99 protein-coding genes, 5 tRNA genes and 1 other RNA gene (2 of these 105 cut by a window edge) are annotated in these 113,302 nt (G+C 72.6%); 58 read left to right on the top strand and 47 right to left on the bottom strand.

Annotated elements, in window-relative coordinates; all coding sequences use genetic code 11:
- From AC3A3L_RS07095 to AC3A3L_RS07075, 5 genes are all read right to left on the bottom strand, one after another.
- Positions 1-573 carry the 5' portion of an ACT domain-containing protein gene (locus tag AC3A3L_RS07095; RefSeq protein WP_487639296.1) on the bottom strand. It extends 36 nt beyond the left edge of the window, so only the first 573 of its 609 coding nucleotides appear in the window; the start codon lies at positions 571-573; its stop codon lies beyond the left edge, outside the window.
- 9 nt (positions 574-582) lie between these two features.
- Positions 583-2,418 carry an exodeoxyribonuclease V subunit alpha gene (gene recD / locus AC3A3L_RS07090; RefSeq protein ID WP_487639295.1) on the bottom strand — a complete coding sequence of 612 codons (1,836 nt, stop codon included), beginning with the start codon at positions 2,416-2,418 and terminating at the stop codon, positions 583-585.
- The gene (locus AC3A3L_RS07085; protein WP_487639294.1) at positions 2,415-5,804 is read right to left on the bottom strand and encodes a UvrD-helicase domain-containing protein; all 3,390 of its coding nucleotides are present in this window, start codon (positions 5,802-5,804) and stop codon (positions 2,415-2,417) included. The genes recD and AC3A3L_RS07085 overlap by 4 nt, the downstream gene beginning before the upstream one ends.
- 1 nt (position 5,805) lies before the next feature.
- Positions 5,806-9,159 (bottom strand): exodeoxyribonuclease V subunit gamma, encoded by a 3,354-nt coding sequence (gene recC / locus AC3A3L_RS07080; RefSeq protein ID WP_487639293.1) that lies wholly within the window; start codon positions 9,157-9,159, stop codon positions 5,806-5,808.
- Between the two features lie 66 nt (positions 9,160-9,225).
- Positions 9,226-9,354: a hypothetical protein gene (locus AC3A3L_RS07075; protein WP_487639292.1), complete on the bottom strand. Its 129-nt coding sequence runs from the start codon at positions 9,352-9,354 to the stop codon at positions 9,226-9,228.
- A gap of 60 nt (positions 9,355-9,414) precedes the next feature.
- Here AC3A3L_RS07075 and AC3A3L_RS07070 point away from each other — a divergent pair, with 60 nt between their 5' ends.
- On the top strand, positions 9,415-10,587 hold the full coding sequence (locus tag AC3A3L_RS07070) for a hypothetical protein (protein WP_487639291.1): 1,173 nt from the start codon (positions 9,415-9,417) through the stop codon (positions 10,585-10,587).
- Here the strand turns inward: AC3A3L_RS07070 and AC3A3L_RS07065 are convergent.
- Together AC3A3L_RS07065 and AC3A3L_RS07060 are read right to left on the bottom strand one after the other, a co-directional pair.
- Complete coding sequence (locus AC3A3L_RS07065; RefSeq protein ID WP_268112925.1) at positions 10,577-10,750, bottom strand: CsbD family protein; 174 nt, start codon at positions 10,748-10,750, stop codon at positions 10,577-10,579. The two genes, AC3A3L_RS07070 and AC3A3L_RS07065, sit on opposite strands and share 11 nt — an antisense overlap.
- Before the next feature lie 144 nt (positions 10,751-10,894).
- Positions 10,895-11,098, bottom strand: a complete 204-nt coding sequence (locus AC3A3L_RS07060; protein WP_487639290.1) for a hypothetical protein — start codon at positions 11,096-11,098, stop codon at positions 10,895-10,897.
- A gap of 111 nt (positions 11,099-11,209) precedes the next feature.
- Between AC3A3L_RS07060 and AC3A3L_RS07055 the strand changes: the two genes are divergently transcribed.
- Entirely contained in the window at positions 11,210-12,067 is an 858-nt protein-coding gene (locus AC3A3L_RS07055) for a DICT sensory domain-containing protein (protein WP_487639289.1), read from the top strand.
- Positions 12,068-12,097: 30 nt separating this feature from the next.
- Here the strand turns inward: AC3A3L_RS07055 and AC3A3L_RS07050 are convergent, their stop codons facing one another.
- On the bottom strand, positions 12,098-12,373 hold the full coding sequence (locus AC3A3L_RS07050; protein WP_487639288.1) for a DUF7218 family protein: 276 nt from the start codon (positions 12,371-12,373) through the stop codon (positions 12,098-12,100).
- Positions 12,374-12,458: 85 nt separating this feature from the next.
- Between AC3A3L_RS07050 and AC3A3L_RS07045 the strand changes: the two genes are divergently transcribed.
- From AC3A3L_RS07045 to AC3A3L_RS07020, 6 genes are all read left to right on the top strand, one after another.
- The gene (locus AC3A3L_RS07045) at positions 12,459-12,923 is read left to right on the top strand and encodes a DUF6328 family protein (RefSeq protein ID WP_487639287.1); all 465 of its coding nucleotides are present in this window, start codon (positions 12,459-12,461) and stop codon (positions 12,921-12,923) included.
- A gap of 43 nt (positions 12,924-12,966) precedes the next feature.
- Complete coding sequence (locus AC3A3L_RS07040; protein WP_487639286.1) at positions 12,967-13,569, top strand: Dps family protein; 603 nt, start codon at positions 12,967-12,969, stop codon at positions 13,567-13,569.
- Between the two features lie 73 nt (positions 13,570-13,642).
- Positions 13,643-14,203: a TetR/AcrR family transcriptional regulator gene (locus AC3A3L_RS07035; RefSeq protein ID WP_487639285.1), complete on the top strand. Its 561-nt coding sequence runs from the start codon at positions 13,643-13,645 to the stop codon at positions 14,201-14,203.
- On the top strand, positions 14,200-15,687 hold the full coding sequence (locus tag AC3A3L_RS07030) for an MFS transporter (protein WP_487639284.1): 1,488 nt from the start codon (positions 14,200-14,202) through the stop codon (positions 15,685-15,687). Before AC3A3L_RS07035 ends, AC3A3L_RS07030 begins: the two co-directional genes overlap by 4 nt.
- 64 nt (positions 15,688-15,751) lie before the next feature.
- Positions 15,752-16,330, top strand: coding sequence for a TetR-like C-terminal domain-containing protein (locus AC3A3L_RS07025; RefSeq protein WP_487639283.1), 579 nt, complete (start codon positions 15,752-15,754; stop codon positions 16,328-16,330).
- Positions 16,327-17,460 (top strand): SGNH/GDSL hydrolase family protein, encoded by a 1,134-nt coding sequence (locus AC3A3L_RS07020; protein ID WP_487639282.1) that lies wholly within the window; start codon positions 16,327-16,329, stop codon positions 17,458-17,460. Before AC3A3L_RS07025 ends, AC3A3L_RS07020 begins: the two co-directional genes overlap by 4 nt.
- 16 nt (positions 17,461-17,476) lie before the next feature.
- On the opposite strand, the gene AC3A3L_RS07015 is transcribed toward AC3A3L_RS07020, so the two are convergent.
- Entirely contained in the window at positions 17,477-18,520 is a 1,044-nt protein-coding gene (locus AC3A3L_RS07015) for a formylglycine-generating enzyme family protein (RefSeq protein WP_487639281.1), read from the bottom strand.
- Between the two features lie 147 nt (positions 18,521-18,667).
- Between AC3A3L_RS07015 and AC3A3L_RS07010 the strand changes: the two genes are divergently transcribed.
- Entirely contained in the window at positions 18,668-20,416 is a 1,749-nt protein-coding gene (locus tag AC3A3L_RS07010; protein WP_487639280.1) for a sulfatase-like hydrolase/transferase, read from the top strand.
- 51 nt (positions 20,417-20,467) lie between these two features.
- Here the strand turns inward: AC3A3L_RS07010 and AC3A3L_RS07005 are convergent, their stop codons facing one another.
- Positions 20,468-21,769, bottom strand: a complete 1,302-nt coding sequence (locus AC3A3L_RS07005; RefSeq protein ID WP_487639279.1) for an aspartate aminotransferase family protein — start codon at positions 21,767-21,769, stop codon at positions 20,468-20,470.
- A gap of 94 nt (positions 21,770-21,863) precedes the next feature.
- Positions 21,864-24,554 carry a hypothetical protein gene (locus AC3A3L_RS07000; RefSeq protein ID WP_487639278.1) on the bottom strand — a complete coding sequence of 897 codons (2,691 nt, stop codon included), beginning with the start codon at positions 24,552-24,554 and terminating at the stop codon, positions 21,864-21,866.
- Positions 24,555-24,640: 86 nt separating this feature from the next.
- Here AC3A3L_RS07000 and speB point away from each other — a divergent pair, with 86 nt between their 5' ends.
- Together speB and AC3A3L_RS06990 are read left to right on the top strand one after the other, a co-directional pair.
- Positions 24,641-25,651 carry an agmatinase gene (gene speB / locus AC3A3L_RS06995; protein ID WP_487639277.1) on the top strand — a complete coding sequence of 337 codons (1,011 nt, stop codon included), beginning with the start codon at positions 24,641-24,643 and terminating at the stop codon, positions 25,649-25,651.
- Positions 25,652-25,749: 98 nt separating this feature from the next.
- Entirely contained in the window at positions 25,750-25,926 is a 177-nt protein-coding gene (locus AC3A3L_RS06990) for a hypothetical protein (protein ID WP_487639276.1), read from the top strand.
- A 4-nt stretch (positions 25,927-25,930) separates the two neighbouring features.
- Here AC3A3L_RS06990 and AC3A3L_RS06985 read toward each other — a convergent pair whose 3' ends face one another.
- The 3 genes from AC3A3L_RS06985 to AC3A3L_RS06975 are packed head-to-tail and all read right to left on the bottom strand — an operon-like array spanning position 25,931 to position 27,927.
- Positions 25,931-26,758, bottom strand: a complete 828-nt coding sequence (locus tag AC3A3L_RS06985) for a nucleoside hydrolase (RefSeq protein WP_487639275.1) — start codon at positions 26,756-26,758, stop codon at positions 25,931-25,933.
- 18 nt (positions 26,759-26,776) lie between these two features.
- Positions 26,777-27,412, bottom strand: coding sequence for an alpha/beta hydrolase (locus AC3A3L_RS06980; RefSeq protein ID WP_487639274.1), 636 nt, complete (start codon positions 27,410-27,412; stop codon positions 26,777-26,779).
- On the bottom strand, positions 27,409-27,927 hold the full coding sequence (locus tag AC3A3L_RS06975) for a VOC family protein (protein WP_487639273.1): 519 nt from the start codon (positions 27,925-27,927) through the stop codon (positions 27,409-27,411). Before AC3A3L_RS06975 ends, AC3A3L_RS06980 begins: the two co-directional genes overlap by 4 nt.
- Before the next feature lie 104 nt (positions 27,928-28,031).
- On the opposite strand from AC3A3L_RS06975, the gene AC3A3L_RS06970 reads away from it, so the two are divergent.
- The gene (locus tag AC3A3L_RS06970) at positions 28,032-28,526 is read left to right on the top strand and encodes a MarR family winged helix-turn-helix transcriptional regulator (RefSeq protein ID WP_487639272.1); all 495 of its coding nucleotides are present in this window, start codon (positions 28,032-28,034) and stop codon (positions 28,524-28,526) included.
- On the opposite strand, the gene AC3A3L_RS06965 is transcribed toward AC3A3L_RS06970, so the two are convergent.
- On the bottom strand, positions 28,523-29,068 hold the full coding sequence (locus AC3A3L_RS06965) for a hemerythrin domain-containing protein (RefSeq protein WP_487639271.1): 546 nt from the start codon (positions 29,066-29,068) through the stop codon (positions 28,523-28,525). The two genes, AC3A3L_RS06970 and AC3A3L_RS06965, sit on opposite strands and share 4 nt — an antisense overlap.
- 170 nt (positions 29,069-29,238) lie before the next feature.
- On the opposite strand from AC3A3L_RS06965, the gene AC3A3L_RS06960 reads away from it, so the two are divergent.
- Complete coding sequence (locus tag AC3A3L_RS06960) at positions 29,239-30,981, top strand: M28 family metallopeptidase (RefSeq protein WP_487639270.1); 1,743 nt, start codon at positions 29,239-29,241, stop codon at positions 30,979-30,981.
- Between the two features lie 54 nt (positions 30,982-31,035).
- Here the strand turns inward: AC3A3L_RS06960 and AC3A3L_RS06955 are convergent.
- Positions 31,036-31,108: transfer RNA gene (locus AC3A3L_RS06955), tRNA-Arg, on the bottom strand.
- Between the two features lie 202 nt (positions 31,109-31,310).
- On the opposite strand from AC3A3L_RS06955, the gene AC3A3L_RS06950 reads away from it, so the two are divergent.
- The 6 genes from AC3A3L_RS06950 (at position 31,311) to AC3A3L_RS06925 (ending at position 40,370) form a co-directional block, all read left to right on the top strand.
- A complete protein-coding gene (locus tag AC3A3L_RS06950; RefSeq protein ID WP_487639269.1) occupies positions 31,311-33,149 on the top strand; it encodes a phosphoenolpyruvate carboxykinase (GTP) in 1,839 nt (612 codons plus the stop codon).
- A 36-nt stretch (positions 33,150-33,185) separates the two neighbouring features.
- Positions 33,186-35,435, top strand: coding sequence for a putative bifunctional diguanylate cyclase/phosphodiesterase (locus AC3A3L_RS06945; RefSeq protein WP_487639268.1), 2,250 nt, complete (start codon positions 33,186-33,188; stop codon positions 35,433-35,435).
- A gap of 52 nt (positions 35,436-35,487) precedes the next feature.
- Positions 35,488-36,933, top strand: a complete 1,446-nt coding sequence (locus tag AC3A3L_RS06940; protein WP_487639267.1) for a glycosyltransferase family 2 protein — start codon at positions 35,488-35,490, stop codon at positions 36,931-36,933.
- A gap of 1 nt (position 36,934) precedes the next feature.
- The gene (locus tag AC3A3L_RS06935) at positions 36,935-37,222 is read left to right on the top strand and encodes a hypothetical protein (RefSeq protein WP_487639266.1); all 288 of its coding nucleotides are present in this window, start codon (positions 36,935-36,937) and stop codon (positions 37,220-37,222) included.
- A gap of 128 nt (positions 37,223-37,350) precedes the next feature.
- Positions 37,351-39,198, top strand: coding sequence for a phosphoenolpyruvate carboxykinase (GTP) (locus AC3A3L_RS06930; protein ID WP_487639265.1), 1,848 nt, complete (start codon positions 37,351-37,353; stop codon positions 39,196-39,198).
- Positions 39,199-39,362: 164 nt separating this feature from the next.
- Complete coding sequence (locus AC3A3L_RS06925) at positions 39,363-40,370, top strand: TrmB family transcriptional regulator (protein ID WP_487639264.1); 1,008 nt, start codon at positions 39,363-39,365, stop codon at positions 40,368-40,370.
- Between the two features lie 157 nt (positions 40,371-40,527).
- Here AC3A3L_RS06925 and AC3A3L_RS06920 read toward each other — a convergent pair whose 3' ends face one another.
- The 3 genes from AC3A3L_RS06920 to AC3A3L_RS06910 form a co-directional block, all read right to left on the bottom strand.
- Entirely contained in the window at positions 40,528-40,656 is a 129-nt protein-coding gene (locus AC3A3L_RS06920) for a hypothetical protein (RefSeq protein ID WP_487639263.1), read from the bottom strand.
- A gap of 165 nt (positions 40,657-40,821) precedes the next feature.
- A tRNA-Ser gene (locus AC3A3L_RS06915) sits at positions 40,822-40,915 on the bottom strand.
- Between the two features lie 63 nt (positions 40,916-40,978).
- Positions 40,979-41,440, bottom strand: a complete 462-nt coding sequence (locus AC3A3L_RS06910) for a hypothetical protein (RefSeq protein WP_487639262.1) — start codon at positions 41,438-41,440, stop codon at positions 40,979-40,981.
- A gap of 81 nt (positions 41,441-41,521) precedes the next feature.
- Here AC3A3L_RS06910 and AC3A3L_RS06905 point away from each other — a divergent pair.
- From AC3A3L_RS06905 to AC3A3L_RS06895, 3 genes are all read left to right on the top strand, one after another.
- A tRNA-Ser gene (locus AC3A3L_RS06905) sits at positions 41,522-41,606 on the top strand.
- A 19-nt stretch (positions 41,607-41,625) separates the two neighbouring features.
- Complete coding sequence (locus AC3A3L_RS06900; protein WP_487639261.1) at positions 41,626-42,498, top strand: AAA family ATPase; 873 nt, start codon at positions 41,626-41,628, stop codon at positions 42,496-42,498.
- Positions 42,495-43,859 (top strand): vWA domain-containing protein, encoded by a 1,365-nt coding sequence (locus tag AC3A3L_RS06895; RefSeq protein WP_487639260.1) that lies wholly within the window; start codon positions 42,495-42,497, stop codon positions 43,857-43,859. The genes AC3A3L_RS06900 and AC3A3L_RS06895 overlap by 4 nt, the downstream gene beginning before the upstream one ends.
- A gap of 30 nt (positions 43,860-43,889) precedes the next feature.
- On the opposite strand, the gene AC3A3L_RS06890 is transcribed toward AC3A3L_RS06895, so the two are convergent.
- Genes AC3A3L_RS06890 through AC3A3L_RS06880 form a run of 3 tightly spaced genes read right to left on the bottom strand, consistent with a single transcriptional unit; the run spans position 43,890 to position 46,601 of the window.
- The gene (locus AC3A3L_RS06890; RefSeq protein ID WP_487639259.1) at positions 43,890-45,215 is read right to left on the bottom strand and encodes a hypothetical protein; all 1,326 of its coding nucleotides are present in this window, start codon (positions 45,213-45,215) and stop codon (positions 43,890-43,892) included.
- Entirely contained in the window at positions 45,212-46,165 is a 954-nt protein-coding gene (locus AC3A3L_RS06885; protein ID WP_487639258.1) for a hypothetical protein, read from the bottom strand. Before AC3A3L_RS06885 ends, AC3A3L_RS06890 begins: the two co-directional genes overlap by 4 nt.
- Before the next feature lies 1 nt (position 46,166).
- Positions 46,167-46,601, bottom strand: a complete 435-nt coding sequence (locus AC3A3L_RS06880; protein WP_487639257.1) for a hypothetical protein — start codon at positions 46,599-46,601, stop codon at positions 46,167-46,169.
- 210 nt (positions 46,602-46,811) lie between these two features.
- Between AC3A3L_RS06880 and AC3A3L_RS06875 the strand changes: the two genes are divergently transcribed.
- On the top strand, positions 46,812-48,329 hold the full coding sequence (locus tag AC3A3L_RS06875; RefSeq protein WP_487639256.1) for a potassium/proton antiporter: 1,518 nt from the start codon (positions 46,812-46,814) through the stop codon (positions 48,327-48,329).
- A 28-nt stretch (positions 48,330-48,357) separates the two neighbouring features.
- On the opposite strand, the gene AC3A3L_RS06870 is transcribed toward AC3A3L_RS06875, so the two are convergent.
- Together AC3A3L_RS06870 and AC3A3L_RS06865 are read right to left on the bottom strand one after the other, a co-directional pair.
- A complete protein-coding gene (locus AC3A3L_RS06870) occupies positions 48,358-48,861 on the bottom strand; it encodes a LytR C-terminal domain-containing protein (protein WP_487639255.1) in 504 nt (167 codons plus the stop codon).
- Between the two features lie 61 nt (positions 48,862-48,922).
- On the bottom strand, positions 48,923-49,222 hold the full coding sequence (locus AC3A3L_RS06865) for a type II toxin-antitoxin system VapB family antitoxin (RefSeq protein WP_487639254.1): 300 nt from the start codon (positions 49,220-49,222) through the stop codon (positions 48,923-48,925).
- A 69-nt stretch (positions 49,223-49,291) separates the two neighbouring features.
- Between AC3A3L_RS06865 and AC3A3L_RS06860 the strand changes: the two genes are divergently transcribed.
- Positions 49,292-50,932 (top strand): helicase HerA-like domain-containing protein, encoded by a 1,641-nt coding sequence (locus tag AC3A3L_RS06860; RefSeq protein WP_487639253.1) that lies wholly within the window; start codon positions 49,292-49,294, stop codon positions 50,930-50,932.
- An 8-nt stretch (positions 50,933-50,940) separates the two neighbouring features.
- Here the strand turns inward: AC3A3L_RS06860 and eccCa are convergent, their stop codons facing one another.
- Positions 50,941-54,939: a type VII secretion protein EccCa gene (eccCa, locus tag AC3A3L_RS06855; protein ID WP_487639252.1), complete on the bottom strand. Its 3,999-nt coding sequence runs from the start codon at positions 54,937-54,939 to the stop codon at positions 50,941-50,943.
- Positions 54,940-55,079: 140 nt separating this feature from the next.
- On the opposite strand from eccCa, the gene AC3A3L_RS06850 reads away from it, so the two are divergent.
- The 8 genes from AC3A3L_RS06850 to AC3A3L_RS06815 all read left to right on the top strand — a co-directional run bounded on the left by AC3A3L_RS06850 (position 55,080) and on the right by AC3A3L_RS06815 (position 63,929).
- Complete coding sequence (locus AC3A3L_RS06850) at positions 55,080-56,432, top strand: ubiquitin family protein (RefSeq protein ID WP_487639251.1); 1,353 nt, start codon at positions 55,080-55,082, stop codon at positions 56,430-56,432.
- Between the two features lie 139 nt (positions 56,433-56,571).
- On the top strand, positions 56,572-56,883 hold the full coding sequence (locus AC3A3L_RS06845) for a WXG100 family type VII secretion target (protein ID WP_179618679.1): 312 nt from the start codon (positions 56,572-56,574) through the stop codon (positions 56,881-56,883).
- A 36-nt stretch (positions 56,884-56,919) separates the two neighbouring features.
- On the top strand, positions 56,920-57,210 hold the full coding sequence (locus tag AC3A3L_RS06840) for a WXG100 family type VII secretion target (protein WP_268113972.1): 291 nt from the start codon (positions 56,920-56,922) through the stop codon (positions 57,208-57,210).
- A gap of 149 nt (positions 57,211-57,359) precedes the next feature.
- Positions 57,360-58,742 carry a type VII secretion integral membrane protein EccD gene (gene eccD / locus AC3A3L_RS06835; RefSeq protein WP_487639250.1) on the top strand — a complete coding sequence of 461 codons (1,383 nt, stop codon included), beginning with the start codon at positions 57,360-57,362 and terminating at the stop codon, positions 58,740-58,742.
- A 15-nt stretch (positions 58,743-58,757) separates the two neighbouring features.
- Positions 58,758-60,182: a type VII secretion protein EccB gene (locus AC3A3L_RS06830; protein ID WP_487639249.1), complete on the top strand. Its 1,425-nt coding sequence runs from the start codon at positions 58,758-58,760 to the stop codon at positions 60,180-60,182.
- On the top strand, positions 60,182-61,447 hold the full coding sequence (locus tag AC3A3L_RS06825) for a S8 family serine peptidase (RefSeq protein WP_487639248.1): 1,266 nt from the start codon (positions 60,182-60,184) through the stop codon (positions 61,445-61,447). The genes AC3A3L_RS06830 and AC3A3L_RS06825 overlap by 1 nt, the downstream gene beginning before the upstream one ends.
- A 63-nt stretch (positions 61,448-61,510) precedes the next feature.
- Positions 61,511-62,578, top strand: a complete 1,068-nt coding sequence (locus tag AC3A3L_RS06820; protein WP_487639247.1) for a sugar phosphate nucleotidyltransferase — start codon at positions 61,511-61,513, stop codon at positions 62,576-62,578.
- A gap of 49 nt (positions 62,579-62,627) precedes the next feature.
- On the top strand, positions 62,628-63,929 hold the full coding sequence (locus AC3A3L_RS06815) for a UDP-N-acetyl glucosamine 2-epimerase (RefSeq protein WP_487639246.1): 1,302 nt from the start codon (positions 62,628-62,630) through the stop codon (positions 63,927-63,929).
- Positions 63,930-63,995: 66 nt separating this feature from the next.
- On the opposite strand, the gene AC3A3L_RS06810 is transcribed toward AC3A3L_RS06815, so the two are convergent.
- Positions 63,996-64,081: transfer RNA gene (locus AC3A3L_RS06810), tRNA-Ser, on the bottom strand.
- Between the two features lie 95 nt (positions 64,082-64,176).
- On the opposite strand from AC3A3L_RS06810, the gene ffs reads away from it, so the two are divergent.
- The 7 genes from ffs to AC3A3L_RS06775 all read left to right on the top strand — a co-directional run bounded on the left by ffs (position 64,177) and on the right by AC3A3L_RS06775 (position 70,568).
- An RNA gene (gene ffs, locus AC3A3L_RS06805) (signal recognition particle sRNA small type) lies at positions 64,177-64,267 on the top strand.
- Between the two features lie 78 nt (positions 64,268-64,345).
- On the top strand, positions 64,346-66,496 hold the full coding sequence (locus AC3A3L_RS06800; RefSeq protein ID WP_487639245.1) for a DNA polymerase III subunit gamma and tau: 2,151 nt from the start codon (positions 64,346-64,348) through the stop codon (positions 66,494-66,496).
- 48 nt (positions 66,497-66,544) lie between these two features.
- Entirely contained in the window at positions 66,545-66,922 is a 378-nt protein-coding gene (locus AC3A3L_RS06795; protein WP_487639244.1) for a YbaB/EbfC family nucleoid-associated protein, read from the top strand.
- Between the two features lie 10 nt (positions 66,923-66,932).
- Complete coding sequence (gene recR, locus AC3A3L_RS06790) at positions 66,933-67,529, top strand: recombination mediator RecR (protein ID WP_487639243.1); 597 nt, start codon at positions 66,933-66,935, stop codon at positions 67,527-67,529.
- 37 nt (positions 67,530-67,566) lie between these two features.
- A complete protein-coding gene (locus tag AC3A3L_RS06785; RefSeq protein ID WP_487639242.1) occupies positions 67,567-68,148 on the top strand; it encodes a DUF5063 domain-containing protein in 582 nt (193 codons plus the stop codon).
- 90 nt (positions 68,149-68,238) lie between these two features.
- The gene (locus AC3A3L_RS06780) at positions 68,239-69,522 is read left to right on the top strand and encodes an aspartate kinase (protein ID WP_487639241.1); all 1,284 of its coding nucleotides are present in this window, start codon (positions 68,239-68,241) and stop codon (positions 69,520-69,522) included.
- Positions 69,519-70,568, top strand: a complete 1,050-nt coding sequence (locus AC3A3L_RS06775) for an aspartate-semialdehyde dehydrogenase (RefSeq protein ID WP_487639240.1) — start codon at positions 69,519-69,521, stop codon at positions 70,566-70,568. Before AC3A3L_RS06780 ends, AC3A3L_RS06775 begins: the two co-directional genes overlap by 4 nt.
- A gap of 55 nt (positions 70,569-70,623) precedes the next feature.
- Here the strand turns inward: AC3A3L_RS06775 and AC3A3L_RS06770 are convergent, their stop codons facing one another.
- From AC3A3L_RS06770 to AC3A3L_RS06750, 5 genes are all read right to left on the bottom strand, one after another.
- A complete protein-coding gene (locus AC3A3L_RS06770; RefSeq protein ID WP_487639239.1) occupies positions 70,624-71,145 on the bottom strand; it encodes a hypothetical protein in 522 nt (173 codons plus the stop codon).
- Positions 71,146-71,205: 60 nt separating this feature from the next.
- Positions 71,206-71,282: transfer RNA gene (locus AC3A3L_RS06765), tRNA-Pro, on the bottom strand.
- A gap of 95 nt (positions 71,283-71,377) precedes the next feature.
- On the bottom strand, positions 71,378-72,010 hold the full coding sequence (locus tag AC3A3L_RS06760) for a dihydrofolate reductase family protein (RefSeq protein WP_487639238.1): 633 nt from the start codon (positions 72,008-72,010) through the stop codon (positions 71,378-71,380).
- Between the two features lie 11 nt (positions 72,011-72,021).
- On the bottom strand, positions 72,022-72,582 hold the full coding sequence (locus AC3A3L_RS06755) for a dihydrofolate reductase family protein (protein ID WP_487639237.1): 561 nt from the start codon (positions 72,580-72,582) through the stop codon (positions 72,022-72,024).
- Between the two features lie 71 nt (positions 72,583-72,653).
- Positions 72,654-73,577, bottom strand: coding sequence for a metallophosphoesterase (locus tag AC3A3L_RS06750; RefSeq protein ID WP_487639236.1), 924 nt, complete (start codon positions 73,575-73,577; stop codon positions 72,654-72,656).
- Positions 73,578-73,603: 26 nt separating this feature from the next.
- Here AC3A3L_RS06750 and AC3A3L_RS06745 point away from each other — a divergent pair, with 26 nt between their 5' ends.
- On the top strand, positions 73,604-74,062 hold the full coding sequence (locus AC3A3L_RS06745; protein WP_487639235.1) for a GatB/YqeY domain-containing protein: 459 nt from the start codon (positions 73,604-73,606) through the stop codon (positions 74,060-74,062).
- Positions 74,063-74,085: 23 nt separating this feature from the next.
- Here the strand turns inward: AC3A3L_RS06745 and AC3A3L_RS06740 are convergent, their stop codons facing one another.
- On the bottom strand, positions 74,086-76,473 hold the full coding sequence (locus AC3A3L_RS06740) for a transglycosylase domain-containing protein (RefSeq protein ID WP_487639234.1): 2,388 nt from the start codon (positions 76,471-76,473) through the stop codon (positions 74,086-74,088).
- 195 nt (positions 76,474-76,668) lie between these two features.
- Here AC3A3L_RS06740 and AC3A3L_RS06735 point away from each other — a divergent pair, with 195 nt between their 5' ends.
- Positions 76,669-76,956 carry a WhiB family transcriptional regulator gene (locus AC3A3L_RS06735; RefSeq protein ID WP_268113740.1) on the top strand — a complete coding sequence of 96 codons (288 nt, stop codon included), beginning with the start codon at positions 76,669-76,671 and terminating at the stop codon, positions 76,954-76,956.
- Positions 76,957-76,968: 12 nt separating this feature from the next.
- On the opposite strand, the gene bagB is transcribed toward AC3A3L_RS06735, so the two are convergent.
- Complete coding sequence (gene bagB, locus AC3A3L_RS06730; RefSeq protein ID WP_487639233.1) at positions 76,969-78,114, bottom strand: ATPase BagB; 1,146 nt, start codon at positions 78,112-78,114, stop codon at positions 76,969-76,971.
- Positions 78,111-79,136 (bottom strand): ATPase BagA, encoded by a 1,026-nt coding sequence (bagA, locus tag AC3A3L_RS06725; RefSeq protein ID WP_487639232.1) that lies wholly within the window; start codon positions 79,134-79,136, stop codon positions 78,111-78,113. The genes bagB and bagA overlap by 4 nt, the downstream gene beginning before the upstream one ends.
- 298 nt (positions 79,137-79,434) lie before the next feature.
- On the opposite strand from bagA, the gene AC3A3L_RS06720 reads away from it, so the two are divergent.
- The 3 genes from AC3A3L_RS06720 (at position 79,435) to AC3A3L_RS06710 (ending at position 88,042) form a co-directional block, all read left to right on the top strand.
- Complete coding sequence (locus tag AC3A3L_RS06720) at positions 79,435-86,307, top strand: OmpL47-type beta-barrel domain-containing protein (protein ID WP_487639231.1); 6,873 nt, start codon at positions 79,435-79,437, stop codon at positions 86,305-86,307.
- Positions 86,308-86,516: 209 nt separating this feature from the next.
- Entirely contained in the window at positions 86,517-87,356 is an 840-nt protein-coding gene (locus tag AC3A3L_RS06715) for a CoA transferase subunit A (protein WP_487639230.1), read from the top strand.
- Between the two features lie 5 nt (positions 87,357-87,361).
- Positions 87,362-88,042, top strand: a complete 681-nt coding sequence (locus tag AC3A3L_RS06710; RefSeq protein WP_487639229.1) for a 3-oxoacid CoA-transferase subunit B — start codon at positions 87,362-87,364, stop codon at positions 88,040-88,042.
- 19 nt (positions 88,043-88,061) lie between these two features.
- Here AC3A3L_RS06710 and AC3A3L_RS06705 read toward each other — a convergent pair whose 3' ends face one another.
- A complete protein-coding gene (locus AC3A3L_RS06705; RefSeq protein ID WP_487639228.1) occupies positions 88,062-89,024 on the bottom strand; it encodes a hypothetical protein in 963 nt (320 codons plus the stop codon).
- Positions 89,025-89,223: 199 nt separating this feature from the next.
- Between AC3A3L_RS06705 and AC3A3L_RS06700 the strand changes: the two genes are divergently transcribed.
- Complete coding sequence (locus AC3A3L_RS06700) at positions 89,224-89,703, top strand: FliH/SctL family protein (protein ID WP_487639227.1); 480 nt, start codon at positions 89,224-89,226, stop codon at positions 89,701-89,703.
- Positions 89,704-89,733: 30 nt separating this feature from the next.
- Here the strand turns inward: AC3A3L_RS06700 and AC3A3L_RS06695 are convergent, their stop codons facing one another.
- Complete coding sequence (locus AC3A3L_RS06695; protein ID WP_487639226.1) at positions 89,734-90,135, bottom strand: VOC family protein; 402 nt, start codon at positions 90,133-90,135, stop codon at positions 89,734-89,736.
- A 197-nt stretch (positions 90,136-90,332) separates the two neighbouring features.
- Here AC3A3L_RS06695 and AC3A3L_RS06690 point away from each other — a divergent pair, with 197 nt between their 5' ends.
- The 6 genes from AC3A3L_RS06690 to AC3A3L_RS06665 all read left to right on the top strand — a co-directional run bounded on the left by AC3A3L_RS06690 (position 90,333) and on the right by AC3A3L_RS06665 (position 96,574).
- Positions 90,333-91,388, top strand: a complete 1,056-nt coding sequence (locus AC3A3L_RS06690) for an LLM class flavin-dependent oxidoreductase (RefSeq protein WP_487639225.1) — start codon at positions 90,333-90,335, stop codon at positions 91,386-91,388.
- A 123-nt stretch (positions 91,389-91,511) separates the two neighbouring features.
- On the top strand, positions 91,512-92,564 hold the full coding sequence (locus AC3A3L_RS06685; protein ID WP_487639224.1) for an ABC transporter substrate-binding protein: 1,053 nt from the start codon (positions 91,512-91,514) through the stop codon (positions 92,562-92,564).
- Entirely contained in the window at positions 92,561-93,409 is an 849-nt protein-coding gene (locus AC3A3L_RS06680) for an ABC transporter permease (protein ID WP_487639223.1), read from the top strand. Before AC3A3L_RS06685 ends, AC3A3L_RS06680 begins: the two co-directional genes overlap by 4 nt.
- On the top strand, positions 93,385-94,188 hold the full coding sequence (locus AC3A3L_RS06675; protein WP_487639222.1) for an ABC transporter ATP-binding protein: 804 nt from the start codon (positions 93,385-93,387) through the stop codon (positions 94,186-94,188). Before AC3A3L_RS06680 ends, AC3A3L_RS06675 begins: the two co-directional genes overlap by 25 nt.
- Positions 94,185-95,528, top strand: coding sequence for an LLM class flavin-dependent oxidoreductase (locus tag AC3A3L_RS06670; protein ID WP_487639221.1), 1,344 nt, complete (start codon positions 94,185-94,187; stop codon positions 95,526-95,528). Before AC3A3L_RS06675 ends, AC3A3L_RS06670 begins: the two co-directional genes overlap by 4 nt.
- Entirely contained in the window at positions 95,525-96,574 is a 1,050-nt protein-coding gene (locus AC3A3L_RS06665; protein ID WP_487639220.1) for an aldo/keto reductase, read from the top strand. Before AC3A3L_RS06670 ends, AC3A3L_RS06665 begins: the two co-directional genes overlap by 4 nt.
- Positions 96,575-96,682: 108 nt before the next feature.
- Here AC3A3L_RS06665 and AC3A3L_RS06660 read toward each other — a convergent pair whose 3' ends face one another.
- Positions 96,683-98,050 (bottom strand): MFS transporter, encoded by a 1,368-nt coding sequence (locus AC3A3L_RS06660; protein WP_487639219.1) that lies wholly within the window; start codon positions 98,048-98,050, stop codon positions 96,683-96,685.
- 75 nt (positions 98,051-98,125) lie between these two features.
- On the opposite strand from AC3A3L_RS06660, the gene AC3A3L_RS06655 reads away from it, so the two are divergent.
- Positions 98,126-99,172: an LLM class flavin-dependent oxidoreductase gene (locus tag AC3A3L_RS06655; protein ID WP_487639218.1), complete on the top strand. Its 1,047-nt coding sequence runs from the start codon at positions 98,126-98,128 to the stop codon at positions 99,170-99,172.
- 4 nt (positions 99,173-99,176) lie between these two features.
- Here the strand turns inward: AC3A3L_RS06655 and AC3A3L_RS06650 are convergent, their stop codons facing one another.
- From AC3A3L_RS06650 to AC3A3L_RS06640, 3 genes are read right to left on the bottom strand one after another with little or no spacing between them, the layout of a single operon-like run.
- The gene (locus tag AC3A3L_RS06650; RefSeq protein WP_487639217.1) at positions 99,177-99,572 is read right to left on the bottom strand and encodes a low affinity iron permease family protein; all 396 of its coding nucleotides are present in this window, start codon (positions 99,570-99,572) and stop codon (positions 99,177-99,179) included.
- A gap of 9 nt (positions 99,573-99,581) precedes the next feature.
- On the bottom strand, positions 99,582-100,229 hold the full coding sequence (locus AC3A3L_RS06645; RefSeq protein ID WP_487639216.1) for a response regulator transcription factor: 648 nt from the start codon (positions 100,227-100,229) through the stop codon (positions 99,582-99,584).
- The gene (locus tag AC3A3L_RS06640) at positions 100,222-102,270 is read right to left on the bottom strand and encodes a sensor histidine kinase (RefSeq protein ID WP_487639215.1); all 2,049 of its coding nucleotides are present in this window, start codon (positions 102,268-102,270) and stop codon (positions 100,222-100,224) included. The genes AC3A3L_RS06645 and AC3A3L_RS06640 overlap by 8 nt, the downstream gene beginning before the upstream one ends.
- A gap of 180 nt (positions 102,271-102,450) precedes the next feature.
- Between AC3A3L_RS06640 and AC3A3L_RS06635 the strand changes: the two genes are divergently transcribed.
- On the top strand, positions 102,451-103,071 hold the full coding sequence (locus AC3A3L_RS06635; RefSeq protein WP_487639214.1) for a hypothetical protein: 621 nt from the start codon (positions 102,451-102,453) through the stop codon (positions 103,069-103,071).
- A gap of 74 nt (positions 103,072-103,145) precedes the next feature.
- Here the strand turns inward: AC3A3L_RS06635 and AC3A3L_RS06630 are convergent, their stop codons facing one another.
- From AC3A3L_RS06630 to AC3A3L_RS06615, 4 genes are all read right to left on the bottom strand, one after another.
- Positions 103,146-105,560 carry an ABC transporter permease gene (locus tag AC3A3L_RS06630; protein ID WP_487639213.1) on the bottom strand — a complete coding sequence of 805 codons (2,415 nt, stop codon included), beginning with the start codon at positions 105,558-105,560 and terminating at the stop codon, positions 103,146-103,148.
- Positions 105,560-106,309 (bottom strand): ABC transporter ATP-binding protein, encoded by a 750-nt coding sequence (locus AC3A3L_RS06625; protein ID WP_487639212.1) that lies wholly within the window; start codon positions 106,307-106,309, stop codon positions 105,560-105,562. Before AC3A3L_RS06625 ends, AC3A3L_RS06630 begins: the two co-directional genes overlap by 1 nt.
- A gap of 204 nt (positions 106,310-106,513) precedes the next feature.
- A complete protein-coding gene (locus tag AC3A3L_RS06620) occupies positions 106,514-107,182 on the bottom strand; it encodes a response regulator (RefSeq protein WP_487639211.1) in 669 nt (222 codons plus the stop codon).
- Entirely contained in the window at positions 107,179-108,342 is a 1,164-nt protein-coding gene (locus AC3A3L_RS06615) for a sensor histidine kinase (RefSeq protein WP_487639210.1), read from the bottom strand. The genes AC3A3L_RS06620 and AC3A3L_RS06615 overlap by 4 nt, the downstream gene beginning before the upstream one ends.
- 92 nt (positions 108,343-108,434) lie before the next feature.
- Here AC3A3L_RS06615 and sp36 point away from each other — a divergent pair, with 92 nt between their 5' ends.
- The 5 genes from sp36 to AC3A3L_RS06590 are packed head-to-tail and all read left to right on the top strand — an operon-like array spanning position 108,435 to position 111,306.
- The gene (sp36, locus tag AC3A3L_RS06610) at positions 108,435-108,587 is read left to right on the top strand and encodes a Sp36 family protein (protein WP_168218378.1); all 153 of its coding nucleotides are present in this window, start codon (positions 108,435-108,437) and stop codon (positions 108,585-108,587) included.
- Between the two features lies 1 nt (position 108,588).
- Positions 108,589-109,044 (top strand): RidA family protein, encoded by a 456-nt coding sequence (locus AC3A3L_RS06605; protein WP_487639209.1) that lies wholly within the window; start codon positions 108,589-108,591, stop codon positions 109,042-109,044.
- 2 nt (positions 109,045-109,046) lie between these two features.
- Complete coding sequence (locus AC3A3L_RS06600; protein WP_487639208.1) at positions 109,047-109,907, top strand: NUDIX hydrolase; 861 nt, start codon at positions 109,047-109,049, stop codon at positions 109,905-109,907.
- Positions 109,904-110,728 (top strand): MBL fold metallo-hydrolase, encoded by an 825-nt coding sequence (locus AC3A3L_RS06595; RefSeq protein WP_487639207.1) that lies wholly within the window; start codon positions 109,904-109,906, stop codon positions 110,726-110,728. The genes AC3A3L_RS06600 and AC3A3L_RS06595 overlap by 4 nt, the downstream gene beginning before the upstream one ends.
- Before the next feature lie 38 nt (positions 110,729-110,766).
- Positions 110,767-111,306 carry a TIGR03086 family metal-binding protein gene (locus tag AC3A3L_RS06590; RefSeq protein WP_487639206.1) on the top strand — a complete coding sequence of 180 codons (540 nt, stop codon included), beginning with the start codon at positions 110,767-110,769 and terminating at the stop codon, positions 111,304-111,306.
- Between the two features lie 85 nt (positions 111,307-111,391).
- Here the strand turns inward: AC3A3L_RS06590 and AC3A3L_RS06585 are convergent, their stop codons facing one another.
- The 3 genes from AC3A3L_RS06585 to AC3A3L_RS06575 form a co-directional block, all read right to left on the bottom strand.
- The gene (locus AC3A3L_RS06585) at positions 111,392-112,564 is read right to left on the bottom strand and encodes a hypothetical protein (RefSeq protein ID WP_487639205.1); all 1,173 of its coding nucleotides are present in this window, start codon (positions 112,562-112,564) and stop codon (positions 111,392-111,394) included.
- Positions 112,561-113,052 carry a SigE family RNA polymerase sigma factor gene (locus tag AC3A3L_RS06580; RefSeq protein ID WP_487639204.1) on the bottom strand — a complete coding sequence of 164 codons (492 nt, stop codon included), beginning with the start codon at positions 113,050-113,052 and terminating at the stop codon, positions 112,561-112,563. The genes AC3A3L_RS06585 and AC3A3L_RS06580 overlap by 4 nt, the downstream gene beginning before the upstream one ends.
- A 69-nt stretch (positions 113,053-113,121) precedes the next feature.
- Positions 113,122-113,302: the end of a Crp/Fnr family transcriptional regulator gene (locus AC3A3L_RS06575; RefSeq protein WP_299931229.1), read on the bottom strand. The gene runs 497 nt beyond the window's last position; only the last 181 of its 678 coding nucleotides appear in the window; the start codon falls outside the window, past its right edge; its stop codon occupies positions 113,122-113,124.

The following is a 113,302-nucleotide window of genomic DNA, read 5'->3' as shown; positions in this document are numbered from 1 at the left end:
CTCGAGGCGGGCGAGCTCGGAGTCGAGGAACTCCGGACCGCCGCGGCGGCCCATCAGCACGAGGTCGTCACCGAAGGGCGCGGCGCACTCGACGTAGACCTCGTCTCCCGGCAGGCGGGTCGGTGTGGGGACGCGCTCGATGTCGTACGCCGACGGCGCGGCGTCGGTGGCGTGGACGACCGTCGCGCCGACCCCGTCGGCGCCGGGCGTGACGCGGGCGGCCCAGTCGACCCGGAAGGCGACAGGCAGCAGGTCGACCAGGCGGTCGCGCGCGGAGGCCGGGTCCTCGGTGAGCGCCTCGACGACCTCGAGGTCGAGGAACAGGTTGCCGCCTGCGGCGTAGCGGTTGATCCACAGCACGCTGACGCCGTCGAGCACGCTGCAGGCCGAGACGACGGAGTCGGGCATCGTGCCGTGCGCCATCTCGAGGAGCACGTCGTCGACGGCGAAGCCGTCCCGCTTCTCGACGATCTCGATGGCCTCGATGTCGCCCCCGGCCTCACCGATCGCGCTCGCGACGCGACCCAGCGACCCGGGGACGTCCGGGAGCTCCACGCGCATCAGGTAGGGCATGCGAGGAGGCTAGCGGGGATCTGTGTCGGCGGCGTTTCGGCTGCGCGTCGGCGGGACGGTGCCGGCACCGGGCCGAGGAGCCCCTGCCAGGCGTACGGCGAGCCCGCTCGCGCGCTGCGCACGACGGGCGATCGCCGCCCGGACGGCCGCCTCGGACCCCACGACCCGCACCTGCGACCGCGCTCGCGTGACGGCGGTGTAGAAGAGCTCGCGCGAGAGCAGCCGGGAGTCCTCGTCGGGCAGCAGCACGGTGACGACGTCGGCCTGCGAGCCCTGCGACTTGTGGATCGTCATCGCGTGCATCGTCTCGACGTCGCCGAGCCGCGAGGGGGCGAGGTCGCGCGGGCCGTCGCTGGCGGCGATGACCGCGCGCGGCCCGGCCGGCGTCAGCACGACCACGCCGCTGTCGCCGTTGTAGACGCCGAGCTGGTGGTCGTTGGCGGTGACCAGCAGCGGCCGGCCGACGTAGGCGCGATCGAAGAGGGGGTCGCCGGTGACGGAGGTGAGCCAGTGCTCGATGCGACGGTTCCAGTGGCGCACGCCGAAGGGTCCGTCGCGGTGGGCGCAGAGCAGGCGGTGGCGGTCAAGGGCCGCGAGCGCGCCGGCGACGTCGCCGCGCTCGGCGGCGTCACGGACGGCGAGGGCCGCGTCGAGGGCGGTCGTGCGGATGCGGGAGGCGGGGTCGGCCTCGTCGACCCACTCCACCTCGGCGTGGCCCGCCGAGAGGACCGCCATGGCGCCGTCGGCGTCACCGGTGCGCAACGCCTCGGCGAGTGCGCGGATCTCCGGCCCGAAGCGGTGGGTGGACTGCAGGGCTGCGACCGGCGAGTCGGCACGGCCCTGGAAGCCGCGGACCACGTCGCTCAGCACGGCACCGGCCTCGACCGACGACAGCTGGTGGGGGTCACCGACGAGCACGAGCCGCGCGTCGGGGCGCACCGCCTCCAGCAGGCGGGCCATCTGGGTCAGCGACACCATCGACGACTCGTCGACGACGACCACGTCGTGCGGGAGCCGGTTGCCGCGGTGGTGGCGGAAGCGGGTGGAGTTGCCGGGGTCGGGACGCAGCAGCCGGTGGAGCGTCGAGGCGGTGACCCCGGCGAGGCGGACGCGGTCGGCCTCCTCGAACGCCTCCGCCTCCTGGTGCACCGCCTGCTGCAGGCGGGCGGCCGCCTTGCCGGTCGGGGCGGCCAGCGCGATCCGGAGCCCGGCCGGGTGCTGGTCGAGCAGGCCGACGAGGAGGGAGGCGACGGCGGTGGTCTTGCCGGTGCCCGGGCCGCCGGTGAGCACGGTCGTCCACTGGCCGGCCGCGGTGAGGCAGGCGGCGACCTGCTCGTCGTAGGACGGACGTGGTCGGCCGGCGGCGACGGCGGCCGCCTGCATGGCCGTGACCACGCGGTCGAGCGAGGACCGCACCAGGTCGGGGTCGTGGTCGGGCGCCGTGGCGGCCCGCGACAGCAGGTCGTCGACGACCTGGGTCTCCTGCTCGTGGTAGCGGTCGAGGTAGAGCAGGTCGTTGTCCCAGCGGACCAGGCCCGCCGCCACCAGGGGGCTGGCCGCGACGGCGGCCGACCATCCGTCGGGGTCGGGCCAGGGGAGGTCGGCCGGGTCGGCGACGGTCGCGAGGTCCACGCACACCGAGCCGCCGCGCACCGCGCGCACGGCCAGCGCGACCGCGAGCAGCACCCGCTCGTCGCTCTCCTGACCGAGCCGCCCGAGGGCGCTCGCGACGTGGACGTCGGCGCTCGTCAGCACCCCGGCCGAGTTGAAGGCGCCGAGCAGCCCGGTGGCGCCCAGCGCGAGGCGTGCGTCGGTGGCGTCGACGGGCTCGAAGAGATCGCTCATGGCGCGACTCCGTCCAGCAGGTCGGAGAGCGCGGTCACGAGGGCGACCGGAGGCTTCCACGAGAACACCCCGCACGGCCTGCCGTCGACGAGCGGGGTGGCGGGCCCGCACATGCCGCGCAGGTAGAGGTAGAGCACGCCGCCGAGGTGCTCGCCCGGGTCGTAGTCGGGCAGCCTCCAGCGCAGGTAGCGGTGGAGCACGACGGTGTAGAGGAGCGCCTGGAGCGGGTAGTCGGAGTGGCCCATCGCCTCGTCGAGGACGGCGGGCCGGTAGTCCCACGCCGTCGCCGGCGCGGTGCGGTCGCCGAGCCAGTTGGTCTTGTAGTCGATGGTGAGGTAGCGGGTGCGGCCGTCGACGGTCACCCGGACCACGACGTCGATCGACCCCGTGAGGTAGCCGAGCAGGCGCTGGGCGGCGAGGGCGGGGTCGCCCTCGAGGGTGGCGGCGAAGGCCAGCAGCGGGTCACCGGCGGGCAGGTGGGCGCGGAGCAGCGGAGCGAGGTCGCCGAGCACGACGGAGGCCGCGTCGCGCGCCGCCGCCAGGTCGCCGCCGGCCAGCGGGACCTCGAAGTCCAGCTCCCGCAGCCGGTCGGGGACGTGGATGTCGCGCAGGGTGAGCCCGCCCGCGAGCGGCCCGAGCGGGGAGTCGCAGACCGCGACGAGGGCGTCGGCCAGCTCCTCGGCGTCGACCTCGACCGCCCACCAGGCGCGGTGCTCCTCGACCTGCGCGAGCAGCTCGGCGCGCAGGTCGGGAACGGCCGGGTCGGCGTGCTCGAGGACCTCGTGGACCAGCGAGCCGAACTCGGCGCCCACCGGCAGGTCGGCCATCGGCGAGGGCACCGCCGACAGCTCGAGGTCGGGGTCGGGCGCCGGAGCGTCGTCGAGCGGCTCGAGGTCGGTGTCGTCGAGGTCGGGCGCGTCGTCGGGTTCGGAGAGCACCCGGTCGGGTGCGCCGGCGTGGGGTGCGCCGGCGGCGGCGAGCGCGGAGTAGGAGGTGCGGCGCCAGTCGGTGTCGACCTCGCGGTCGAAGGTCCGCACGGCCAGGGGCGGCAGGTCGCGCCGGATGGGTGTGGTGTCGACCGGCGCGAGCGCCGCCACCTCGGGCTGCGGCCCGCCGGACGCCTTCCAGCGGCCCAGGATGTCGACGAGCTCGTCGTCCCCGACCACCGGCTGCTCGTCGTTGACGCGCGCGCGCCCCGGCGCACGGCCGAACAGCATGCGGTGGAGCGGGGCGCTGGCGGTGTTGTTGGCGGTCGGGCAGTACCACGCGACGACCTGCGACTGGGCCCGGGTGAGCGCGACGTAGAGCAGCCGCAGCGACTCGCCGGCGTCCTCGTGGCGGCTCGCGGCGACGGCGGCGTCGCGCCACCGGCTCGGGCCTCCCACGTCGCGGCAGCGCTCGCCGTCGGCGTCGTGGAAGAGCGGGACGTCGTCGTCGCGCACCCACCGGTCCCACAGGGTGGGGAGGTAGACGACGGGGTACTCCAGTCCCTTGCTGCCGTGGATCGTCACCAGCTGCACCGCGGCGGCGTCGGAGTCGAGCCGGCGGGTGCGCTCCGAGGCCACCTCGATCTTGTCGTCGGCCACCTGGGTGCGGAGCCAGCCGAGCAGGCCGACGACGCCGAAGCGCTCGCTCACCGTCACCTTGTGCAGCGCCTCGCCGACGTGGCGGAGGTCGGTCAGCGTGCGCTCGCCGCCGACCCGGCCGAGCACCCGGGCGGTGAGCCCGTCGAGCACGGCGCTCTCCAGCACCGCCGCGACCCCGCGGGCGGCGAAGACGTCGGCGAGGCGGCGTACGTGCTCGCTCAGGTCGTCGGTCGGGTCGGGCTCGGCCTGGAGGTCCTCGGCGGTGCGTCCGAAGAAGTCGGTCAGCGCGGCCGCGCGCACCCGGTCGGCGCGGTGGGGCTGCTCGAGGGCCTCGAGCAGGGTGAGCCACTGGGTGGCCGCTGCGGTCTTGAAGACGGACCCGCCGGCATTGAGCACGGCCGGCACGCCGACGGCGGCGAGGGCCTCCTGCGCGGCGAGCAGGTCGGCCCGGCGTGCGGCGAGCACCGCGACGTCGCGGGGCTCGACCGGGCGCGCCTCGTCGCCAGTCCCGACGGTCGCGCCGGTGGTCAGCAGGCGCTTGACGTCGGCGGCGAGGTCGGTGAGGACGTGCTCGCGCCAGTCGGCGATGCGCGGTCGACGACGGCCGAGCTCCTCGTGTCGCACCACCCGCAGCCGGAACGGCGCGCCGGCTCCGTGGAGCCGGGACGCGGAGTGGTGGGCGCTCACCGGGTGGACGGCGATGCGCTCGTCGCCGAGGGCGGCACCCTCGACCAGCACCTGCAGGGAGTCGAGCAGCGGCTGGTCGGCGCGCCAGTTGACGCCGAGCGTCTGCCGGGTCGTCGCCTGCTCGGCCGCCTCGAGGTAGGTGACGATGTCGCCGCCGCGGAAGGCGTAGATCGCCTGCTTGGGGTCGCCGATGAGGACCAGGGTCGCGACGCCGTGGAAGGCGCGCTCGAAGACCTGCCACTGGACCGGGTCGGTGTCCTGGAACTCGTCGATGAGCGCGACCTTCCACCGCTGGCGCATCCGGGTGCGGGCGGGGGCGTCGTCGTCGGCGAGCGCGTCCGCGAGCTGGCCGAGCAGGTCGTCGTAGGAGAGCACGCCGAGCCGCCTCTTGCGCCTGTCGATCTCGTCGAGCACGCCGCACGCGAACCGGACCCGGGCGGCGGCCTGGCCGTCGGGGTCCTCGGCGAGGGCCTCCTGCGGCGCCACCCGCGCACGCGGGTCGCCGACGACCGCGCGGGCGATGCCGAGGGCGTCCTCTCGGCTCCACGCGGCCTGCTGCTCGCGGGCGAAGAGGTGGAGGTAGCGGTCGTCGGTGACCTCGGTGGTCAGCTGCTCGAGGTCCTCGACCAGGACGGCGCCGGTGTCGGTGTCGCCGGCGACACCCAGGCTGCGCAGGACGAGCTGGCAGAACTGGTGGATGGTCGCGATCGTGGCGGCGTCGAACGACGTGAGCGCATCGGTGAGCCGACCGAGTCGGACGGCTCGCTCGGCCTCGTCGGCGTCGAGGAGCCAGTCGTGCAGGCGGTTGGCGGGGTCGGCGGCGGCGGGGTCGGCCAGCACGGCCGCGGCGTCGTCGAGCTGGCGGCGGACGCGGTCGCGCAGCTCCTGGCTGGCCGCGCGGGTGAAGGTGACGACGAGCATCTCTTCCAGCGTGGCGACGCCCTCGACGAGGTAGCGCGTCACGAGCGCGGCGATGGTCCAGGTCTTGCCGGTGCCGGCACTCGCCTCCAGCAGGGTCGTCCCTGTGGGCAGCGGACCGCAGATGTCGAAGGTGTCCATGCCGGGCGCGGGGGTGGGCCGGTCGGCGGGCAGGTGGATGGGCAGGTCGGTCACGTCAGATCCCCCGGACCAGCTCGGTGGCGAGCAGCGGCGACCAGACGCGCAGCGCGTAGTGGCCCAGGCGGTGGGGCGCCGGTCCGTCCTCGTCGGCCAGCAGCGGCGCGGCGAGCAGGTCGTAGGGGGCCTGCTCGCCCCACGCGCGGACGTGCCACTGGTCGGCGTCCTCCTTGGGGAAGCCGGACTCGTTGAAGCGCGGCGTGACCCACTCGGCGCGAGCCTTCGCGTCGGGGTCGGCGTGCCCCTGCACCCCGATCCGGAACTCCTCGGCGAACGCCAGGCTGGTTTTCACCGGCATCGGCAGCGGCTCGCGCTGGCCGCGCTCCATCACGTCGACCAGCTGGCGCAGGTGGGTGCGGGCGTCGTCGTCGGGCATCGGCGAGATGAGCGCGCGCCGACCGGCAGACCGTCCCCAACGACCGATGGTGTGGGCGGTCCAGTTCTCGTCCGGGTGCCCGGCGGCGAGCGCGAGCGCGTCGAGCCACGCGGCCAGCCGGTGCTTGGCCCCCAGGCTGGAGTAGCTCACCGAGACGAGGTTGTTGCGGAAGACGCTGCCGACCGTGCCGGTCAGCCGGCGGTCGCCGAGGTCGATGTCGACGTCGAGGGTGCGGGCGGGACCGGCGCGCAGGGGGACCGCGGCCTCGACGAGCGGGCGCACGCGCTGCACGATCTCGGTGAGCATGGCGGACCCGAGGTCCTCGGGAGGCAGCAGCCCGCGCAGCTGCTCGGCGACCATCGCCGCCTGCGGGTCGCCCCCGCTGAGCACGTCGCGCACGAGCCGGTCGCCGACGTCCCACTTCTCGAGCCCGTCGAGGGTGATCGGGATGGCGTCCTTGGTCTCGTCGACGTCGTAGGGGGTGGTGACCCGCAGCTGCTGGCGCAGGAAGCCGCGCACGGGGTGGGCGTAGAAGTCGTGCAGGTCGGCGAGCGTCACCTCGTGCGCGGGCTCCGTCGGCGGGAGGGGGCCGGGGACGAGCGCCCGTGGGGCGGGCTCCGGGGCCCGCGCGGCGCGGGCGCCGGCGAGCGCGGTGCGGTCGAAGGAGAACGGCCGGTCGAGGGCGCCGACGAGTGCTCCGGCGGTCAGGTTGGCCTCGTCGAAGGGCTGGAGCGGGTGGTGCACCAGCACGTCGTCGCGCACCGGAGCACTGCTGGTGCGGTCGAGCGCGTCGAGGAGCTCGCCCAGCGGGACGGCGGGCGGCTTGTCGTCGTTGGTGTGCTCGCCCCGTCCGGCGTAGGTGACGACGAGCGTCTCGGTGGCGGCGCCGATCGCGTCGAGGAGCAGCTGCCGGTCCTCTGAGCGGATGTCGCGCTCACCGGTCATCGGCCGCCTGGCCAGGACGTCGTCGCCGTCGACCGCCTCGAGGCGTGGGAAGACGCCGTCGTCGAGCCCGACGAGGCACACCACGCGGTGGGGCACCGAGCGCATCGGCACCATCGTGCAGACGGTGAGCGTGCCGGTGCGGAAGTTGCTCCGGGTCGGGCGTCCGCGGAGCCGGTGGCGCAGCAGGGCGCGTACGTCGGCGTGGCGCAGGCGGGTCTCGTGGTCGCCGACCCCCGCCGAGATGCGGGCCAGCTCGCGGTCGAACTGCGCGACGCGCCACGCGTCGTCGGTCCCGCTGAGCGTGAGCCCGTGCACCGCCCGACCGAGGGCCGCCGTCCAGTCGGCGACCGACGCCGCCGACGCCGCCGCCCTCACGAAGGAGTGGAGGCGGTCGACCATCTCGGCGAAGCTGCCGACGAGCTCGAGGTGGCCGTCGCCGACGTCGTCGAGGGGGAGCGTGCCACGCACGAACCGGTGTCCCTCGCCGGACATCGCGGCACCCAGGAGCACGCGCTGCAGGCCGGAGAGCCAGGTGTTGGCGTCGAGGTCGAGGCCGAAGGCGGCGCGGTGGTCGCGGTCGTAGCCCCAGCGGATGGCCGCCTGGTCGACCCATCGCGCCATCCGCTCGAGGTGGTCGTCGGTGAAGCCGAAGCGGGCCCGCACCGGCTCGGTCCCCGCGAGGTCGAGGACGGACGTCGCCGTCATCCGGCCCGCCGCCAGCTCGACGAGGTCGGCGGCGACCCCGAGGAGGGGGTTGGTCGCGCTCGGCGACCGGTCGGCGAGTCGGACGCGGAGCCGGTGGGCCGGATGTCCGACGTCCTCACGGGCCACGTCGGCGAGGCCGAAGCCGGCGGAGATGAGCGGCGCGTAGGTCTCGATGTCGGGGCACATCACCAGGATGTCGCGCGGCTCGAGCGTCGGGTCGTCCTCGAGGAGCCCGACCAGGACCTCCCGCAGCACGTCGACCTGGCGCGCGGTCCCGTGACACGCGTGCACCTGGATCGAGAGGTCGCCGCGCTCGCGAGCCCGGGTCGCGAGCTCGCCCGGCGGGGGCACCCGGTTGGCGCGCAGGTCGGCCTGGAGCCAGCCCAGCAGGGTGGACGGGTCTGCGTGGCCCGCGGGGTGCTGCTCGACGGGCAGCTCACCGAGCGTGCGCCGGAGCTCGCGCGAGTCACGGCCGAGGGAGGCGAGGAGTGGGTGGCCGACCAGCTCGGCGGACCGGTCGTCGGCGCGCGGCACCGGCCCCGTCGCCGCCATCGGCGCCAGGGCCTCCCAGAGCGTGGGGGAGGGCTGCGGCAGCCACAGGTGGACGTCACGGTGCTCGCCGAGGGCGCGCAGCAGCTCGACCTCGGTCACCGGCAGGCGGGTGTGGCCGAAGAGGGAGAGCCGGCCGGGCAGGTCGAGGCCGTCGGCCCCGTCGCGCAGCTGCGCCAGCGTCGCGGCATGGCGCAGGTCGGGCTCGGGCGCATCGACGCGGGCGACGAGCCGGCGCCAGAGCTCGGCCTGCCAGCGCAGGTCGGGGTCGAGCAGACCGCCGGCACCGTCGGTGTCGTCGCCGGCCCGCCAGTCGCGGACCAGCTGGGGGCGCTGGACGGCGTAGGAGGAGAAGAGGCCCGCCAGTCGGCGGGCCACGGCGTAGCGCCTGGCCGAGCGGTCGTCGGCCGGGTCGCCGCCCCCGAGATGCCTCGTCAGGTCCTCGAACCCGGGCGCGCCCATGACCTCGTCGACGACCTCCAGCAGTGGCCACGCCAGCCGGTCGGGGCTCCACGGGTCCTCGGCGTCGCGGTCGAGCAGCATCGACACCAGCGAGTGGGGCGTCACGAAGTCGACGCCCGCGCACACGCCGTCGCCCCCGCGCGGTCCGACGCCGAGCCGGTGCGAGAGCCGCTGGGTCAGCCAGCGCTCGACGCCCCGCGCCGGCACGACGACGACCTCCCTCGCGAAGGGGTCGGCGAGCGGGGTGACCAGCAGGTCCGCGAGGCCGTCGGCGAGCGCGTCGGTGCGCTCGGCGGCGTGGAGGTGCAGGGTCACGGCGCCACCCTATGAGCGGCGACCGACACCCGCGCGGCAGGCGCGGTCAGCTGTGGACGGGACCGGTCAGCGAGCCAGGAGGTAGACGACCAGCATCAGCAGGACCGCCAGGATGATGCCGATGATCGCACCGGTCACCATGACGGGCCGACCGCTCTGCTTCGAGGGGTCGATCCGGTCGGGGTCGTGGGTCATGCTCCGCACGTACCCAACGACGGGCACCCCATGCGCCGCGACATGCGCCATGATCGGGGGGTGCGCAGCCTGGCCCTCGTCGCAGTGGCGCTGCTCGGCGCCCTCGCGCTCGCGGCCTGCGAGGAGGAAGCGTCCCCGCCCGAGCGCCTCGAGATGACGTGGGTCGAGCACCCGTTGCCCCCGCACCCCGGCGCGCCCGGTCGTACGGTCGTGCGCGACGCCGTGGAGTGCGGCGAGGGCTGGTGGGTCGCCGGGGCGGTGTTCCTCGACAGGCCGACCGAGACCCGCGACACCCGGCCGGCGCTGTGGTTCTCCTCAGACCGGGAGCGCTGGGAGCCGGTGCCGATCGACGCGCACACCTACTGGGGACGCCGGGCGATCCTCAACTCGATCGCCTGCTCACGTGACCGGATCGCCGTGGTTGGCGCCCGGTCCGGCGGGGCGCACGGCAACCCGCGGGTCACGACCTTCTGGCTGGACGGCGACACCCTGGTCGACGTCCGCACGGTGTTCACGCAGTACGGCGGCGTCAGCGCGACCAACGTCGGCCCGGTCGCCGGCGGCCCGACGGGCTGGCTGATCACCGGCAACCGGACCTCGGGGCCGGGGGTGTGGTTCACCGACGACCCGCGCGAGTTCACCCTGGTCGAGGCGGAGCCCGGCCTGACCGACGACGGCGACCTGGAGTCGCTGGCGCAGGGCGCGGGCTGGACCGGGGAGGAGTGGCTCGTGGTCGGCGGCGGCGCGCGCACGGGCCGGCACCTCGAGCCCGACCCGCTCGCCTGGACCTCCCCCGACGGGCTGTCCTGGAAGCCCGAGGAGATGCCGGCGGCCGACGGGGCGCAGGACGCGCACCGCGTGACGCGGCTCGACGACGGGCGGGTGCTGGTCGTGGGCCGCAGCGACGGCGCGTACGCCTCCTGGGTGCGCGACGACGAGGACTGGCAGGAGCCGGTGACGTTCGGCCGGATCGCGGACTCGTGGCGGGGAGCGCCGTACGTCGCCTCGCTGGCCACCACGTCGCTCGGCACGCTGGCGAGCGTGAGCACCGGCGACCACTACGAGCTGTGGCGCACGGAGGACGGCCGCGACTGGCAACAGGTGGACGTGCCTCTCGAACCGCAGACCGCCGGCGACCACGCACTGATGGTGGCCGCCGGCGGCGAGGTGCTGGTCGTCGCCGATGCGGGCGACGGCGGGCACGTGTGGGCAGGGTCGCCCGTCAGCTCTTGAAGGCGTCCTTGATCTTCTCGCCGGCCTGCTTGATGTTGGCGCCGGCCTGGTCGCCCCGGCCCTCGGCCTCGAGCTGCTCGTCGTCGGTCGCCTTGCCGGTGGCTTCCTTGGCCTTGCCCTTGAGCTCGTCGGTCTTGTTGTCGAACTTGTCGTCCAGACCCATCGTCGTTCCTCCTGTGGTGAGGGGTGGTGTGAGGTCGGTGCGGACCAGGTGGTCCCGGCTTCCAACCTGCCACGGGGGTGGTGGCACACCACACCCGTGCGGGTGGACCGGGCCGGGGGTGTGCGCCGGCCCACCCGGCGGCCGTCAGCCGCGATCGTGGAAGGGAAGGGACGATCGCGGCGACGCAGGGGAGGCGTCGTCACCGGCGTCGAGCTCGGGGTGCGCGCGCTCAGGGGGCGGGGTGTGCTCGATCTCGTCCGCCCGCTGCGCGTCCATCCGCCAGATGACGGCGCACCCGACGATCGCGACCAGGATGGCGGCGGTGCTGATGAGGATCACGCTGACCATGGGAGTCTCCTGACGTCCGGCGGTGGTGGTGCGACAGAACCTCTACACACATGTATAAGTTATCCGAGCAAGTGTGACAAGACCGGGCACCGGGATTTCCGAGGAGGCGCAGTGGCGGACGCGGTGGGGGGCACGGTCGCAGAGGGTTTCAGCATCGGCGTGCTGGCGGCGCGAGCCGGAGTGACGCCGGGGGTGCTGCGCACCTGGGAGAACCGGTTCGGCTTCCCACGCGGCCGGCGTTCGGCCTCGGGGCAGCGTCGCTTCGCCGACGCCGACGTGGCACTCGTGCGACAGGTGCTGGAGCTGCGCGACTCCGGCCTGCCCCTGCGGGTGGCGATCGACTCCGTGGTGCGGGCGCAGGAGGCGGGCGAGGAGCGGTCGGCGTTCGCCGCCGCTGAGGCCGTGGCCGGCGTACGCCCGCTCCGCCTCCACCGCCGCGCGCTGATCGCCGCCTCCCACGCCGTGGAGGACGAGTGCCTGGCGCGTGGCGACCGGTCGCTCGTGCTCGGGGCCTTCCAGCTCGGCCACCGGTACGCGTCCTCGCGCCACCGCTGGGAGGAACTCGGCCGCACGGCGTCGTGGGCCGCGGTCGTCGCCGACTTCGACCGGGACTCCGACCTCGCGCCCGACCTCGGGGCCGCACCGATCCGCTGCCAGCTGCCGGGCGACTCACCGCTGCGGCGGGAGTGGGCGGTGGTGTGCCTCGGGGAGTCGTACGCCGCCGTCGTGGCCGCGTGGGAGGTGCCGGCGGCGCAGGGTCCGCCGACCTACGAAGCCGTCATCAGCACCCATCGCGGTGCCGCGACGGCCGCGGGTCGCGTCCTCGCCGGCGTCGTGCGCGCGGCGGGCGGCGACGTACCCCCTGCGGCGGCGCGACTCCTCGACGCGACCGCTCCGGTGCCGGCGACGTCGGCGGTCGACGCCGACCGCACCTGGCTGCGGGCGCTCGCCGAGCTCGCCCCCCGCTGAGGAGGGGTGCCACGCGCGCGTCGGTGAGCGTCAATGGTTGCGGAGCGCGTCGATCAGCTCGTCCTTCGTCATCGACGAGCGTCCCTCGATGTCGAGCTCGGCCGCTCGCTCGCGCAGCTCGTCGACGGTGCGGTCCTCGTAGTCCTCGGCGTGGCCGCCGCGGCCGCCCACCTCCGAGCGGCCCTGGGCGGCCGATGCATTGGCGATGCGGGCCGCCTTCTCCTTGCTGGCGCCGTCGTCGCGCAGGGCCTCGTAGACCTCCGCGTCCTTCACCGACGGGCCCGGGTCCTTCTTCTTCTCGGCCATTCCTCCACGGTGCCACTTGCCTCCCCGGCTCCTGCTCACCCGTCAGGGGGTGGGCGCGGGCGGCGCCGCGAGTAGCGTCGCGATGATGGCCGAGAACGCACGCGACGAGACCCCGCAGGAGCGGGCGGACCGCAACTGGAACGAGCTGCTGCAGGAGCTCCGGGTGAGCCAGACGGGGGTCCAGGTCCTGGCCGGCTTCCTGGTCACGCTGCCCTTCCAGGAGCGCTTCGAGGACCTCGACGCGTTCCAGCGCGGGTGGTACGTCGGCCTGCTGGCACTGGCCTTCGCCACCGTCAGCGTGATGCTCGCTCCGGTGGCCATCCACCGGCGTGTGTTCCAGACCGACGCCAAGCCGGAGCTGGTGCAGGCCGGGCACCGGCTCACCATGGTGGCCCTCGCGATGATCGCCCTCCTCATGGGCGGCATCTTCTTCCTCGTCGTGGACATGGTCTTCGACCGGAAGGCCGCCGCGGCGGGGGCCCTCGGTGCCGTGGTCGTGCTCGCCGGCCTGCTGCTCGTGCTGCCGAAGCGGGTCGCCAGCACCAGCTGACGAGGTGGTGCGGGGCGTTGGCGGGCGTGCCTAGGTTGGGGACATGGCCAAGAAGACGAGAGGTTCCAGCAGCAGCACCCCGGTCACCAGCGACGCGGACGCGCCCCTGACGGTCCCGGGTCTCGACACCACGACGGGTCACGCCGTCGCCGACGCCCTGCAGATGCGGGTGCACGCCCTCAACGACCTCGCGCTGACGCTGAAGCACGCGCACTGGAACGTCGTGGGCCCGCACTTCATCGGTGTCCACGAGATGCTCGACCCGCAGATCGACGGGGTCCGCGGGATGGTCGACGTCCTCGCGGAGCGGATGTCGACCCTCGGCGTGCCACCCAACGGCCTCCCCGGCGCCTTGGTCGCGGCCCGCACCTGGGACGACTACGACCTCGCCCGCGCCGACACCGCCGCCCACCTGGCGGCCCTGGACCTCGTCTACAGCGGCGTGATCGAGGACCACCGCGCGGCGATCGAGGCGGTCGGCGACGACCCCGTCACCGAGGACGTCCTCATCGGCCAGACCGGCGAGCTCGAGCAGTACCAGTGGTTCGTCCGGGCCCACCTGCAGGGCACGAGCGGTGCGCTGGTGTCGACCGGTGCCGAGGACGAGGTCGGCGCGGCCCGGAAGGCTTCTCGCAGGCGGTCGTGAGGGATGGGTCCTCGTCGGGTTGAGACATTGATGTCTCATGTGAGACACTGCTGTCTCAACCGAGGAGAGTGCCGTGCCGAACCGAGACGACGTGCTGGGCGCCGCCCAGCGCATGCTGAACGCCGACCCCGCAGCATCGATGGCGGCCGTCGCCGAGGCGGTCGGCATCAGCCGCGCCACGCTGCACCGTCACTTCGACTCGCGCGAGGCCCTGCTCGTCGAGCTCGGCACGCGCTCGCTCGACCAGTGGGAGCAGCGCCTCGACGATGCGGACGTCGAGGCGCTGGCAGCCGAGGGTGACCCGGCGCGCCTGCGCGAGGCGCTCGAGGTGCTGGTCCTGGGCTACGTCGACGACTCCGACGCCTTCGGCTTCGCGCTGACCGACCACGTCATCCTCGCCAACGCGGCGCTGGTCGAGCGGACGCAGGTCCTCGCCGACCGTGAGGCCGTGCTGGTCGCCGCAGCCCAGGAGGCCGGCGTGCTGAGGCGCGACCTGCCGCTGAGCTGGTTCGGCCACGTGACGTACGGCCTGCTGGTCGCGGCGCGTGAGGCGGTCCGCATCGGCGACATCGCCCCACGCGACGCCGGTCGGCTCGTGCTGTCGTCCCTGCTCGACGGCGTGGCCGCGCCATGACCGCGCAGCAGCAGTCCTCCGCCCCGCCGCAGGCCGGGCGGGACCCCCGCCGCTGGTGGGCGCTCGCCGTCCTGGCCGCCAGCCTGCTGGTGGTGGTGATGGACATGACCATCCTCAACGTCGCCCTGCCCGAGATGGCCGCCGAGCTGCACCTCACCTCGGTCTCGCAGCTCTGGGTGGTCGACGCGTACGCCCTCGCGCTGGCCGGCCTGCTCATCCCCGTCACGGCGCTGGGCGATCGGTGGGGGCGCAAGCGGATGCTCCTGACGGGATACACCGCCTTCGCCGTCGGCTCGGTCGCGATCCTGTGGGCGGACAGCGCCGCCGCCGTCATCGCGATCCGTGCGCTGCTCGGGATCGGGGGCGCGATGGTGATGCCGTCGACGCTGTCGCTGATCCGCGCCGTGTTCACCGACGCCCGGGAGCGCACGCTCGCCCTCAGTGTCTGGGGCGCCACGGCGGCGCTCGGAGCGGCCGTCGGGCCCGTGGTCGGGGGCGCCCTGCTGGAGCGGTTCAGCTGGCACTCCGCCTTCCTCGTCAACGTGCCGCTGATGCTGGTCGCGATCGTCGCCGCCGCCTGCCTGCTGTGCGAGAACCGGTCGGCCCGCCCGGGCCGCATCGACCTCGCCGGGGTGGTCCTGTCTGCCGGCGGGATGACCGCCTTCGTCTACGCCGCCAAGCAGCTGGGCAAGCACGGCCCCGAGATCGCCACCCTCGGGCTGCTCCTGCTCGGCGTGGCGATGCTGGCCGCCTTCGCCCGGCGGGCGCTCACCTCCGACCGGCCGATGCTCGACGTGCGCCTCTTCGGCGAGCCTGTGCTCCGGGCCGGGGTCGTGGCCGCGCTGGCCAGCAGTGCCGCCATGGCCGCGGTGCTCTTCGTGGGCAGTCAGTGGCTCCAGCTCGTCGAGGGCTGGGGCCCCCTCGAGGCGGGCCTCGCGCTGCTGCCGCTCGCGGTCGGTGCGATGGTCGCCTCGCCCTTCGCCCCCGCGCTGGCGGAGCGCACCAGTCCGCGCATCGTGCTGTCGGGCGGCCTGCTCGTGCTCGCCGTCGGGCTCGGGCTGCTCGCCGTCGTGCCGGCGACGTACGCGTGGGTCGCAGTGGCCTTCGCCGTCGTCGGGCTCGGCACCTCGTCGCTCGGCCTGGGCTCCGCCCTGATCATGGGCGCGGCGACCGACGACCAGGCCGGGTCCGCCGCGGCCGTCGAGGAGATCACCTACGAGCTCGGCGCCGTCCTGGGCATCACCTTCCTGGGGAGCCTGGTGGGCATGGTCTACCGGGCCGGGCTGCCGGCCGGCGCCGACGGCGACGTGCGCGAGTCCGTCGCGGGTGCGGTCGGCGGACCGTGGTTCGCCCAGGCGGCCGACGCGTTCGTCACCGGCTTCGCCGCGGTGGGGGCGGTCGGGGCCGTGCTCGCCGCGCTGTCCGCGTACGCCGTCTGGCGCCTGGTGCCGGCCGACCTCACCCTCGACGACGCCCACCACTGACAACTTGGTCCACTCTTCCTAATGCCTTAAGGTTCAAGCCTCAGGCCATCAGGAAGGAGTCGCCGTGCCCCGCGCAGGACTCACGAGCGCTCGTGTCGCGGAGGCGGCCGCCGACCTCGCCGACGAGGTCGGGCTCGAGGGGGTGACGCTGACCGCGCTCGCCCAGCACTTCGGGGTCGCGACCCCGAGCCTCTACACCCACGTGCGCAGCGGCGCCGACGTCCGGACCCGCGTCGCGCTGCTGGCGCTGGACGAGACCGCCGGCCTCGTGGCCGACGCCCTCGCCGGTGTCAGCGGACGCGCCGCGCTGGCGGCCGTCGGCGGTGTCTGGCGCAGCTACGCCCGTCGGCACCCGGGTCGCTACGCCGCCACCCGGCTCCCCCTCGACGCGGCGACCGCCGCTGCCAGCGCCGGTCCCCGTCACGCCGAGCTCTCGCGCGCGGCCCTGCGCGGCTACGCGCTGTCCGCCGATGACGAGACCCACGCCGTGCGCCTGCTCGGCGCGACGTTCCACGGCTACGCCGCGCTCGACGCGGCCGGCGCCTTCAGCCACGGCGGGCCCTCGGTGCCCGCGTCCGACGACACGTGGGAGCGGGTGGTCGACGGCCTCGACACCCTGCTCCGATCCTGGGAGACCCGATGACCGACCTGTCACTCGACGACCTCGCTGCCCTCGTGCGCGGTGCGCTCGAGCTCGAGCGCACGCCCGCGGGCGGCCTGCTGCCCCACCGGCTGCCCGGCTGGGCGCGACGCCAGTCCGATGACCCGCAGCTCCACCTCGTGGAGGCCCAGCCCGCCGGCGTACGCCTCGCACTGCGCACGACCGCCACCCGCCTCGAGCTCGACGTGCTGCCCACCAAGCGGCGCTACGTGGGCGCGCCGGCGCGACCCGACGGCTGGTACGACGTGGTGGTCGGCGGCGCGGTCGTCGACCGGCAACAGGCGCCGGGCGGCAACGTGCTCGACGTCGACATGATGACCGGCGCCAGCACCTTCACCGCCGGCGAGCCGACGACCCTCGCGATCGCGCTGCCCGAGGGCGAGACGGACGTCGAGGTGTGGCTGCCCCACGACGAGCAGACCGAGCTCGTCGCGCTGCGGGCCGACGCGCCGGTGGCGGCGGTCGCCGACGAGCGCCGGCGCTGGGTCCACCACGGCAGCTCCATCAGCCACGGCTCGGTCGCGGTGCACCCGACCGAGCCCTGGCCGGTCGTCGCCGCCGGCCTCGCCGGGCTCGACCTGGTGAACCTCGGCCTGGGCGGCAGCTCCCTCCTCGACCCGTTCGTCGCCCGCACGATCCGCGACACGCCCGCCGACCTGATCAGCCTGAAGATCGGGATCAACCTGGTCAACCAGGACCTGCTGCGCCGTCGTGCCCTGGGCACCGCGGTCCACGGCTGGCTCGACACGATCCGTGACGGCCACCCGGACACGCCGATCCGCCTCGTCTCGCCGGTCTTCTGCGGCATCCACGAGGGCGTGCCCGGTCCCACCGGCCCCGACATGCAGGCGCTCGCCGAGGGCCGCGTCGCCTTCGTCGCCACCGGTGACCCAGAAGCGGTCGCCCGCGGCGCGCTCACCCTCGAGGTGGTGCGCGAGGTCCTCGCCGAGGTCGTGCAGCGGCGCGAGGACCCCCACCTGGCGTACGTCGACGGGATCGGGCTCTACAGCCCAGCGGACGCCGCGCGGCTGCCACTCCCCGACAACCTGCACCCCGACTCCGCGACCCACCGGCTCATCGGCGAGCGGTTCGCGGCGCTCGGCGACTGGTAGGCGGGAGCCGAGCGGGTCAGGCGTCGTTGGCGCAGCGGAAGCCGATGTTGCCCGAGGAGGACTCGGCGGTGTTCGAGGAGCGGGCCGCGACGCGGTAGCGGTTGCAGTAGCTGTCGTGGCACAGGTAGGACCCGCCGCGCATGACCCGGCTGACGAGCCCGTCGGGGGTGTCGCCCGGTTCGGCCGCGACCGGGTCGTCCACGGGCTCGGCGCCGGCGCGGTCGGCGTACTCCGTCGGGCGGAACGCGTCCTGGCACCACTCCCACACGTTGCCGACCGTGTTGTGGAGGCCGAAGCCGTTGGGCTGGAACGCCGTCGCGGGTGCCGTGGTGAGGTGGCCGTCCTCGAGCGTGTTGTGCCGGGGGAAGTCGCCCTGCCAGATGTTGCAGCGCCAGCGACCGCCGTGGGTGAGCTCGTCGCCCCACGGGTAGCGGGCGCGGTCGAGGCCGCCGCGGGCGGCGTGCTCCCACTCGGCCTCGGTGGGCAGCCGCTTGCCGGCCCAGCGGCAGTAGGCCTGGGCGTCGCGCCAGGAGACGTGCACGACGGGGTGGTTCTGGAGGTCGCCGATGTCCGAGCGTGGCCCGGCCGGGTGGCGCCAGTCCGCACCGCGCACGGCGAGCCACCACGGCACACCCGCTGCCCGCTGGAGGACGTCCGCCGGGGCGGCCTGCACGGCGAGGTGGAAGACCGCTGAGACGCCGTCGCGCTCCGCCTCGGTGACGTGGCCGGTGGCCTTCACGAAGCTGGCGAACTGGGCGTTGGTCACGGCCTTGGTGTCGATCAGGTACGGCGACACGCGGACCGCGTGCACGGGTCCCTCGCCGTCGGCGACGTAGCCGTCCCCGTGGCTGTCGCCCATCCAGAACGTCGCGCCCGGGACCCGCACCTGGCCGCGGGTGCTGCGCTGGCCTGCCGGGAAGCTCGCCTCCTGCGCTGTCTCGGACCGCCCGGACGTCGGGGCGCAGCAGGACGCAGCTCCGGTCGTCGGTCGGTGCTCGTGCCCGCCGTCGACGAGGGGGAGGAGCGGGCGGCGCTCACCGGGGTCGTTCGGGGTGGTCACGAAACCACAGTAGGTCAGTCGAGTTGCAGCGGAGAACCTGGCGGCTCGACGACTCACCCCTCGGACCACTGGCGACTGCGCTCGTCAAAGGCACTAAGTTGAGTGGGAAACATGTATTACTCCGACCTCGACAGAAGGAACCGCTCGATGCCCTCTCGGAAGCTGTTCACGGCCATCGCCGCGCCGGCCGTCCTCACCCTGGCCAGCGTCGCCCCCGTCCTCGGCGGCACGCAGGCAGGCACGGCCACCGCCGCGCCCGGCAGCTCGGCACCGTCCCAGGCCCCGCGCCCCAACCTCGTCTTCGTCATGGCCGACGACCTCGGCTGGTCCGACCTCGGCACGGGGCTGGTCAACGGGGGCCACGGCAACGACTACAACGAGACTCCGCAGCTCGACCGGCTCGCGGCGGAGGGCCAGAGCTTCACGGAGGCCTACGCCTCCGTGCAGTGCAGCCCGACCCGCACCGCGCTCCACACCGGTCAGTACGCGGTCCGGCCGACCAACAACACCTACGCGGTGAGCGGGATCGCCGGCCAGGCCGGCGACCCGCTGCTCGGGGCCCCGCACGGTCGCGCCGAGGACGGCCGCTCGGCGATCCCGGTCGGCAACACCACCATCGGCGAGACCCTGCAGCGTGCGGGTTACGCCACCGGCTACTCCGGCAAGTTCCACGTAGCGGGATCCGCGGCCGAGATCGTCGCCAGCCACGGCTTCGACGAGAACTGGGGCGGCAGCCAGAACTCGCACGCGACCTACTACTTCGCGACGAACGACCAGTTCAACGACTCGGTGTCGCCCAGCCTCGACCAGTTCGCGGCCGACTACACCCAGGACTACGTCGACCGGAACATCGCGCCCTACAGCCACGGCGTGAGCGACGCCCAGCTCGACGCGCTGGTCGGCACCGACAAGCACGTGACCGACGCACAGACCGATGCGGCGATCGACTTCATCGACCGCGCCAAGGACGAGCCGTTCTTCGCGTTCGTCAGCGAGTTCGCGCCGCACTTCCCCGTCAACGACGCCCAGGCCCGTCCCGACCTGCTCACGAAGTACCGCGCGAAGGCGCCGGGCACGGCGCCCGCCAAGCCGTCGTACGCCGCACTGACCGAGGGCGTCGACCAGTCGGTGGCGCGGATCGTCGACTACCTCGAGACCACGCCCGACCCGCGCAACGGGGGCAAGCCGCTCGCCGACAACACCCTCGTCATCTTCACCTCCGACAACGGCGGCGAGGAGGACCCCGTCGACGCCGGTGCCTGGAACGGCCCGCTGCGCGAGGACAAGGGCTTCAAGTACGAGGGCGGCGTGCGCGTCCCGTGGATCGTGTGGAGCGGTGGCTCCGACCTCGTCCGCGGCGGCGGGCGGACCAACGAGACGATCGTCAACAGCACCGACCTCTACACGACGCTCGCGTCCTACGCGCGGGCCGAGCTGCCCGCCGGCGTGACGCTCGACGGCGTCGACCTGCAGCCGGCCTTCCGCAAGGGCACGAGGATCAACCGCGACCACTTCCACCACGTGCCCGGATACGTCCGGTTCGGGGGACAGGTGCAGTCGCGACCGTTCTCCAGCGTCCGGGACAGCCGGTGGAAGCTCTACTACGACTACACCGACGGCGCCTTCGAGCTCTACGACCTCAAGGCCGACATCGGTGAGACGACCGACCTCGCGGCCGACAAGCCGGGCCTCACGCACCGCCTCGGCCAGGAGCTGATCACCTGGCTCGACGAGACCGACGCGCCGCTCGCGACGCTCCGGCAGGGCCAGCCGCCCCGTGTGATCGAGGACGTCACCGGCGAGACCTACGCCAACGGCACCGTGACCCGACGCCGCGGGGAGACGATCACCGTCACCCCGGGCCAGCAGGTCCCGTTCGTGCTGCCCCGGCCGTAGCGGCTGCTCACAAGCGGGCCCGGACGCGTGCGTCCGGGCCCGTCGTGCGCCTCAGCCCGCCACGGCCCCGGCGATCGCCTGCTCGAGCCGGTCGACGCCGTCGTGCAGCTCGGCCTCCGAGATGGTGAGCGGCGGTGCCATCCGGATCACCCCGCCCAGCCCGGGCAGCTGCACGATGTTGATGTGGAGTCCCAGCTCCAGCGCGGCCGCGGTGACCGCCCGTCCGAGCGCGTCCGCCGGGGTCCTGGTCTCCTTGTCGGTGACCAGCTCGACGCCCTGCAGCAGGCCGCGACCCCGGACGTCGCCGACCACCTCGTAGCGGTCCCTCAGGTCGAGGAGCCGGTCACCGAGCTCCTTGCCGAGCACCTTCGCGCGGTGCGCGAGCCCGTCGCGCTCGACCACGTCCAGCACCGTCAGGGCGACGGCCGCTGCGAGCGGGTCGGAGGAGTGGGTGGTGAAGAAGAGGTGCCCGCGCTCGTGGCAGCGCTCCTCGATCTCCGCGGACGTCACCACCACCGCGACCGGCAGCCCGGCGCCGAGGGTCTTGGACAGGGTGATGATGTCGGGCACCACGCCGTCGCGCTCGACGGCGTACATCGTGCCGGTGCGGCCGAGCCCGGTCTGCGCCTCGTCGACGACCAGCAGCATCCCGCGCTCACGGCACCGCTCGTGCAGCCGCGCGAGGTAGCCCTCGGGCAGCTCCAGGATGCCGCCGGAGGACAGGATCGGCTCGACCAGGCAGGCGGCGAGGCTGCCGGAGGACTGCCGGTCGAGGGTGGCGAAGCCGTAGTCGAGCTCGGTCTCCCAGTCGTGGCTGCCGTCGGGGTGGCGGAAGGGGGAGCGGTAGGCGTCGGGTGCGGGGAGCGTGAGGTTGCCGACGGGAGGCGGGCCGTAGCCGTGGCGGCCGGCGGAGAACGTCGCACCGGCGGCGCCGGTCGTCATGCCGTGCCAGGACCGGTCGAGCGCGACGACCTCGTAGCGGCCCGTCGACAGCTTGGCCATCTTGATCGCCGCCTCGTTGGCCTCGCCGCCGGTGCTCAGCAGCTGCATCCGGCTCAGCGGCTCCGGCAGGCTCGCGGCCAGACGACGCGCCAGCTCGACCACCGGGCGGCTCAGCATCCCGGAGTAGAGGTGGTCGAGCGTCGAGATCGACTCGGCGACCGTGCGCACCACCTCGGGGTGGGAGTGGCCCAGGACGGCGCTCATCTGGCCGGAGGTGAAGTCGAGGATCTCGCGGTCCTGCTCGTCGTAGACGTAGCACCCGGCTGCCCGGGCGATCACCCGCGGCGTGAACCCTCCGCCGTACCGGATGAGGTGCTGCTCGGCGTCCTGCCAGAAGGTGTCGGCTCCCATGTCGGCCTCCCGCTCTCGGTGCGTGCGCACAGACTGGCAAAGGACGCGGTCCCGCGCGAGACCCCAAGGGCCTGCGCGACGGGCACCGGCCGGCTCAGTCGTCGTCGGAGTCGCCGAGCTCGGCGTCCTCGTTGCACTCCACCTCCGGCGGCTCCTCGCCCGGGAAGGCCAGGAAGCTCCGCGCGGGGAGTCGGGCGCCGCGCATGTCGAACGCCAGCGCGCTGCGGTGACGCATGCGTCCGTCGCGGGTGCGGAACCGGTAGTCCGCCCGTGAGGTCGCGCCGACGGTGTACGCGCACTGGTCGAACCGGGTGATCTCGCCGACGGGCTCCAGGAGGTCCTCGACGTCGGCTGCCAGCTCGGCGACGTCGCGGCGCAGCTGCTCCCAGCCGCGAGGCGCCGTGGTCCGCGACGGGGCCGCGCGATCGGCTGCCTCGCCGGGGTCTGGTGCGCATGCCGCGGATCCCGGTCCGACGCCGGCGCGGAAGGCCAGCAGCTGGTAGTCCGGGTCGTCCCACTCGCCGCGGTCGAGGTCGATCGCCGCCCCGGCTCGCGGGGAGGCGGTCCGCAGGTAGCCGAGGCGCGACTGGTCGTGACCCGACTCCGTCACCGGCAGCCACTCCAGGCACGACACCCATCGGTCGAACCGGCTGGCGCCGGCCTCGACCACCCGCGTCCGGTCGCGGAGCCGGTCGAGCCTCGCCTGCAGCCGCCGGAGCCGGCCGGTGCGGCCGCGGCGCTGCTCGTCCGTGACGGTGGACAGGACGGGTCGTGCGTCCGCGCCGGTGCCGTTCGGGTCCACGGGCCGGCTCAGGCAGGGGCGACTGGTGTCGAGCTGCAGCAGCTTCCACGCCGGATCGCGCCTCTCGAGGGCCAACGCGGTCCGCTGGTCGAGCCCGGTCCCGTCGCGCTCGTCGTAGAGGTAGCCCCAGCGGTGCCGGAGGTCGCCCTCCTGGGAGACGCCGACGAGGTCGATGCACTCGCGCATCTCGTCGAACCGCCGGGTGCTCCCCTCCATCGGGGCGAGGCGGGCCGCGATCTCGGCCAGCCCTGCGGCCGGACCGCCTCCCGGGGCCGAAGGCCGGCGGGGGACCTCACGCCAGAGGGACGGGCGGACGGCCGGCCGGTGGTGCGTGGACGGGTGGTCGTACGGACCCACGTGCCCGGACGGCACCGTCTGTGCCGGCGCGGCGGGCGGTCGCCGTGCACCGCGGAGGGACTGCATGGCGCCGATGTCACACCGACCACCCCGGCCGCGCGGTCGGCCCACGGCGTCGTGTGCCAGGACGTCCTTCCACGTGACCCAGCCATCCAGGAGCCGCACCGCCGGCAGCGGGCGCGGCAGCCGGGGCAGGCAGGCCCGCGCGGGGATCTGGCGACGGACGGGGCTGCCCGCCTGCGGCACGAGCACGAACCCGTGCGGGTCGTCCTCGAGCGGGTCGAGCATCGGGCTGTCACCCGTGCGGTCGGTGCGGTGCAGGAGGCCGCAGGTGTCGTCGTTCCCGAAGTTGTGCCCGAGCGACCGGCCCCGGTAGACGCGACAGGCCCGCCGGGTGGGGATGGTGTCTCCGGTGACCCCTTCGGTCTGGGGTGGCCCGATGATGCTGGCGAAGCTGGTGAGCACCTTCGCCGTGCCGAGGTCGCCGCCCACGGGCGCGATGTTGTCCGTCAGGGTCGTGTAGTAGAGGTCCATCCGGCCCGCTGACAGCAGGCCACCGCCCTCGCCCTCCGCGTAGTTGTTGGTGACGGTGGCGTTGACCATCACCAGCCGGCCCCGCGCCCAGACGCCTCCGCCTGCGTGGGCGACGGCGAGGTTGCGAGCGATGGTGGAGCTGATCACCACCACGTCCGACTCGCCCGAGATGGCTCCGCCGCGGTCGTCGGCGCGGTTGCCGATCAGGGTCGAGTCGTAGACCGCGACGTCGCCGTCGAGGGTGAAGATCGCGCCACCGGGGCCGTCCGCGTCGCTCCCGTCGATGATGGACTCCACCACCACCACGTCGCCGTCCTCGTCGGCGTAGAGCGCCCCACCGTCACCGTCGGTGGTGTTGCCGTCGACCTTGCTGCGCACCACCACGATGTCCCCGGTCGACGCGATGGCGCCACCCGACCCGTCCACCAGGTTCGTCGACAGCACCGAGTCGTAGACCTGCACGCCGCCCCGCCGGGCGTAGATGCCGCCGCCGTCGTCATTGGCGAGGTTGCCGGAGACGAGGCATCGGTGGGCGGTGACGCGACGCATGGAGAAGACCCCGCCGCCCGGCTCCTCCGCGAGGTTCTGCGCGATCGCGCAGTCGCGGAGCATCACCTCGCCCCGCGACATGAGGGCGGCACCGGGGCCGTCCGACCCGCCACGGGTGAGGGTCACGTCACGCAGGTCGAGCCACCCCGTCCCGTCCTGGCGCAGCACGCGTTTCTCGAAGCACGCCTGGCGGATGGTGTGCCCCCGGCCGTCCAGGACGAGCGGGTGCGGGGACTCGCGGACCGGGTCGCCGGTCAGGCAGTCGCGCAGCACGATGTCGGCCCCGAGCGTGATCCGGGTGCGCATCGGGTCGGACCAGGCCGCGCGCAGCTGCTGCTCGGTCACGATGCCCCGACCCGGGGCGCGCTCGGCCGTCCGCGTCGCCATCGCCGCTGGCTCCGGAGCCGGCTCGGACGTCGAGGCGCGAGAGGCGACGGGCTGGAGGGACGGCCGCGTGGCGGGAAGCGTGCCGGCCTCCGCGCCGAGCACGGCGGTCAGGGCGCACACCACCACCACGACACGGGCGGTGGCAGGACGAGGCACGTCGTTCTCCTCGGGGCTCGCTCCAGCGTAGGAAGGACGGTGCCGTCGCAGTGGGATGCGCGCCGTGTCGCCCCTAGAGTCGGTGCATGGCTCGCTACGGCGCTCAGTTCGGCCCCGACATCACCTTCCTCGGCGTCCCCGAGTGCGACCTCGACGACGAGTCGACGTACGCCGACGCGGACGTGGTGGTCGTCGGCGCACCCTTCGACGGGGGTACGTCGCACCGGCCGGGCACGCGCTTCGGGCCGCAGGCCATCCGGATGACCGACTACCTGCCCCACGACGGCTCGCGGCCCTCGCTCGCGCTGCGCACCGACGCGCTGCAGGACCTGAAGGTCGTCGACGCCGGCGACGTCGAGCTGCCGCCCGGCGACATCGAGACCACCCTCGGCCGGCTCGAGGCGGCCGTCGAGAAGGTCGCCCGCGCCGGCGCGATCCCGGTCGTCCTCGGCGGCGACCACTCCATCGCCTACCCCGACGCCAAGGGGGTGGCCAACGTGCTCGGCCACGGCCGCGTGTCGATGATCCACTTCGACGCCCACGCCGACACCGGCGACATCGAGTTCGGCTCGCTGTGGGGGCACGGCCAGCCGATGCGACGGCTCATCGAGTCGGGAGCCCTGCGCGGAGACCGCTTCCTCCAGGTCGGGCTCCGCGGCTACTGGCCTGGTCCCGAGACCCTCGACTGGATGGCGGCCGAGCGCATGCGGTCCTACGAGATGACCGAGATCGTGCACCGCGGGCTCGCCGAGTGCCTCACCGAGGCCTTCGGCATCGCGGCCGACGAGTGCGAGGGGGTCTTCCTGTCCGTCGACATCGACGTCTGCGACCCCGGCCACGCGCCCGGGACCGGCACCCCGGAGCCCGGCGGGCTGTCCGCGCGCGAGCTGCTCGACTCCGTGCGCCGGATCTGCCTCGAGCTGCCCGTCGTCGGGATCGACGTGGTGGAGGTCAGCCCGCCCTACGACCACGCCGACATCACGGCGGCCCTCGCGAACCGCGTGGTCCTCGAGGCACTGTCGGCGATCGCGCGCAAGCGGCGCGACGAGCGCGACGGCACGACCTGGGACCCCGCCCGCCCGCTGCTCGACCGCTGAGCGGCACGGCCGTCCCGAAGGACACAGGCCGTTGGACCTAGCGGCATCGCCTCGAGGCGCGGATGCTGGGAGGAAACCCTCGAGTCCAGGAGGTCCCGATGTCCCAGTACACCCAGCACGACTGGTCGCCCACGATGGCCGCGCTCCTGTTCCTCGCCCTGGCCGTCCTGTTCGTGATCGGCATGGGCCTGTTCCTGCTCGCCGCCAACCGCGAGCAGCGGGGCTTCACTGCCCGCCACGCGCACGGCGACGGCCACCACCCGCTCCCGCACTGACCCGTCAGTACGCCAGGAGTGTCTCGACGAACGCGTCCGTGACGGCCCCTGCGTCGACATCGACCACGACGTCCAGCGGCCGGCCGTCGTCGGTGGAGGTGAGGTGGCCGCCGGCCAGCCCCATGCGACGCGGCTCGACCCGGAAGAGGTCGGGGTGGGTGAGCAGCACGAGCGCTCCGGCGTCGCCGAGCAGGTGCGCCCGGCGCACGGTCAGCAGCTCACCGGCGAGGCGGGCGGCGGGACGCGCCGATCCCCGCAGGCGCGTGACGTCCGCAGCCGGGACCGAGACCCGCTCGAGGACGTCGGCCACGTAGAGGGTCGTGGGCCGGTCGCCGGCCAGGACGTCCGCGGTGGCCGCCGGGTCGTGCCCGGCGTTGAGCTCGGGCGGCTCCTCGGTGGCCAGCTCGCCGCCGACCAGGACGAGGTCGGACGCCGTCCCTGCCAGCCCGGCGACGTTGGTCAGGGGCGCCAGCCCGACGAGGGTGATCGCCCCGCCGGCGGCCGCGGCGCGCAGCACGTCCGCCGGGTCGCCGTACGACGGATCGGCGCCGGCCGGCAGGCGCACACCGCCCAGCCCGTCGGGGCCGTGGTTCGTCGGCCCGTCGCGTGGTCCGGTCCCGGAGAGGGTGCGGGTGGCGCCGACCGCTACCGGTACGTCGCCCACGCCCGCGTGCGCCAGGACGGCCGCCGAGTTGCGCGCGGCCACGTCGGCGGGGACGTTGCCCACCACCGTCGTCACCCCGCAGAGCTCGAGGGCCGAGCTCGCGACGGTGTACAGGATGGCGAGCGCGTCGTCGATCCCGGTGTCCACGTCGAGGACGGCCCGTCTCACGCGCCCACCGTAGTCGGCTCAGCCGGCCAGGACGGTGTCGATCCAGTCGCCGAGCTGGCGGGCCGCGTCGGCCGTGAGCTGGTGGCCGCCCTGCCCGCGGTGCGCGACGGTCGTGGCACCGGACTCGGTCAGCAGGTAGCGCCACGTGCGGTCGAGCAGCTCGCGCGGGATGACGTGGTCGGCCTCGCCCTGGGCGACGAAGGCCGGCAGGTGGGCCAGCCGCCCGGGGTGGGTCGCGACGCCCGCGTCGAAGGGGAGGGTGCCGTAGAGGATCGCGGCTCCGGCGTACCGGGCCGGGTCGTCCAGCACGAGGCCGCCGGCGAAGGCCGCGCCCCCGCTGAAGCCGACGAGGAGCACGGGGCGCCCGGCGGGCGCGACCTCGTCGAGCCAGGCGCGGAACCAGTCCATGGTGCTGCGCAGCGACTCCGCGACGGGTCGCCCGATGCCGCGGTTGGCGAACCAGGCGTAGCCGTCGCCCTCGGCGATGGGCGCCCGCACGGCGGCGTACGCCGGTCCCGCCGGCAGGTGCTCGGCGAGGCCGATGATCTGTCCTTCGTCCGAGCCGCGGCCGTGCAGCAGCACGACCAACGGCGCCGCGGGGTCGGTGGACCCTCGACGAGAGACCGCCGGGGGCGCGAAGGCGGCCGAGCTCATCGCACGTCCTCCGCGGCCAGCGGGACCAGCTCACCTGCCGTCCGGACCCCACCCCACCGGCGTACGTCCCCCGCGAGGTCCAGGCGCTCGACGGGCGCCGAGTCCGCGTAGTCGCCCCACTCGGCCTTCGGCAGCATCCACATGACCTCGAACTCGTTGCCGTCCGGATCCTTGCCGTAGATGCTCTTGGTGGCGCCGTGGCTCGACTCGCCCGTGTAGGCGTCGAGCTCGGCCAGCGTCAGCCGGGCCTGCTCGAGCTCCTCGATGGTGTCGACCTGCCAGGCGAGGTGGTAGAGCCCCAGGCCGCCGCGGGGTCGCGGCGGCTGCGCGCCGACCCCGAAGAGGCCGAGGTCGTGGTGGTTGCCCGAGCGGGGGAGGCGCAGGAAGGCGGCATCGGCCCGGGGCTCGCGCGCCATGACGGTCATGCCGAACGCCTGCGAGTAGAACGAGATGCTCTGCTCGAGGTCGGACACGTACAGGACGGCGTGGTTGAGGCGGACGGCATTGACGGTCATCGGTGGACTTCCTCGTACTTGCTCTCGCGTAGATCCGTGGTTGTTGCGGCAAGCAACAGCCTAGGTTATTGGTTGTCCCATCAAGTAATCGCTATCCTTGGGGCATGGACACCCAGTGGCTCGACCAGGCCGAGCGCGAGGCCTGGCTGCGCCTGATCGCCGTCGTCGAGCTGCTCCCCGGTGTGCTCGACACCCAGCTGCGCACGTCGTCGGACATGACCCACTTCGAGTACCTGGTGCTCGCGATGCTGTCCGAGGCCCCCGACCGGACGTTGCGGATGACGGGCCTGGCGCAGCGCACGAACGCCACGCTCCCGCGGCTCTCCCACGTCGTACGACGCCTCGAGGAGCGCCGGCTCGTCGAGCGGTTCCCCTGCCCGGAGGACGGCCGTGCCACCAACGCCCGCCTCACCGCCGCCGGCTGGGACGCGGTGGTCGAGGCGGCGCCGGGCCACGTCGACACCGTGCGGCGCCACGTCCTCGACCCGTTGACCCGCGAGCAGCTCGATCAGCTCAGGGAGATCGGCGACGCGCTCCTGTCCCGGCTCGACCCCGACGGCCGGATGACCGCCCTCTACGACCCGGAGCGCGCCGGCTAGGTGCCGAGCCCGAGCAGCCCCAGCGGCTCGGACATCTCGGTCTCCTCGTAGGCGAAGTGCGACTCCAGGTCGGCCCGGAGGTCCGCGACCGCGGCGACCAGCTCGCCGACGCGAGCGGGGTCGGAGCGCACGGCGACGGCCAGGTCGTCGACCCGCTCCAGGTGGGCATGGACGACGACGTGCTCCTGGGCCAGCCGCTCGGCGACCGGCGCGTACCGCTCCATCGTCGCGACCGCCGGGAACATGTTCTGGTCCTCGATGGTGTGGTGCATCGTCAGGAAGCGGCACACCTGCCCGCACAGCCCGGCCACCTGCTGCGCCGTCAGCGACGGTGCCAGCTCTCGCACGCCGGCGCGCACGGCTGCGACATCGACGTCACCCGCGCCCTCGTGGAGGGCGTCGACGGCCCGGGTCAGGGTCTCCAGCTGGTGGCGGAAGTGGTCGTGGATCATCCGCAGGTGGTCACCGGCCGCGCGCTGGCGCGGCTCGAGCTCGACCGAGCCCGCGACCCGTGGACGGGTGGCGTCATCGATGGGCGGCACGCGGGCGAGCCTACGGCCGCGACGTTGCCACGCGTTGCCCTCCGGTTGCCCCAAGTTGCCTCATCGAGGGGATACCGCGCGTCCTCGGCCCGTCACTAGATTCTCGATTTGGCAGCCGACCCGCTTCGGCATCGGGTCGAACACGTGCGCCGGCCGCCCGAGAGGGAGCGATGAACACTGCGTCCAAGCTGTTGATCGCGAGCACGACCTCTGTCCTGCTCGCCACCGCGGCCGCCTCGTCCGGATCAGGCGCCGTCCAGACCGCCACCACCAGGGCACACCCGGGCCACTCGTCCCACAGTGTCACGCCGAGCAACCCGCAGGCGAGGAAGTTCGTGAAGGGCGTCTCCGTCCCGGAGATCACCCAGCACCAGGTCGCCCTGCAACGCATCGCGTCCCTCAACGACAACACGCGCGAGGTGTTCTCGAGCGGCTACCAGGAGTCGCTCGACTACGTGGTGTCGACGCTGCGCGCCGCCGGCTACCGACCGCAGGTGAACCAGTTCAACTACCCGGTCTGGACGGAGACGCAGCCGCCGGTTCTCAACAGGGTCGCGCCGACGCCCAAGACGTACGTCCCCGGCGACGCGGCCGACAGCGACCAGCCCACCGCGGACTTCATCACCATGGCGAACTCGCCGACCGTGGAGCTGACCAACGCTCCCGTGTTCCCGGTCGGTGGCATCGTCGACCCGCCCACGGGCGGCTCGGCCAGCGGCTGCGCGGAGGCTGACTACGCCGGCGTCTCGGGCAAGGTCGCGCTCGTCCAGCGCGGCACGTGCGCCTTCGTCACGAAGTGGTCGCTCGCGCAGGCAGCCGGGGCCACGGGCGTGATCATCTACAACGAGGGCAACACCCCGGCCCGGCAGAACCCGATCTTCGTCGACAACCAGCCCGACCCGCCGGCGACCATCGCCGCGGTGATCACCAGCTACACCCTCGGCAACGAGCTGCTGCAGGCCTACAAGTCGGGCCAGAACCCGACCGTGGACTTCAAGGTCTACGGGACGTTCACCGACCGCTTCCTGCCGCAGGTGATCGCCGAGACGCGGGGCGGCGACCCGAACCACGTCGTCGTGGTCGGCGCGCACCTCGACTCGGTCGAGGCAGGCCCGGGCATCAACGACGACGGCTCCGGCACGGCGACGCTGCTCGCCCAGGCCGAGGAGCTGGCGTCGGGCCACTACAAGCTCCGCAACAAGATCCGGTTCGCGTGGTGGGGCGCCGAGGAGAACGGGCTCGTCGGGTCGACCTACTACGCCCACAACCTCAGCCAGGCCGAGGTCGACAAGATCGACGTGATGCTCGACTACGACATGCTCGCCTCGGCCAACTACGTCCGCTTCGTGTACGACGGCGACGGCAACGCAGCTCCGGACAACCCCGCCGGCCCGGAGGGCTCGGGCAAGGTCGAGCAGGTCTTCGACGACTGGTTCACCGCGCAGGGGCTCGAGAGCGCCCGGGTGCCGTTCGACGGCCGGTCGGACTACGTCGGCTTCACCGACCGCGGGATCCCGGCCGGCGGCGTCTTCGCCGGTGCCGAGGGCGTGAAGACGGCGGCCGAGGCCGCGGTCTACGGCGGCGCCGCAGGCTCGTGGTACGACCCGTGCTACCACCAGCTGTGCGACGACCTCATCACCGTGCTGACCGGGGTGCCGCCGCTCGACGCTGAGGGTCTGGCCCCCGGTGGGACCGATGCTGACAAGGCTGCCGCCCAGCGGGCGATGGCGGGAGGTGCCACCAAGGGCCTCGCCGAGCTGTCGGGCGCGGCCAGCTACGCCGTCTACTACTTCGCGGCGTCGAAGGACCCCTTCAGCGCGAAGGTCCACAAGTCGCGCAAGGCTGCGGCCAGGTCCGGCAAGGCTGGTCCTGACTACAAGTGGCGCGGCCACGGGAACCCGGTCCGCCGGTAGCAGGAACGGCAGAAGCCCCGGGTCAGTGGGCTGACCTGGGGCTTCTGCGATCTGCGCGCCTGTAGGGATTCGAACCCCAAACCTTCTGATCCGTAGTCAGATGCTCTATCCGTTGAGCTACAGGCGCCCGTCGTTCGCACCAGCGGCGCGAGGACCTGACGAGGATAGCCGACGGCGTGGGGGTGGGCGAAATCAGGGACCGGTCACCCGGCTGGGACCTTCGTCGCGCAGTCGGGACTTCCGGCCCCGGTCGCGCACCCGGACCGTGCCCTATGGTGCCTAGCACCCGCACCGCGGCGAGGCACCGCCGCACGACGAGAGGGAGCGCGATGGCAGATCTCGAGGCAGTCATGGACGAAGCCGGGCTGACGAACCCGAAGGTCCGAGAGTTCGTGAAGGAGTACGCCGAGCTCACCGGCGCCGAGCACATCGAGGTGGTCAACGCCTCCGACGACGCGCGCCTGCTCGAGGAGTCCGTCGCCGCCGGCGAGCTGCAGATGGCCGGAGAGGGCCGCTACTACTCCCGCAGCTACTACAAGGACACCGCGCGCTCCGAGGAGCGCACCATCGTCGCGACGAGCAACGAGTCCGACCGCGGCGTCTACAACAACTGGCGGCCGGCCTCGGAGATGAAGCCGATGCTCCACGACCGGATGCGCGGCGCGTCCGAGGGCAAGACGATGTACGTCATCCCCTACCTGATGGCGCCTCCCGGCAACGAGCTCGCGCCGTGGGCTGCCGGGGTCGAGCTCACCGACACGCGCACCGTCGTCCTCCACATGATCCGCATGGCGCGCGTCGGCGTGCAGTTCGTCAACGACCTCGAGGACCCGGACTCGTTCGTCCGGGCCGTCCACGTCACGGGCGACCTCGAGCACCTCGGCCAGGGCACGGCCGACGACCAGCGCTACTTCGTCACGGTCGCCGACGAGCGCACCATCCTGCACTTCGGGTCGTCGTACGGCGGCAACGCGCTGCTCGGCAAGATCGCGCACGGCCTGCGCCAGGGCGCGTACGACGGCTGGGCCAGCCGGAAGTTCCTCGCCGAGCAGTACATGCTCATCGGCATCCACGACAAGGAGACCGGGCGGACCTACCACGTCTGCGGCGGCTTCCCGAGCGCCTCGGGCAAGACCAACCTCGCGATGATGGCCGCCCCCGACGCCCTCGGTGACCGCTACCACGTGTCGTTCTACGGCGACGACATCGCGTGGCTGTGGGTCGACGAGGAGTCGGGTCGGCTCATGGGCATGAACCCGGAGTACGGCGTCTTCGGCGTCGCCAAGGACACCAACGAGACGACCAACCCCAACGCCCTCCACTCGATCGGCGAGGGCTCGCGGGCGATCTTCACCAACGTCGCCTACAACCCGGGCACCGGAGAGGTGTGGTGGGAGGGCAAGACGAAGAAGCCGCCGGCCGACGTCCGCGGCTGGCTCGACTGGACGGGCTCGCCGCTGGCCGACCGGAAGGACAACGACACCGCGGCCTGGGCCCACCCCAACAGCCGCTTCACCACCACGCTGGCCAACGTGCCCAACATCGCGCCCGACTACGACGCCGCGGAGGGCGTGCCGATCGACGCGATCATCTTCGGCGGTCGCACCAGCGACCGCGAGCCGCTGATCCGCGCGATCACCGACCTCGCCGAGGGCGTCTACGACGGCCTGACGCTGGGCGCCGAGGCCACCTTCGCCGCCGAGGGCGTCGACGGCCAGCTGCGCTACGACCCGATGTCCAACCGCCCGTTCATGGCCTACGGCGAGGGCGACTACGCGCGCCACTACCTCGACATCGTGGGTGCGGCGAAGGACCAGCCGATCTTCGCCCACGTCAACTGGTTCCAGAAGGACCCCGACGACGGCCACTTCCTGTGGCCCGGCTACCGCGACAACCTGCGCCCGCTGCTGTGGCTGCTGCAGCTCAGGAACGGGGAGGTAGAGGGTCGGCGCACGGCTGTCGGCATCCTGCCGACGCAGGAGGAGCTCGACCTCGCCGGGATGGACGTCCCGGCCGCCGACCTGGAGCGGATCCTGTCGATCGACAAGGAGCGGTGGCAGCAGGAGATGGGCTTCCGCGAGGAGCACCTGTCCCAGTTCGACCGGATGCCCGAGGAGATCTGGGAGGCCCACAGGCGGGTCGCCGCAGACCTCGACTCCACGGACTGAGCCTCACGTCGTCGCACGCGCCACTAGGGTGGTGCCGTGCGACGACGTGTCTCGGGAACCGCCGCGCCGGGGTCGTCCTCCGACCTCAGGCGGGGTGGCCCTGCCCTGGCCGTGCCCTTCGGAATCGTGGCAGCGCTCGGCCTCGTCACGGTGCTGCTGCCGCCCTACGAGCGGCCCTGGTGGGTGGCGGGCCTCGCAGCGGTCGTGCTGGCGCTGGTCGTCGCGCTCTTCGTCGTCAGCCGCCGCCAGCAGGAGCGCACCTGGCTCGAGCCGCTGCCGGCGTACCTGCTCTTCCTCTACGCCGCCCTCGTCAACGATGCAGCCGGGGCGGGGAGCGGCGGCTCGTCGTCGGGCCTGACCGTCCTCGTCCTCCTCCCGATCCTCTGGATCGCGATCACGGGCACCCCGCGACAGCTCTGGCTCGCCAGCGGGCTGGCGGTCGCGACCCTGGTCGTGCCAGTGGTGGTGATCGGACCGCCCGAGTACACCCTCGGTGACTGGCGCCGGGCCCTCATGTGGGGCGCCGTCGCGGTCGTCATCGCGCCCGTCCTGCAGCGGATCGTGCGCGACCTCGAGCGGCAGAGCCGGCGCGCGCGGGTGTCCAACGAGCGGGTGGAGAAGCTCTTCGACGACGCCCCGCACGGGGTGGCGCTCCTCGACCCGTCCGGCTCCATCATCCGCGTCAACATCTCGATGGCCGTCCTGGTCGGCCTCGATCCGCCCGACATGGTCGGCCACCGCCTCGCCGACTTCGAGACCCCCGGCGAGACCCGCATCGAGGACCACCTCGGGCGGCTGATGCTCTACCGCGGCGAGTCCCTCCAGTCGGAGTGCAACTTCCGTGACTCCGGCGGCAACGACGTCCACGTGTCGCTGAGCAGCACCGTCGTCGGCGACGCGCAGATGGGCGAGATCGTGATGGTCAACGTCGTCGACATCTCCGACCGGCGGCGCTACCTCGACCGCCTCGCCCACCTGGCGGACCACGACGTCCTCACCGGCCTCGCCAACCGCCGCCGCTTCGAGAACGAGCTCGACCGTCACCTCGACCGGTGCCGGCGCCACGGTCCCACCGGCGCGCTGCTGCTGCTCGACCTCGACAACTTCAAGCAGGTCAACGACACCCTCGGCCACAACGCCGGCGACCAGCTCCTCGTCACCATCGCCGGACTGCTCCGTCGCTCGATCCGCAGCACCGACGTGGTCGCCCGGCTCGGCGGCGACGAGTTCGCGATCCTGCTCACCGACTGCGAGCAGGCCGACGCCGCCCGCGTCGCCGGTCTGGTCGTCGACCGGATCGCCACCCACGCCGCGACCCTCGACGGGGTCGCGCGCCGCGTGACCGCCAGCGTCGGGGCAGTGACCTTCCGGGCGGCCGCCGAGCACGCGGCGGACGTGCTCGCCCTCGCCGACATGACGATGTACGACGCCAAGGAGGCCGGGCGCAACCAGGTGGTCGTGCTGTCCGAGGGTGACGAGCGCGGCCCCCGCACCGCCGCCCGCCTGCAGTGGCAGAGCCGGATCGAGGCGGCGCTCGCCGAGGACCGCTTCGAGCTGCACCTGCAGCCCATCGTGGACATCGGGACCGGGCGGATCAGCTCGGCCGAGGTGCTGCTGCGGCTGCGCGACGAGGGCGAGCTGGTCCCGCCGTCCCGCTTCGTCTACATCGCTGAGCGGGTCGGCCTGATGCCGCAGGTCGACGCCTGGGTCGTCGACAAGAGCCTGGAGCTGCTGGCCCGGATGCGTCGCGACCACGACCCGTCGTTCGAGTTCGAGGTCAACCTGTCGGGCCACTCCATCGGCAACCCCGACATCGAGCGCGCGATCGTGGGTTCGCTCGCGACCCACGGGGTCGACCCGTCGGCCCTCATCCTCGAGATCACCGAGACCGCGGCGGTCGCCGATGTGGCGCTGGCCAGGACCTTCGCCGAGCGGATGACCGAGCTCGGCTGCGCCTTCGCGCTCGACGACTTCGGTGCCGGGTTCGGCTCGTTCTACTACCTCAAGCACCTGTTCTTCGACTACGTGAAGATCGACGGCGAGTTCGTGGCGCACGTGCACGAGTCGGCGGTCGACCGCACGATCATGCGCTCGATCGTCGGCATCGCGCGTGACCTGGGCAAGCGGACGGTCGCCGAGTTCGTCTCCGAGCCGGAGATCCTCGAGGTGTGCCGCGAGGAGGGCGTCGACTTCGCGCAGGGCTACCTGATCGGGAAGCCTGTGCCCTTCGACCAGTTCGTCCGCGACTTCATGCCATCCGCCATCGGATCGGCCCCGAACGACTGAACGGTGCGGGCCGTGCGCGCCCGCGAGACGGAGAGAAGGAGATCCCGGACAGATGCAGTGGCTGCAACGGTCGGTGGGACTGGCGATCATCGGCTCGGCGACGCTGGGAGCGGCCGCCCTCTGGGTGGCGGTCGCGTCGGGCGACCCCGAGGCGGGTCGCGCCCCCGACGAAGGACTGCTCTTCGGCATCTGGCAGGTCTTCTACGACACCGAGATGCCGTCCCCGCGGGTGCTGCTGGCCGCCGTGGGCGTCGCCCTGTTGCTCGCTGCGGCTGTCGCCGGCATCGAGCGGCGGCTCCTCACGCGCGCGCGTCGCAGTGAGGACGGCGACCACATGCCCCTCGCGCCCAAGCTCGTGATGACCGAGACCCGCGGTGAGTACGCCGGACCGGTGACCATCACCGTCCTCATCCCGGCGCACAACGAGGAGGGCTGCATCGCCGAGACCCTGGCCTCGCTGCAGTCGCAGTCGCTTCCCCCCGCCCGCATCGTGGTCGTCGCGGACAACTGCAGCGACGGGACGATCCCGCTGGCCCGCGCCGCGGGCGTCGACGTCTTCGAGACCGTCGACAACAAGCACAAGAAGGCCGGCGGCCTCAACCAGGCGCTCGCCGAGGTCCTTCCCGGTCAGGGCGACAACGACTGCGTGATGATCATGGACGCCGACACCACGCTCGACGCCGGCTTCCTCGAGGGCGCCGCCCAGCGGCTCACCAACGACCGCGCACTGATGGCGGTCGGCGGGCTGTTCTACGGGGAGGACGGCTTCGGCCTGATCGGCCAGTTCCAGCGCAACGAGTACACCCGCTACCAGCGCGACCTGCGCCGGCGTCGGGGCCGCGTGTTCGTGCTGACCGGCACCGCGTCGGTGTTCCGGCCTCGCGCGCTGCGCGCGGTCGCCGAGGAACGCGGCAAGATCCTCCCCGGCGTCCCCGGCGACGTCTACGACACCGTCGCGCTGACCGAGGACAACGAGCTCACGATCGCGCTCAAGACGCTGGGCGCCCTGATGATCTCGCCGAGCGAGTGCACGGTGGTCACCGAGGTGATGCCTAACTGGCGCGGCCTCTGGGCCCAGCGGCTGCGCTGGCAGCGCGGGGCCCTGGAGAACCTCGGCGCCTACGGCCTGCGCCCGCAGACGTTCCGCTACTGGATGCAGCAGCTCGGCATCGGCTACGGCGTCATCGCCCTCGGCGCCTACCTCGCGCTCATCATCCTGATGGTGCTTGCCACCTCGAACTGGGTGTGGTTCCCGTTCTGGATCGGCATCGGCCTCGTCTTCACCCTCGAGCGCGTCGTGACCGTGTGGCGCGGCGGCTGGAAGGCCCGCCTGCTGGGGCTCTCGCTGTTCCCCGAGCTCTTCTACGCGATGTTCCTCAACGTGGTCTACCTCAAGGGCATCTGGGACCTGTCGCTGGCCAAGCAGGCGGACTGGAAGCACGTCGTCCAGACCAGCTCCAGCTCCCACTCCGGGGCCGGCTCGCGGGCGGAGGGCTGAGATGACGATCCCGACCGCCGTCGTGCCGATGGGCATCCTGCTCCCCGACAGCATCCTGCGCAACGACTTCATCGCCGTGCTGGCGGCCTTCGTCGCCATCAACACGATCGTCTACGTGACGCTCGCGGTGGCGAAGATCCTGCCCAAGTTCTACCTCCGCGACTGGCTCGCGGCCAGCAACCGGCGTGCCGAGACCCGCAGCATCCACCCCGACGCCGCCGTCGGCGGACCGACCGGAGGAACGCTGAAGGACCGGCTCGCCCAGCCACACCGGCGTACGCGGGAGTAGCGAGACCCAGGTCACAGGTCTGTGATCGATCCAATATGTGCGCCGATTCACGAGCGCTAGCGTCCGCGACAAGTCGCCGACAACGAGGCCGCGCGAACCACCCGCGACGCAAGCTGTGAGGAACCGGCATGACCGCAACGATCGACACGCAGACGACGCCAGACACGACTCCGCAGACCACGCACGCAGGCATCCTCGCCTGGGTCACCGAGGTGGCCGAGCTGACCCAGCCCGACGCCATCCAGTGGTGCACCGGCTCGGACGAGGAGTGGGCACAGCTCACCGCCTCGCTCGAGGCGACGGGCACGTTCACCCGCCTCAACCCCGACGTGATGCCCAACTCCTTCCACGCGGCCTCCGACCCCACCGACGTGGCCCGCGTCGAGGACCGCACCTACATCTGCTCGGTCGACGAGCGCGACGCCGGCCCCACCAACAACTGGATGGACCCGGAGCAGATGAAGGAGCTCATGCGCGGGCTCTACGCCGGCTGCATGCGGGGCCGCACGATGTACGTCATCCCCTTCGTCATGGGCCACCTCGACGCCGAGCACCCGATGTTCGGCATCGAGGTCACCGACTCGGCCTACGTCACGGTCTCCATGCGCGTGATGGCCCGCATGGGCACCGACGTGCTGCGCCGCATCGAGGAGCTCGAGGCCGCGGGCGAGTCCCCGCAGTGGGTCCCGGCGCTCCACTCCGTCGGCATGCCGCTCGAGCCCGGCCAGGCCGACGTCGCGTGGCCGTGCAACGACACCAAGTACATCGTCCAGTTCCCCGAGGAGCGGATGATCTGGAGCTTCGGCTCCGGCTACGGCGGCAACGCGCTGCTCGGCAAGAAGTGCTACGCCCTGCGCATCGCGTCGGTCATGGCACGCGACGAGGGCTGGCTCGCCGAGCACATGCTGATCCTCAAGCTGACCTCGCCGCAGGGGGTCACCAAGTACGTCGCCGCGGCCTTCCCGAGCGCGTGCGGCAAGACCAACCTGGCGATGCTCAAGCCGACCATCCCCGGCTGGACGGTGGAGGCCATCGGCGACGACATCGCGTGGATGCGGATCGGCGAGGACGGCCGCCTGTGGGCCGTGAATCCCGAGTTCGGCTTCTTCGGCGTCGCGCCGGGCACCAACGAGCACACCAACCCGCACGCCATGGAGACCATCCGCAAGGGCAACTCGGTCTTCACCAACGTCGCGCTGACCCCGGACGGCAACGTCTGGTGGGAGGGCCTGGAGAACACCCCGGCCGAGGCGACCAGCTGGAAGGGCGAGCCCTGGACGCCCGACTCCGACGAGCTGTCCAGCCACGCCAACAGCCGCTACTGCACGCCCATCAAGCAGTGCTCGATCCTCGCCGACGAGTACGACGACCCGCGCGGCGTGCCGATCGACGCGATCCTCTTCGGCGGTCGTCGCAAGACCACGATCCCGCTGGTGACCGAGGCCCGCGACTGGAACCACGGCACGTTCATGGGCGCCACGCTCTCCTCGGAGACCACCGCGGCCGCGGTCGGCGCCGTGGGCGTCGTACGCCGCGACCCGATGGCGATGCTGCCGTTCATCGGCTACAACGCCGGCGACTACTTCGGTCACTGGGTCGGCATCGGCAAGGACAACGACGCCGCCAAGCTGCCGAAGATCTTCTACGTCAACTGGTTCCGCCGCGGCGACGACGGCGGCTTCCTGTGGCCCGGATTCGGCGAGAACAGCCGGGTCCTCAAGTGGGTCATCGAGCGCATCGACGGCCAGGCCGCCGCGGTCGAGACGCCGATCGGCCACGTGCCGGCGCCCGGCTCGCTCGACATCGACGGCCTCGACCTCACCGAGGACGAGCTCGCACAGGCCCTCGCGGTCGACACCGAGGAGTGGAAGGCCGAGCTGCCGCAGATCCAGGAGTGGTTCGAGAAGTTCGGCGACGACCTCCCCGCCGTGCTCTGGAGCGAGCTCGACACGCTCAGGGCGCGTCTCGACGCCTGACGCGACGACCGCGCGACACCTCGCCGACCCGCCGACCCGGACCCCCGGGGCGGCGGGTCGCTGCGCGTCGCGGGCAGGACCGTCGAGCGGCTGCTCCGGGTGCCTGCTGGGGCTGGTGTGGCACCATCCTCCCCACGGGGATGTCGGTCGAGCGGGAGTGAGCCATGCCCTTGGGGCCAGATGAGCGGATCGTCTTCGAGGAGCACGCCACGCCCCTCTACGAGGAGATCGTCACCTCCGGCGGCATCGACGCCTCCGATGCACGCATCGCCGCCCAGGGCGAGCTGCGCGCCGCCTTCGAGCTCCTCGTCGACGTCGGCCTGGTGATCCGGAGCGACGACGGCCGCTCGTGGAGCGCCGTCGACCCGGCCGCCGTCCAGGCGAGGGTGGTCGCCCCACTCGGCCAGCAGGGGGCCGAGCTGATCGCCGAGTCCGCCCACTGGGCCACCGCCTTCAGCACCCTGTCCCACGTGTGGCGCCGGTCCCCGAGCGCCGTCGGCGGCCCCTTCGCCGAGATCCGCGGGCTCGCCACGATCGGCAACTTCCTCGCCTCGCTCGTCAGCGACGCCGAGGAGGAGCTGCTGACGGCCCAGCCGCAGTACCGCCGTGGTGTCAAGCAGCTCGACGCGGGGGTCGGCGCGCGCGACATCGCCGCCCTCAAGCGGGGCGTGAAGATGCGCACCCTCTACCAGCACGCTGCTCGCCGCGGGGCCGACACCCGCAAGTACGTCGCCGCGGTGACCGCGGCCGGGGCGGAGGTGCGCACCCTCGACGAGTTCTTCAACCGCCTCATCGTCGTCGACCGGCGGGTCGCGCTCATCCCGGGTCACGAGGGCACCGACTCGGCGATGGTGATCAGCGACAAGTCGATGGTCGGCTACCTGGTCGACATGTTCGAGCGCCACTGGGAGCGGGCGCGCCCGTTCACCAGCAGCGAGACGTCGCTGGTGCGCGACATCGCCGCCGAGCAGCGGGCGATGACGATCCGGATGCTCCTCGAGGGCCGGGCCGACCCGGTCGGCGCCAAGCGCCTCGGTGTCAGCCCACGCACCTATGCCGCCTACGTCGCGGACCTGAAGAGCGAGTTCGAGGTGGAGACGAGGTTCCAGCTCGGCTACGAGATGGGCAAGCGCGGCATCTCTGGCCGGGAGACCGACGAGTCGTCGGCCTGAGACACCTGAAATGAGGGGGAGGGCAGCACCTCCGGGGAGGTGCTGCCCTCATGCCGGGACGGGCCTGTGGGGGAGGCCAGCGGACCAGAACTCGTGGGGGGTTGAGGGGTCCGTGTCCCAGCTCTTCGTTGCGTGCCCATTCTAGGCACGACTGGTCTCAGTTGCGGATGTTGATGCGCCCCCAGCTCGTGTCGACGGCCTGGGCCGGCGTGGCGCCGATGGCGGCGACTCCGAGTCCGAGAACTGCCACGAGAGCGGCGGCGGCGATACGACGTACTGGGGTCATGGGGTTTCCACCTCTTGGTCCTGTCACAGGGGATGACGCGTTCCATTGTCGCCCACCGTGCACAGCCGCGTCGCGTCCGGCGGACTGCAGTTCTGTGCATTGCAGGTTCCTGCAAATCCATGCACGGTCGGCCGGTCGGCCCCCTCGGGACGAGGGGGCCGACGCTGGCGGAGGCGGAGGGATTTGAACCCTCGATGGGGTTTTAGCCCCAAACCCGCTTAGCAGGCGGGCGCCATAGACCGGACTAGGCGACGCCTCCATGCCCGAGCACTGCCGGGCGCAGAGAAGGTTACAAGGCTCGGTGCGTGTGCGCCGAATCAGGTCACAGTTTGCGGAGACCGTGTCCGCGCTGCAGGTGGTCCTGGACGTCGCGGACGAAGGCCTCGCGGTCCACGGCCAGCATCTCGACGGGGATGGTGGTGGTCCGCCCGTCTCGCAGGCGCAGCACGAGGACCGGAGCGTCGGCGACCGTCATGGTGACGGCGTCCTCGACGTCGCGCCAGCGTCCCGACGCCGCTCCGACGCCCCGCACCCACTGGACGCGGTAGCCCTCGGCCGTCATCCGCACGACCCAGCCCCTGGTGCGCCACGCCCACCAGCACCCGACCAGCACGGCCACCGTCAGGAGGACCGGGACGAGCAGGAAGACGGTGTGCAGGTCGAGGACGGCGATGGCCAGCGTGCTCGCCAGGATGAGCACGGCCACCAGGCACAGCACCACGCCCAGCAGTCGCGCCGCGACAGCGGGGGCGAGGCGGTGCACGGTGGCGGTCTCGGTCGTCACGGCGAAGATTTCATCACGGGACTGCCGCTCCGGCGGCGTTGGGTAGAGTCCCGCGGTGTACGGCGCCCCGGCGTCGTACGAGGAGGGGTGCCGGAGCGGCCGATCGGAACCGCCTTGAAAGCGGTCGTAGGGAGACCTACCGCGGGTTCGAATCCCGCCCCCTCTGCTGAGGCTAGGCTCGCCCGGTGACGACCTGGTTCGAGTCCCCGGACGACGCGGCCGCCCGCCTGCACGCGACCGGCTACCTCACCGACGCCGCCACGGCGCTGACGGCGTACCTCGCGGGCGCGCTGGAGAAGCCGCTCCTCGTCGAGGGGCCGGCGGGGGTGGGCAAGACCGAGCTCGCCAAGGCGGTGGCCCGGGCCACGGGCGCGGAGCTGGTGCGGCTGCAGTGCTACGAGGGCCTCGACGAGGCGCGCGCCCTCTACGAGTGGAACTACAAGAAGCAGCTGCTGCGCATCCAGGCCGCGGGCGGGGACCAGTCGTGGAGCGAGACCCACGACGACATCTTCACCGAGGAGTTCCTGCTGACCCGCCCGCTCCTCGGCGCGATCAGGCGCGACGAGCCGACGGTGCTGCTGGTCGACGAGGTCGACAAGACCGACATCGAGGTCGAGGGCCTGCTGCTGGAGGTGCTCAGCGACTTCCAGGTCACCATCCCCGAGCTGGGCACGGTCACGGCCACACGTCGCCCGTTCGTGGTGCTGACGTCGAACGCGAGCCGGGAGCTGTCCGAGGCCGTCAAGCGCCGCTGCCTGTTCCTGCACCTCGACTACCCCGACGCCGAGCGGGAGCGCGCGATCGTCACGAGCCAGGTCCCACGGCTCGACGACCGGGTCGTCGCCCAGCTCGTCGACGTCGTCGTACGCCTGCGCGAGCTCGAGCTCAAGAAGGCCCCGTCCATCGCGGAGTCGGTCGACTGGGCGCGCACGCTGGTCGCGCTGCAGGTCGGCGACCTCGACGAGGCCACCGTCGCCCGCACCCTCGGGGTCGTGCTCAAGCACGCCTCCGACCAGCAGCGCGCGGCCAGGGAGCTGGAGCTGGCCGCCGCCCGATGAGCCTGCTCGACACCCACATCGGCTTCGTGGAGGCGCTGCGCTCCGCGGGCCTGTCGGTGTCGCTGGCCGAGGGCCTCGACGCGATCAGCGCGCTGGAGAAGGTGCACTGGCACGACCGCGAGACCGTCCGCGCCGCCTATGCGGCCACCCTCGTGAAGCGGCAGCCGCAGCGCGTCACCTTCGATGCGGTCTTCGACATCTGGTTCCCCCGGCTCATCGGCAGCGGTGTGGCCGGGGACGGTCTCGAGCCCGCCGCGGGCCCCCAGGACACGGGGCCGGACCTCGAGCGCTTCCGGGAGGCGCTGGCCGACGCCCTGGCGTCCGGGGACCAGCAGGCGTTGCAGGATCTTGCAGTCGAGGCGGTCGCCCGCTTCGGGGCGATGCCCGGTCGCGGGCCCGGCCTGTCCAGCTGGTCGGCCTACACCTCGCTCCAGCGGGTGTCGCCCGGTGAGCTGATGGAGCGGCTCGTGCAGGGACTGCTCGGCCAGGGGCTCGACGACGAGCAGGCCCAGCGGACGGCCGGTCGCCGGATCGGGGAGTTCACCCGCCTGGTCGAGGGTGACGCCCGTCGGCGCATCGCCGAGGAGAAGGGCCCACAGCACGTCGCCGGCGTCACCGTCCGGCCGACCATCGACCGCCTCGACTTCACCGCAGCCCGTCGCAGCGACCTCGACGAGATGCGCCGCGAGATCTATCCGCTCGCCCGTCGGCTCGCCGCGAGGCTCACCAAGGAGCAGCACGCGCGCCGACGCGGCCCCCTCGACGTACGCCGCACCATGCGCGCGTCGATCGCGACCGGCGGGGTGCCGCTGACCACCCACCACCGCCCGAAGCGCCCGCACCGCACCGACCTGGTCGTCCTCTGCGACGTCAGCGGGTCGGTGGCCAACTTCGCCCAGTTCACGCTGATGCTGGTGTTCGCGCTGCGGGAGGCGTTCAGCGGGGTGCGCGCCTTCACGTTCGTCGACGACGTCGTCGAGGTCAGCGACAGCTTCCGGCCCGGCGCGGACGTGGTCGAGGTGATGGAGTCGCTCGCCGGCCGGATCTCGCAGGCGGCGCTGTGGGGGCGCACCAACTACGGACGTGCGCTGACCCGGTTCGCCGAGGAGCACCCCGACGCCGTCGGGCCGCGCTCGTCGCTGCTGGTGCTGGGCGACGGACGCTCCAACTACAGCGACCTCGCGCTGCCGGTGCTCGGCGAGCTCGCCGGCCGGGCGCGCCACGCGTGGTGGCTCAACCCCGAGCACCCCCGCCACTGGGGGACGGGCGACAGCGCAGCCGACCGCTACGGGGAGATCGTGCCGATGGTGGAGTGCCGCAACCTGGCCCAGCTGGGCGAGTTCGTGCACGGGATCGTCTGACCTTCCCGAGCACCCCCTCGGGCGCGCGGGTCAGCCGGCGAGGAAGCCGAGGTCCTGCATCCGGCTGATCTCGGCGCGCAGCTCCGGGTGCTCGGCGCTGTCGGCGGCCCGCGCGCCGGCGACGTAGAGCTGCGAGCCCTCGGCGCCGGCCGCGTCGAAGACGACCGTGAGCCGGTTGGTCGTCGCGGCGTTGATCAGCGAGCCGAGCAGGACCACCGGGTCGGAGCGGTCCTCGAGGGACAGCACCCGGGTGGCCTCGGGGATCCGCGGGACCTGGGCGGACGGAGCACCGGCGGTCACGACCTGGTCGACCACGAAGCGCGAGGAGCGGGCGGTGGCGGCGATCTCGGCGGCGATGGTGCCGCCGCCGGCCGAACCCACGAGCATGACGCGGGCGTCGTCGTCGGTGACCGACGCCTCGATCGCCCGCACGACCTGGTTGACCGACGTGGTCGGGTCGGCGCCGACGAGGCGCAGCCGGCCGGAGTCGTGGGTGAGCGAGCCGGGGAGGTAGGCGATGTAGCGCCCCGCGCCGACCCGCTGGACGCTGATCCGCGTGTCCTCGGCGAGGAGGTTGGCCATCAGCTCCTCGAGCGACCGCGGCGCCGTGCCGGTGCTGCTGTCGACCTCGGCCTGCGGCACCTCCGCCTCCACGAAGGACCCCGCGGAGTCGCGGAAGGCCGACACCGCGTCGGTGGGGAACGGGTCCACGCCGATGGCCCGCAGCCCGCCCCGCGCCGCGTGGGCGCCCTGGTCGGAGGCGAGGACCCCGGCGGTGAGGAGCGAGCGCATGTGGAGCCCGTCGAGCAGGCCGCCGCCACCGGAGAGGTGGTCCATGAGCTCGGGGTTGTTCTCGGCGAGCTCGCTGAGGTAGGCGGTGACGTCGTCGCGGTCGAGGGTGTCGGTCTCGATGAGCCCGGCGCTCACGATCGCGCCACCCAACGCGACCTCGGGCGCGAGGTAGCCGATCGCGCGGCCGGCGATCGAGCCGAGGGTCTTGTAGGCCGCCTGCTGCAGCTCGTCGATCCAGCGGTAGGTCAGCACGGTCGCGCGTACGACGAGCGCGTCGGCGTCGAGCTCGACCGAGCGGGTCAGCAGCCCGTTCTTGCCCGTGGTGGCGGCCCGGATGTCCTCCTCGGCCTGCCCCCAGGTCGCCTTGGACAGCTCGCCGGAGTCGACGACGTCGTCGTCGGCGAGGATGTCGGCGCCGAGGCGGGCGCGGGTGCGCATCTCGTTGCCGGAGGAGTCGAAGAGGTCGGCCAGCGCCAGCATCTGGTCGTACTTGTCGGCAGCGACCGACGCCGAGGAGTCCTCCGACGGGGCGTCGTGGGCGCGGGGGATGTCGAGGTCGCTCATGCTGTGGGCTCCTCGGGGACGGTGACCTGCGCGAGCACGGGTGCCAGCTCGGTGGCCAGGTCGTCGGGGTCGACGCGGGCGACCGTGATCCGGGCGCCGTCCTCGTCGTGGCGTGGGGTCAGCGAGTGCCAGCCGTCGCGCAGCAGCACCCAGGAGACGACGCCGACGGACGTCGTGGCGCGCTCGGACACCTCGGCGGCGAGGATGCGCATGCGGCCCCGCCCCTCGGTGTGCACGGCCGACATGGCGTCGGCGGCCTCCGCTCCGCTGATCGCGTGGCCGTCGGCGAGGACGACCCCGCCGGACTGGTCGACCAGCACCGGCACCAGGTCGGAGCGGCCGGCCCGCAACGCCTCCCCGACCGAGTCGGCGAGGGCGTAGGGGACGTCGAGGTGGCCGGGCACGTGCGAGGTGCCGAGCGGGAGGTCCTCCGGCGGGGCGGTGACCCGGCCGAGCTCGGTGGTCCACTGGGCCACGGGCAGCCAGGCCAGCTCGAAGACGATGCCGTCGCAGGTCGACAGGCAGGCGACAGCGCCGCCGGCCTGGCGGTGCCAGGCCTTCACCTGGGTGGCGCCGGCGGCGACGTCGATGTCGAGCGCCAGGCGGGGGGTGGCGAGCAGCCCGACGGCACCGACGATGCCGGGGTCGGCGCCCGCTTCGGTGAGCAGGCCGCGCCGGCGCAGGGTGTCCTCCGGGTCGTGCAGGGTGCCGAGCGCGTCGGTGTAGGCGGAGTCCTCCACCGACCCGCGGCTCCGGCCCAGGCGCCCGGACAGCGAGCCCGCGTCGGCGGCCTGGTCGGCACTGCCGGGCAGGTCGAACGGCAGCGGAGCGCCGCCGGCCAGCTCGGCGACGAGGCGGAGCTCGGGGAGCGTGAGCGCGAGCCGGCGCGCCATCGCGTCGATGAAGCTCGTGGGCGGTGGCGGCGGCGTGGTCAGGTCGATGGTCACCATGTCAGAGCCCCGGGAGCGTGACGGTCAGCCAGTCGCGATGACCGGCGGGCGGAGGGTCGAACGCCAGGAGGGCGGCGTCGGCCTCGTCGGCCTCGGCCGGGACCCCGTCGGGTCCGGAGGCCTGGCTGGCACGGGTGCGGGCGTCCTCGACGAGCGCGGTCGCCTTGTGGGCGCGTACGTCGATCGCCTCCTTGAGCGTGTCGACCTCGGCGAGGTGCCGGGCGAGCGAGTCGGCGGCGGTCTCGTGGTGGGCGGCGGCGGTGCGCAGGTGCGAGGCGCGCTCCTTGATCCGCTCCCGCATCGCGTCGGCGGCCTTGCCGTGCCACGGCACGGCCTCCGCCTGGGACACGAGACGGGCGGCCAGGGCCCGGATGTCGCCACCCTGCTCGCGGAGCTGCGCCACCCGTCGGCGGCCCGCGGCGGTGTCGCCGTACATCGATCACTCCCTCTCGTCCGGGGACGCCTACCCCCTCAGCGCGACCTCAAACGTCCTCTTCCGGCATCCGATTGTGCCGCAGTCGCGCACCCGGGGCCGTCGCGGACCGTCCCGGCCCGTGTCCGGGCGCTGTCCGGGCCGCCAGGGGCAGCGCGCACGGCCGATAGGATCCAGTCGCCCCGCAAGCCGCCGAGCCACCCAGAGGTGTGCATGACGTTCGACGTCCACCAGCTCGACGAGTTCGTGCTGGTCGGCGCCGTCGTGACCCTCGCGGCGATCCTCGCGGTGCGGGTCTCCGCGCGCGCCGGTCTGCCGTCGCTGCTCATCTACCTCTTCATCGGCGTCCTGCTCGGCGAGGGTGGCCCCTTCGGCATCCCCTTCGACGACGCCCAGCTCGCGCACGCCCTCGGTTTCGGAGCGCTGGCGGTCATCCTGGCCGAGGGTGGTCTGACCACCGACTGGCGGCAGATGCGCGCCAGCGTCGCCCTGGGCCTCTCGCTCGCGACGCTCGGCGTGGCCGTGTCGGTGGCCGTGGTCGCCGTCGGCACCCACTACCTCCTCGGCCTGCCGTGGGAGCTGGCGGTCCTGCTCGGGGCGATCTGCTCGCCCACCGACGCGGCCGCCGTGTTCTCCGTCCTGCGCGCCCTGCCACTCCCGAAACGGCTCACGGGAGCGCTCGAGGCGGAGTCCGGGCTCAACGACGCCCCCACCGTCGTGCTCGTCGGGATCATCTCCACGGGAGCCGTCGGGGAGGCGGGGCTGCTCGAGACGAGCGGCCTCATCGTCTTCGAGCTGATCGCCGGCGGGCTGATCGGCGCGGCGATCGGCATGGGCGGCGCGTGGGTGATGCGGCGCGCGGCGCTGCCGTCCTCCGGCCTCTACCCGCTCGCGGTCCTGTGCCTGGCGTTCGCGGCGTACGGCGCTGCGTCGGCGGTGCACGCCTCCGGGTTCGCCGCGATCTACGTCGCGGCGCTGATCCTCGGCAACAGCGAGCTCCCGCACCGGGTGGCGACCCGCTCCTTCTCCGAGGGCGTGGCGTGGCTGGCCCAGATCGGGCTGTTCGTGATGCTCGGGCTGCTCCTCTCGCCCTCCGAGATCGACCTCGACACGGTCGTCCGGGCGCTGGTCACCGGCCTGGTCCTCACGCTGGTGGCCCGGCCGCTCTCGGTCGTCGTCAGCAGCGTCGTGCAGCCGATGGCGCGCCGTGACCTCGCGTTCCTGTCGTGGGCCGGCCTGCGGGGAGCGGTGCCCATCGTGCTCGCCACGATCCCCCTCTCGGAGGGTGTGACGGGCGCGGAGGACCTGTTCCACATCGTCTTCGTGATGGTCGTCGTCTACACGCTGCTGACGGGACCGACCCTGCCGTGGGTGGCCAGGACCCTGGGCGTCGCGCTCCGCTCGGAGCCGCGCGGCCTCGAGGTGGAGGCGGCGCCGCTCGACCGGGTCGCCGCCGACCTCCTCCAGGTGACGATCGCGCCCACCTCGAAGATGCACGGCGTCGAGGTCGGCGAGCTGCGCCTGCCGCAGGGGGCCTCGGTATCGCTGGTCATCCGGTCGGGCGAGGTGCTCGTCCCGGAGCGCCGCACGGTCCTGCGGCACGGCGACGACCTGCTGGTCGTCACGCCGCGCAAGCTCCGCGAGGCGACCGAGGCGCGGATGCGCCAGGTCTCCGACAACGGCCGGCTCGCGCAGTGGGTCGGCGACCCGCCGCGCCGCGACAAGGACTAGGCCGGGCGGGGCTCGTCCGGCCCCGCGGTCACTCCGAGCCGGTGGCCTTGCACCAGGTCGCGTCGGACTCGGCGACCACGGACTCGACCTGCTTCTTCTTCAGCGCCTGGAACTTCTCGCCGACCACGACGACGACGCCGGGGCCGAGCGCGTCGCCCTCGACGACCTGCGCCTTCTTGAACTGGCGCTGGACGAGCACGACCGCCGGGTTCGTCGGGTCGGAGGACCAGATCTGGGTGGTCGCGGCGGGCAGCGGCGAGTCGCCGACGGTGCCCTCGACGAAGCCGCGCTCGGCGAGCTGCGCGCTGGTCGCCCCGGCGAGCCCGCTGCGCTTGCTGCCGTTGAAGACGCTCACCACGACCTGGTCGCGGCGCACCTCCGACCCGGCGGGCACGGTCGCGTCCTCGCAGATCGCGACCGGCTCGTCCTCGGGGAACGGCTCGGTGAAGGCGGCCCACCCCCAGACAGCGGCGACCAGCACGAGCAGGGCGAGCACGGCCAGCGTGAGCGCCGACCGGGCCGCACCGCTCATTCGGGGCCCCCGCGGCGTTGTTCGGGGGAGCGTCGAGGCGGAGAAGAACGTCGTGGGGTGATCACGTGCTGTCCGCCTGGTGGACGCGGGCGTGCAGCACGCTGCGCTGCTGCAGCGCGGCACGGAGGGCGCGGTGCAGGCCGTCCTCGAGGTAGAGGTCGCCCTTCCACTGCACGACGTGGGCGAACAGGTCGCCGTAGAACGTCGAGTCCTCGTCGAGGAGCGTGTCGAGCCGCAGGGTGTCCTTGGTGGTCACCAGCTCGTCGAGGCGCACCTGGCGCGGGGGCAGGTCGGCCCAGCCGCGCGAGTCGAGCCCGTGGTCGGGGTAGGGCCGGCCGACGCCCACCCGCTTGAAGATCACGCCGGTGACTATATCGACGGCCCCTGCGAGACCCTCGTCGCCGACCGTCGCCCTGACTAGGCTCGCGACATGACGGAGACCCCTGGGGCAGCGCCGACGCCGACCGAGTCCACGCCCGAGTCCACGCCGCAGACCACGCCGCAGACCACTGCGAGCGACCCCATCTCGGCGGCCGTCGCACCCGGCTACCGCTTCGACGGCGCGGCCCTCGAGCTCGGCGGGCTGATGCTGGACGCCGACGACCTCAGCGACGTACGCATCCGGATCCCGCTCGCGATGCTCAACCGCCACGGCCTCGTCGCGGGCGCCACAGGCACCGGCAAGACGAAGACCCTGCAGCTGCTCGCCGAGCAGCTCAGCGCGAACGGCGTCCCCGTCTTCGCTGCCGACATCAAGGGCGACCTGTCCGGCATCAGCGTCCCGGGCGAGGCCAGCGACAAGCTCACCGCCCGCACCGCCAGCGTCGGCCAGGAGTGGACGGCGACCGGCTTCCCGACGGAGTTCTACGCGATCGGCGGCCAGGGCGTCGGCGTACCCGTCCGCGTGACGATGAGCGCGTTCGGGCCCACCCTGCTCGCCAAGGTGCTCGGCCTCAACGAGACGCAGGAGTCCTCGCTGGGGCTGGTCTTCTACTACTGCGACCAGCAGGGGCTGCCGCTCCTCGACCTCGCCGACCTGCGCGCGGTCCTGCAGTACCTCACGGGCGACGCGGCCGGGAAGGCCGAGCTCAAGACGATCGGCGGCCTCTCGCCCCAGACCGCCGGTGTGATCCTGCGCGAGCTGGTCGCCTTCGAGGCGCAGGGCGCGGACGTGTTCTTCGGCGAGCCGGAGTTCGAGACCAAGGAGTTCCTGCGCACCGCCGAGGACGGGCGCGGCATCGTCAGCCTGCTGGAGCTGCCGAACCTCCAGGACCGGCCCGCGCTGTTCTCGACGTTCCTCATGTGGCTGCTCGCCGACCTGTTCCACGACCTGCCGGAGGAGGGCGACCTCGACAAGCCCAAGCTGGTCTTCTTCTTCGACGAGGCGCACCTGCTCTTCAACGACGCCTCCGACGCCTTCCTCGACCAGATCGCCCAGACCGTGCGGCTGATCCGCTCCAAGGGAGTGGGCGTGTTCTTCGTGACCCAGTCGCCCACCGACGTCCCCGACGAGGTGCTGGGCCAGCTCGGCTCACGCATCCAGCACCAGCTCCGCGCCCACACGCCCAACGACGCCAAGGCGCTCAAGGCGACCGTCAACACCTACCCCACCAGCGCGTACGACGACCTCGGCCAGGTCATCACGTCGCTCGGGATCGGCGAGGCGGTGGTGACGGTGATGAACGAGCGGGGCGCGCCGACCCCCGTGGCCTGGACCCGCCTGCGGGCGCCCGAGTCGCTCATGGATCCCGCTCCCGCCGCCGACATGGAGGCCGCGGTCACGGCCTCGCCGCTCACCGCGAGGTACGCCGAGGCCATCGACCGCGAGTCCGCCCGCGAGCTGCTGGCCAGGAAGCTCGAGGAGGGCGCCCGCAAGGCGGCGGAGGACGCCCGGGTCAAGGAGATGGCGCGCGAGCAGAAGAACGCGCGCGTGACCAAGAAGGCCGAGCGGGCGCCGAAGGAGGAGGACAGCATGATGGAGAGCGTCGTGAAGTCCCGGGCGTTCAAGGACTTCATGAGCACCGCCGCCCGCGAGATCGCCCGCGGGATGTTCAAGAGCGGGCGCCGCTGAGCGAGATTTCACATCGTCGGGTCGAGCCAGGCCAGCTGGGCGGTCTGGGTGCCGCCGTCGCGGGTGACGACGCGGGCGCGGCCCTCCGGGGCGGGCTGCGGGCGGAGGTTGCCGATCAGGACGCCCTCGTCGCGGGGGCCGGACAGCATGACGCCGGGCATCGCGAGGTCGCGCAGCGACTGGATGACGGGCTCGTAGAGCGCGCGGGAGGCACCACCGGTGCGGCGCGCGACGACGACGTGCAGGCCGACGTCGCGGGCCTGGGCCATCAGCGGCTGGAGCGAGGACACCGGTGAGGACTGCGCCGTCGCCACGAGGTCGTAGTCGTCGACCACCACGAACACCTCGGCGCCCGTCCACCACGACCGGCTGCGGAGCTGGTCGGGCGTCACGTCAGGACCGGGGATGCGGCCCTCGAGGTAGCTCGCGATGTCCTTGAGCGTCGGCGTCGCCTGGGTGGCCGAGGTGAGGTAGTTGAGGAGGTACTCGTCGGGCACCTCGCCGAGCAGCGAGCGCCGGTAGTCGACGAGGACGATCTGCGCCTCCTTCGGCGTGCGGGTGCGCATGATCTCGTGGACGTAGGCCCGCAGCAGTGCGCTCTTGCCCGACTGGCCGTCGCCGAAGATGAGCATGTGCGGCTCGGCGTCGACGTCGAGGCCGATCGGGGCGAGCTCCTTCTCGTTGATGCCGAGCAGGATGTGCTTCTGCGGCAGCTGCCGGCGTACGGCGTCCTCGCGGACCGCCTCGAGCGTGACCTTCTCCGGCAGCAGGCGGAGCTTGGGGCCCTGCGGGCCCTTCCAGGCCGCGACCATCCGGTCGATGAGGTGGTCGACGCCGTCGCCGAGGGTGTCGGCGTTGCCGTCCCCGTCGATGCGGGGGAGCGCGCCGAGGAAGTGCAGCTTCGACGGCACGAGACCGCGGCCGGGACGGCCGACCGGGACGAGCGCGGCGACCTTGCGGTCGATCTCGGAGTCGAGCGGGTCGCCGAGCCGCAGCTCGAGCTTGGAGCCGAAGACGTCGCGCATCGCGGCGCGGTAGTCGGCCCACCGGGTCGAGGCGGTGACGATGTGGAGGCCGAAGGTGAGGCCCCGCGCGGCCAGCTGCTGGATCTCCATCTCGAGGTCGTCGAACTCGGCGCGCAGCGTGCTCCAGCCGTCGATGACCAGGAACACGTCGCCCCAGCCGTCGTCGGCGCGGCCCTGCGTGCGACGCGAGCGGTAGGTCTCGATGGAGTCGATGCCGTTCTCACGGAAGTAGGCCTCGCGACGGTCGACGATGCCCTCGACCTCCGCCATGACACGGCGTACGACGTCGGGCTCCGAGCGGGTCGCGACACCGCTGATGTGCGGGAGGCGGGCCAGCGGCGCGAACGTGCCGCCGCCGAAGTCGAGCACGAAGAACTGCGACTCCAGCGGCGTCGTCACCAGCGCCATGCTCGTGACGATGCTGCGCAGCATGGTGCTCTTGCCGGAGCGCGGCCCACCGACGACGGCGACGTGGCCGGCCGCGCCGGTGAGGTTGAGCGTCATCGTGTCGCGGCGCTGCTCGCGCGGTCGGTCGACGGTGCCGAGCGGGATGACGAGGCCCGGCACGTTGCGCCACTGCGGCGACGTCAGGCCCAGGTCGGGGCTCTCGACCAGGTCGGGCATGAGCTCGTCGAGCGTGTCGGGCACGTCGAGCGGAGGCAGCCAGACCTGGTGGGCCGCCGGACCCCTGCCCACCATGCGCGTCACGGCGACGTCGAGCAGCGAGGGCTGCTCGCCCTGCTGCTGCGGCTGGGGCGCGGCGACCTCGGTGACCTCCTCGGTCGGCTCGAGCGCCTGCACCTCGGAGATCGTGAAGGGCAGGATGCCGCGGATGACGCCGCCCTCGTCGCGGGCGACGCGGGTGCGGCTCGACGGGGGCCCCGAGACGTACGCCGCCTTGAACCGCAGCAGCGTGGACTGGTCGGGCTTGAGGTAGCCCAGCCCCGGGACGGCGGGCAGCTCGTAGGCGTCCGGCACGCCGAGGACGGCGCGGGACTCGCCGGCCGAGAAGGTGCGGAGGCCGACGCGGTAGGACAGGTGGGACTCGAGGCCGCGCAGCCGCCCCTCCTCGAGGCGCTGCGAGGCGAGCAGCAGGTGCAGGCCGAGCGAGCGGCCCAGGCGACCGATGGCGACGAAGAGGTCGATGAACTCCGGCTTGGCCGAGAGCATCTCGGAGAACTCGTCGACGACGATGAACAGCGACGGCATCGGCTCGAGGGGCTCGCCGTTGGCGCGTGCCTTCTCGTAGTCGCGCACCGACGCGTAGTTGCCGGCGTCGCGCAGCAGCTCCTGGCGGCGCGTCATCTCGCCGGACAGGGCGTCCTGCATGCGGTCGACGAGGGTGAGCTCGTTGGCGAGGTTGGTGATGACGGCCGAGACGTGGGGCATGTCGGCCATGCCGGCGAAGGTCGCGCCACCCTTGAAGTCGACGAGGACGAGGTTGAGCTGCTCGGAGGAGTGCGTCATCACCAGGCCGAGCACCAGCGTGCGGAGGAACTCCGACTTGCCGGAGCCGGTCGCGCCGATGACCAGGCCGTGGGGGCCCATGCCCTGCTGGGCGGACTCCTTGATGTCGAGGTGGATCAAGCCACCCGAGTCGCCGATGCCGATCGGGACCCGCAGGCGGTCGCGCGCCGGACGCGGGCGCCACGCGGTGTCCGGGTCGTAGGTGAAGATGTCGCCGAGCCCCAGCAGGTCCATGTGGTCGGGGGTCGTGGAGGTGATGTCGACCGCGCCGCCGGCCGAGGACGACTCGGCGCTGGCGGTCTTGAGCGGCGCGATCCGGCGGGCGAAGGCCTCCGCCGTGGCGATGTCGCACTGGTCGGCGAGGGCGCGGACCGGCTCGCCGCGCAGGCGCAGCGCGCTCACCGGGCGCTTGCCGAGCTCGTCGGGGGCGTCGGCGAACTCCAGGCGCAGGCGGGTGGAGTCCTCGAGCTCGTCCCACCGGCTCGGCAGGTCGAGCAGCGTGACGCCGTGCAGGCCGTCGGGCGGGACGATGTGGTTGCCCGGGGGCAGGTGGCCACCGTCGATGACGAGCAGGATGTGCGGCGTGGCGGCGCGCTCGTCGGCGCCGAAGCGGGGCCGGTCGCTCAGGTCGGGCGGGAGCAGGCTGCCGAGGTCGTCGAGGGACGTCGAGACCAGGCGCATCGGCCCGACCGCGTCGGCCTCACGGGTGCTCTGGGCGTGCGGCAGCCACTTCACCCAGTCCCAGTGGGTGAGGTTCTGCTCGGAGCTGAGCACCGCGACGATGAGCTGGTCGGGGTTCTGGAACGCCGTCGCGGAGCAGATCATCGCGCGCGCCGTCGAGCGGACCTCCTCGGCGTCGCCGCACAGCTCGATGCGGTCGAAGGCGCGCAGGTCGATCGACGCCGGCAGGTTGGGCTGGAGGCGGTGCACGACGAGGAGCCGGTGCAGCGCGGACGCCGCCGCGGGGTCGACCTGGTCCACGGGTGCGCTCTCCGGCGGCACCAGCTCCAGTGACAGCGGCTGCGAGCACAGGCCGTAGCGCACGTGCAGGAAGTTGTCGTCGGAGGCGGTGTGCTCCCACAGCCGGGTGCGGTCCTCGGCGAGGGAGGGGAGCGCGGAGGGCTCGGGGTGGTGCCAGTTGAGGGCGCGCCGCTGCTGGTCGGCGGCCTCGCGCGCGACCTTGCGGATGTTGCCGAGGTAGCGGAGGTACTCGGTGCGCGAGCCGGTGACCTGCTGCGCCCGCTGCTTACGCTGCCGGTCGATCTGGACGATGATGAAGCCGAGCGTGGCGAAGAGGAACATGCCGGCCGCGAGGAAGCTGCGGCTCTTGTTGGCGCCGCCCATCGTCGCGACGAGCACGATGGACCCGAGGCTGCCGAGCATCGGGATGGCGTTCATCAGCACGCCGCCGGCGCCCTCTCCCTCCTGCAGCTCGGGCGGCGGCTGCAGCACGATCTGGCCACCCGGCATCTCCGGCTCGTCGAGCCTCTGGCCGCCCCGCAGTGTCGTGCTCAACGCATCCCCCAGTGCCGTGCCCGATGAAGTCGCGACGATGATAGGTGGGCTGCCACGTGAGCCGCACCTGCGACTACTCTCCAGCGGAGTGGGGCCGTTCCGTGGGCAACGCGAAGGGGGAATCGGTGTCGGACGTCGCGATGTCCAGCAGCGCTGGCGCGACCATCGCGCTGAGCATCCACGGCCCGGCCGGGGTGCTCGACCTCGTCGTGCCTGCCGGCGCGACCGCGGTCGACGTCGCGCGCGAGTACGCCAAGCAGGCCGACGTACCCGGCATCCCGCTGCTGCAGACCGCCCTCGGCGAGCGGCTCAAGGCCGCCCTGCCGCTGAGCGAGGCGGGCATCCAGCCCGGTGACGTCCTCGTCGCCACGACGAGCGTGCACCGACCGCGCCGGGTGACCCTCCTCGACACCGCCAGGAACGCACCGGAGAGCCCGGCGCTGGCCGCGATGATCGCGTGGGTCGCCGCGCTGGTGGCCGTCCTCGCCGGGTGGTACGCCGCCCGCGCGGGCGACGACGTCGTACGCACCGTCACCGTCGGGGTGCTGCTCGGCTGCGCGCTGGTCGGCGTGCTGCCGGTCGGTCGCCACGCCCGTCAGCGCGCCTCGGCCGCGCCGGCCTTCGCCGCCGCCGCGGCGTTCGCCGCGCTCCACGAACCGGGTGTCCACCTGCTGCCGGCGATCCTCGGTGCCGCCGGCATCGCGGCGGCGGTCGTCGCCGGCATCGGCCGCGCCCTGTCGGTCGGCGCCGACGAGGTGGGCACGGTGTGGATCGTCAGCGGGCTCACGGTGTTCGCGTGCTGCGCCGTCCCGGCGATGCTCGGCTGGGACGCCCGGGTCGCCTGGTCGCTGCTGGTCTTCCTCGCGATGATGGCGGCACGGTTCGCGCCCTCGCTCGCCGTCAACGTGCCCGACGAGGCGCTGCTCGACCTCGACCGGCTCGCCGTCACCGCCTGGTCGGCCCGCGACAACCAGCGCCGGGCTCGCCGCGGCCGTGTCGTGGTCTCCGCCGACGCGATGGAGCGCCTGGTGCGCCGCGCCTCGCGGATCGTCACGGGTGCGGCGGCCGCCATCCTGGTGACGGTGCTGGTCGCCAGCCCGCTGCTGCTGCACGCGGCCAGCATCGACCTCGACCGCATCGGCGCCCGCTGCCTCGTCCTGTTCGCGGGCTTCTCGCTGCTCCTCGCTGCCCGGTCCTACCGCCACGCGGCCGCGCGCGTGCTGCTGCGGCTGGCCGGGCTCGGGGCCCTGGTGTCCCTCGCCGCCCACCTCGTCGCGGGTGCCGGTGCTGGCCACGTCGACACGTTCTTCTACGTCACCGTCGCGCTGGGTGTGATCGCGCTCGCCGCGGCCGTGGCCACCGGCCGCGGCTGGCGGTCGGTCTGGTGGTCGCGGCGCGCCGAGGTCGCCGAGTCGTTGTGCGGCAGCTTCGCCTTCGCGGCGCTGGTGGTCGCGGCCGGTGTCTTCCGACGCCTGTGGGAAATGACCTCCTGATGTTTAGCCCCAGATCGGCCGGGTAGATGCACGTCAGCGCGGGGGGCCGGGACGTCTCCCCGAGCACCGGATCACCACCCAGTGAGTCATCAACACACAACACTCGGCGGGTTCGACCACCGAGGGAGAAGGATCTTTCATGAGCGAGATGTACGGCCAGACAGAGAAGGCCCTCTCCAAGGGCGCCGACTTCGTCGACCAGGCCCGCGGCGACGTGAAGAACAAGTGCGGCGTCCTCTCCGGCAACATCCAGACGATGATGGGCGGATGGGGCGGCCAGGGTGCCACCGCGTTCAACAACCTGATGATCGCGTGGGACCAGAAGCAGGAGACCATCCTCAAGGCCCTCGACCAGCTCTCGGCCTCGATGAAGGAGACGGAGCGCGACAACGTGTCGACCGACGAGTCGCAGTCCGCCAACCACGCCAACCTCCAGGGCCGTCTCGGCTGACGCCGGCACCCGACTTCTGAGATCTAGGAGATCGACATGACTTTCGACGGAATCAAGGTCCAGCACGGCAGCCTCGACGCCGGTGCGGCCGACGTGATGAAGGCGGCCAAGGACATCGAGGCCCGCCTCGACCAGCTCGAGAACGAGCTCAACCCCCTCAAGTCGGACTGGAACGGTAACGCCAAGATGGCCTACGACCAGGCCAAGGCCAAGTGGGACCAGGCGATGTCCGAGATGACGCTGCTCCTCCAGCAGGCCAGCCAGGGTGTCGACGCGTCCAACGCCGAGTACAAGGCGGCCGACGCCCGGGGCGCCAACCGCTTCTGAGCACCGCACACCGTCCGAGGCCGGTCGTCCCTCCGGGGGCGTCCGGCCTCGTGGCATTTTCGCGAGCGGCTTTCGCCTAGGCTGCTCCCCGTTCAGTGCTCCGGCCGCCCGGCCGACGCAGGTGCAAGGACATTCAGGGGGAAACACCAATGAGTCAGGGGTCCTCGGTCGCCTCAGGCCTGGTCCGGGTGACCATCGCCTCGGGATCTCGCCGGGTCGATCTCGTGCTGCCGGGCTCCATCCCGGTCGCCGAGCTCGTGCCCGAGCTCGCCCGCTCGGTCGGCCTGCTGGACGCCTCCACCGTCTACGGCGGCTACCGCCTGGTGACCCAGGAGGGTCGGATCCTGGCCGACAACGCCGGTCTGACGATGCAGGGCATCGAGGACGGCGGCCTCCTCACCGTCACCGCCGGCGTCGACGACAAGGCTCCGCGTGTCTACGACGACGTCGTCGAGGCGATGGCCGACGTCGTCGAGAACGAGCTCAAGCCGTGGGAGCCGGCCGCGGGACGGCGTACGGCGCTGGGCGCGGGCAGCATCCTGCTCGGCCTCGGCGCGCTGGCCCTCCTGCTGCAGGGCGAGAGCCTCCTCGGCGGCGTCGCCGCGGCCGTGATCGCCGGGCTCCTCGTGGTGGGCGGCATCGTCCTGACCCGCGCCCAGGGCGAGCCCGAGGCGGGTGTCGTCGTCTCGCTGCTGGCCGCCCTCTACGCCGCGGTCGCCGGGCTCCTGCTCGCGCCCGGTGACCTGCCCGACTGGAGCTGGCCCCTCGACGACGCGTTCTTCGCCGACCCGCTCCTCTTTGCCGGGCTCGGCGTCCTCGCCGTCGGGCTGGTCGCGGTGGTCGGCCTGCAGGAGGGCCGGGCGCTCGTCATCCCGGCCGTCGTGGTCGGTGCAGTGCTCGTCGCGGGCTCGGTGCTCATCCAGGTGTTCTCGCTCGAGCCGTCCGTGGTCTTCGTCGTCCTGCTCACCCTGGTCGTCCTGGCAGGCAGCATCTTCCCGTGGCTCGCCCTCGGGGTGACCGGCACCAAGGTCGACCAGCTCTACTCGCTGCACGACATCACCGCCGACCCCGACGAGATCGACCCGGACGAGGTCGCCGACGACGCCCGCGTGGGCCACGAGATCCTGCTCGCGGTCTCCGCCACGGTCGGCACCCTCCTCGTCCTCCTCGCCCCGTTCGCCGTCGGGCGCGGCGTCTACGGCACGGTCCTCGCGGCCGTGTGCTGCCTGGCCGTCATGTTCCGCACCCGCCAGTACCGCACGGGCTCGGAGGTGCTCGCCGGGCTCGCCTCAGGCATCCTCGGCCTGGTCTCGGTGGCCCTGTCGATGCTGCTCATCCACACCGGCTGGCGCGCCGGCGCCGCTATCGGTCTCGCCGGCATCGGTGCCGTCCTGCTCGCGCTGACGCTCGTGCCCGCCTCGCCGTCGGTGCGCCGCGGCCGCATCGGCGACATCGTCGAGACGATGACCCTGCTCGCGCTGCTCCCGCTGATGGTCCTCGCGGCCGGCTTCGTCTCCGCGGTGGCTGGCTGAGGCGGGCTGGAACAGATGGCCACCAAGAAGGACCTCGTCGAGGCCCACGCCTTCAGCCGGCGCCGCCTCGTCACCGCCTTCGTCTCCGGCGCCCCGGGCGGCCGCGAGGTGGAGCCGGTCCGTCCCGGCCGCGTGCTGATCGGCGGCGTCGCCCTGTCCGTGCTGCTCCTCGCCGGTGCCGCGATCGCGGGTTTCCTGCTCGGGCGCCCGCCCGCGCAGTGGCTCGACGAGGGCAGCTTCGTGATCTCCAAGGACACCGGCGAGCAGTACGTCGTCCTGCGTGGCGGCGACGACCCGCTGCTCCAGCGGGTGCCCAACTACGTCTCCGCCCAGCTGCTGCTCGGGCAGGCCGAGCTCACGCCGTTCACCGTGCGTGACAAGTACATCCGCACCGTGCAGCTCGGCGAGGACCTCGGCATCGACGCCGCGCCCGCCAGCCTCCCGTCGGCGGGCGAGCTGGTCGACGACGGCTGGACCGCCTGCACCGGCGACGGGGTCGGCATCAAGGTCGCGGTGCAGCGCACCCCGTCCGTCGAGGACCTGGCGGGATCTGCCTTCCTCGTGCGCAGCGAGGGCACGACCTGGCTGATCGCCACCGCACCGCCGGTCGGGAGCAAGCAGGGCAGCGCCTACCGCTTCCCCATGCCCGAGGACGAGACGCAGTCCTCGACCCTGGGCGACCGGCTCGGGTTCGGGGCGTCGGCGACCGAGGTCGACCCCGACTGGCTGAACCTGTTCCGGCTCGGCGAGCCGCTCGAGCAGGCGTCGTTCGGGGTCACCCGGCCCGGTGAGCGCGTCCCCTACGGCAGCACCGGCACCGACCTCTCGCGCTACCGCATCGGCGACCTGCTGCTCTCGAGCAGCGGCTCCTACTACCTGCTCGGCGACGAGGCACCCGAGCGCCTCAGCGACTTCGCGGGCATGGTCTACGGCGTCGTGCAGGAGCCCGCGCAGGAGCTCTCGGGTGACCTCTCCGCCTCGTTCGGTGAGCCCAGCACGCCGCCGGAGTGGCCGAGCGAGGTGCCGCAGCCGATCACCAACGGCGCGTTGTGCGCGGTGCTCCACCCCGCGACCGGAGCCGACGCCACCTTCAGCCTTGCGACCAACCCGACCGGGGCCGCCGACCCGTTCGGCGCCGAGGTGCGCCCGGGCCGCCACGCCGTCGACGTCGAGCCGAGCGCCGGTGCCTACGTCCTGTCCGGCTCCGGCGAGGCCGCCGACGCCGGCACCCGCTACGTCATCGACCCCAAGGGTGAGAAGTACGAGCTGGTGGGCTCCGAGGTCCCCGACTTCCTCGGCTACGGCGACGTCGACCCGCCGCTCGTGCCGAGCGCGTGGCTCGAGTTCTTCCAGCCGGGCGTGCAGCTGTCGACCAACAGCGCGCGCCGGGTCCCCGAGGACGCGCCGCCGGCGGACGACGCGGCCGCGGACGCCGGCTGATGGCCGCACCGTCTCCGGGTCGTCCCCGGCTGCGCCTCCCGTTCGTGCGTACGACGCTCGCCGCAGGTCTGCTCGCCGCGTCGGTCGTGCCGCTGGGCGCCGCCCCGGCCGCCGCCGACCACGACGCGCCCTGCCTCGAGACCGAGGTGCCGGACTCCGAGCGGCTGGCAGACACCCACGAGAAGGACAACCTCGCCTTCGAGCGGATGCACGTCGACCAGGCGCACGACGTCGCCACCGGTCGGGGCGTGAAGATCGCCGTGATCGACAGCGGGACGGTGGACATCGAGGGGCTCGACGTCGCCGGGCGGACGGCCATCCCGGGCGTCAACCCCGACAGCCGCCTCTCGGGCCACGGCACGATCGTCGCGGGGCTCATCGCCGGACCCCGCGGCATGGCCCCGGATGCCCAGGTCTTCGACGTCAAGGTCTACGACGCCGCGGACGCCGACACCACCCAGGGCGAGCGGCCGCTGACCTCGGCGGGCATCGCGGCGGGCATCGACGCACTGATCCGCGCGCAGCCGCAGCAGCAGGTCGACATCGTCAACATCTCGCTCGCCGTGCGCCAGCCCGACCCGGTGCTCGAGGCGGCCGTCGCGCGCCTGGTCGACCTCGGTGTCGTCGTGGTCGCCGCAGCCGGCAACGTCGCGCCCGGCACCCCCGACTCCGGCTTCGCGGGCACGCCCGACAACGACGCCGACGTCTTCCCGGCCGACTACCCCGGCGTGCTCGCGGTCAGCGCCACCCCGCCCGGCGACGAGAACCCCAGCACCTACGTCGTACCCAACCTGGACACCGACGTCGCCGCACCGACCCTGGGCGCGATCTCGGCCAACGCCACCGGCCAGGTCTGCGTGGTCGGCGAGGTCGCGACCTCGTGGGCGAGCGCGGAGGTCAGCGGTGCCATGGCGCTGCTCAAGCAGCGCTTCCCCCGCGAGACACCGCAGCAGCTCGTCGCCCGGCTGCAGGCGACGACCGAGGGCGCCGGCGCCCCCGAGGGACCAGACGGCACGTCGGCCAACCCGTGGACCGGGGCGGGAGTCGTCCAGGTGCACGACGCGCTCACCCGGGAGCTCAAGCCGGGCCGCAAGGGCAAGGTCGAGGCCACCGTGCAGGAGGTCCGCGCCGACGCCCAGGCGCCGCCGGCGCCCGAGCGCATCGACCTGTTCGGCACGCCGCGCGCGATCCTGCTGTGGTCGGGCCTCGTCGCCGGGTCGCTCCTCGCGCTCGCCTTCATGCTGCGCCCGTTGCTGCGACGGTGAGCCGTCCCGCGCGACGCCCGTCGAGGCGTGCCGGTCCGCTGCGGCGCATGATGGAATCAGGGCATGCCTGAGACCTCCGACGAGCCCGTCGCCGTCATCCTCGCGGGTGGCCAGGGCTCGCGCCTGTGGCCGATCAGCAGGGACCGCGCGCCCAAGCAGTTCCAGCCGGTCGTCCGCGACCGCCCGCTGCTCAGGGGCACCATCGAGCGGCTCAGCGAGATCGTGGACCCCAGCCGCATCCACGTCTCGACACGCGCCCGCTTCGCCGACGCCGCCCGGGCGACCCTCGGCCCGGTGCCGCCGGAGAACCTGATCCTCGAGGAGGACCCGGCCGGTCCCGCGACGGCGTTCGCGCTGAGCGTCGCGACCCTGTTCCACAAGTACGGCGACGCGCCGGCGCTCGTCGCGCCGTCCGACCACCTCATCACCGAGGAGGACGCCTTCAACGCAGCCTCCCGCGAGATGCTGGCGCAGCTCGAGCGGACGCCCGGGTCGATGGTGGTGCTCGGGGCCGAGCCGACGCGCTTCGACCCGAGCCTGGGCTACATCCACACCAAGGGCGGGGACGACGCCGTCCAGGTGATCGACTCGTTCCACGAGAAGCCCGACCAGGACGTCGTCGAGGAGCTGGGGGAGTCGGGCAACCTGTTCTGGAACACCGCCTGCTACGGCGTGCACGTCGGGCAGGCGTGCAACGCCTACCGCACCGCGCTGCCCCTCATCTTCGAGTCGATCGAGCGGTTCGCCCGCGGGGCGACCTCCGACCAGGGCTACCGCGGTGCGTCGATCGGCGGCCACGAGATCTACCCGCTGATGTGGGCCGGCATGGAGTGCCTCGTCGTCCCGCGGCAGCTGGGCTGGACCGACGTCGGCACCTGGACGCGCCTGGAGCGGGTCCTCGACGACCAGCGGGTGACCTCCATCGGCCCCGCGCTCCAGCTCGACGCGGAGAACACCCTCGTGGCGAGCATGGACGGCAGGCCGGTCGTCACGCTCGGCGCGCGGGGGCTGATCGTGGTCACCCACGAGGACGCGGTCTACGTGCTCGACCGCCAGAAGGCGCTCGACGCCGGCATCCTCGAGCGGCTCCGCTCGCTCCTCGCGGCCAGCAGCCGCGAGGACCTCCTCTGACGGTCCGCCTCCCGGCCCCGGACCACGCACGCTCCCCACGAAGGAACCCATGTCCCACGAGAACAGCCAGCACATCGTCGTCGTCGGCACCAAGCCCGACATCATCAAGCAGGCGCCGATCTACCACGAGCTGCGCGACCGCGGCCACGACGTGGTCCTGTGCCACACCGGCCAGCACTACGACCACAACCTCTCCCAGTCGATGCTCGACGAGTTCGGCGTCCGCGAGGACATCAACCTCGAGGTGCGCGGCGGCGTCAACGACCTGGTGTCCGGCATCACCGCCAAGCTGGCGCTCTACCTCCGCGGCTTCGCCGAGCGCGGCGGCTTCCCGATCACCTACGTCCACGGCGACACCACCACGGCGATGGCCGGCGCCCTCGCCACCTTCGGCGAGCGGCAGGCACTGGTCCACGTCGAGGCCGGGCTGCGCACGCTCTCGCCGAAGCCGGAGGTCCTGAAGGGCTGGCTCGAGCAGGGTGCCGACCTCGACTGGGCGTCGTTCCGGGAGCAGTCGGTCGACCGCAGCAGCTGGGCCAGGGGCAGCCGCGAGCCCTCGCCGGAGCAGTTCAACACCAGGGTCGCCGACGCCGGTTCCGACCTGCACGCCGCCCCCGTCGAGCTCAACCGCGAGTTCCTCCTCGAGGAGGGCTTCGCTCCGGCCGCGGTCGACGTCGTCGGCAACTCGGTCGTCGACGCGCTGGAGCAGGCGATCGCCGGCAGCGACAGGAACCAAGTGCTGCAGAAGTTCCCTCAGATGGGCGACGGCTCGTTCCTGCGCTTCTGCGTCCACCGCCGCGAGAACACCACCAACCACGACCGGTTCAACCTGCTCATGGACGCCATGGAGGCGCTGCTCGAACAGGGCCACCACGTGCTGTTCATCCGCCTCCTCGGCACCGAGGCCGCGATCGACAACTTCGGACGACGGCAGTGGCTGGAGGACCTCGAGGCGCGGTACGGCGACGCGCTGATCTCGACCCCGGTCTGGGACAGCTACCTCGACGTCGTGGCGGCGATGTCGATGTGCGCGGTGATCGTCACCGACTCCGGCAGCATCGTCGAGGAGGCCAACGTCCTCGAGGTCCCGTGCGTGACCCTGCGCTTCGGCTCGGACCGCTCGGAGACGTTCCTCGCCGGCAGCAACTTCCTCGCCCCGCCCGTGGACAAGGGCCTCATGGTGAGCGTCATCCACAACGTCTTCGAGCACCGCGCCGAGCTGTCCTGGGACCGCGTCTACCCCGAGAAGGCCTCGGCGATGCTCGTCGACGCGGTCGAGCGGCGCCTCGACGAGGGGAGCCTGCTGATCTCCGAGGAGTGGCGCTACGGCCTCCAGGCCCGGCTGCGGTGACCGGCGTACGCCCGCCCGGAGAACGACGAGGGCCCCGCACCTGCTGGTGCGGGGCCCTCGTGTCGGCGGAGGTAGGGGGATTCGAACCCCCGAGGGCTGTTAACCCAACCCGCTTTCCAAGCGAGCGCCATAGGCCACTAGGCGATACCTCCGCGGAGGAGAGTACCGGTCGGTCCGGTGGCCGGTGAAATCGCCTGCCGGGCCCTGGGTTTGGGTGGCCGTCCGGGCCTCGCCTAGACTCCCCGGCAACCCCCCACGCGGCGTCACCTCGCCCAATTCCCCCAGGGCCGGAAGGCAGCAAGGGTAAGTGAGCTCTGACGGGTGCGTGGGGGGCCTCTTCATGTCCGGACCCGGCCGGTCCGACGGCGGGTCTCCCGCGGTGGTCGGTGTGGGTGGGCACGGTTAGGGTTCAGGACGTGGAGTCACCGCTCGCGCTCTATCGCCGCTACCGGCCCGAGACCTTCCAGGAGGTCATCGGGCAGGACCACGTCACCGAGCCGTTGCGGGCGGCGCTGGCGGCCAACCGGGTCAACCACGCCTACCTCTTCTCCGGCCCGCGCGGCTGCGGCAAGACCACCTCGGCCCGCATCCTCGCCCGCGCGCTCAACTGCGCGCAGGCGCCGATCTCCGACCCGTGCGGTGAGTGCGACAGCTGCCGCGACCTCGCCCGCGGCGGCCCCGGCTCCATCGACGTCATCGAGATCGACGCAGCGTCCCACGGTGGTGTGGACGATGCCCGCGACCTGCGCGAGAAGGCGTTCTTCGCGCCGGTGCGCGACCGCTACAAGGTCTACATCATCGACGAGGCCCACATGGTCACCACGCAGGGCTTCAACGCCCTGCTCAAGCTGGTCGAGGAGCCGCCTCCCCACCTGCGGTTCATCTTCGCCACGACCGAGCCCGACAAGGTGCTGCCGACCATCCGCTCGCGCACCCACCACTACCCCTTCCGGCTGATCCCGCCGCGGCTGCTCAGCGACTACCTGTCCCAGCTCGCCGGCGAGGAGGGCGTGGCGATCGAGCCGGCCGCCCTGCCGCTCGTCGTGCGGGCCGGTGCCGGGTCGGCGCGCGACACGCTGTCCGTCCTCGACCAGCTGCTCGGCGGGGCCGGAGCGGCGGGCGTCACCCACAAGCTCGCGACCGACCTGCTGGGGTTCACCCCCGACTCGCTCCTCGACGAGGTGGTCGAGGCGTTCGCCACGCGCGACGGCGCTGCCGTGTTCTCCGTCGTCGACAAGGTGGTGGAGACCGGGCAGGACCCGCGCCGCTTCACCGAGGACCTGCTCCGCCGCCTGCGCGACCTCGTCATCGTCACCGCCGTCCCCGACGCCCCGGCGACCGGCCTGATCGACGTCTCGGAGGACGCCGGCGAGCGCCTGGTGGCCCAGGCCGCGCGCTTCGGAGCGATCGAGCTCAGCCGGGCCGCCGACATCGTGGCCGCCGGCCTCACCGAGATGCGCGGCGCGACCGCGCCCCGCCTGCTGCTCGAGCTCCTGTGCGCCCGCGTCCTGCTCCCGGGCGCCGACCACACGGCCGAGGGCGTGATGGCGCGCCTCGAGCGGCTCGAGCGCCGGATGGACGTCACGGGCGCCCCGGCGCCCGCCTCGGCTCCGTCCCGGCCGGCCGCCGCGGCCCCGGCGCCGTCCGCATCCCCGACGGCGCCCCAGGCGGCGCACGCGGCTGCGGCCCAGCCCGCTCCGCAGGTCGCCCCGCGCGGCGACGATCCGGCCCCGCCGCCGCCCATGCCGCTGGCGCCCACGGGTGCGCCCGCGTCGCCGGCCCGCGACGACGGCCCGCCGCCGCCCCCACCGATGCCGGGATCCGCGCCGCCGCAGCCCGCGACGCCGCAGGCGCCACCCGTCGTGGCCGAGCCCGCCCCGGCCGCCGCAGCCGCGGCCGGCCCGGACGCGCCGGTCGCCGAGCAGCCGGCCGGTCCGCGCGGCGGCCTCAGCCTCGTCGACGTACGCCGGCTGTGGCCCGACATCCTCGAGCAGACCAAGAACCGTCGCCGCCTGGCGTGGATGGTGCTGTCCCAGCACGCCCACGTCGTCGACGTCGACGGCGTCCGCCTCACGGTGGGCTTCGCCAACGCCGGCGCGCGTGACTCGTTCGTCAACGGCGGGTGCGACGAGATCCTGCGCCAGGCGGCCATCGACGTGGTCGGCATGGACTGGCGCGTCGAGTCGATCGTCGACCCGTCGGGCGCGGCCGCGGAGGCCCCGGTGGTCCGCCAGGCGGCCGTCGACTCCTCCGCAGCAGCCGCTGCCCCGGCCGCACCGCCCGGCCCTCCCGCGCAGGAGGCGCCCGACGGCCCGCCGTCCTGGGTGACCGACGACGCGGCCCCGCCGTCTGCTCCCGCGCCTCCGCCGGTCTCGGCCGCGCCCGCCCGCGAGGCGCTGGAGGCGGCCCGCGCCGGCGGCCCGGCCGAGCCGGCCGCACCCGTGCGCTCCGCCGACGACGACGTGGACCCCGACGACCCCGACGCCGACTCCGCGGCGATCGACACCGAGTCGCTGCTCAGCCAGACGCTCGGCGCCAAGCTGATCGAAGAGATCAGGAACGACTGAGACGATGACCGGCCCCAACCCCACCCCAGACCCGCAGCGGGAGACCCGATGACCCAGAACCCCTTCGACGCCCTCGGTGGCGGCGGCTTCGACATGAACGCCCTGCTCCAGCAGGCCCAGCAGATGCAGCAGCAGCTCGAGGAGGCCCAGGCCGAGCTCGCCCAGCAGACGGTCGAGGGCACCGTCGCCGGCGGCGCCGTGACGGTCACCGCCAACGGCGTCGGCGAGCTGGTCGGCCTCACGATCCGATCGGGCGAGTTCGACGGGAGCGACCCCGACGACCTGTCCGACCTGTCCGACCTCATCGTCGCCGCCTACCGCGACGCGCGCGCCAAGTCCGAGGCGCTCGCGGGCGACTCGCTGGGCCCGCTGACCGAGGGCCTCGGCGGGGGCGGCGGCATGCCCGGCCTCCCCGGGCTCGGCTGAGGGGACCTCGTTGTACGAAGGTGTCGTCCAGGACCTGATCGACGAGCTCGGCCGGCTGCCGGGTGTCGGTCCCAAGAGCGCGCAGCGCATCGCCTTCCACCTGCTCCAGGCCGAGCCCACCGACGTACGCCGCCTCGCCGACGTGCTGATCGAGGTCAAGGCCAAGGTGAAGTTCTGCTCGGTCTGCTTCAACGTGAGCGAGGACGAGCGGTGCCGCATCTGCCGCGACGAGCGCCGCGACCCCAGCGTCCTGTGCGTGGTGGAGGAGTACAAGGACGTCGTGGCGATCGAGCGCACGCGGGAGTTCCGCGGGCGCTACCACGTGCTCGGCGGCGCCATCTCGCCCATCGACGGCATCGGCCCCGACCAGCTCCACGTCAAGGAGCTCATGCCCCGCCTGGCCGATGGCACGGTCACCGAGGTCATCCTCGCCACCGACCCCAACCTCGAGGGCGAGGCCACCGCGACCTATCTCACGCGCCTGCTGCTGCCGATGGGGTTGCGCGTGACCCGCTTGGCGAGTGGACTGCCGGTGGGCGGTGACCTCGAGTACGCCGACGAGGTCACGCTCGGACGTGCGTTCGCCGGAAGGAGATCAGCAGAGTGATCGACGGCTGCGCAGATGTCGGAAGGAGACCAGTCCCGTGACCGAGACCGACGAGAAGGTGTTCGGCGAGCAGATCGCCGACTCCGTGGAGAGCTTCCTGCTCGCCCTGCGCGCCATCGCCCGCGAGGGCAACGGGGCCCAGGCGGTCTCGCTGCTGCTCCTCGAGATCAGCCAGGTCCTCCTGGCCGGTGCCCGGATGGGTGCCCAGAACGACTTCACGCCGCGCGAGGAGTTCCAGCCCGACGTGGGGCCCGAGGCCGACATCGAGGACCTGCGGCTGCGCCTGGCCGAGATGCTCGAGGGCATCGACGACTACTCCTTCGTCTTCGACCCCTACGTGCCCGAGGTGGTCGTCAGTCGCCTCTCCGACGACCTGGCCTCGATCGCCATCGACCTGGAGAACGGCCTGCGCCACTATCGCGCCGGCAACGTCGACGAGGCGCTGTGGTGGTGGCAGTTCTCCTACGTCAACAACTGGGGCAACCTCGCGGGCGCGGCACTCAACGCCCTGCTTACCGTCGTCGCGCACGACCGGTTCGACACCGACTTCGAGGCCGACGCCGACGCCGTGGCGGTCGCGGATGAGATGCTCGGGAGCGCCCCTGCCGTGCGCCCGTAGAATCGGTGGTGGCCTGGCGGCAACGGCGCCATCGGGCACGCCAGAGCACCGCGGCCGCTGAGGGCCGCACCCCGATCCCGAGGAACAACCGTGGGCATTGTCGTGCAGAAGTACGGCGGCTCCTCGCTCGCCGACGCCGACGCCATCAAGCGCGTCGCCCGGCGCATCGTGGACGTCAAGAAGTCCGGTCACGACGTGGTCGTCGCCGTGTCCGCCATGGGCGACACGACCGACGACCTGCTCGACCTCGCCAACGGGGTCTCGCCGCTGCCGCCGGCGCGTGAGATGGACATGTTGCTCACCGCCGGTGAGCGCATCTCGATGGCGCTGGTCGCCATGGCGATCAGCGACCTGGGCTACACGGCCCGCTCGTTCACCGGCTCCCAGGCCGGCGTGATCACCGACTCGGTCCACGGCAAGGCCAAGATCATCGACGTCACGCCGGGGCGCATCACCCAGGCGATCGGCGAGGGCCACATCGTCATCGTGGCGGGCTTCCAGGGAGTGTCGGCCGACACCAAGGAGATCACCACGCTCGGCCGCGGCGGCACCGACACCACCGCGGTGGCGCTGGCCGCAGCGCTCGAGGCCGACGTCTGCGAGATCTACACCGACGTCGACGGCGTCTTCACCGCCGACCCGCGCATCGTGCCCAGCGCCCGCAAGCTCGGCAAGGTCTCCTACGAGGAGATGCTCGAGCTCGCCGCGTGCGGCGCGAAGATCCTGCACCTGCGCTGTGTCGAGTACGGCCGCCGCTACGGCATCCCGATCCACGTCCGTTCGTCGTTCAGCCAGCTCGAGGGGACCTGGGTCGTCAGCGACCCCGCCCTCCAGGGACCCGAGGAAGACACCATGGAACAGCCCATCATCGCCGGAGTCGCCCACGACCGCAGCGAGGCCAAGATCACCGTCGTCGGCGTGCCCGACAAGGTGGGCGAGGCCGCCCGGATCTTCGAGGCCCTCGCCGACGCGCAGATCAACCTCGACATGATCGTGCAGAACGTCTCGGCCGCCGCGACGAGCCTGACCGACATCTCCTTCACGCTGCCGCGCACCGACGGCCAGACCGCGATGACCGCGCTGGCGCGGATCCAGGCCGAGGTCGGCTACGACAAGCTGCTCTACGACGACAAGATCGGCAAGGTGTCGCTCATCGGTGCGGGCATGCGCTCCCACCCCGGCATCACCTCGAAGTTCTTCGCCGCCCTCGCCTCGGCCGGGGTCAACATCGGGATGATCTCGACCTCCGAGATCCGGATCTCGGTCGTCGTGGACGAGAACGTCGTCGACGACGCCGTCCGCGCCACGCACACGGCGTTCGACCTCGACGCCGACGAGGTCGAGGCCGTGGTCTACGGAGGCACCGGACGATGACCAAGCGCGTGAACATCGGCATCGTCGGGGCGACGGGGCAGGTCGGCGTCGCCATGCGCCAGATCCTGCTCGAGCGTGACTTCCCCGCCGACCAGGTCCGCTTCTTCGCCTCCTCGCGCTCGGCCGGCACGGTGCTGCCGTTCGGCGACCGCGAGATCACGGTCGAGGACGCCGAGACCGCCGACCCGGCAGAGCTCGACATCGCCCTGTTCTCCGCCGGCGCCACGACCTCCCGCGCGCTCGTGCCGAGGTTCGTCGCGGCGGGCGTGATCGTCGTCGACAACTCCTCGGCCTTCCGCAAGGACCCCGACGTCCCGCTGGTGGTGTCCGAGGTGAACCCCGACGCGATGGCCGGCGTCATCGAGGCCGGGCGCGGCGTGATCGCCAACCCCAACTGCACCACGATGGCCGCGATGCCGGTCCTCAAGCCGCTGCACGACGAGGCCGGCCTGACCCGGTTGATCGTGTCGTCCTACCAAGCGGTCTCCGGCTCCGGCGTCGCCGGCGTCGACGAGCTCGCCAACGCGGTGGCAGCCGCGGGCGACAAGGCGCGCGAGCTGGCCTACGACGGCTCCGCCATCGCCTTCCCCGACCCGGTGAAGTACGTCGAGCCGATCGCCTACAACGTCCTGCCGATGGCGGGCTCCGTCGTCGACGACGGCCTCAACGAGACCGACGAGGAGCAGAAGCTCCGCAACGAGTCGCGCAAGATCCTCGGCCTCCCCGACCTCTTGGTCTCCGGCCTGTGTGTCCGCGTGCCGGTCTTCACGGGTCACTCGCTCGCGGTCAACGCCGAGTTCGAGCGGCCCATGACGCCCGCCCGCGCCCGCGAGATCCTCGGATCGGCGGCCGGCGTGGAGCTCGACGAGGTGCCGACCCCGCTCAAGGCGGCCGGCAAGGACCCGTCCTACGTCGGCCGGCTCCGCCAGGACCCCGGCGTCCCGGACGACCGCGGCCTCGCCCTCTTCATCAGCAACGACAACCTCCGCAAGGGCGCCGCCCTCAACACCGTGCAGATCGCGGAGCTGATCGCCGCCGCGCGCTGAGGTCGTCGGCCCGTGCACGGCCTGACAACCTCGAGGAGAGCCTGACAACCCTCCGTCAGCGGACGTCGTACGACGACGCGCGCGCGGGGGTATCGGCCGTGTCGTCACCGGCCGCGGTCGTGGTGACCCACCACGACGCGGCGTGGGCGAGCCCCGACACGGCCGGCACGGCGACGAGAGCCCAGACCTCGTCGAGCGAGCCGAGCAGGAAGACCAGCACCAGGACCGCCAAGATCCCCACGGCGAGGAGGGCGGTCGAGCCGGGGTGCGGCACGGCGAGCGCCCGCAGCAGGAGGCTGCCGGCCCACGCCAGCGCGGCGAGCACGACCAGCAGGATCAGCAGCCCGGGGCCGCCGCCGCACGCCGAGGTGCCGCGTACGGCCTCGCAGCCCATCCCGGCGAGCCATCCGAGCACAAGGGCGAGCGCGCCGACCACGACGCCGGTGAGGATCGCTGCGGGCAGCCCGCGCACCGCCACCGTCGGCACCCTGCGGGAGACGCGGACGGGCTCGGGAGCCTTCCTCCTGCGCCGCAGCGAGAAGGAGGGCATCTCGAGCGGGGGACGGTCGTCTGCCATGAGGGGCACAGTGCCACATGACAGGAGCTCCCGGACCCGCGATGGGTCCGGGAGCTCCGGTGGTCGGGCTGACAGGATTTGAACCTGCGGCCTCCTCGTCCCGAACGAGGCGCGCTACCAAGCTGCGCCACAGCCCGCCGCCCGGACCGATGATGCGGAGTCCGGGCAACGCGGGCGAGCATACCGGAGCGGCCGGGGGCTGCCGAAATCGCCCCGGCCCAGTGGGACGGGCTCAGCGCCGCTTGGTGAAGGTGAGGTGGGTGACCCCGCTGGGCGAGGACACCGACTCGATGTCGAAGGTGTCCTCGAGCGCCTCGAGGCCGTCCCACAGCCGGACCCCACGCCCGAGCACGATCGGCACCACGACGAGGTGGAGGTGGTCGACCAGACCCGCGGCGACGAAGTCACGCACCACTGTCGCGCCGCCACCGAGTCGCACGTCGAGGTCACCGGCGGCCTCGCGGGCGACGGCGAGCGCCTCGGCGGGGGAGGCGTCGAGGAAGTGGAAGGTCGTCCCGCCCGCCATCTCGAGCGGGGGCCGGGGACGGTGCGTCAGGACGTACGTCGGCGTGTGGAACGGCGGGTCCTCGCCCCACCAGCCCCGCCAGTCGGGGTCGTCCTGCCACCCGGGCGGGCCGAACTTGTTGGCGCCCATGATCTCGGCGCCGAAGCCCACCTCGTGGCGGGCCGCGAAGACGGCGTCGACCCCGTGCTGGCCGGTCTCGCGGTCCCAGAAGCTGGTGGCGAACATCCACTCGTGCAGCCGCTCGCCGGCATGGCCGAACGGTGACTCCAGGGACTGCGGCTCGCCGGAGCCGTAGCCGTCGAGCGAGATCGAGAAGTTGTGGACCCGGACGAGCGGCACGTGGGGCTCCTTCAGGAGAGGGGCGGGTGGTCGAGCACGGTGGGGACGTAGTCGAGGAGCTGGAGGCGGCCGTCGAAGGTCCTGCTCTCGACGAGCTCGAGGCGCACGTCGGGGTAGCCGTCGAAGACCCGGTCGCGTCCGGTGGCGCCGTTGACGACCGGGAAGACGACCAGCCGGAGCCGGTCGACGAGCCCGGCGACGACCAGCGAGCGGGCGAGCGTCAGGCTTCCGAGCGTGCGCAGTGGCAGCGGCCCGTCCTGCTTGAGGTCGCGGACGGCCGCGACGGGATCGGTGGCGACGAGGCGGGTGTTGGACCAGGCCAGCGGCTCGTCCAGGGTGGAGGAGAAGACCACCTTGTCCATGGCCTCCAGCTCGGCGAACGCCTCCGGCTCCTCGTCCGCCATCCCGGACATCAGCCGGTAGGTGGTCGCCCCCATGAGCGTGGTGTGCTCCTCCTGCTCGCCGAGGAAGGCGAAGTAGTCCGGCCCGCCCATGCCCCACAGGCCGGGCCAGCCGTCCGCGGCGGCCCAGCCGTCGAGGGACACGATGAGGTCGACCATCAGCTCGGGCACGTGGGACTCCCTTCTCCGTGGTCCCACACCACCACAGCGCGGCGCGGCTGGGAAGAGTCCCGGCGGAGAGGTCAGCCGGCGGGCACCAGGGTCAGCAGCGTCGCCTCGGGACGGCAGGCGACCCGGAAGCGGACGTAGGGGTTCGTGCCGAGCCCGGCCGACACGTGCAGCCAGGAGGATCCCTCGTCGCCGGGTGCAGAGTCGGCGGGGTGGCGGTGCAGGCCACGGGCTCGCTCGGGCTCGAGGTCGCAGTTCGTGGTCAGGGCGCGCCCTCCCGGGAGGCAGACCTGGCCGCCGTGGGTGTGGCCCGCGATGATCGCGTCGTAGCCGTCGGCGGCGAACCGGTCGAGCACGCGCAGGTACGGCGCGTGGGCGACCGCCAGGCGCACATCGGCCGTCGGGTCCGCCGGTCCGGCGACGCGGTCGAGGTCGTCGTACGCCAGGTGGGGGTCGTCGACGCCGACGAACGCGATCCTGGTGCCCCGCACGGTCAGCGACCCGAAGCCGTTGGTGAGGTCGAGCCAGCCGGCCTCGCCGAAGCGCTCCTTGAGCTGGGGCCACGGCAGCTGCGGCGTCGAGGTGTTGCGCTTGCCGTCGTCGGGCAGCAGGTAGCGCAGCGGGTTGCGCATGCCCGGGGCGTAGTAGTCGTTGGAGCCGAGCACGTAGACGCCCGGCACGTCGAGCAGCCCGCCGAGCGCGTCGGCGACCACCGGCACGGCGCGCATGTGGGCGAGGTTGTCGCCCGTGTCGACGACCAGGTCGGGCTCGAGGTCGCCCAGCTCGCGCAACCACTCCTGCTTGGCCCGCTGGTCGGGTGCCATGTGGATGTCACTGAGATGGAGCACCTTCAGCGGGGCGTGGCCAGCTGGCAGCAGCGGCACGGTGACGCGGCGGAGGGTGTACTGCCGGGCCTCCCACGCGGCGTACGTCGCCAGTCCCACGCCGGCGAGGGTCCCGAGCCCGAGCGTGCGGCGTACGACGGGGAGGAAAGGCATTCGCCAAGGCTGCCACAATGGTCCACATGAGCACCCTGAAGGACCGTCTCCGCGCCGACCTGACCACCGCCATGAAGGCGCGTGACGAGCTGCGCTCCTCGACCATCCGGATGGTGCTCACCGCGATCACCAACGCCGAGGTCGCCGGCAAGGAGGCCCGTGAGCTCTCCGACGACGACATCATCGGCGTGCTGTCCACCGAGGCCAAGCGCCGTCGCGAGGCGGCCGTCGCGTTCGAGGAGGGCGGCCGCACGGAGATGGCCGCCAAGGAGGCCGCCGAGGGCGAGGTCATCGCCGAGTACCTCCCCGCCCAGCTCAGCGAGGCGGAGATCGCCGGGCTCGTCACGGCCGCGATCGAGCAGACCGGCGCGTCCGGCGAGGGCATGCGCGCGATGGGCAAGGTGATGGGCGTCGTCACGCCCCAGGTCAAGGGCCGCGCCGACGGCGGCGCCGTGGCGGCCGAGGTGCGCAAGCAGCTCGCCTGATCCGCCGAGCGGGAGGCGCTCGGTCAGCGGCGCCCGCCGCCGTTGCCGCGACCCCGGCCGCCGTTGCCGTTGCCGTTGTTGCCGTCGCCACCGCCGTTGCCCGCGGACGGCGGCGGGGGCACGTAGCCGGTCGAGGTGTAGAGCGTCACGGTGTCGCCGCTGCTCAGCTGGGTGCCGCCCCCGGGTGAGGAGTAGGCGACCAGCCCGGCGCCGGTCTCGGAGTTGACCTGGCCGCCGTCGGCGACGGTGAACCCGGCGGCTTGCAGGGCCGCGGTCGCCGCCTCGACGCTCTGGCCCGACACGTCGGGCACCGTGCTGAGCACGCCGGCGATCTCGTCGCCGGGCGGCGCCTGGAAGTCCTCGTAGGGCAGCTTGGCCGACGCCGCTGACATCGCGTCGCCCCAGATCGGGCCGGCGACGGTGGAGCCGAAGGCGCTGCTGATGTAGCTGCCGCCGACGGTCTGCCCGTTGAGGGTCATCCACTCGCCGAACTCGTTCGCACCGGCGACCATCGCCGCCGTGGCGAGCGTCGGGGTGTAACCGACGAACCACACGGCCATGTTGCTGTTGTTGGTGCCGGTCTTGCCTGCCGAGGGCTTGTCGATGGCGATGTTCTGCCCGAACCCACCGGGCTCCATCACGCCGCGCAGGATGTCGTTCACGGCGTCGGCGGTCGCGCCGGGCATGACCTGCTCGCACTGGCTGGAGAAGTCCTTGAGCGACGCGCCGGACGAGTCGAGCACCTGGGTGACGGGGCGCGGGTCGCAGTGCAGGCCGCGGGCGGCGAAGGTGGCGTAGGCCTGCGCCATGGTCAGCGGGTCGGCGTCGGAGACGCCGAGGATCCACGACGGGACCTGCTGGGCCTGGGGCACCTTGACGCCCATCTTCTTGGCGAGCTCGAGCGGCTCGCACATGCCGGTGCGGGTCTCGAGCTGGGCGAAGAAGGTGTTCACCGAGTGCTGGGTGCCGGAGTAGAGGTCGAACGTGCCGGCGCCGGTGGAGTTCTCCGGGTCCCAGCCCTTCTGGTCGCCGGCGTACGGGCCGTCGCAGGTCTCGAAGTCCCAGTCGTCGAAGTGCATCGTCTGCGGCGAGTTGATGCTGGTGCTCAGCGGGATGCCCTGGTTGATGGCGGCCGCGAGCACGAAGAGCTTGAACGTCGAGCCGGCCTGGAAGCCGTTGGCGTCGCCGTACTTCTTGGGGACGGTGTAGTTGAGGTAGGTCTCGCCGCCCTTCTTGTCCTTGCCCATCGGGCGGGACTGGGCGAGCGCCCGGACGTCGCCGGTGCCGGGCTCCATCATCGCCAGGCCGCCGATGGCCTGGTCGGTCTGGTAGACGTGGGACGAGACGGACTCGTCGGCGGCCTTCTGCATGTCGAGGTCGATCGTGGTGTTGATCGTCAGGCCGCCGTTGTTGAGGGTGCGGCGACGCTCCTTGGGCGTGTCGCCGAGCACGGGGTCCTTGAGCAGCCAGTTGACGACGTAGTCGCAGAAGAACGGCGCCCGCGACTGCTGGCAGCCGTTGGGCGAGGTCTCGATCTTGAGCGTCTTCTCCAGGGGCTTGCCCTTGAGGCGCTCGGCCTTCTTCTCGGTCAGGATGCCGAGCTGGGCCATCCGGTCGAGCACGACGTTGCGTCGGCCCTCGGCGCGCTCCGGGTTGTCCACCGGGTCGTAGCCCACGGGGTTCTTCACCAGGCCGGCCAGCGTCGCCGACTCCAGCAGGTTGAGGTCCTTGGCGTTCTTGGAGAAGAAGTGACGCGCTGCGGACTGGACGCCGAAGGCGCCGTCGCCGAAGTAGGCGATGTTGAGGTAGCGCTCGAGGATCCAGTCCTTGGTGTGGTTCTTCTCGAACGCGATCGCGTAGCGGAGCTCGCGGATCTTGCGCGCGTAGGTCTCCTCGGTCGCGGCCTTGCGCTCCTCGTCGGTCTCCGCCTGGTAGAGGAGCGTCTGCTTGACCATCTGCTGGGTGATCGACGAGCCACCCTGGACCGAGCCGCCGTTGGCCTGGTTGGTGACGAAGGCGCGGAGCGTGCCCTTGAGGTCGAGCGCGCCGTGGTCGTAGAAGCGGTAGTCCTCGATCGCGACGATCGCCTTGACCATGGGGCGCGAGATCGAGCCCAGCGGCACGTTGATCCGGTTCTGGTCGTAGAGCGAGGCGATCAGGTTGCCGTTGACGTCGTAGATGCGCGTCTTCTGCGACAGGTCCTTCGCCTCGAGCGACTCGGGGAGGTTGACCATGCCCTTGCTGACGTCCTTGGCCGCCACGCCGACCAGGCCCGCGAACGGGATGGCGAGGCAGGCGACGAGGACTCCCATGACGACCGCGACGGCAGCCATGACCGCGAGGTGGGACGCCACGCGACCGGCGGGACGGCCCGGCGGGCGTCCGGAGGGCGAGGACGAGCGTGAGGACATGCGCACCAGAGTACGGGCTGGACGCATAGCACCCGGAATTCCAGGCGCGCAGCCGGATAGTCACATCGGACTATACGAATTGAGCCACACGGCCCCTGTCTGGACCGAGGGTGATTCGTTTACTTTTCATTCGGAGTCAGGGATGGCCGCTATGGGGGCGGCTGACCGGCTCGAAAATACCGTGGGGATTGACTTATGTGGGTCGAGGACTGGGCAGCACGCGCCGCATGCAAGGGCGACACGCCGGACGCACTGTTCGTGCGTGGCGCGGAGCAGAACAAGGCCAAGCAGGTCTGCGCGGGGTGCCCCGTGCGGACCGAGTGCCTCGCCGAGGCGCTGGACAACCAGATCGAGTGGGGTGTCTGGGGCGGCATGACCGAGCGTGAGCGCCGGGCGCTGCTGCGCCGTCGTCCCGGCTCGTCGTGGCGCACCATCCTCGAGACCGCCCGCACCAAGGTCGAGTCGCCCTCCGTCTCCGTCTGAGACGCGTCGACATCAGTCCTGCTTCGCCAGGCTCTCGCCGATCACGCGGAGGCCGTCGAGGTCGTGGACGTCGCTCGCCATCGCGGGCACGACCGCCGTCGCCACCTGCGGGTGGGACGCGGCGAAGCGCTCGCGCAGGTGCTGCTCGCGCTCGATGATGCGGACGCGGTCGGCGTGCAGTCGCAGCAGGCCGGCGGTGAGCGACGATGAGTCGCCCGACTGCAGCCGGTCGGCGGCCGTGATCGCCGCCTCGGCCGACAGCTCGGTGCGGGCAGACGGGCTGACCCGGTTGACGACCAGGCCGGCCAGCGGCATGTCGTCGTCGGTGAGCCGGTCGACGAAGTACGCCGCCTCGCGCAGCGCGTCGGGCTCTGGTGACGCGACCACGACGAAGGCCGTGCCGTCGGCCTGGAGCAACGCGAAGGTCTGCTCCGCTCGCTGCCGGAAGCCGCCGAAGAGGGTGTCGAAGGCGGCGACGAAGGTCTGCATGTCACGCAGCACCTGGGCGCCGAGCACCTTGGTCAGCGCGTTGGTCACGACCGAGAAGCCGGCCGTCATCAGCCTGGCCGGCCCGCGGGCCGGGGCGAGCAGCAGTCGGATGAAGCGGCCGTCGAGGAAGCTCGAGAGCCGTTCGGGTGCGTCGAGGAAGTCGAGCGCAGAGCGCGAGGGCGGGGTGTCGACCACGATCAGGTCGTGGCTGCCGTCGGCCAGCGCCTGCCGGTGCAGCTGGCCGAGCTTCTCCATCGCCATGTACTCCTGCGTGCCCGCGAACGAGCTCGACAGGGCGACGTAGAACGGGTTCTCCAGGATCTGCCTGGCCTTCTCCGCGCTGGCCTGCGACTCAACCACCTCGTCGAAGGTGCGCTTCATGTCGAGCATCATCGCGTCGAGCGAGCCACCCTCCCCGGCCAACGGACGCACGCCCGCGACCGGCCGCGGCGTGTTGTCGAGCTGCTCGATGCCCATCGACTGCGCGAGCCGGCGGGCCGGGTCGATGGTCAGCACCACGACCTTGCGCCCCCGCTCGGCGGCGCGGAGCGCGAGGGCGGCGGACGTCGTGGTCTTGCCGACGCCGCCGGCGCCGCAGCACACGATGATCTCGGTGGTCTGGTCGTCGAGCATCGCGTCGACGTCCAGCACGGGCGGGGTGGTTGTCATGCCATCCCCTGGTGGCGGAGCAGCTGCGCGAGCTCGACGAGCGCACCCTGGTCGATCCCGCTCGCGAGGCGGGGCAGCTCGTAGGTGGGCACGTCCTCGGCCGCGACGAGCTCGCGCTGCTCGTCCTCGAGGTGACGGCGTACGGCGTGGTCGCGGGCCTCGGCGATCAGCGACGCCACCAGCTCGGCGTCGACGTCGACGCGGGCCCGGGCGAGCTCGGAGGTGACCGCGGTGGGGTCGACCGCGTCGTCGCGCACCTGGGCCAGTGCGCTCGGGCTGAGGGCCTGGGGGCGGACGAGGTTGACCACGACGCCACCGACGGGCAGGCCCGCCGCGCGGAGCTCGCGGATGCCGTCCGAGGTCTCCTGCACCGGCATCTCCTCGAGGATCGTGACGAGGTGGACCGCCGTGCGCGGCGAGCGGAGCAGGTCCATCACCTTGTCGGCCTGTGTCTTGATCGGGCCCACCTTGGCGAGGCCGGCCAGCTCGGAGTTGACCCCGAGGAACTGGCAGATGCGGCCGGTGGGCGGCGCGTCGAGCACCACGGCGTCGTAGGTGATCTGGGCCTTGTGGCGGCCGCCGCGGGGCCGCTGGACGGCCTCGTAGACCTTGCCGGTGAGGAGGACGTCGCGCACCCCGGGCGCGATGGTCGTGGCGAAGTCGATGACGCCGAAGCGGTCGAGGGCCTTACCGGCCCGTCCGAGCTTGTAGTACATCGCGAGGTACTCGAGCAGCGCCGACTCGGGATCGATGTGGAGCGCGTGGACCTGGCCCGCGCGCCCGTCCGCGTCGGGCGCGCCCTTGGCGAGGCGGCGCTCCTCGTAGGGGAGCGGGTCGACGTCGAACATGCGGGCGATGCCCTGGCGGCCCTCGACCTCGCAGAGCAGCACGTTGCGACCGGACGTGGCCAGGGCCAGGGCGAGCGCTGCTGCGACGGTCGACTTGCCGGTGCCGCCCTTGCCGGTGACCACGTGCAGGCGCACCTCCGCCCAGTCGTGGGGACGATCGGCGCCGGCGGTCACCAGCCGAGGATAGCCAGCCGCAGAGCGCGTCGGGATGGCCTGATCCGGCCGCTTCTACGCGTGGACGAGCGTCTTTGTGTCCATGGCGTCCGTCTTTTGCTTGACCAACAAACAAAAGTCTGTGATGGTCCGCACAGGGACCTCGGTGACTCACGTCACAAGCGCGTCCCTCCTGCTTCAGCTCGTGTCCGTCCGCATCGCCGTACTCACACCCGCCTCTGGAGGCCCTGGGATGTCACCCACCACCCCTCGACGACGGATCGCTCGACGATCCACTGTCGGCACCGCGCTGACTGCCGTGTTCGCGCTCGTCGGCAGCGTCCTGCTCGGCGTCATCGCCGCCGTGCCCGCACAAGCCCACGACGGGCACGGGCACGTGCTCATCTTCACCGAGGACGCCGCGGGCGACTGGCACGACGCCGCCATCGCCCAGGCGACGCCGAAGGTGAAGGCGGCGCTCGAGGCGGAGGGCATGGCCGTCACGGTCGTGCACAAGGAGACGCCGGGCGGCTCGGAGGCCGTGTTCACCGACGAGGGCCTCGCTCCGTTCGACGCGATCCTGGTCTTCCAGGCCAACGGTGACCCATGGAACGCCTCGGAGAAGGCGGCCATGGAGCGCTGGCAGGCGGCAGGCAACGGCATCGCGGCGGTGCACAACGCGCTCGACATGCGCGGCAACTACCCCTGGTGGGACAACATGGTCGGCTCGCTGATGCCCGGCCACGCGCCCACCGGCACGGACCCCGGCCCGTCCGGCGTCGTGCGCAACGAGGACACCACCCACCCGTCCACCAAGCACTTCCACGGCACCGAGGACGTGACCCGCTGGACGCGCAACGACGAGTGGTACAACTTCAGCAACAACGTCCGTGGCACCGCCCACGTCCTCCAGACGATGGACGAGTCGACCTACTCGGGCGGCAACATGGGCTACGACCACCCCATCACCTGGTGCAAGCCCTACGAGGGCGGTCGCTTCTGGGGCACGGCCCTGGGTCACTTCCCCTCCCACTACGACGAGCCCGACTTCATGGCCCAGCTGGTCGGTGGCGTGAAGTACGTCGCCGGCCTCGAGGAGGGCGACTGCGGCGGCACCGTGTGGAGCAACTACGAGCGCGTGCCGCTCGACCAGAACACCTCCGCACCGTTCGCGATCGACGTCTCCGACGACGGCAAGGTCTTCTACACCGAGCTCGTCCGCGGCCAGCTGCGCATGTACGACCCGAAGACGCAGGACGTGACCACCGTGCTGACCCTGCCGGTGTACTCCAACGGTGAGGACGGCCTCCTCGGCGTCGCGCTCGACCCCGACTTCACGACCAACGGCCACCTGTACCTCTACCGCTCGCCGCAGTCGTCCAACAACTCCGACCCGGCGAACTTCTGGTCCACCGTCTCCCGGTTCACGTTCGATAACGGATCGGTCGACCCCGCCACGGAGAAGGTGATCATCCGGATCCCCGCGCGCCGTGAGCCCGACGAGCCCGGCCACACCGGCGGCGGCCTCGAGATGGACGCCCAGGGCAACCTGTTCATCGGCGTGGGTGACGACGTCAACCCGCACTCCGAGCCGTCGGGCGGCTACGCCCCGCTCTCCGAGCGCGACGGCACCTTCCACGACGCCCGCGAGACGTCGGCCAACACCAACGACCTGCGCGGCAAGATCCTGCGCATCACCCCGACCGACGACCCGGGTGCCCCCGGTGTGGACTCCAGCTACACCATCCCCGAGGGCAACCTGTTCCCCGAGGCCGAGGACGCCGGGCGGGACAAGACCCTGCCCGAGATCTACGCCATGGGCTTCCGCAACCCGTTCCGGTTCTCCTACGACGACGAGACCGGCTGGCTGAGCATGGCCGACTACTCGCCCGACAACGGCACGGACGCACCCGCCACCCGCGGCCCCGCCGGCATCGCCGAGTGGAACCTCATCAAGAGCCCCGGCAACTACGGCTGGCCGATGTGCATGGGCGGCAACCACCAGGGCAACAACCCCAACGGTGAGCCGTTCCGCGACGTCGACTACCGCACCAACCCGGTCACCGTCGGCCCGTTCTTCGACTGCGCGAACCCGGTCAACGACTCGATCCGCAACACCGGCCTGACGAACCTGCCGCCGGCCCGCGCCGCCGACATGTACTACGGCTACCAGCGCTCGTCGGTCGGCGCGATCCCGCAGGGTGGCGGCCTGGCCCCGATGGGCGGCCCGATCTACCGCTACGACGAGGAGCTCGAGTCCGACACCAAGTTCCCCGCGTCGCTCGACGGCAAGCCCTTCTTCTACGAGTGGGCGCGCAACAAGATGTACACGATCCAGCTCAAGGACCCGGCCGCCGGCCAGGCCGGTGCCGAGGTGGAGAAGGTCAACCCGTTCCTGCCCAACGTGCCGTTCCTCGCGCCGATCGACTCCAAGTTCGGTCCCGACGGCTCGATGTACGTCCTGGACTGGGGCGGCGGCTTCGGTCGTGACAACCCGAGCTCGGGTCTCTACCGCATCGACTACATCAGCGGCTCGCGCTCGCCGATCGCCCGCATCTCGGCCACGCCCGACTCCGGTCCGGCTCCGCTCGAGGTGTCGTTCGACGGCAGCGACTCCAGCGACCCCGAGGGCGAGGACATCACCTACGCATGGGACTTCGATGCCGACGGTGAGCCCGACGCCACCGGCGTCACCGCCGAGCACACCTTCACCGAGGCGGGGGCCTACAACGTCCGCCTGACGGTCACCGACCCGGCCGGCAAGACCGGCACGACCACCGTCCCGATCACCGTCGGCAACACCCGCCCGACCGTGGAGTTCGAGACCCCGCCCAACGGCGCGTTCTTCGACTTCGGTGACGAGATCAGCTGGAACGTCGAGGTCACCGACCCCGAGGACGAGACCATCGACCCGCAGAAGGTCGAGGTGCAGCCCGCGCTGGGTCACGACGACCACGCCCACCCGCTGAACATCTCCAACGGGTTCACGGGCAGCACGGTCACGAGCATCGGCGGCCACGCGGCCGACGAGAACATCTTCTACGCCATCGACGCCCGCTACACCGACACCGGCGGCGCCGACGGCGAGAACCCGCTGGGCGGCTCCGACACCGCCGTGATCTTCCCGAAGCTGCGCCAGGCCGAGTGGTTCGACTCCAAGTCGTCCACGGCCACCGTGGCGCCGGGTCGTGACGCGGCAGGCGGAGGCCAGGTCGTCGTCGGCAAGGACGGCGCGTGGGTCCACTTCGAGCCGGTGAGCTTCCACCAGATCGAGACCTACAACCTGCGCGTCCAGGCCTCGACGGCCGGCGGCACCATCGAGCTGCGCAACGGCAGCCCGACCGGTGACGTCGTCGGCACGGCCGAGGTCCCGGCGACCGGCCAGCAGTTCCGCGACGTCGCGGTCGACGTCAGCGAGGTCGGCAGCGAGACGATGGACCTCTACCTGGTCTTCACCGGGTCGAACGACATCAAGCTCAACTTCATGGAGGCCATGGGCCAGGGCATCTCGCCCCAGGCGTCCCCGCTGGTCGCGATCACCGACCCGACCGACGGCGACAAGGTCGACCCGGGTGCCGAGGTCGAGATCGAGGCCGCGGCCACCGACGCCGACGGCTCCATCGCCAAGGTCGAGTTCTTCGCCGGTGACACCAAGATCGGCGAGGCCACCACCTCGCCGTACACGGTGACCTGGACGGCTCCGGCCGAGGAGGGTCTCTACGAGATCACCGCCAGGGCGACGGACGACGACGGCAACGAGACGACCTCGCGACTCGTGCAGGTGCAGGTCGGCGAGCTCTTCGGCGACCTGGTGCCCTTCACCAACGTCAACGGCGAGTTCGAGCGGCTCGGTGCCGGGAAGTTCCGCATCTCCGGTGCGGGCGCCAACGCCTGGCAGGGCACCGACGAGTACACGACGCTCTACCAGCCCGGCGCCGGCGACGACTCGTACGACGCCGTCGTGAAGGTCGACGCGAGCACGCTGAACAACAACTCCGGCAAGGCGGGCCTCATCATTCGCAACGACATGACGCAGCCCGGCACCTCGCCCGGCTACGCCATGCTCGCCTGGCGGCGCGCCTCCGGGATGGAGTTCCTGACCGACCCCGACGGCAACGGACAGCTCAACGCCTCGACCGCCGGTGGCACCAGCACCGTGCCGAAGTGGCTCAAGCTGAGCCGCCGCGGCAACCAGGTGTCGGCCTACTGGTCGAACAACGGCACCGACTGGACCCAGGTCGGCACCGCCGCGACCCTGGCGGGCATCGCGCCCACACAGGACGTGGGCTTCTTCATCATGGCCCACGAGTCCGCGGTGCGGACGGCCGACTTCTCGGAGTTCTCGGTCGACACCGACCCGCAGGCCCCGCAGCCGGTCCTCCCGAGCGAGCCGCTGAGCTGCGTGGGTGGCCCGCTGAGCGACGACTTCACCTCGCCGTCGCTGCTGCCCAAGTGGTTCGTGCGCAACGACCCGGCCAAGCCGATCACCCAGTCGGGTGGCGCGGTCAACCTGCCCGTCACGAACGGTGACATCAACGAGGCCTCCACCGGTCCGGTGAGCTTCATCGGGCAGGACCTGCCCACGGGCAACTGGGTCGCGACCACGAAGATCGAGCTGGCGCACACCTCGCACTGGCAGTGGGCGGGTCTGGTCGTGCACAAGTCCGACGACGAGTACAACAAGGTCGGGTTCGTGCGCGGGCAGAACGGCGCGGCCAACCGGTTCGTGGAGTTCCAGTCCGAGACCAACGGGACGCGCAACACCCCGGGTGCCCCGGCCCTGCCGGCCGACTTCGGCACCACGATCCACCTGCGCCTGACCAACACCAACGGGACGCTCACCGCGGCGTACTCGGCGGACGGGACGGCCTGGACCAACGTCAACGGATCGACGGCGCTCAAGACCGGCGCCGGCACCCGCATCGGCGTGATGGCGGCAGGCGACCTGGGCACCACCCCGGTGTCGGCCAAGGTCGACTCGTTCACCATCACCCCGGACGGCTCCGCGCAGGCCTTCGAGCCCAACGACGAGTTCGACGGCACCGCCCTCAACGGGTGCCGCTGGGCGGAGTCGGTGCGCTACAACTCCCACACGGAGTCGGTGGCCGACGGGCACCTCAAGATCGCGACGCAGCCGGGCGACATCAACGGCAGCAACCCGATCAAGCCGCGCAACTTCATCCTGCAGGACGCGCCCGAGGGTGACTGGGTGGCCGAGACCAAGCTCAAGGCCCCGCTCAAGCACCGCTACCAGCTGGCCGGCCTGCTGATGTACGGCGACGACGACAACTACGCCAAGGCCGACGTCGTGGCCTACAACGCTCCCGGCAGCGCGCTCGACCTCCGGGCCGAGCTCGCCGCCGAGAAGGGTGGCAACGGAGTCGCCGGCGGGGACGCGATCAACATCCCCGACACGACCGAGAGTGGCTACTGGTGGGTGCAGGTGAAGAAGGAGGGCACGAAGTACACCGCGTCGGTCAAGGCCACCGCGGGTGCCAGCTGGACGCCCATCGGTGACGGCATCACCTACGACGGCCCGCTCAACTCCATCGGCCTGATGGCGATCGGTCCCGAGCAGGAGGAGCCGGTCACGGTCGAGTTCGACTACTTCCACCTCGACACCGAGGAGGAGCCGCCGGCCGACACGACCGCTCCGGTCACCACCGCCAGCCAGGCCGTGGTCGAGGACGGCGTGCAGGTCACCCTGGTGGCCACCGACGAGACCGGTGGTTCGGGCGTCGCGTCGACCGAGTACCGGATCGACGAGGGCGAGTGGACCGACTACACGGCGCCGTTCGTGATCAGCGAGCCCGGCACCCACACGGTGGAGTACCGCTCCACCGACAAGGCCGGCAACGAGGAGGCCGTCAAGAGCGTCGAGGTGGTCGTCGAGGCCGCCGACGAGGACGCGCCGACCACCACCATCACCTGGACGCCCGCCACGGCCGACGGTGAGCAGGGCTGGTACGTCACCGCGCCGAGCTTCACGCTCGACGCGGAGGACGACGGCTCGGTGGCGTCGACCAGCTACCGCATCGACGGCGGCGCCTGGACGACGTACGCCGGTGAGGTCGAGCTCGGCGACGGCGAGCACACGGTCGAGTACCGCTCGACCGACGAGGCCGGCAACGTCGAGGACGTCCAGTCCTCGCAGGTGAAGGTCGACACGGTGACCCCGGCGACGGGCGCGACCCAGGAGCGGGCCGGGAACGGCGTGCGCGTGGCCCTCGAGGCCACCGACGCCACCTCCGGCGTCGCCCTCACCGAGGTCAAGGTCGACCAGGGTGCCTGGAAGACCTACACCGACCCGGTGATGGTCGACGGTGCCGGTGAGCACACGGTCCGCTTCCGCTCGACCGACAAGGCCGGCAACGTGGAGGAGGAGCAGTCCCTGACGGTCACCGTCGACGGTCCGCCCGCCGACACGACCGCCCCGGTGACCACCGTGCGGACCGACCCGGCCTCGCCCGACGGCAGCGCCGGCTGGTTCACCACGGCCCCGAAGGTGACGCTCTCCGCGACCGACGCAGGCTCCGGCGTGGCGCGCACCGAGTACCGCATCGGCAACGGCGCGTGGACGGCGTACACCGCTCCGTTCGCCATCACCGCGCAGGGCCGCCAGGTCCTCGAGGTGCGGTCGGTCGACAAGGCCGGCAACGTCGAGACGGCGCAGTCGAAGGACGTCGCGGTCGACTCCGGCGAGCCGGAGGTCGCGATCTCCGGGGTCCGGGCACGCACCTACCCGAGCCACAAGGCGACGGACGTGTCGTGGACGGCGACGGACGCGACGTCCGGTGTCCGCAACGTGCGGGCGGTGCTCGACGGCGAGACCGTCGAGGTCGGCACCTGGCAGATGTGGACGCTGTCCGCGGGCCGCCACGTGCTCACCGTCACGGCCACGGACGTGGCCGGCAACACCAGCTCGCGCTCGGTGGTCTTCACCGTCCAGCCCACCGGCAAGTCGCTGAAGAAGGTCGTCAAGACCGTGGCGTCCGACGGCGAGATCGGTCCCAAGCTCGCCAACAAGCTGCTGCAGGCCGACAAGGACGCCCGCAAGGCCGAGCGGTCGGGCAACCGGAAGGCGGCGAAGAAGGAGCTGAAGCAGCTGCGCAAGCTGGTCCGCACCAAGGTCGAGGGGGAGCTCCGCGCCGCCCTGCTCGCCCAGGTGAGGGAGCGCCTGGCCAAGCGATGAGCGAGCGATGAGCTCGCAGGTCCGGCACTGAGACTGGCCGGGCCCGGGGAGGGTGCCTCTTCCCCGGGCCCGGCTGTTCCATGCTCGTCGGGCGCCTCGTCCGTCCGCGTCCGTCCTCGCCTGTCCTCCCTTTGGCACACACCTCGAGCGCCGGACTGTGGTGCCCGCCCACACGGTGGCGGCGGTCACACCCCCGCTAGGGTCTCGGCATGGACAAAGTGGTCTCTTCTGCGGCCGAGGCGGTCGCCGACATCCCGGACGGCGCGACCCTCGCGGTCGGCGGGTTCGGCCTCTCCGGCATCCCCTCGGTGCTCATCGACGCGATCCTCGAGGCCGGCACGACCGACCTCGAGGCGGTCTCCAACAACTGCGGCGTGGACGAGTGGGGACTGGGTCGCCTGCTCTTCGCCAAGCGGATCCGGCGGATGATCTCCTCCTACGTGGGGGAGAACAAGGAGTTCGCCCGGCAGTACCTCTCCGGTGAGCTCGAGGTCGAGCTGACGCCGCAGGGCACGCTCGCCGAGAGGATGCGCGCGGGCGGCTCCGGGATCCCGGGCTTCTACACCGCGACCGGTGTCGGCACCCAGGTCGCCGAAGGCGGGCTGCCGTGGAAGTACGACACTGAAGGCAACGTGATCGTCTCCTCGCCGCCGAAGGAGACCAAGGTGTTCGCCACCGCCGAGGGTGACAAGGAGTACGTCCTCGAGGAGGCCATCGTCGCCGACTTCGGCCTGGTGCGGGCCTGGAAGGGCGACCGGCACGGCAACCTGATCTACCGGCAGTCCGCGCGCAACTTCAACCCGCTCGCCGCGATGAGCGGGCGGGTGACGATCGCGGAGGTCGAGGAGCTCGTCGAGCCGGGCGAGCTCGACCCGAACGACATCCACACCCCCGGTGTCTACGTGCAGCGGGTGGTCGCCCTGACCCCGGAGCAGGCGGCGGACAAGAAGATCGAGAAGGTCACCACGCGACCGCGTCCTGAGGCCGGCCGAGACTCGTCGGGAGACGCGCTGGTCGACGACGCTGCGACGCACGGACTGGGAGGCTGATCCGGATGGCACAGGGCAAGGGCTGGACGCGTGAGGAGATGGCGGCGCGCGCCGCGAGCGAGCTGGAGGACGGCTCCTACGTCAACCTCGGCATCGGGCTGCCGACGCTGGTGCCCAACTACGTCGGCGACGACGTGGAGCTGGTGCTGCAGAGCGAGAACGGCATCCTCGGCGTGGGGGCGTACCCCTTCGACGGCGAGGAGGACGCCGACCTGATCAACGCGGGCAAGGAGACGGTGACGCTGCGCAAGGGGGCGTCGTTCTTCGACTCCGCGCAGTCGTTCGGGATGATCCGCGGCGGCAAGATCGACGCCGCGATCCTGGGCGCCATGCAGGTCTCCGCGGTGGGCGACATCGCCAACTGGATGATCCCCGGCAAGATGGTCAAGGGCATGGGCGGCGCGATGGACCTCGTCCACGGCGCCAAGCGGGTGATCGTGCTGATGGAGCACACCGCCAAGGACGGCTCGCTGAAGATCCTCGACGAGTGCGACCTGCCCTACACCGGCAAACGTGTGGTGCAGCGGATCATCACCGACCTCGCGGTCATCGACGTGATCGACCCGGCGACCGGCGAGGTCGCCCCGTCGGGCACCCTCGGCGACCGGGCGCTCAAGCTCGTCGAGCTCGCCCCCGGCGTCACCGAGGACGAGGTGCGGGAGAAGACCCAGCCGCCGCTGGTCTGAACCCCTCTCGTCCCGGGAGTCACCGGATATCCGGTGACTTTCCCGCTTGGGTGCCGAGGTCTCGGCCTCCAAGCGGGGAACTCGGGTGCAAACCTCCGTCGGGATCGGCCCGACCCGCGAAGTACAGCTCGAGCTCGCGGAGCACCTCGGGGTCCAGCGCATGCTCCGGGTCCGCCGCGATCTCGCGCTGGACGTGCTCGCGCGCGGCGGCGTACAGCGGTGACCCGAGGACGTACGGCAGGTTGCGGGCGTACCACCGGGGGAAGACCTGCGTGCCCAGCCGCTGCAGGACGACCGCGACCAGACCGGGTCGGCCGCGGCGGACCCAGAAGCCGACCGTCCGGCCGAGGACGAAGGCGAGGCCGAGGGCCATCGCCATGACGAACAGGGTCGAGCCGATCTCGTCGCTCGCGAAGTTGTCGGTCAGCGTGAAGAAGTTGCCGTAGTAGACAGGGATGAGCACGTCCACCTGGTCGGTGAACGGTCGGACCTGCTCGGCGACGCCGGCCAGCTGGCGCAGCGAGTCGAGGTCGGGCCGGGCGTCGTAGGCGTTGCCGACGTGCCCGATCGCATCGCGGACGTTGTCGAAGGTGCCGCGGAAACCGTCGATCTCGAGCACGCTGCGTGCCCGGCCGACCTCGTCGTACGTCGTCTCGATCGACCCGAGCGTGCGGATGCTCTCGTCGGCCGTCCGCTGGAGCTCCTCCTGCGGGAGGGTGTGCTCGTTGAGGTAGGTGACGGCGGCCTGGACCTCCTCGCGGTGCTCGACGACGTACCTCGCCTGGTCGTACCTCTCCGTCAGGTGGGGGATCGCCCGGACGGCGTCGTCGGCCTTGCCGCCGACCGTGTCGCCGTCGCTGAGCGCCACGCTGAGCGCGGCCGCGGCGCCGTACGCCTTGATGAAGGTCTCGGCCAGCGAGCCGGCCAGCAGCCGCCCGAGCTCCAGCCTGCGCCGGACTGACGAGACGTCGGGGGCGGGCATGTGCGGTCCTCTCCGTCGCGGGCGTCGTCCTGCAGGGGCATGCTGCCGCACGTGCTCGGGATTGCCGACCGACGTGCACCCCGATGGGTGGCACGGAGCCCGTCCGCGCCCGTCATCCGGTCCCCCGTCGACGCGTGGACGCCTCGACCTCGTACGCTGCCATGACATCGGCCGCGGGGGCAGAGGGAGGAGAACGCACGTGCTGAGCCAGGAGAACGACGCAGATTCCCGCACCGCAGCGGACGACCACCGAGACGACTCCACGGGGCAGGTCGTGGTGCCCGGGCAGCGCTCGCCCTCGGCGGCGCGGCTGCTGGAGATGACGGCCCGCGACACCGACCAGTGGCGCTCCGACGCCCGCGCCGAGGCTGCGGAGATCGTCGCCTCAGCCCGGGACGAGGCGGAGAGGCTGCTGCGCACGGCGCAGCGGGAGGCCGGGAGCATGGTCGACGCGGCCCGGGCCGAGGCCGCGCGGACGGTCGACGATGCACGAGCGACCGCAGACGGGGTGCAGGCCGAGTCGGAGAAGCGGCGCGCCGAGGGGGAGTCGGAGGTCGCCCGTCTCCAGGAGGTGGCGGCGGACCACGCGCAGCACCTGCGGCAGCACCTCAACGACATGCTCGAGCGACTCGACTCGGCGCCTGCCGAAGCGCAGCTCGACAGGCGCGACGACTCCTAGCCCGCCTGCTGGCCCCAGCCCGAGGCCCGGCTACGACGCGTCGTACCCCTCGCCGCCGGCGCTCGTCGACCAGTCCGGCAGCTGCTGGAGCGCCCAGCCGTTGCCGTCGGGGTCGGCGAAGAAGACGAAGCGACCCCAGGCCAGCTCGTCGACCTCGCTGACCTCGACGCCGCGCGCGACGAGGTCGGCGTGGGTCGCGTCGGCGTCGGCGATCACCATCTGCAGGTTGTCGAGCGACCCGGGCTCCATCTTCGTGAGCCCCTTGCCGATCGCGATCGAGCACGCGGACCCGGGTGGCGTGAGCTGGACGAACCGCACGTCGTCGCTCACCACCTGGTCGTGGTCGACGACGAAGCCGACCTTCTCGTAGAAGTCCTTGGCCCGGTCGACGTCGGTCACGGGCACCATCACCAGCTCCAGCTTCATGTCCATGACCCGAGGCTAGGTGTCTTTCAGGCCATCGGCTGACCGCAATACCCGGCGTACCTGAGGACGCCGCGGTCGTGATCGGCCCGCTTTTCCGTCCACCACGTCCTCAGGTATCCGCGATGTGGGCGTGGGACGTCGAGCGGCGCCGGCGAGTGTGCTATCTCTAGTAACCCAGTAGAGATTAAGCGGAAAGGCGCACGATGGAGTTCGTCTGGTACATCCCCAACCAGGTGACGGCGGGGCACCGGCTCGACGACACCGTCACCGGGCACAACAGCCTGCAACGCCTGACGTCGCTCGCCCGCCTGACCGAGGACCACGGGTGGGGAGGCGCGCTCATCGGCACCGGGTGGAAGCGGCCGGACACCTTTACGGTCGCCACCGCTCTGGCCGGTGCGACCACGACCTTCAACCCGCTGATCGCGATCCGGCCCGGCTACTGGACGCCGGCGCACTTCGCCTCCTCTGCCGCGACGCTCGACCAGCTCAGCGGCGGGCGGGTCAAGGTCAACATCGTCTCGGGCCCGGACCACCAGCCGCAGTACGGCGACGACGAGGGCGACCAGGCCCAGCGCTACGCCCGGACGCGCGAGTTCATGCGACTCGTGCGGCGCTACTGGACCGAGGACGACATCACCTTCGAGGGCGAGCACTACCGGGCCGAGGGTGCCACGCTCGAGCACAAGCCGGTGGCGCGCGACGGGCGGGCGCACCCGCAGCTCTACTTCGGCGGCGCGTCCGAGGCTGCGCAGCGCACCGCGGCCGCCGAGGCGGACGTCCAGCTCTTCTGGGGAGAGCCGCTCGACGGCGTCGCGGCTCGCATCGACCACCTCCGGACCTTGAGCGCCGAGCTCGACCGCGACCTGCCGCCGCTCGAGTTCGGCCTGCGGATCACGACGCTGGTCCGCGAGACGACCGAGGAGGCCTGGGCCGACGCCGAGGCGAAGGTCGCCGCGATGGCCGACGGGCAGCACGAGTGGGCCGTGGACCCCGGCCGCCGGGTCGCCGTCGGGCAGCAGCGGCTGCTCGACCTCGCGGAGAAGGGCGACGTGCTCGACGACTGCCTCTACACGGCGCCCGGCCGCGTGGGCGGCGGCGGGGCCGGCACGACCTGGCTCGTCGGGTCGCCGGACGACGTGGCCAAGGCGCTGCGCCGGTACGCCGACCTCGGCGTCACCCACTTCGTGCTCAGCGACACGCCGTACGAGCGCGAGATCGTGCGCGTCGGCGACTCGCTCCTGCCGCTCCTGCGCTGAACCGGCCGGCCTGCCGACGTGCGGGTCGGGACGTGATCGGGAACTCCTTTCACGTCATTGTCGCTAAAGTCTAGTTAGTTACATTAGTTTTGAAGTCCGCTGTTCCGAGAAGGAGAACCCCTGATGCCACGACGAGGGCGCACCCGCACCCTGACCCGAGCGGCCCTGCTGGCCACCGCCGGCCTCCTGGCCCTGTCCGCCTGCGGCGGTGAGCAGGCCGGGCCCAGGCTCGAGCTCACGGCTGCCCTTCCCGACGCGCCGTCCGACGACACCGTGCTGCGCGTGGGCGACCCGGCCACGCAGGTGGCTTTGGAGACCTCCGGGCTGATCGACGACCTCGACATCGACGTCGAGTGGGCCAACGTCACCGGCGGCCCCAAGACGCTCGAGGCCTTCCGCGCCGACGCGATCGACATCGGGTCGGTCGCCGACATCCCGCCGCTCTTCGCGCACTGGACCGGCACCGACGTCCGGATCGTCGCCGCCCGCGAGACCGTCGACCCGATGGAGCACCCGACCTACGAGCTCGGCGTCGCGCCGGGCGTCGACGTGAAGTCCATCCAGGACCTCGAGGGCAAGAAGATCGCCTACAGCCCCGGCCAGGCGCAGGGGGCGCTCGTGCTCAACGTGCTCCGCGAGGCCGGCCTGACGCAGGACGACGTCGAGTTCGTCGAGATGCAGAGCGTCGACGACGCCTTCTCGGTCGCCCTGGCCAGCAAGCAGGTCGACGTCGCCCCACTGGGCCAGACCCTGGTGAAGACCTACCTCGCCAAGTACGAGCAGGACGGGGCCAGCACCATCGCGCCCGGCGTGCGCGACGACGCCTGGACGCTCTACACGCCGACCACCGTGCTGGAGGACGCCGACAAGGCGGCCGCCATCAAGGAGTACGTCGCCGCGTGGGCCAAGGCCCAGCAGTGGATCTCCGACAACCCTGACGAGTTCGCCCAGGCCTACTACGTCGACCACGAGGGCCTCTCGCCCGAGGACGCGCAGTACGTCGTCGAGGCGCTCGGCCAGTTCACGGTGCCGACGAACTGGGACGAGTTCATCGCCAGGCATCAGGAGACCGTGGACACGCTCGTCGAGGCGCAGGACCAGGAGCCGCTCGACGTCGAGACGATCTACGACCGGCGCTACGAGAAGGCCATCGCCGAGGCGGTGGAGGGCTCATGACGACCCTCACCGGCACCCTGGCCACGCGCTCCCGGCCGCTCGCCGAGGCGGAGGACGTACGTCCCACCCGACGCCGGCTCGGCCCGGGCGAGCCGATCCGCTTCGGCGGGCTCATCGGCATCGTCACCCTGCTGGTCGCGTGGGTCGTCGGGTCAGCCACCGGCCTGCTCGACCCGCGCACGCTCACCGAGCCGTGGACGGTGCTCCAGACGGCCGGCACCCTCATCGAGAACGGCCGCCTCCAGGAGAGCCTGGTGACCTCGGGCATCCGCGCGGCCCTCGGCCTGGGCCTCGGCGTCCTGGTCGGCACCGTCCTGGCGCTGATCTCGGGGCTGTCCCGCATCGGTGAGTCGTTCATCGACGGCCCCATCCAGGTCAAGCGGTCCATCCCGACCCTCGCGCTCATCCCGCTGCTGATCCTGTGGCTCGGCATCGGTGAGCCGATGAAGGTCATCACCATCGCCCTGGCCGTCTTCGTGCCGATCTACATCCACACCCACAACGGCCTGCGCACGATCGAGGGCCGCTATGCCGAGCTCGCCGAGACCCTCGGCGTGACCCGCCACGAGTTCGTCCGGCACGTGGTGCTCCCCGGCGCGATGCCCGGCTTCCTGCTCGGCCTGCGCTTCGCGGTGACGTCGTCGCTGCTCGCGCTGGTCGTGGTCGAGGTCATCAACGCCACGAGCGGGATCGGCCACATGATCACGCTCGCGTCCAACTACGGGCAGACCGACATCATCGTCGTCGGCCTGGTCGTCTACGCGCTGCTCGGCGTCACCGCCGACGCGGTCGTCCGACTGATCGAGAGAAAGGCACTGTCATGGCGTCGTACCCTGGCGAGCTGAACACCCCCGTGGAGCCCGCGGTGCGGGTGAGGTCCCTGCACCGCAGCTTCAACAAGGCCGGTGGCGTGCTCAACGGCCTCGACCTCGACATCGCACCCGGTGAGTTCGTGGCCCTGCTGGGTCGCAGCGGCTCGGGCAAGAGCACCCTGCTGCGGTCCCTCGCCGGCCTGGACCGAGGCGTCGCGGGCACCGGCGTCATCGCGGTGCCGGAGAAGGTGTCGGTCGTCTTCCAGGACTCGCGGCTGCTGCCGTGGAAGCGACTGCTCGACAACGTGACGCTCGGCCTGCGTGCCGGCGACGCGGCCGACCGGGGCCGCCAGGCCCTCGCCGAGGTCGGCCTCGCCGGCCGGGAGAAGGCCTGGCCCCACGAGCTCTCAGGCGGCGAGCAGCAGCGGGCCTCGCTGGCCCGCTCGCTGGTGCGCGACCCGCAGCTGCTGCTCGCCGACGAGCCGTTCGGCGCGCTCGACGCGCTGACCCGGATCCGGATGCACACGCTGCTGCGCAAGCTCTGCGAGGTGCACCAGCCGGCCGTGCTGCTGGTGACCCACGACGTCGACGAGGCGATCGTGCTGGCCGACCGCGTCATCGTGCTCGACGGAGGCGTCGTACGCCACGACGCGCGGGTCGAGCTCGACGGCCGGCGCTCGCAGGCCGACCCGGCGTTCGCCCGGCTGCGGGCCCGCCTGCTCACCGAGCTCGGCGTCGAGGACGACCACGACGCGCCGGGCCGCCACCTCGACCGGCAGCTCGACCGGGCGTCGGAGAGGGCGGCCTCGTGACGGGCAAGCAGCTGCACCTCAACCTGTTCATCTACCCCGACGGCCACCACGAGGCGGCCTGGCGTCGCCCGGAGTCTCAGCCGGAGCGGATCACCGACATCACCTACTACCAGGAGCTGGCCCAGCGGGCCGAGGCCGCGAAGTTCGACGCGGTCTTCTTCGCCGACGGGCCGGCCCTGGCCGACAACATCCGGTACGCCGCCCGCGGCGGCCTCGAGCCGATCACCAAGATGACCGCGATCGCCGCCGCCACCGAGCGGATCGGGGTCATCGGGACGTCGTCGACGACGTACAACGAGCCCTACAACCTGGCACGGCAGTTCGCCTCGCTCGACCACCTGAGCAACGGCCGGGTCGGGTGGAACATCGTCACCACCTCCTCGGCCGCCGCGGCGCACAACTTCGGCCTCGACGCGCACCCGGCCCACGCCCAGCGCTACGAGCGCGCCGAGGAGTTCCTCGACGTCGTCACGAAGCTGTGGGACAGCTGGGAGGACGACGCGGTCCTCGCCGACCGCGAGAGCGGGATCTACGCCGACACCGACAAGATCCACCGGATCGACCACGAGGGACGGCACTTCTCGGTCGCCGGGCCCCTCAACGCGCCCCGGTCACCGCAGGGGCGGCCGGTCTACGTGCAGGCCGGGTCCTCGGAGGACGGCAGGTCGTTCGCGGCCCGCTGGGCCGAGGCGATCTTCACCGCGCACCAGACCCTCGAGAACGCGCAGGAGTTCTACGCCGACATCAAGGCGCGGGCCCGGTCGGTGGGTCGCGACCCGAACAGCCTCAAGGTGCTGCCCGGCATCAGCCCGTTCATCGGGTCGACGACGGCGGAGGCCCGTGCGCTGGAGGAGGAGTTCAACGACCTCACCCAGCCGGCGTACTCGCTGCGGCAGCTGAGCAACCTCGTCGGCGTCGACCTGACGCCGTACGACCTCGACGGACCGTTCCCGACCGAGGTCGTTGCGCCGGTGGGCGACCGTGCCTTCCACAGCCGGTCGCAGCTGGTGCTCGACATCGTGGCCCGGGAGAACCCGACGATCCGGCAGCTGTGCCACCGCCTCGCCGGTGCGCGCGGCCACCGGGTGTTCGCCGGCACCCCGGTCGAGGTCGCCGACACCATCCAGGAGTGGGCGGAGAAGGGCGCGGCGGACGGCTTCAACGTGATGCCGCCGTGGCTCCCCGGCGGGATCGACGTCTTCATCGACGAGGTCGTGCCGCTCCTGCGCGAGCGCGGGTTGTTCCGCACGGAGTACACAGGAAGCACGCTCCGCGAGCACCTCGGCCTCGCGCGTCCCGACAGCCAGTACGCCCGCTCTCTCGAGGAGAAGACCGCATGACCAGCTTCGAGCACTACCGCTCTCTCGGCCGCACCGGCGTCCAGGTCAGCCCGCTGACCCTCGGCGCGATGATGTTCGGCGCGTGGGGCAACCCCGACCACGACGAGTCGATCGCGATCATCCACCGCGCGCTCGACGCCGGCATCAACGTCATCGACACCGCCGACGTCTACGCCCGCGGCGAGTCCGAGGAGATCGTCGGCAAGGCGCTGCAGGCCCGCAAGGGCAGCCGCGACGACGTCTTCCTGGCCACCAAGTTCCACGGCAACATGCACGACGAGGACCCCAACCAGGCGGGCAACTCCCGCCGCTGGATCGTCCGCGAGGTCGAGCACTCGCTGCGCCGCCTGCAGGTCGACCACATCGACCTCTACCAGGTCCACCGGCCGCGGCCGGAGGTCGACATCGACGAGACGCTCGGGGCGCTGACCGACCTCGTCCGCCAGGGCAAGATCCGCTACATCGGCACGTCGACGTTCCTCCCCTCGCAGGTCGTCGAGGCGCAGTGGGTCGCCGATCGTCGAGGCCGTGAGCGGCCGGTCACAGAGCAGCCGCCGTACTCCATCCTCGCCCGCGAGGTCGAGCGCGACATCCTGCCGACGGCGCAGAAGTACGGCCTCGGCGTGCTGCCGTGGAGCCCGCTCGCGGGCGGCTGGCTCTCGGGCCGCTACCGCCGCGGCGAGGACCCGGCCGTGACGTCGAGCCGGCTGAAGCGCCAGCCGGCCCGGCACGACCCGGCCTCGCCCGAGAACAAGGTGAAGCTCGAGGCGGTCTTCCAGCTGCAGGAGCTCGCCGACGAGGCCGGCCTGTCGCTGATCCACCTGGCGCTCGGCTTCGTGCTCGCGCACCCGGGGGTGTCCTCGGCGATCATCGGTCCCCGCACGCTCGAGCAGCTCGAGTCCCAGCTCGGGGTGGAGAAGGTCGTCCTCCCCGCCGACGTGCTCGACCGGATCGACGAGATCGTGCCGCCCGGCACCACCCTCAACGAGGCGGACCGGGGTTACGCACCGCCGGCCCTCGTGGAGGCGGCGCTCCGGCGTCGGTGACGGCTCGTCGGGACCCGGCTCGCGTGGGGTGAGCCGGCCCGGTGGCACGCGATAGTTCAGGGCAAGATCGTCGCCGGGAGACCCCGAATCCGACGATCTTGTCCTGAACTACGCCCGGGTGCGGGAGGCGGCCACCACGCCGAGCACGGCGGCGAGGGCGGCGAAGGTGAAGACCGTGAGGAACGGGTCGAGGTCCTGCCGCTCGGCGGCCGCGAAGGCGGCGCCCGCGACGGACAGGGCGAGTGCGGCGCCGAGGGAGTCGGCCACCGTGAGGGCGGAGGAGTTGAAGCCGCGGTCCCGGTCGGTCGACGCCTCGAGCATCGCCACCCCGGTGCGCGGGTAGGCGAAGCCCATCCCGGCGCCGGCGAGGACGTACGCCGCCGCGGGGAGGACGGCGGACGGTTCGGCGCCGGCATCGTGGGCCAGCACGTTGGCCGCCAGCGCGGTCAGGCCGCCGAGGACCAACGAGGTGCCGATGACCATCGCCCGGGTGTGGGACACCCGGGCGCCGAGCCGTGCCTGGACCTGGCTGGCGCTCGCCCACACCACGCCGACGCAGGTCAGCGCGATGCCGGCCCGGCCGGGGGAGAGGCCCCAGTGGTCCTGCAGGACGTAGACGATGTAGGCCTCGGCGCAGAAGAACGTCGCGGCGAGCAGGCCGCGGGTCGCCACCACTGCCGGCAGCCCGCGGCGCAGGGTGCGGCTGCCGGGCGGGAGCAGGCGCCCGAGCGAGACCCACACGCCGGCGAGCGCGGCGAGGGCGCCGAGCGCGGCGAGACCGCGGGCCGAGCCGACGAGCTCCAGCACCAGCACCGCGACGGCACCGAGCGCGGCCCACCACAGCCGCGAGACGGGCGTGTCCGTCCCCTCGGCGTGCGACGTGAGCCCGCGCAGCGCCGGTGCCAGCAGGGCGAGCGCGAGCGCGACGAGCACCACCGCGCCGAGGAAGACCCAGCGCCAGCTCCACACGTCCGCGACGAACGCAGCCAGCGCCGGGCCGAAGAGCGCGGGAAGCACCCACGCGGCCGCGAACGAGGCGAACACCGCCGGCCGGAGGTGCGCGGGGAAGCAGAGACCGACGACCACGTACAACCCGACCGTCAGCGCGCCACCGCCGAGGCCCTGGAGGACGCGGCCGACGAGCAGCACCTCCATCGACGGCGCCAGCCCGCACACGAGCAGCCCGGCGGAGAAGAGCGCCATCGACGCCAGCAGCGGCACCACTGGTCCGGTGCGGTCGCTCCACATGCCCGCGGCGACCATCCCGACGACGCCGCTGGCGAGCGGGGCCGCGAAGGCGAGCGCGTAGAGGTCGAGCCCGTCGAGGTCGCGGGCCACGGTCGGCATCACGGTCGCGACGGCCATCGCCTCGAACGCGACGAACGCGATCAGGCCGAACATCGCGACGGTCGTTGCGGCGTACGCCGGGGAGAGGATGCGCTCGCGCGGCGGGCTCGGGGTCGTGCTGGTCGTCACTGGTCAGACGGTAGGACCTCCAGTGCACCTGAGGTCAATCGGAATAACCGACCGGGTGCGGGCGCTGGGTCGACAGTGACTGCTCCCTCCGTCGACCTGTCCGTCCTCGACCTCGTCCCGGTCCGCAGCGACCAGACCACCGGTGACGCCCTCGCCGCCTCTCGCAGCCTCGCGCAGGTCGCCGACGAGCTGGGCTACCGCCGCTACTGGGTGGCGGAGCACCACAACATGCCGGCCGTGGCCGCCACCAACCCGCCCGTCCTGATCGCCATGCTCGCTGCGGCGACCGAGCGGATCAGGGTCGGGTCGGGCGGCGTCATGCTGCCCAACCACGCCCCGCTCGTCGTGGCCGAGCAGTTCGCGCTCCTCGAGGCCGCCTACCCCGGTCGGATCGACCTCGGCATCGGCCGGGCTCCGGGCACCGACCCGCTGACGCGCTTCGTCCTGCGCGGCGGGAGCGCGGAGTCCGCCGACGAGGCGGTCGCCAAGTTCCCCGACTACGTCGAGGACATCCGCACCCTGATGACGTCCGACGGCGTCGAGCTCCAGGTCGGACCGCGCCGGCAGCCGCTGCGGGCCACGCCGTCGGCCCGCACCGTCGCGGACATGTGGCTGCTCGGGTCGTCGGACTACTCGGCACGCCTGGCCGCGGAGAAGGGGCTGCCGTACGTCTTCGCCCACCACTTCTCGGGGGAGGGGACGGGCGTCGCGCTCGACCTGTACCGCTCGTCGTACCGCCCCTCGCCCGAGTACCCCGAGCCGCGGACCTTCCTCACCGTCAACGCGGTCGTGGCCGAGACGGAGGAGGAGGCCAGGCGCCGCGCGCTGCCCAACGTGCAGCAGATGATCGCGCTGCGCACGGGTGCGCCGCTGCACCCGCAGCGGCTCGTCGAGGAGGCCGAGGCCGCCGAGATGACCGCCGACCAGCGCGCCTTCGGCGACGCGATGGCGAAGCGCTGGATCGTCGGCTCGCCCGACCAGGCACGGTCCCGCATCGAGGAGCTCGCGGCCGAGCACGGCGTCGACGAGGTGATGGTGCACCCCGTGGCGGGTGCCGCGGCCGGGACCGACGTACGCACCTCGCCCGCGCGCGAGGAGACGCTGCGACTGCTCGCTCGCTGACCGCTCAGTGGCGTTCCTCGAGCCCGACGGCCTCGCGCAGCTTGTCGACCGCGCCGGCGAGCTCGGGGTCGTCCGCCGCACGTGACTCCATCAGCGCGGCGAGCGCCTCGGCGATGACGTTGAGCTTCTCCTGCATGGCCTCGGTGTTGCGGCGCCCGGCGTTCTCGAGCAGCACGAGCAGCAGCAGCGACAGCACCGCGCCGAAGGTGTGGATCGCCAGCTCCCACTTGGTGGTGGACTTCCACAGCGGGTAGCTCGCCGCCCAGATGACCAGCACGGCCACGACGACAGCGAAGAACGGCGCCCGGCTGATCACCTTCGTCGACAGCTCGACGAACCGCTCGAAGGGGTCCAGGCCGTCCTGCTGCTCCCGGCTCTTCGCCGCGTCGGTGCGTTCCATGGACGGAACCTAGTGCCTGCCGAGCCCCGCGTCGCGGGCGCGGATGATCACGTCCGCGCGGTCGGTGGCCTGCAGCTTGGCCAGGATGCTGGTGATGTTGTTGCGGATCGTCTTGGGCGACAGGAACAGCTCCTGCGCGATCTGGCCGTTGGAGCGGCCGGCCGCGATGAGATCGAGCACCTCGGTCTCCCGCTCGGTGAGCTCCGGGAACGGCCGCTCGGGACGGGCGGCGGGGGCGAGCACCTCGGCGATGCGTGCCGCGAGCGAGGCGCCGAAGACGACACCCCCGGAGTGGACCGTCGACACGGCTCGCACGATCTCGTCCTGCTCGGCGCCCTTGCGGAGGTAGCCGCGGGCCCCGGCGCGGAGGGCCGACAGCACCGTGCCGTCGTCCTCGCCCATCGTCAGCACGAGCACCCCGACCTCGGGGTGCGCCGCCACGACGGCGCGGGTGGCGTCGATGCCGTTCATCACCGGCATCTGCACGTCCATGATCACCACGTCCGGGCCGTGCTCGTCGACGAGCGCGACGGCCTCGGCGCCGTCGGACGCGCGGGCGACGACGTCGATCCCGGGCAGCGGGTCGAGCAGCGAGGCGAGGCCGTCGCGGAACACCGGGTGGTCGTCGGCGATCAGCAGCCGGATCGGGTCAGTCATGGCAGTCCCCCATGGCTCCATTGTCGTGGGCGGCGGCGCCGAACGGCAGGACCGCGTGCACGGTGGTGCCGCCGGACCCCGGGCACGTCACCTCGCACCGGCCGCCGAGCTCCTCGGCGCGCTCGCGCAGCGACAGCAGGCCGACGCCGGCGGTGACGTCGGGTCCGATGCCGCGGCCGTCGTCGGCGACGGTCACGACCAGCGCGGCCGCACCGCCCTCGAGTCGTACGTCGACGTGGCGGGCCCCGGCGTGCTTGACCACGTTGGCCAGCGCCTCCGACACGATCCGGTAGGCCGCGACCTCGACGGCCGCGGGCAGGCCGGTCGCACCCTCTGCCACCACCTCGACGTCGACCTCCGACCGCACGCGGTCGGCCTGCTGGCGCACCGCGGCCTCGAGGCCCAGGTCGTCGAGCGCGGGCGGACGCAGGTCGTGCACGAGGCGTCGTACGTCGTCGAGGGCGTCGCTCACCTCCGTGCGGGCCAGCCCGACGAGCTCGCGGGCGCGCGCGGGCTCGGTGTCGATGGCGTTGCCGGCGGCCTGGAGACGCAGCGCGACCCCGCCGAGGACCGGGCCCAGGCCGTCGTGCAGGTCGCGGCGGATCCGGCGGCGGTCGTCCTCGCGGCCGAGCACGAGGCGCTCACGGCTGGCCTGCAGCTCGGTGGCCAGCAGCCGGGCCCGGATCGCCACCGCCGCCTGACGCACGAGGTCGACCAGCAGGCCCTGGTCGCGGCGCGACAGCATCGAGCGGTAGCCCTGCGCGGGCAGCACCAGCCGGCCGATGCGCTCGGCCTGGTAGGCGATGTCGATCTCCTGCACCTCGGCGGGTGGGGTGCCGTGCGAGGCGGAGAGCAGCCCGCCGTCGGGGGTGAGCACCTCGACCCGCACGTGGCCGACCTTGAAGGTGTCCGCCACGGCCGACGCGAGGGCCGGGAGCTGCTCGTCGACCGTCCCGGTGGTCTCCAGCCGGGCCGCGAGCGCGGACACCGCGCCGTACCGGTCGCTGCGCCGGCCCAGCAGCAGGCGGTGGACGAGGTCCCCGAGCCAGCCGCGGAGGGGTCCGTAGACGACGACCGCCAGCACCAGCACGACGAGGGTGACGTCGCGCTGGTCGAGCCGGTCGCCGAGCAGCGCCGTGCCGGCGGCGAGCACGGCCAGGTCGACGGCGACGACGATCGCGGCGACGACGGCGGTGGTGAGGGTCCAGGCGACCAGGGCGTCGACGTCGCCGAGCCCCGGGCGCAGCAGCCCGATGGTCACCGAGACCGCGAGCGCGGCGACGGCCAGGTCGAGGAAGATCGTCGTGACGATCCCGCCGACGGACAGCGTCACCGCGGCCAGGACCATCAGCACGCACATGATCCCGGCCCACAGCAGCCAGCGCAGCTGGGTGCGCTCGTGCGGGTCGGCGCCCCGGTGGCGCACCCACACGAGCGCGACCGCCGCGACGATGGACGCGAAGGTGAGCAGCTGGCAGCCGCGGAGCACCGCCTCGGCGGCTGCGTCGCTGATCGGCAGGTGCACCAGCTCGGTCGACCCGACGGGCTCGCCCGCGGCGAACACCACGCTGTCGGGCGCGAGCAGCAGCCCGAACGGGAGGGCCAGGGACGCGGCCATGACAGCCACAGCCACCCGCCGCCCACGGCCGGGCAGGAGGCCGCCGGTCGGGTAGACGAGCAGCAGGGCGACGAGGCCGGACAGCAGGAAGGCGCCGACGCGGGCGACGAACCAGTAGGCGAGGTCGGTGCCGGGCAGGTCGCGGGCGAGGCTGAAGGCGACCCAGCCGTAGAGGGCGCCGTCGAGCGACCAGGCGACGGCGACGACCCCCAGCAGGCGGCCGACGAGGTGGCCGGGCCGCGCGAGCAGCACGACGACCGCTGCCGAGGCGAGCAGCAGCCCGGGGAGAGCCGTGGAGGTCGCGGCCTCGGTGGCGGCGGCCGCACGCTGCGCCTCGGTCGTGACCAGGTCCAGCCACAGCGACGTGCCGACCGCGGCGACGGATGCCACGGCGACGGCGACGGGCTCGAGGACTCTGCTCACGCGAGGAGTATCGCCGCGCGGAGGTCCCGCCGTCAGGGGACTGCGGTCCCCCCTCGACGGGACACCACGAGGGGACCGGCGACGGGACCGCTCTCCCTGTGGGCCGGGTCGTCGGGACGGCGAGTCTTCCGGTGTGCCGCAGACCGCGGCCCCACACCACACCTGACAGGAGTCACGACCGTGACGATCCAGCACTCTCCCGCTCCCGCCCGCTCCGACGTCACCGCTCGTGCCGGTGAGGGCTCCGCCTCCGACCGCCCGTTCCTGGTGCACGGCCGGGTGCTCACCGCCGGTGCCCTCGCCTGGGCCGGCACGATGGCATTCGTCGGCATCGACCCGCAGACCCACTCCGGCGAGCTGGCGTTCTCCCTCTCGTCCGGCCTCTTCCAGGTCGGCCTGCTGTTCCTGCTCCGCACGCTGTGGCGCACGCAGGCCCTGGGCACCGGGCGCATCGCCCGTGCCGTCCTCCGAGTGGAGGCGGTCGCCGTCCTCATCGCGATCGGTTCCACCACGGGCGACGGGCTCGGCCTCACTGACATGGACAAGGTGGGCTGGATGATCCTCGACGCCTTCTGGCCGCTGTCGATGCTCGGGATGTTCCTCATCGGCATCCGGATCGCGATCGCCGGCCGCTGGAAGGGCGCCACGCGCTTCTGGCCGATGGTCGCCGAGAGCTGGGCCGTCGTCGTGATCCCGACCCTCGGCATCTTCGGCGACTCCGCCGCCCACGTGGTCGCCTGCCTGCACCTCGTCGTCGGCTACGCCGTCCTCGGCGTGCTCGTCAGCCGCAAGCGCGACTGACACCCCGCTTCTCGAGCGGACCATGGGCCGCTCGACGCCCGCCATTGCGTGCGTCGAGCGGCCACAGGTGTGTCCTAGTCGAGCGCGAGCCCGGCGGCCGGCGTGACGCGGGCGGCACGACGAGCAGGTACGACGCACGCGGCGAGGCCGGCGAGCGCGGCGACAGCCGCGACTCCTCCGACCTGCCACACCGGGACCGTGAAGGCGGCGTCGTCGACCACGGCGGCCACCATCACCTGCACGCCGACCCAGGCGAAGGCCAATCCGATGGCGGTGCCCATCAGGGTCGCCACCGACGACAGGAGCAGGCCCTCGGCCGCCATCGCCCGGCGGAGCTGACGGCGGGTCAGCCCCATCGCGCGGAGGAGGGCGTTCTCCCGGCCGCGCTCCAGCACGGAGAGACCGAGGGTGTTGGCGATGCCGACGAGGGCGATCACGATCGCCACGGCCAGCAGGCCGACGACCGCCCCGGTCAGGATGTCGACCTGGAGGTAGACCCAGCTCCGGTTGGAGTACCCGCCGTCGAGCTCGGCGCCGGCCGCCCCCGCCAGCGCCGCGAGGTCGCCGGACAGGTCCTCGGCGTCGGCGCCGTCGCCCGCCCTCGCCCACACGGCCATCGGCCGCGGTCCCGGGTCGAGCGCGGCCAGGGTCGCGGCCGACACCAGCCCCGCCCGGCCCCACCCGCTGCCGGTCTCGACGTCGAGGGTGTGCTCGCGGCCGCCGACCGTGACGGACACCTCGCCGCGGTCCCACACGCGCTCGGCCAGCCGCGCCGGCAGCTCGTCGACGACGTCGTACGGGAGGAGCACCACGCCGTCCTCGGGTGCGAGGTCGGCGGGTCCGCGCACGACGCCGGACGCGGCACCTGCCCCGAGGAGCGTGACGTCGACCCGGCCGATGGTGGCCGTGGTCCCGTCCAGCGCGACCGCCTCCGCGACGCCCGGGGCGTCGTCCACCCGGTCGACGACGGCGGCGTCCAGCGGCGCCTCGCCGGCCGTGATCGTGGCGTCGAGCGGGTAGGAACGGTCCATGTCGGTGTCGATCGCGGTCCGCGACGACGCCAGCCCGGTGAGGATGGCCGTGGTCAGGGTGACCCCCACGAGCAGCGACGCCGCTGTGGTCGCCGTACGACGCGGGTTGCGCACGGCGTTGCCGGTGGCCAGCCGCCGGACGGGGCCGGCTCCCGGCAGGCCACCGACCAGGCGGATCAGCCGGGGCACCAGCACCGGCCCCAGGAGCAGCACGCCCACGAAGGAGGCGATGCCGCCGGCGAGCATCGCTGCGACCGAGCCCGCGGCGACCGCCAGGACGAGCAGCGCGATCCCGGACGAGAGGGCCAGCGCCGCGAGGGCCAGGCGCCAGCGCCCGGCGGCCGTCCGCACGTCCACGCCGGTGTCCGGACGGAGCGCGGCCAGCGGGGCGACCCGCGTCGCCGAGCGCGTCGGCAGCCACGCGGCGGCGAGCGTGACCAGCGTGCCGACCGCGAACGCCGTACCGGTCCACATCGGGTCGAGCGCGGCCGGCCCCATGTCGGTGAACCAGCGCCGCACGAGCGCGACGAGACCCGCCCCCGCGAGGGCTCCGACGGCGACACCGAGGGTCGCGGCCACCAGCCCGAGGACCAGGGCCTCGAGCCGGATCGCGCGACGCAGCTGGCGGCGGGTGACGCCGACGCAACGCAGCAGCGCGAAGTCGCGCATCCGCTGCGCGAAGAGGATGGAGAACGTGTTGGTGATGACCAGCACGCCCACGAAGAGGGCGATGACCACGAAGAGCAGCGCCATGATCGCGATGACGTCCACGCCGCGGGAGATCTCCGCCTGGCGCGCGGCCACCCAGTCGTCGGCCGTCTCGACCGTCGCGCCTCGGGCGGCGTCGCGGGCCTGCGCCTCGGTGCCGCCCCACGCCACGGCGTCCACCCAGAGGGTGTCGTCGAAGCGGCGCAGGTCGTCCCACGGCACGTAGAGCGCGGCGCCCATGGCCGCCGGGCTGTCGACGAGCCCGACCACCTCGACGTCGGTGGCCGTCGGCCCGCTGCCGATGCGGACCACGTCGCCGATGGCCACGTCGCTGCTCTTCGCCCGGTTGACGTCGGCGAGCGCCTCGCCCGCCGCCGACGGGAAGCGACCGGCCTCGAGGACCTGCCACTGCAGGCGCAGGTCGAGGGCGGCCTCCGAGACGTCCACCGACTGCGCGAGCTGCACGCCGTCGCGCGAGACCGGTTCCATGGCGTAGCCCAGCGTCAGAGCGGGGAAGCCGTCCTCGGCGGCCGCGTCGACGAGGCGCTCCACGTCGCGCGGGCCGTCCGGCGTGACGACCAGGTCGACACCGCTGACGGGCGCTCCGGCGTCGGCGGTCAGTCCCGACCGCGTGGCCCCGGTGAGCATGCCGATGACGACGATGAAGGCGACGCCGATGACGACGGCCACCGACGCGGCGACGTACCTCCGGGTGTGGTGGCGCATCGACGCCACGAGCACGGTGCGCATCAGGCGCCCCGCCCACGCAGCGCGGCGACGAGCTCGTCCTGGCCGGGGTCGGTGAGGTGGGCCGTGACGGCACCGTCGTGGATGACCACCACGTCGTCGGCGTACGCCGCCGCGTCGAGCTCGTGGGTCACCATCACCACCGTCATGCCGAGCTCGCGGACCGAGCGGCGGAGGTGGCCGAGCACCTCGGCGCTGGCCTCGCTGTCGAGGTTGCCGGTGGGTTCGTCGGCGAAGACGATGTCCGGCTGCGTGACCAGCGCGCGGGCGATCGCGACCCGCTGCTGCTGGCCGCCGGAGAGCTGGCTGGGCAGGTGGCCGAGGCGGTCGGCGAGGCCGAGCACGCCGACGACCTGGTCGTAGCGCTGTCGGTCGACCGGACGGCCGGCGAGCTCGAGCGGCAGGACGATGTTCTGGCCTGCGGTGAGCATCGGCAGCAGGTTGAAGGCCTGGAAGACGAAGCCGATGTGCTCGCGCCGGAAGATCGTCAGCGCGGTGTCGTCGAGGCCGGCGAGGTCGCGCCCGGCCACGGTCACCTCGCCGGAGGTCGCGGCGTCGAGACCGGCCAGGCAGTGCATGAGGGTGGACTTGCCGGAGCCGCTCGGGCCCATGATCGCGGTGAAGCGGCCGGCCGGGAGGTCGAGGTCCACGCCGCGCAGGGCGTGGACGGCGTTGTCGCCGGCGCCATAGGTGCGGGTGAGGCCGCGGGCGGTCGCCGCGGTGGCTGTCGTGCTTCCGAGTGTCGTCGTCATGGGGACAACGCTCGTCGTCCTCGGCCTCCGGGTCGTCGGCCTCCGGGAGACTCCTCGGCTCGGCCCGCGGGCGGAGGCGTGCGGTCGTCGTACGACTCCGGTAGGACGCCGGGCTTTGCACCCGAGTCTCCCGCTTCGCCCCCCAAGCCTGGTGTGACAAGCGGGGGAGTCCCCGGATATCCGGTGACTCCAGCGAGGCGGGCGTCAGGCCGTGACGAGGCCCGTCTCGTAGCCGAGCACCACGAGCTGGACGCGGTCGCGGGAGCCCGTCTTGGCGAGCACGCGGCCGACGTGCGTCTTCACGGTCGTCTCGGCGACGACGAGGTGCTGGGCGATCTCGGTGTTGGTCAGGCCGCGGGCGATGAGGGTGAGCACCTCGACCTCGCGCTCGGTCAGCTGGGCGAGCCGGTCGTCGTACGGCGTCGGCGCGGCGGGGTCGGGCAGCGCGGCGAAGTGGTCGAGCAGCCGCCGGGTGGTGCTGGGCGCGACGACGGCGTCGCCGGCCATCACGGCCCGGATCGCGCCGAGCAGGTCGGGCGGGGCCGCGTCCTTGAGGAGGAAGGCCGACGCGCCCGCGCGGATCGCGGCGAAGGCGTACTCGTCGAGGTCGAAGGTCGTCAGCACGATCACCCGCGGTGGGGCGGTCCGCTCGAGCAGCCGGCTTGTCGCCTCCACGCCGTCGACGCGTGGCATCCGGACGTCCATCAGGACGACGTCGGCGGCGGTGACGGAGAGCAGCTCGAGCGCCTCGCCGCCGTCGCCGGCCTCGCCGACGACCTCCATGTCGTCCTGGCTCTCGACGAGCATCCGGAACCCCGCGCGCACCATCTGCTGGTCGTCGACGAGGAAGACGCGGATGGGTGGCTCGCTCACAGCGGCAGCCTCGCAGACACCGCGAACCCGCCTCCCGGCGCGGGGCCGGCCTGGAGCGTGCCGCCGTGGACGGCGGCGCGCTCGTGCATGCCGACGAGCCCGAGGCCTCGGCCGTCCGCGTGCACGGCCGCGCCCCGCCCGTCGTCGCGCACGTCGATGGCGACGTCGCGGCCGACGGCGACGCGCACGTCGACCGCCGCGTCCGGTCCGGCGTGCTTGCGCACGTTGGTCAGGGCCTCCTGCACGATCCGGTACGCCGCCAGCCCGACGCCGTCGGGCACGCCCGGGGTGGGATCCGGCAGGTCGGCGGTGACCCGCATTCCGGTGGCGCGGGCCTCGTCGACGAGGTGGCGTACGTCGTCCAGGCCCGGCTGCGGGGCGACACCGGTGTCGCCCTCGCGGAGCAGCCCCAGCAGTCGTCGCATCTCGGTGAGCGCCTCGCGGCCCGCGGTGGAGATCGTCTCGAGGGTGCCGACCGCGACGGCCGGGTCCTTGGCGGCGGCGTACCTCGCACCGTCGGCCTGCACGACGATCACCGACAGGCCGTGGGCGACCACGTCGTGCATCTCACGGGCGATCCGCGAGCGCTCGTCGCGCGCGGCCAGCTCCACCTCGCGCTCGGCCATCCGCTCGGCCTGCTCGGCGCGCGCGACCAGCGAGGCGACGTACCGCTCGCGGGACTGGGCCGCCCAGCCGAGCGCCCACGCGGCGGTGACGATCGCGCCGATCGTGACCGTGTAGGGCGCGAGGTTGCTCGCGGTGAGGTCGCCGGCACCGAAGCCGAAGAGCCAGCGGGTCGCGGCGACAAGCGCGCCGGCGTACCCCACGAGCAGTGCCGTCACGCCCTGCCAGCGCGGCGACCACCGGGCGACGGAGTAGACCGCGACCGGGAAGGCGAGCTGCCCGACGGCGGGCTGGTCGTAGGCCACCGCCTGCAGGACGGACGCCGCGGCGACCGCGAGGAAGACCCGCCAGGGGTGGCGCCGTCGCCACAGCAGCGGCAGCACCTCGGCGACGGTGAAGACGGTCGCCACCGGTTGGCCGGCCGCGGCGTGGCCGAGCCCGCCCACGACGAGGACGAACGCGACGATCGTCCGGTCGAGCCAGCGCCGCCCGCGCGGTCCCAGCCGCCACGGGTGCTGGTCCCGTTGATCGCGCATGGTGCAGACGTTAGACGCCGTGGCCGTCGGCGGCGTCAGACCACGGGAGGACGCCGCGCGGCGTCGCGTCGGGCCCGAGTAGGGTGCGATCCATGACCCAGTGGGAATACCAGGTGGCGCCGATTCCGCTCCACAACGAGGCCCTGATGCTCAACAACTTCGGCCAGGACGGCTGGGAGCTGGTGGCCATCCACACCAACGCCCAGGGCGGTCTGGTGGCCTTCCTCAAGAAGCCGAAGGCCTGACGTGGGCGCAGAGGCTCGCCTCGCCGAGCTGGGCATCACCGTCCCCGAGGTCGTCCCGCCGGTCGCGGCCTACCAGCCGACCGCGCGCACCGGGAACCTCGTCTTCACCGCCGGCCAGCTGCCCGCCCGCGACGGCGAGATGCTGGCCGTCGGCAAGCTCGGCGGCGAGGTCAGCGACGAGCAGGGCTACGAGTGCGCCCGCCAGTGCGCGCTCAACGCGCTCGCCGCGGTCAAGGCCGAGATCGGATCGCTCGACGACGTGAAACGCGTGGTCAAGGTCGTCGTCTTCGTCGCCTCGACCCCCGACTTCACCGGCCAGCCCAAGGTCGCCAACGGCGCGTCCGAGCTGCTCGGCGAGGTCTTCGGCGACGCCGGCAAGCACGTGCGCTCGGCCGTCGGCGTCTCCGTGCTGCCGCTCGACGTCCCCGTCGAGGTCGAGATCGTCGTAGAAGTCTGACCATGCAGCGTCTCCCGCTGCCCGATGCGCTCGTCGCGCAGGCGCGGTCGTACGCCGACGGCGGCGCGACGCCCGCCGAGCCGCGCGACGCCGCGACGGTCGTGCTGCTGCGCCCGGGCGCGGACGGCTCCGACGTCTACCTCCTGCGCCGCCAGACCTCGATGGCGTTCGCCGGGGGCATGTGCGTCTTCCCCGGCGGCGGGGTCGACCCGCGCGACTTCGACGACGAGCTGGTCGACCGCGGGCTGTGGGCAGGGCCCTCGCCCGCCGACTGGGCCGCTCGGCTCGGTTGCGACGAGCCGAAGGCGCGGGCCCTGGTCTGCGCGGCCGTGCGGGAGACCTTCGAGGAGTCCGGCGTGCTGCTGGCCGGCGCGGGTCCCGACTCCGTCGTGGCCGACACCACCGGCAACGACTGGGAGGCCGACCGCGTCGCGCTCGAGTCGCGGGAGGTGTCGCTGACCGCCTTCCTGGAGAAGCGCTCGCTCGTGCTGCGGACCGACCTCCTCGGTGCCTGGTCGGGCTGGCTGACGCCGGTCTTCGAGCCCCGGCGCTACCGCACCTGGTTCTTCGTGGCCCGGCTGCCCGAGGGGCAGGTGACCCGCGACGTGTCGAGCGAGTCGTCGTCGGTCATGTGGGCCGGGGCGATGGACGCGGTGTCGCTCGTCGAGCACCAGGAGATCCTCATGCTGCCCCCGACCTGGCTGACCTGCCTCGAGGTGGGCCAGTACGCCGACCCAGCCGCGGTCCTCGCCGAGGCCGGCGGGCGGACGGTCGAGATGTTCATGCCGGAGGTCGTGGCCGACGGGGACGACTTCATCCTCTCCACCCCACCGGCCTACGCCGCGCTGATGGCCGCCCGATGAGCTGGTCCGGCGGCACCTTCGGCGACACCGGCACCTGCGTGCTCGCACCCAACGCCGACGTGATGACGCTCGACGGCACCAACACCTGGGTGCTCCGCGACCCCGACTCCACGCGTTCGGTCGTCGTAGACCCAGGCCCCTCGATCGCGGCCCACCTCGACGCCGTCGACGAGGTGGCCGGCGACGTGTCCGTGGTCCTGCTGACCCACCACCACGCCGACCACAGCGAGGCGGCACGCGAGTACGCCGAGCGGCACGGGTGCGGCGTACGCGCCCTCGACCCGGCCTACCGGCTCGGGTCCGAGGGCCTCGGTGAGGGCGACGTGGTCGCGGTCGGTGGTCTCGAGGTGCACGTGGTCGCGACGCCCGGCCACACGTCGGACTCGCTGTCGTTCGTCGTGCCCCAGGACCGCGCCGTGCTGACCGGCGACACCGTCCTGGGTCGCGGCACGACCGTCGTCGCGCACCCCGACGGTCAGCTCGGTGCCTACCTCTCCTCGCTCCAGCGGCTCCACGCGCTCTGCGGCGAGCAGGGCATCACCACGGTGTGGCCCGGTCACGGCCCGGTGATCGACGACGCGCTCGGCGCCCTCGACTTCTACCTCGCCCACCGCGAGCAGCGGCTCGCGCAGGTGCGCCAGGCTCTGCGCGACCTGCACTCGGTCGAGCGGGAGGGCGGGGCCCCATCCGGTGCCACACTGTCGCACGAGACACTGCCGCGCGCGATCGTCGAGGTCGTCTACGCCGACGTCGACCCGGTGCTCTGGGGTGCGGCGGAGCTGTCGGTGCGCGCCCAGCTGGCGTACCTCCAGGGCAACTGACCCTTGCGCGGGCTCCGCGCGAGGAGTGAGGTGGGGGCATGGACGTGACCAACCAGCACCAGGCCGTCGTGGTCCTCTCCCGCGCCATCGACCAGGCCGGCGACGTGCTCGCCTCGATCCACCCCGACGAGTGGGAGCGGCCGACCCCCTGCGGCGACTGGTCCGTGCGCCGGCTCGCCGCGCACCTCGCCGTCGCCCCGGAGCACTTCCTCCAGCAGGCCCGCGGCGAGGAGGTCGACTGGGTCGCCGAGCCTGAGGTGCCCGACGGCCAGTGGGCCGGCCACTTCCGCAACCACGGCGACGACCTGCTCCACCACTGGCACGAGCAGCCCGACGACCAGGCGGCGCAGGCCGACTGGCAGAGCGCCGAGCTCGGGGTGCACACGTGGGACCTCGTGCAGGCCCTCGGCCGCCCGCAGCGCCTCGACGACGAGGTCGCCGAGCGCGGGCTCGCCTTCATGCAGCAGGGCCTGACCCCCGACAACCGCGGCGAGGCCTTCGGGCCGGCGGTCGAGGTCCCCGACGACGCCCCGGCCTACCACCGGCTGGCGGCGTTCGCGGGGCGCGACCCGCGCTGAGCCGTCGTACGGACCGAACGACGCCGTCCGTCGACGGTCCACGCGTGCGGCCGCTCCGGCCACCTCCGTTGGGTCCGGACGACGGCTACAGGAAGCGCCGCCAGAGCCACCGCAGCGCCATCAGTACGGCGATCGCTGCCGCGACGGCAAGACCGATGAACAACGACAGCTCGATGCCGAGGGGTGCCGGTGTGGCCTCGGCCGCGTCGAAGTCGTGCGTGAGCTCCTGGTCGGGGTCGCCGGTGAGGTCGGGGATGAGGTCGACCGCGAAGCTGGTCGCCTCGGGTGGCAGCCGGGGGAGGAACTCGCGGTAGGTCCACTCCGACTCCGGGAGGTCGGGCGAGGTGAAGACCGCGAGGCGGGGCCGCTCCACGACGTCGCTGGGTGGCGGGTCGATGATCGCGACGACGTGGTCCTCGTCGACCCAGCCGACCGGGGTGACCACCGCGCCGTCGGGGTAGAGATCGGCAGGGAGCGCACGGTCGAACGGGATGCCTGTGAACCGGCCGCTGCCGCGTGCAGGCATCCTCTCGAACGGCGCAGCGGTGACCTCGCCTTCCGACGGCAGGGCGATGATGTCGCGGCTCGGGGACGGGATGCCGCGTGCGCCGTAGCGGCCGTAGATGTCGGACTCCTCGGCCGAGCCCGGCACGTCGATCAGCGCCGCGCGCCTCGCGCCGTCGTCGGTGCGGCCCTGCCACAGCAGCTGCGCGGAGTCGGCGTACCAGGAGAGGGCGGTGACCTTCCCGCCCGCGCCCTGGTTGAACGCCCAGTCGGTCACCTCCCCGGTGCGCAGGTCGGCGATGGAGATGCGGTCCGGGTCGAGGCCGGCGCGCGACCACCACGCGACCCGGTAGCCGTCGGGCGACAGTGCGACGACGTCGGTGAGGACCCCGAACCGGTGGTACGCCCCGTCCTCCGCGCCGACCAGCACGAGGCTGTTGCCCTCGAGCGCGACCGATGCCCGCCCGATGGCGTAGTCCGTCTCGAACTCGGCACCGAAGTCGGCGTTCCGCAGGTCGACGCGGCTCGGGAGAGCGCCGCCGGGCACGTCGGCGGGCTGGGGCGCCTCCGGGTCCGGTGCGAGGTCGAACGCCGCGACCCCCACGACGAACGCGACCACGGCCAGCGCGGCGGCTGCGCGGCCGACACGCGACCGGCGGCGTGCCCGCCGACCGCGGTCCCAGGCGGACGGGTCGGGGGAGAAGGTCTGGGTCTCGGCGAGGGCGGTGAGCTCCTCGCGCAGGTCGGTGCTCATGCGTCTGCTCCCACCAGGTCGGCGAGCTCGGGGGCCAGGGCGCGCAGTCGCCGGAGGGCGTCGCGCGACATGGACTTGACCGCGCCGCTGGAGATCCCCAGCTCGGCGGCCGTCTGGACCTCGGTCAGGTCCTCGAAGTAGCGCAGCACGAGGACCGTGCGCTGGCGGGGCGTCAGCCGGCGCAGCGCCTGCTCCAGGGTGAGCCGCACGGTCGGGTCGGCCGCGGGCACCGGGGCGTCGTACGACTCGAGCGGCGTCTCGGCGACCTTGCGCCGACGCCACCAGGAGATGTTCTGGTGGTACATCGAGCGCCGCACGTAGGCCTCGGGCGAGGTCTCGATGCGCTCCCAGTGCTTCGCCGCCTGCACCAGCGAGGCCTGCACGAGGTCCTCGGCGAGGTGGTGGTCACCCGTGAGGAGGTACGCCGTCCGCGCGAGGGCAGGGCCTCGTGCGCGGACGAACTCGTCGAACCCGGATCGATCGGTCACCGGCCACCCCCTTCAGCACGTACGACGCACGGATGCGCCGCTGCGGGGGTCAGCGGGCGGAAGGAATTTTCAGCGCGCGCGGCGGGAGAGGCGCTCGAGGTCCATGATCACCACGGAGCGGGGCTCCAGGCGCAGCCAGCCGCGTGAGGCGAAGTCGGCGAGCGCCTTGTTGACCGTCTCGCGGGAGGCGCCGACCAGCTGGGCGAGCTCCTCCTGGGTGAGGTCGTGGTGGACGTGGACGCCGTCGTCG

The organism is Nocardioides sp. Soil_C_8 (genome assembly GCF_057656315.1).
The sequence above is the reverse complement of the archived record's forward strand: the minus strand, read 5'-3'. Positions and strand labels throughout refer to the sequence as shown.

Excerpts from the sequence above, each read along its gene's own strand:
- recD (WP_487639295.1), bottom strand. The coding sequence starts at position 2,418 with ATGAGCGATCTCTTCGAGCCCGTCGACGCCACCGACGCACGCCTCGCG.
- AC3A3L_RS07075 (WP_487639292.1), bottom strand. The coding sequence starts at position 9,354 with ATGACCCACGACCCCGACCGGATCGACCCCTCGAAGCAGAGCGGTCGG.
- AC3A3L_RS07065 (WP_268112925.1), bottom strand. The coding sequence starts at position 10,750 with ATGGGTCTGGACGACAAGTTCGACAACAAGACCGACGAGCTCAAGGGC.
- AC3A3L_RS07060 (WP_487639290.1), bottom strand. The coding sequence starts at position 11,098 with ATGGTCAGCGTGATCCTCATCAGCACCGCCGCCATCCTGGTCGCGATC.
- AC3A3L_RS07050 (WP_487639288.1), bottom strand. The coding sequence starts at position 12,373 with ATGGCCGAGAAGAAGAAGGACCCGGGCCCGTCGGTGAAGGACGCGGAG.
- AC3A3L_RS07045 (WP_487639287.1), top strand. The coding sequence starts at position 12,459 with ATGGCCGAGAACGCACGCGACGAGACCCCGCAGGAGCGGGCGGACCGC.
- AC3A3L_RS07040 (WP_487639286.1), top strand. The coding sequence starts at position 12,967 with ATGGCCAAGAAGACGAGAGGTTCCAGCAGCAGCACCCCGGTCACCAGC.
- AC3A3L_RS07030 (WP_487639284.1), top strand. The coding sequence starts at position 14,200 with ATGACCGCGCAGCAGCAGTCCTCCGCCCCGCCGCAGGCCGGGCGGGAC.
- AC3A3L_RS07020 (WP_487639282.1), top strand. The coding sequence starts at position 16,327 with ATGACCGACCTGTCACTCGACGACCTCGCTGCCCTCGTGCGCGGTGCG.
- AC3A3L_RS07010 (WP_487639280.1), top strand. The coding sequence starts at position 18,668 with ATGCCCTCTCGGAAGCTGTTCACGGCCATCGCCGCGCCGGCCGTCCTC.
- AC3A3L_RS07005 (WP_487639279.1), bottom strand. The coding sequence starts at position 21,769 with ATGGGAGCCGACACCTTCTGGCAGGACGCCGAGCAGCACCTCATCCGG.
- speB (WP_487639277.1), top strand. The coding sequence starts at position 24,641 with ATGGCTCGCTACGGCGCTCAGTTCGGCCCCGACATCACCTTCCTCGGC.
- AC3A3L_RS06990 (WP_487639276.1), top strand. The coding sequence starts at position 25,750 with ATGTCCCAGTACACCCAGCACGACTGGTCGCCCACGATGGCCGCGCTC.
- AC3A3L_RS06980 (WP_487639274.1), bottom strand. The coding sequence starts at position 27,412 with ATGAGCTCGGCCGCCTTCGCGCCCCCGGCGGTCTCTCGTCGAGGGTCC.
- AC3A3L_RS06975 (WP_487639273.1), bottom strand. The coding sequence starts at position 27,927 with ATGACCGTCAATGCCGTCCGCCTCAACCACGCCGTCCTGTACGTGTCC.
- AC3A3L_RS06970 (WP_487639272.1), top strand. The coding sequence starts at position 28,032 with ATGGACACCCAGTGGCTCGACCAGGCCGAGCGCGAGGCCTGGCTGCGC.
- AC3A3L_RS06960 (WP_487639270.1), top strand. The coding sequence starts at position 29,239 with ATGAACACTGCGTCCAAGCTGTTGATCGCGAGCACGACCTCTGTCCTG.
- AC3A3L_RS06950 (WP_487639269.1), top strand. The coding sequence starts at position 31,311 with ATGGCAGATCTCGAGGCAGTCATGGACGAAGCCGGGCTGACGAACCCG.
- AC3A3L_RS06940 (WP_487639267.1), top strand. The coding sequence starts at position 35,488 with ATGCAGTGGCTGCAACGGTCGGTGGGACTGGCGATCATCGGCTCGGCG.
- AC3A3L_RS06935 (WP_487639266.1), top strand. The coding sequence starts at position 36,935 with ATGACGATCCCGACCGCCGTCGTGCCGATGGGCATCCTGCTCCCCGAC.
- AC3A3L_RS06930 (WP_487639265.1), top strand. The coding sequence starts at position 37,351 with ATGACCGCAACGATCGACACGCAGACGACGCCAGACACGACTCCGCAG.
- AC3A3L_RS06925 (WP_487639264.1), top strand. The coding sequence starts at position 39,363 with ATGCCCTTGGGGCCAGATGAGCGGATCGTCTTCGAGGAGCACGCCACG.
- AC3A3L_RS06920 (WP_487639263.1), bottom strand. The coding sequence starts at position 40,656 with ATGACCCCAGTACGTCGTATCGCCGCCGCCGCTCTCGTGGCAGTTCTC.
- AC3A3L_RS06895 (WP_487639260.1), top strand. The coding sequence starts at position 42,495 with ATGAGCCTGCTCGACACCCACATCGGCTTCGTGGAGGCGCTGCGCTCC.
- AC3A3L_RS06890 (WP_487639259.1), bottom strand. The coding sequence starts at position 45,215 with ATGAGCGACCTCGACATCCCCCGCGCCCACGACGCCCCGTCGGAGGAC.
- AC3A3L_RS06885 (WP_487639258.1), bottom strand. The coding sequence starts at position 46,165 with ATGGTGACCATCGACCTGACCACGCCGCCGCCACCGCCCACGAGCTTC.
- AC3A3L_RS06880 (WP_487639257.1), bottom strand. The coding sequence starts at position 46,601 with ATGTACGGCGACACCGCCGCGGGCCGCCGACGGGTGGCGCAGCTCCGC.
- AC3A3L_RS06875 (WP_487639256.1), top strand. The coding sequence starts at position 46,812 with ATGACGTTCGACGTCCACCAGCTCGACGAGTTCGTGCTGGTCGGCGCC.
- AC3A3L_RS06870 (WP_487639255.1), bottom strand. The coding sequence starts at position 48,861 with ATGAGCGGTGCGGCCCGGTCGGCGCTCACGCTGGCCGTGCTCGCCCTG.
- AC3A3L_RS06860 (WP_487639253.1), top strand. The coding sequence starts at position 49,292 with ATGACGGAGACCCCTGGGGCAGCGCCGACGCCGACCGAGTCCACGCCC.
- AC3A3L_RS06850 (WP_487639251.1), top strand. The coding sequence starts at position 55,080 with ATGTCCAGCAGCGCTGGCGCGACCATCGCGCTGAGCATCCACGGCCCG.
- AC3A3L_RS06845 (WP_179618679.1), top strand. The coding sequence starts at position 56,572 with ATGAGCGAGATGTACGGCCAGACAGAGAAGGCCCTCTCCAAGGGCGCC.
- AC3A3L_RS06840 (WP_268113972.1), top strand. The coding sequence starts at position 56,920 with ATGACTTTCGACGGAATCAAGGTCCAGCACGGCAGCCTCGACGCCGGT.
- eccD (WP_487639250.1), top strand. The coding sequence starts at position 57,360 with ATGAGTCAGGGGTCCTCGGTCGCCTCAGGCCTGGTCCGGGTGACCATC.
- AC3A3L_RS06830 (WP_487639249.1), top strand. The coding sequence starts at position 58,758 with ATGGCCACCAAGAAGGACCTCGTCGAGGCCCACGCCTTCAGCCGGCGC.
- AC3A3L_RS06825 (WP_487639248.1), top strand. The coding sequence starts at position 60,182 with ATGGCCGCACCGTCTCCGGGTCGTCCCCGGCTGCGCCTCCCGTTCGTG.
- AC3A3L_RS06820 (WP_487639247.1), top strand. The coding sequence starts at position 61,511 with ATGCCTGAGACCTCCGACGAGCCCGTCGCCGTCATCCTCGCGGGTGGC.
- AC3A3L_RS06815 (WP_487639246.1), top strand. The coding sequence starts at position 62,628 with ATGTCCCACGAGAACAGCCAGCACATCGTCGTCGTCGGCACCAAGCCC.
- AC3A3L_RS06795 (WP_487639244.1), top strand. The coding sequence starts at position 66,545 with ATGACCCAGAACCCCTTCGACGCCCTCGGTGGCGGCGGCTTCGACATG.
- AC3A3L_RS06775 (WP_487639240.1), top strand. The coding sequence starts at position 69,519 with ATGACCAAGCGCGTGAACATCGGCATCGTCGGGGCGACGGGGCAGGTC.
- AC3A3L_RS06770 (WP_487639239.1), bottom strand. The coding sequence starts at position 71,145 with ATGGCAGACGACCGTCCCCCGCTCGAGATGCCCTCCTTCTCGCTGCGG.
- AC3A3L_RS06750 (WP_487639236.1), bottom strand. The coding sequence starts at position 73,577 with ATGCCTTTCCTCCCCGTCGTACGCCGCACGCTCGGGCTCGGGACCCTC.
- AC3A3L_RS06745 (WP_487639235.1), top strand. The coding sequence starts at position 73,604 with ATGAGCACCCTGAAGGACCGTCTCCGCGCCGACCTGACCACCGCCATG.
- AC3A3L_RS06740 (WP_487639234.1), bottom strand. The coding sequence starts at position 76,473 with ATGTCCTCACGCTCGTCCTCGCCCTCCGGACGCCCGCCGGGCCGTCCC.
- AC3A3L_RS06735 (WP_268113740.1), top strand. The coding sequence starts at position 76,669 with ATGTGGGTCGAGGACTGGGCAGCACGCGCCGCATGCAAGGGCGACACG.
- bagB (WP_487639233.1), bottom strand. The coding sequence starts at position 78,114 with ATGACAACCACCCCGCCCGTGCTGGACGTCGACGCGATGCTCGACGAC.
- AC3A3L_RS06715 (WP_487639230.1), top strand. The coding sequence starts at position 86,517 with ATGGACAAAGTGGTCTCTTCTGCGGCCGAGGCGGTCGCCGACATCCCG.
- AC3A3L_RS06710 (WP_487639229.1), top strand. The coding sequence starts at position 87,362 with ATGGCACAGGGCAAGGGCTGGACGCGTGAGGAGATGGCGGCGCGCGCC.
- AC3A3L_RS06705 (WP_487639228.1), bottom strand. The coding sequence starts at position 89,024 with ATGCCCGCCCCCGACGTCTCGTCAGTCCGGCGCAGGCTGGAGCTCGGG.
- AC3A3L_RS06695 (WP_487639226.1), bottom strand. The coding sequence starts at position 90,135 with ATGGACATGAAGCTGGAGCTGGTGATGGTGCCCGTGACCGACGTCGAC.
- AC3A3L_RS06690 (WP_487639225.1), top strand. The coding sequence starts at position 90,333 with ATGGAGTTCGTCTGGTACATCCCCAACCAGGTGACGGCGGGGCACCGG.
- AC3A3L_RS06685 (WP_487639224.1), top strand. The coding sequence starts at position 91,512 with ATGCCACGACGAGGGCGCACCCGCACCCTGACCCGAGCGGCCCTGCTG.
- AC3A3L_RS06680 (WP_487639223.1), top strand. The coding sequence starts at position 92,561 with ATGACGACCCTCACCGGCACCCTGGCCACGCGCTCCCGGCCGCTCGCC.
- AC3A3L_RS06675 (WP_487639222.1), top strand. The coding sequence starts at position 93,385 with ATGGCGTCGTACCCTGGCGAGCTGAACACCCCCGTGGAGCCCGCGGTG.
- AC3A3L_RS06665 (WP_487639220.1), top strand. The coding sequence starts at position 95,525 with ATGACCAGCTTCGAGCACTACCGCTCTCTCGGCCGCACCGGCGTCCAG.
- AC3A3L_RS06650 (WP_487639217.1), bottom strand. The coding sequence starts at position 99,572 with ATGGAACGCACCGACGCGGCGAAGAGCCGGGAGCAGCAGGACGGCCTG.
- AC3A3L_RS06645 (WP_487639216.1), bottom strand. The coding sequence starts at position 100,229 with ATGACTGACCCGATCCGGCTGCTGATCGCCGACGACCACCCGGTGTTC.
- AC3A3L_RS06630 (WP_487639213.1), bottom strand. The coding sequence starts at position 105,560 with ATGCGCACCGTGCTCGTGGCGTCGATGCGCCACCACACCCGGAGGTAC.
- AC3A3L_RS06625 (WP_487639212.1), bottom strand. The coding sequence starts at position 106,309 with ATGACGACGACACTCGGAAGCACGACAGCCACCGCGGCGACCGCCCGC.
- AC3A3L_RS06615 (WP_487639210.1), bottom strand. The coding sequence starts at position 108,342 with ATGCGCGATCAACGGGACCAGCACCCGTGGCGGCTGGGACCGCGCGGG.
- sp36 (WP_168218378.1), top strand. The coding sequence starts at position 108,435 with ATGACCCAGTGGGAATACCAGGTGGCGCCGATTCCGCTCCACAACGAG.
- AC3A3L_RS06600 (WP_487639208.1), top strand. The coding sequence starts at position 109,047 with ATGCAGCGTCTCCCGCTGCCCGATGCGCTCGTCGCGCAGGCGCGGTCG.
- AC3A3L_RS06595 (WP_487639207.1), top strand. The coding sequence starts at position 109,904 with ATGAGCTGGTCCGGCGGCACCTTCGGCGACACCGGCACCTGCGTGCTC.
- AC3A3L_RS06590 (WP_487639206.1), top strand. The coding sequence starts at position 110,767 with ATGGACGTGACCAACCAGCACCAGGCCGTCGTGGTCCTCTCCCGCGCC.
- AC3A3L_RS06585 (WP_487639205.1), bottom strand. The coding sequence starts at position 112,564 with ATGAGCACCGACCTGCGCGAGGAGCTCACCGCCCTCGCCGAGACCCAG.